Below are 111,178 nucleotides of genomic sequence, written 5' to 3' on the forward strand. Positions count from 1 at the left end.
ACCGGCGCGGTGCCAACGGATCACGGTATCCGGCTTCACAATCGTCAGCGCCTTGATGGCATTTGGTACCAATCGATACAGCCCAACAAAGATCAGGCGATCCACGGGACCGATGGCCGGTCTCTTCGGCCGGTGCCGTCGCTGGATGTTAAGTTGATGACGAAGAATCAGGACCTCAGCTTCCAGCGAGACCCGCGACCGGAACAATGAGACCAGCACCGACCAGACCATGCTGTAAGCTTCTCTCATAAGGCAGAAGCACTGCGTGATTCGGCCCCACGTACCAGCCGGATTAGGTTCCGACAGGCACAGGTACTGGCGCGCGGGTATCGGCAAATGGCTTTCCGCTAACAGTGGAAGGCACACCAAGCAGTCCGGAAAGCCTGGTTCGCCCCAAACAGTCAACCATTGGCGATCCGAACAGCCATGTCCGCGGCCATTGAACCGGATTTGCGGCTCGCGCTCGCCGAACCGCGCTTTCAGTGGTTACGATCCACGTAGTCCAGCACGCCGCTGCAGTTCTGAGCGTTACCTCAACGCGCGCTGAAGGTGAGGCCGGCGCGTTCCTTCAGGCGCTTGCGCAACGCCGGTCCCATCAGTGCGCCCGGGGTCCATATCCCGCCCTCGCCCTGCAGGTCGCGCACAAGGCAGAGAGCGCTCTCGGCGATCATCTTGCTGGTCGAGCCGTAGCCCGGATCGCGGTCGCCCGTGACTACCGCCTCGACCCGTCTGCCATCCGGCAACTCGCCAAGGAAGAGGATGTCGTAGAAGCCCTTCTCGCGCACTTCCCGAGTCGGGCCTGCGCCGGGTCTGAGACCGCCGGTCCCAAACATGGAAACCAGCGTGGCGAATGTCTCCGTCGTCACGCGAGCGACTTCCCCCAATCCCGGCGCGACCATCATCTCGTCGTAAACGAAGTCCGTGCCGTACGGATGACCCAACAGGAAATTCGTGCGGTGCACATTCTTGGTGTTGATGGGAGCCATTGGGAACGGCACAAGCCACGCGTTCATGCTCGGATCGTATCCGGGGATGAGGCCCGACGGCTGAGACGGCCCGGTGAATCCCGGCGTCAACGCGAAGGGATCGGTCAGCAGCCGGATCAGGGCTGGGTCGCGCGCGGCGCTGGCCAACGTCGCCTGAGCGCTCGCCGCCGTGCCGCCCGACATGCCGCCTTTCACCTTGCGCAGGCGGGCTTTGACTCGCCGCGCCGGGCGACCGAATTTCTCACGCGCCTTCTCCTGCAACGTGAGCACGCCGAGATCGAACGGGATGGAATCGAAGCCGCAGGAGAAGACGACGCGCGCGCCGGTCCGTTTCGCCTCTTCGTGATGGGCGTCAATCATGCGCCGCATCCAAGCAGGTTCACCGCACAGATCAACATAGGCCGTGCCCGTGGCCGCGCAGGCCGCCACTAGCTCGGGACCGTGGAGCTGATAAGGCCCGACCGCCGTGATGATCACGGCCGCCCGCTCGCACATCGAGCGCAGGCTGGCCGGCTCAGCGGCATCCGCCTTGACCAAAGGCAAATCGTCGGGTGCGCCGATGTCGGCCCGCACCTTCTGGAGCTTGTCGGTCGAGCGCCCCGCGATCGCCCAGGACGGAGCATCGTCGCCGCGATAGGACGTCGCCAGATATTCGGCGATGAGACGGCCGGTGTAACCCGTCGCGCCATAGACGATGAGGTCGAGGTCCCGCTTCACGACGTTGTTCCTCTCGAGACCCGGGAGCGATATCTTCAGATCAGTGCTCTGTACGCTTCGCGGCCACTGTCGCCAGGGGCCCACGCAACATTCGCTACCAGGCGGGCGCTATCCCTTACGCGGACCGGTCTTCCACCGGCGATCGCACCAGCTTACCTGGCGCACTCACACGCGGACGCTCGGCACCAGCAGCAAATGCCATTTGAGGGCCCAACGCTTCATTGAACTGTCCCATCGCGTTTGACGTAAGATACCACAGTTCCCGCCTTTGGGCGCGCAGCGTCCGGTTGGCGTCCGGTTGGCGTCCACTTTCGGACCCATGCGGGATCGGAGACTCTTGCAGTCGTCTGATACGCATCCGTCTCGCGAAGGCTCATTGTAAGCAGTGTCGTCTCGACGTATGTCTAGTTTCACCGCAAAAGCGGACACGCGCCGCTCTGTATCGGGGTGCGATGAGCGCGATTGTTACGCCTGGAATCGGGCCTTCTACGCCCGCAACGGCGAACTCATACACAATTGAAATTGCTTGTGATTTTTCCTGCCCCCAATGGTTCGACGGGCGTCGGCACCGACTTCGGCCTCACGCTGCCGCAGGGCATCTCAGCACGCCTCACGACAGCGTGCGCCTTGATAGCTATGAGATCGTAGTATTGTCGTCGGGAGCTGTCGAAGCTTTGAGACCGAGGATCTTGCGTAGGCGCCCGATCCGCGGTCAAGCCAATGGCGCTCTAAGAGATGCACTCCATACTCAAGCTGATGATCGCGACTGCGGTCTGACGGCGCGCAAATGGAGGACATTATGGCGTGGCGTGACGACAAGGCCCGGGCAACTCTGATCCGCGATGCAGCGGGTAACGTTCAGCCGGGCAAGAGCCCCCGGGCCTTTGCCGAGCCCTTGTTCGGTTACACCAATATCGAGGACCTCGCCAATTGCGATGCCGCTTCGCTTGCCCTCCTGGCGGAGCAAGCTTGGGAACACGTGCAGCGGCGCACGGCAGGCAGCGCCGAAATCCGCATCGTCAATCCGACGATGCCGGACGGGCGCGAGATTTCGGTGCTCGAAATCCTCAACGACAATATGCCCTTCCTGTTCGATTCCACCATGGCGGAGCTCGCCGAGCAGGGCATCGAAGTCAGCCTCGTCGCCCACCCGATCATCGCGGTGGAGCGCGATGACCAGGGCAAGCTGCTGCGCTTCTACGGCGAAGCACTGCCGGAGGGAGCAAAGGGCACGCGCGAAAGCCTGATTCATCTCCACATCGCCCGCCTGGACGCCGATGCCGACCGCCAGAAGCTGATCGACGGCCTCACCAGGACCTTGGACAACGTCCGCGCCTGCGTCGCCGACTGGCGCGCCATGCGCGACCGCGTCGAGGAAGCGATCAAGACTTTCTCTTCAAATCCGCCACCGCTGCCGATCGACGAGGTCGCCGAAGCCAACCAGTTCCTGCAGTGGCTCTGCGCGGACAATTTCACCTTCCTTGGCGTGCGCGAATATCGCTTCTCGCCCGACAGCGATGCGTCCGACGACATTACAACCGGCGAAGGCCTCGGCATCTTGCGCGACCCCGATGTGAAGGTCCTGCGCCGCGGCACCGAAATGGTGGTGATGACGTCGGAAATTCGCGAGTTCATGCGCGAGCCAACCTTGCTGATCGTCGTCAAGGCCAATGTCTCCAGCCGCGTCCATCGCCGCATCCGGATGGATTATGTCGGCATCAAGCTCTATACGCTCGACGGCCGGCTCGAGGGCGAATTGCGCGTTGTCGGCCTGTTCACCTCAGGCGCCTATACCCGCTCGGTACGACAGATTCCTTATGTCCGCCACAAGGTTTCGCGGGCGCTCCAGCGCGCCGGCTTCGACCCGAACGGCCATTCCGGCAAGGCGCTCATGCATATTCTCGAAGAATATCCGCGTGACGAACTGTTCCAGATCGACGTCGACACTCTCTACAATTTCGTCATCGAGATCCTGATCCTCTACGAGCGCCCCCGCGTCCGGGCGCTGGCGCGAGTGGACAAGTTCGATCGCTTCGTATCCATCCTCACCTTCATTCCACGCGAGAAATACGACACCGACGTCCGCACCCGTGTCGGTGCCTTCTTGTCGCAGGTCTACAAGGGGACCCTGGCCGCCTCCTACGTATCATTCCCTGAAGGGGCGCTTGCGCGGGTCCACTACATCGTCGGACGCTATGAAGGCAAAACTCCCGTGGTCGAGCGCGCCACGCTCGAAGCCGGGATCAGCGCCATTGCCGCGACCTGGGCCGACAAGCTGAAGGCCGCGCTCACTGCGTCAACCGATGGCATGCGGGCACGCATGCTCACCAACCGCTATGCCCAAGCGTTTAGCGGCGGCTATACCGAGGTTTTTACTGCGGAACAGGCGATCATCGATATCGACACCATCGAAAAGCTCACGCCGATCCGTCCGGTGACGATTTCGGTTCATCGCGACGATGGCGAGGACGATCCCAGGCGCTTCGGTCTAAAGGTGTTCTCGGACGCGGCACCGCTGTCGCTGTCCTATCGCGTGCCCGTGATCGAAAATCACGGCCTGCGCGTGGTCAACGAACGTACCTATCAGATCGTACCCCGCACCAGGCAGGTGCCGGTATGGCTGCACGACATGACGATCGAGACTAGCGACCGCGAGCCGATCGAGATCAACCCGGAGCTCAGCCAGCGCCTGGAAGCCTCGATCATGGCGGTGGTCGGCGATCGCGCCGAATCCGATGGATATAACGCGCTCATCCTGCGCACAGCCCTGGGCTGGCGGGAAGTCTCGACCATCCGGGCGCTGTCGCGCTACCTGCACCAGATCCGCGCTCCGTTCACCCAGGATTATATGTGGGAGACCTTGCGCAAGAACGCCACGATCACGGCCACCCTCCTCGCGCTGTTCCAGACTCGCCTCGATCCACGCCTCGCCTCCACGGAGCCCGAGCGCTCGGCACGCGAGACGGCCCTGCTTGCCGAGATCGAAGAGCAGCTCAAATCCGTCGCCTCGCTCGATGAAGACCGCATCCTGCGCCGCTTCACCAATCTGGTGCAGGCAACCATCCGCACCAATCTGTGGCAGGTTGGCGAGGATGGACATCCGCGTCCGGTGATCTCCTTCAAGTTCGACGCGCGCCGGATCGACGACCTGCCGGTTCCACGACCTCTCTACGAGATCTTCGTCTATTCACCTCTTGTCGAAGGAATTCACCTGCGCTTCGGCAAGGTTGCGCGCGGTGGCTTGCGCTGGTCCGACCGGCCGCAGGATTTCCGTACCGAGATCCTCGGCCTAGTGAAAGCGCAGCAGGTGAAGAACGCCGTGATCGTGCCGGTCGGCGCCAAGGGCGGCTTCGTGCCCAAGCGCCTGCCGGCGCCTTCCAACCGCGACGCGTGGCTCGCGGAAGGTACCGAAGCCTATCGCATCTTCGTTCGCTCGCTGCTCGAACTTACCGACAATCTCGACGGCGACATCGTCGTGCCGCCCGAATCCACCGTGCGCCATGACGTCGACGACCCCTACCTTGTCGTCGCCGCCGACAAGGGCACCGCCACCTTCTCCGACGTCGCCAATGCGATATCGGTCGAGAAGAACCATTGGCTGGGCGATGCCTTCGCCTCCGGCGGCAGTCAGGGCTATGACCACAAGAAGATGGGGATCACGGCGCGCGGCGCCTGGGAGGCGGTCAAACGCCACTTCCGCGAACTCGGCACAGACATCCAGACCATGCCGTTTACCGCGGTCGGCGTAGGCGACATGTCCGGCGACGTTTTCGGCAATGGCATGCTGCTCTCGCCGGCGACAAAGCTTGTGGCGGCTTTCGATCATCGCGACATCTTCATCGATCCCTCGCCTGATCCTTCGATCAGCTTCGCCGAGCGCAAGCGCCTGTTCGACCTGCCGCGATCGAGCTGGCAGGACTACGACAAGTCGCTGATCTCGCAGGGCGGCGGCGTGTTCTCGCGCCAGCTCAAGGCGATTCCGCTCGCTCCTGAAGTGCGCACCCTGCTCGATCTCGACAAGCCGCAAGCCACGCCTTTCGAGGTGATGACGGCGATCCTGAAGGCGCGCGGGGACCTCTTGTGGTTTGGCGGCATCGGCACCTATGTCCGCTCCTCCGGGGAAACCGAGGATCAGGTCGGCGACCGCGCCAACGATCCGATCCGCATCACGGGCGGCGACGTGCGCGCCCGGGTGATCGGCGAAGGTGCCAATCTCGGCGTCACCCAGCGCGGCCGCATTGAAGCGGCGCAGAAGGGCGTCAAGCTCAATAACGACGCCATCGACAATTCGGCCGGCGTGAACACGTCGGACGTCGAAGTCAATATCAAGATCGCGCTGGCGCGCCTCGAGCGCGAGGGACGCCTCAGCCCCGTCGACCGCAACAGCCTGCTAGCCGCGATGACCGACGAGGTCGGCGCGCTGGTGCTGCGCAACAACTATCTGCAGACGCTGGCGCTCTCGCTCGCTGAGCGCAAGGGCGTCGCCGAGACCGGCTTCCTCACCCGCCTGATGCAGTCGCTCGAGCAGCGCGGCTTACTTAGCCGCGCGGTGGAGTTCCTGCCCGACGACGCAGCGCTCACCGAGCGCACACGGCGTGGCCAGTTCCTGACGCGGCCCGAGCTTGCCGTGTTGCTCGCCTACGCCAAGCTGACCCTCTACGATGACCTGCTCGTCACCAACGTGCCCGATGACCCCTATCTTGCTCGCGAACTATCTCAGTATTTTCCGCGCGAGGTTCAGGACAAATTCCCGACAGCGGTCGAATTCCATCGACTGCGGCGGGAGATCATCGCGACCAGCCTCGCCAATGCGGTGATCAACCGCGGCGGCCCCGCCTGCGTCGTGCGCCTGATCGACGAGACGGACGCCGATATCCCGACCATCGTCATGGCCTACGTGGCGGTCGATGAATGCTACGGGCTGAAGTGGCTCAATGACGCGATCGATGCGCTCGATACCTTCATCGATGGGCAGGTGCAGCTGTCTCTCTACGCTTTTGTGCAAGACCTACTGCTCTCCCGCATGGTCTGGTACGTGCGCAATGTCGATTTCACGGACAGGCTGGAGGCCGTCGTCGCGCGCTTCGGCCCGGCTATTCGCCAGATCGTCGCCGGGCTCGACACCACCCTGCCGCCGGACTTGCAGGCCGCACGTGCCAAACGTCGGCAGGACCTGACCGATGCCGGTGTCCCGGCCGGCCTCGCCAGCGAGCTCGCCGATCTCGACGCCCTGGTCTCGGCACCCGACATCGTGACGGTTGCGGAGCGCACCACCCGCCCCATCGGCGACGCCGCCGCGACCTTCTTCGCCGCCGAGGCGAATTTTCGTCTCGACCGCATCATCGCCGCCGCGCGCGGCGTGCCGGCAAGCGATTATTTCGAACGCATGGCCATCGATCGCGCCGTGGAGCAGATCGCCGGCGCCGAAAGAAGACTGGCCGCGGATATGCTGGCAACCGGCCAGTCCGGCCAGCAGGCTGTCGAGACGTGGCTTGCGGCGCACCCCGAGGCGACGCGGATCCGCCGCTCGGTGGAGGAGATTGCTGCGGGCGGCCTGACGCTCGCGAAGCTGACGGTGGCCGCGAACTTGCTGGGGGACCTGGTCAAAGCCTGAGGGCGTGCGAGGTAGCGACATAGGACTCTGGCGTGCAATGTCAGGGCACGGTTGTTAGCCGGCGAATGGAGGGACCCGATGATCCACGCGACTTGCCATACCGCCGATAACGTCCGCTGTCTCGAGTTCGATGCCACACCGTGGTTCAGGGAGGCTGACGTTCCGAGTATCATCGATTTGGCCCATCGAGGCTGGGCCAGCACAACGATTGCGGACTCCCTCGAGCGCCGACGAGGATACGAAGGCCTGCATGAACTCGTTGAGTATGTGGCGAAGCGACTGCAACCCGACTCCCTCGAGGATCCAGCTTGGGAAGCCTTCGAGTGTATCGTCGACGGGCCGGACGCGGTGGCCTGGCTCGAGAGAAACCGGCCTGATGTTGCGGCAAGAATCCCGAGCCAGAGCCGGGATCAACCGTAAGCAATCCCGCTCTTGCAGCGGCACCGAAAAGGTTGTTGGGGACAGACCGCCGACGGAAACGTGTCGCGCCCAGACGGTGCGAGCAATCGGTCCTCGGCTGCCCCTTGGTGTCAGCAATTGTCGTCCGAAATCCAGGCGTTCGCAGTTTTGTATCGAATGGCCCAGGTTTGGCCCGGAACGATTCGAACGTCCGCCCTAGCGAGGTAGACAATGCGCGTTCGCGCTCGAACTTCGGCTTGACGGCGCTGCCGCCCCTCGCACGCAGTGGCGATCGAACGAAGTCTCCAATGAAAGTCTCCTGAAACGGGAATATTTCAGGTTATGGCCGGAGACTTTCCGCGAATTCTCGCCAAGGTTGTCGATTTTCGGAGCCCGGAGACCCCACCCAACATGCGAAATATCCCGTATTTTGCGGGCATTTCGCGCGCGGTGCGCATTCAATCTTAGGTCGAATGACTGCTTGGCTGACCTCGCAGGGATCGAACTCCCATATTCCCGATCGAAAAAATCTCTTTGAAAAATCGAGAGAATTTCGCCTTGTTTCTCGAAACTTGGGGTCGGAGACTTTGCACCTGCTCGCTGCCAGGCACTCCGGCGGCCATGAGCGGAGCTTGATCCGTGCGGTTCTAGGTGCAGAGAAGCTGGCGCGAACTTGTCACTTTCCCTTCCCTGTCTGTGTCTCGAGACGCCGGCTGTAGCGGGACATCGCAAAACAGAAGGCGAAATAGATAACGGCGACGAAGATGTAGACCTCGACGCTGAACTGTTGCCAGCCGGGATCGATGATCGCCGTCTTCGGCGTAGTCAGGAGGTCGAAGATACCGATGATCAGGACGAGGCTTGTGTCTTTGAAGAAGGCGATGAATGTGTTCACCAGCGGCGGGATCACGTGACGGATGGCCTGTGGCAGGATGATCAGCCGGTCGCGATTGCGGCGCGTCGGTTGCTGCGTCCATGGAGCTTACTTAAAGGCTGCTGTCCGGCAGGTCCAGCACGGTGCTCACTCGGCGATGGTTTTGCGCTCACAACCGGCCGCTCGCTTAATTCGCCACCGCGGCGTCTGCTCTGAGCCGTTGGTGATTACTGCGCTGGCGCAGCGATGGTCGGGACCGTTTTCTCATTCAGCCCGCCCAGGCAGTTGCCCAGCTGAAATCATAATGCATGCTCAATGCTTTCATCGCGACGACTACACCCAGAACGCAGATGATCTGCAATAGCGTCCTCGTCGAGAAAACCTTGTTGAACAGCGTCATATGATCTTCCGCTTTTGCTCAGTCATATTGTCAGCGAGCCGGGTGGCATCGGACCTAGCGTCGGTGACCTAGACGAATCCCAAGCTTGAGCGCTTTCTGCCGCAGCGAACCCTCACTACGTTTTGTAAGCTTCGCAATTTTAACGACGGGTGTTTTCGCCCTTGAGTGCGCACGCAACTCCTTCACATCGGCTTTGGTGTATTCGCGACGCACGACCGTCCTCTTTGCTTTTTTAGGCACTCAATATTCCTTGATTGTGAGGGCGCCTTACTACCACAGACAGCTTGAGCAGCAAGTCATCAGCTTTAGCCGCGATGGATAGCGATTCGGAATCCGTGTACACCGGAAAGCAACTGCATGGCAGTTCGGGTCTATCACGATCTGTAACGAGGAACTAACCCCAATTACATACCCCTTCCGAACTTAGGAAATCACTAGGCGCTTGCTTCTAAATGAGATTCTTCCTTCAAGTATGTTGATGCACAAGTATCCCACTCGATACCCCACTTGCACGTTTGATCACGGCTGCTGCTCCCGGAACCGAAATGATCAAGCATGATCTAACGCGCTTGCACAAATCGGAGCGGTTGAGCTCCACACGTGCGGCTGATGCGACCATCTCGGCATGGAGGGGTACGGCGCCTCATCAGGCGGAGGCATGACAATGCTGGCCGGTCCAGCCCATCCAGGGGAAGTTTGGACTTGGTCCGGCCAGCGAGATCTAACATCCACATCTCAACGACCGCTTCGCGCCAAATCCAGACCTTCCGCCATCGGCGCTTTTCGACCCTGAGCGGACATCCTTACGAGCGACGGTTGCAGCGAAGATGATCTAATTGCATCAACCTACAGTTGCCATTGTCAAACACGGCGCCATTCTCAATTTCTGGTTGTCACGGTCTTTGGGAGTGTTTCGCGATCCATCAACAAAACATGATCACTATGTCCGGCTTCGATCTTGATGGCCGAAAACTACCGTGTGGATCTTTCAGCAATCCGAAGTCGCCCCAAACTTTCCCTACTTTCAGTGGAGGCACCAGGAGCGCTGTGATTGAATAAGCCGTTTGACAGACTTGGATTTCGGCCTGCAGTTACAAGTTGAATGTCGAGAACCAGATTCACTGAAGCTGACGTCAAACGCGCCGTAAGAGGTGTTCTCGGCGGTGGAGGTAAAGTGGCGCGCGTGGAGGTTTGGCCTGATGGACGCATTTGTGTGTTGATAAAGGAAGAGACATCTATTCCAATCGATCCCGAGAATGACCCGGAGGTGTCGAGGAGACTGCTGTGACAGGGGTTGGACGATCCGCCTTGCCGCTTCCTCGCTATACCCTCCGCAAGCGTCTTAAAGACGGAAGCTTCGGCTACTTTTTCAACATACCGACGTGGGCACGCAAGAAGGGATGCTCGATCGCAAACGAAGCGCTTGGCGTGGACTACAAGCGCGCGATTACACGCGCTGAACAGATACTTCTTCCTTGTTTTGACAGTTGGCGCACCGGCGGGGAGGACGCAAATCCGGTCGGCATTGGAGTCGTGGTCGGTACATTGGACTGGATGTTTCACCTGTACCGTCAAACCTGGTCTCAGAAAACCGCCAAGCGGCTTCAGCCTTTAAGCCCGGGCCAGTGCCGCGTTCATGAGACGGGCATCAAGATGATTTGCGAATACATTCTGCAAGATGGCCGACGATTGGGGACGAGGCGCGTTTCAAGCATCGACACGGCGTTCGTCGATCAGCTCTTTGAAAAACTTCTCTTCAAAGAAGTGGACGGTAGGAAGGTCGAACGCCGCACCACCGTCAATCACGCGATGAAGACCGCGCGCGCCGCCTGGAACACGATTTCCCGAGCCCATCCGGGTTTGTTTCCGCCCCGCAATCCCTTCGAAAAAATGGGCCTGCAAGCGAGCTCGCGTGAAACACCACATGCGACATTTGTGGAGCTCATGGCGTTCCGCGCCAAAGCGATCGAGATGGGATATCCCTCGCTGGCTACTGGGGCCCTGATCGGCTGGGAATTACTTCAACGCGAAGCCCATATCTTCATTCGTTTCACGGCCGACCACTATCGACCTCCGGGCCGGCCAAACCACGTCTACGTCATCAACTACAAGACGAGTACCGGCTCGTGGGAGCCGCTATTCAATACGAAAGGCAAGGCACTCTATCCACTTCTGATGACCGAACTCGACGCGGTCAAAGAACGTCGTCCTACCGGCGGGCCGATGTTGCGGCGTGACGGTAGCCACCTACCGTGGTTCGGCAAAGGTGAGATGCTGACCCAGGTTCAGCGAATTACGAAGAAGATCATCCTCGCTGCAGGCTTGCGGCCTGCGCTGACCTTCACCTCATTCGGGCGTCACGGCGGCACTACGGAGGCGAGCGCATCCGGACTGACGGAAACGCAGCTGATGCAGAAAGGTCAGTGGTCGTCGACTGCGGCCATGGCGCACTATCTACATGACAACGATGAGGCCAAGCAGGACGCGCAAATGAAGCGTCTCAAGCGTCGCGCGCGGCAAGCCAAGCAAGCGAAAGAAAAGTGAACATTTGTCAGAATGAGAATAAGCGACTTGTCAGAATGAAAAGTTCTTGACGCGCTAAGTCATTGAAACCATTGGAGCGGGTGAAGGGAATCGAACCCTCGTATTCAGCTTGGAAGGCTGCTGCTCTACCATTGAGCTACACCCGCGTCGCGGGCGATCAAGTAACACGCCGGGCGCAGCGTCTCAACCGCTCTGCGACACTTGTTCCAGGCCGCCAGCGGTCCTTAACAGCGGCCGCGCGAGCCCCTATATTGCCGTTTCCATCAACAAAGAAAGGAGGTGATCCAGTGTCTTATCTCAAGCGCTGTCACCTCGCTGGGATCGCCCGCTAAGCACCGTTTTCGGCTTGGCATCGGGGCGCTCTCAGCCCTGGACCAGCGAGATTGAAGAGTTGGAGCGCGGCGGGAGCCTTCCCGCCGCGCTTTCCGTTTCAGCCCAGCATGGTCGAAATCGTTCGGCGTCGCGGCAGCCGGCTACCTTGCGCCGGCGGACAAAAACCGGGTTGTCGGATTTGGCCATGCTGCTACGTCCTTTGGGCTGGACGACGGCAACAGAGGAAGCGATGCTGTACGCCATACTGGCCTATCACGTGGAATCCGAAGTGATGTCGTGGACGAAGGAGGAGGATACGGCCTTGATGACCGACCTGCTCGAGGTCCACCACCGGCTGATCCGGGAGGGCAAATTGGGGCCGTCCGCCCGCCTCGACCTGACCGGCAAGGCGCGCACGCTGCGCGGTCCTGGTGGCAGCACCGTGATCGACGGCCCGTTTGCCGAGACCAAGGAGCAGCTGCTCGGCCTTTATGTCGCGGATTGCCCGGATGACGAGGCGGCGCTGGCCGTGGCGCGCCGGCTCAAGAGCGTCAACCCGAACGCGGTCTACGAGATTCGCCCGATCCGGCTCTACATTCCGGGCGCGGTGATTCCCGAGACCGAAGCCGAAGTCTGAACCACCACGCCCGAATTGCGCGCGAAGGGTGCGCCAGGTTCCGAAAATATCGGATTCTGGGTGGCAAAGCCTGCCGATCGGCCCATTCCGTTGGTTGACTTTGCCCCACCGCTTGCCGATAAACGCGCCCGGCCGCCGGCCGCCCGTATTCGGGCCGTGGTGGCCTTCCCATCTCGACGGCTGGGCCATCGCCGCTTGGCGAAGTGGATGCCGTTGAAACGGGGGAGTGTCCCGAGTGGCAAAGGGAGCTGACTGTAAATCAGCCGCCTCATGGCTTCGCAGGTTCGAGTCCTGCCTCCCCCACCAGCCTTCGCTCGCTGCGTGAGCTACGGTTCGGCAGGCCGACAGGGCGAAAAGGCTGTCGCGCCGAAGCCGGACGCGAAAACCGACGAAGGCTGCCATGAGCCGTGACAACCGAAAACCGTCGTACCAAAGGGCTGGCGGCAAGCCGTTCGGCGCCGGCCGCGGCAAACGGCCGTCCGCCCCCTGGCAGCGGCGCGAATCCGATCCCGATGGTCCGGCCGTTCTCTACGGCTGGCATACCGTCAGCATGGCGCTGGCGAATCCCGCGCGCCGCTTCCGCAAGCTGCTGCTCACCGAGAACGCCGCCCGGCGGCTTGCGGAGGAAAACATCGACACCCGTGTGACCCCCGAGATCGTGCGTCCCGGCGATATCGACCGGCTGCTGTCGCCCGATGCCGTGCATCAGGGGCTCTTGGCGGAAGCTGATCCCCTGCCCTCGCCCGATATCGAGAGCCTGCCGCTCGAGGGCATCGTGCTGGTGCTCGACCAGATCACCGACCCCCACAATGTCGGCGCGATCCTGCGCTCGGCCGCGGCCTTTGCGGTGAAGGCGATCGTGACCACCGCACGCCACAGCCCGGAGGCAACCGGCGTGCTGGCAAAGGCGGCTTCCGGCGCGCTCGAAATCGTGCCGCTGGTGACGGTGCAGAATCTGGCGCGCGCGCTGACGGCGCTCAACGAACGCGGCTTTTTGACCGTCGGCCTCGACAGCGAAGGCAGCGCGGATCTCGCCGCGGTCGAATTGCGCGCGCCGCTCGCGCTCGTGCTCGGCGCCGAGGGCAAGGGGCTGCGGCAGTTGACGCGCGAGACCTGCGGCGTGGTGGCGCGGCTCGACATGCCCGGCGCGATCAAGAGCCTCAACGTCTCGAATGCGGCTGTGCTTGCGCTCTATGTCGGCGCGAGCCGGCTCGGGCTGATGAGATAAACAAAACGCCCGCTCGTGATACGAGCGGGCGTTCGCAGATGTCCGCCGCGCGGGTGATCAGTAGTAGCGGCGCAGCACCGGATAGCCGCGGTGATAGCTGTGATAGCGCGGACCATAGCCGTAGCGGTGCCAGCCGTAACGGTAGCTGTGATAGGGACGACGCCAGGCGTGGTAGTGGCGGCGCCAGCGGTAGGGGTAGACCGCCGGAGCTGCGGCGCCGGCACCGTAGTAGTAGGGCCGCGCGTAGGCCACCGAGTTTTCCTGGTAGGTCGGGTACGGCGCGAACGCGCCCGGGCCGGAATAGGTCGGGCCCTGGTTGACGTAGTAATACTGCGTGGTCGGGTAATAGCCGGTAGCCCCGTAATACTGCGTCTCCGGGTTGGCGAGGTGCTCGAAGCCCCAGCCGCAGGGGCTGTAATAGGCCGTGGCGCAGGGCGCGCACGCGGCGTAGCCGCACGCCATCGCCGGCGCGGCTCCCGCGGTCATCACGGCGATGGCCGCGACCAATCCTGAAATCGTCTGACGCATTACTCTCTCCTGTAGGCCTGTTCTCGTTGGCGTTGGATTAGTTGTGAGGTCTTCCGGGGGCGCCGCGGAAACGCGGCGGCTGGTCGTAGAAATTCTGCGGCGCATAGATCACCGGTGGCGGATTGACGGGCACGCCGGTGTCCGGCGGCAGCGGCGCCGACTGCGCCGACCAGGATTGGTGAAAGCTCTCGGCCTGCGGCGGCAGCTTGCGGTTCGCCGGCGGCTCGATCTCGAGACGGCCGTAACCCGGAAGGCGTCCGGAACTCGGGAAATAGTGGCCGACATTCGGGATGTCGTCGACATAACGGCCGCCATAGATCGTGAGCGGCGGCGCATAGCTCTTGCCGAGACCGTAGGTGCCCTCGACCACGGCGTAGGAGACGTCGATACCATTAATGATGATCGGCACGCCGGGACGGCCGGGAATGACGATATCGAAGCCTTCGCTCGCGAAGGCCTGCGAAGCCATTCCGATCAGGATGAAAATTGCGGCGCGCAGCTTCATGAAACCAGTACCGATTGCTGGCCGCAAACCTATCGGAAGCGGCGACGGCAAGGGTTAAGGCGATGGGCCAAACTGCCGGTAAGCCTAATGCGTAAGGATCGGTCGCCGCTCAAATACCGGATATCGCGCTATCGGATTGTTAACGCCGCGGCCTTCGCCTGCCGCGTGCCTCAGGCCATCGTTGTTTCGACGATCGTCATGAGGCCGATCGCGATGGTGACGAGCCCGACTGCGCCCTGCAGCGTGCGGTTGGCGAAGGTCAGCCAGCGCGCCGACAGCGCGATCGGCACCGCGATTGCGCTGGACAGCACGCCCATCCCGATCATCGAGCCGACGCCGAACAGCGCGACATAGGACAGCCCGATCAGCGGGCTTTGGACCTGCGAGACCGCGAGCACCAGAAGCGCGGCCGAGCCCGCCATGCCATGCATCAGGCCGACCAGCAGCGTGCGCCAGCGGAAGCCATGGCCATGTTCGTGCAGCTCGCGCGCATGCGCCCCGCGCTGGCCGGCGTGGCTGTGGGCGTGGACATGCACGGTGCCGTCGGCGTGGCGGTGACTGTGAAAATGCACGCGGTCGCGCCACAGCCGCCACAGCACGTGCGCGCCAAGGCCGACCAGCATGACGCCGACCGCGGTCTCCAGCGGCCGCGACCAGGCTTCCGGGATCGCTTGTCCGAGCAGGATCGCCGCACCCGCAAAGGCGAACAGGGTGAGCGTGTGGCCGAGCCCCCAGGTCAGGCCGTGCTTGACGATGTCGGCCACGTCGGTGCGCCGCGCCGCGATGCTGGAGACCGCGGCGATATGATCGGCTTCCAGCGCGTGCTGCATGCCCAGCAGAAATCCCAATCCAAGAATGGCGAACATGCGGCCCCTGCTCCCGATCGGCGGAACTTCACACCGCCGATGGCCTTGCGCAAGTTCTTTGGAACTCACGGCCGTGTGACGGGAGCAGGCCGCAGCACGCGGAACGTTGCGTAAAGGCGGCGCTTAGCCCGGCACCGCCAACAACGGAGAGACCTATGACAAGAACAACACTGCTCGGCGCCGCCGTGATTCTCGCCTCGGCGTACGCTGCTCCTGCGCTTGCGCAGCAGGTGGTCACCAATCCCGGCTATTGCGCGCAGTTCTATCCGAACGCCAACTGCCAGAACCGCGGCCCCGGCAGCCCCTATACCGGCGACTATCAGCGGCAGGTCGCCTATCGCGACCACGCCCGGATTCGCGATCGCGATGACTGGAACAATGGCTGGCACGACAGCTGGAACGACAACCGGTATCGTTCGGGCTTCTGGCCGGGCGACGTCGCCGCTGGCGTTGTTGGCGGCGCGGTCGCGACCGCAGGCGCGGTTGCAACGGCACCGTTCCGCGCGGCAGATGCCTATGCCTGGGATCGCCGCAGCTATGGCGAGCGCAACGGCTTCGCCTGCACCCCCGGCACCTGGTTCCGTGGCGAGGATGGCCGCCGCCATCTCTGCCAGTAGGCGCGCTTCCACCTGAATGCGAAAGGCGGCCCCGTTCGGGCCGCCTTTTTCGATGACTTCGCCACACCTGCCGGGATGATGCCGGTCGAGATTTGAACCGACCAACGGTTCACAAACCGATGATTGGCCGGTTCGGCCCGGATCAATCTCTAAAATCTATTGAAACCATGAAAACATTCGGTTGGATTAATATATCGACCGCACCGATGTCGGAGTGAGGCAGAGGAGCCACTCCCATGACCATCACGACGGACGATTTGAGCACGCCGCGGGCTGTCGCGGTCGGCCCAACCAGGGCCACGCAGGCCCCGGGATTTTCTTCCCCAGCGCTTGCTGTTCTTCCGGGCCTTGCCGTTGCCACGGCGATCGCAGTCGGGGCCTACCTCGCCCGTCGCATTCCGGGCATGGCCACTTTCAGCCCGATGATCCTGGCCATCCTGATCGGAATGGCCTTTCATAACATCGTCGGCACCCCGTCCATCGCGCGTCCCGGGATCGCCTTCGGCATGAGGCGGCTGCTGCGGATCGCGATCGTGCTGCTCGGCTTTCAACTGACCGCGGCCCAGATCGCCGCCGTCGGCGGACGAGCGCTGCTCATTGTGGCCGCGACCCTTGTCGCCACCTTCGTATTCACCGTCTACGCAGGCCGCGCGCTCGGTGTCGACCGCAAGCTCACCGAACTGATCGCGGCGGGCACGTCGATCTGTGGCGCCTCCGCGATCGTTGCGACCAATACCGTGACGGATGGGTCGGACGAGGATGTCACCTACGCCATCGCCTGCGTCACCGTCTTCGGATCGATCGCGATGTTCGGCTATCCCGTCCTGCAGCACCTCCTGCATCTTGATCCGCGGGCCTACGGGCTGTGGAGCGGCGCCTCGATCCATGAGATCGCGCAGGTCGTCGCCGCAGCGTTCCAGAACGGCCAGCGCGCGGGCGAGCTCGGAACGATGACCAAGCTCGCGCGCGTCATGCTGCTCGCGCCAACGGTCCTCGCGCTGAGCATCAAGGCTCGCCTTTCGCCGGGAAGCACGCGGGTCAGGGCGGTGAGCCCGCCCGTCCCGTGGTTCGTGCTCGGCTTCATCGCCGTCGTGGCCGCCAACAGCGCCATCAGCATCCCGGCCGATGCGCGGGACGTGATCGCCACAGTCACGACGTTCCTGCTCTCCGTCGCCCTCGCGGCCATGGGACTGGAGACCGACATCGTGAAGCTCTACGCGAGGGGATTCCGCCCCGCTATACTGGGCGCGGCGGCCTTTCTGTTCATCGCGGCCTTCAGCCTGACGCTGATCAAACTCATGGGATGACCCGATCATGACGCTCGAGCAGCTCCGGATCTTCGTGGCGGTCGCCGAGAAGCAGCACGTCACCCAGGCCGCAAGGGAGCTGAACCTGACGCAATCGGCCTCGAGCGCAGCGATCGCCGCACTGGAGGAGCGCTACGGCGTCAAATTGTTCGACCGTGTCGGCCGCGGCATCATTCTCACCCATGGCGGCCGGCTGTTCCTGACCGAAGCCCGCGCGGTGCTGGCGCGTGCCCGCGGCGCGGAGCAGGTGCTGCGCGATCTCGCCGGGCTGAAGCTCGGCAGGCTGGTCGTCGCAGCCAGCCAGACCGTTGCCAACTACTGGCTGCCGCCGAGGCTGCAGGCGTTTCAGGCCGCCTATCCGGTCATCGACGTCAGCGTCAGGATAGCCAATACCGAGCGGGTCGCAGCCGACGTGCGTGAAAGCGTGGCCGACGTCGGCTTCATCGAGGGTGATATCGACGATGCCGCCCTCTCCGCCCGCCGCATCGACGGCGACGCTCTGGTGGTCGTGGTCGGGCAGCGGCACCCGTTCGCGAAGCAGCGAAAGCTTCCTGCCGACTGGCTGACGCAAACGCCCTGGATCCTCCGCGAGCCGGGCTCCGGAACACGCGCGATGTTCGAGCAGGCCTTGAAGAAGCGCGGGCTGCGCCTGTCGGACCTGAAAGTGCAGCTCGAGCTCGCCTCGAATGAAGCTATTCGAACCGCTGTCGAGGCGGGATCGTGTGCAACGGCGATTTCCGATCTCGTGGTCGAAAGGTCGGTCGCGGCGAAGACGCTGTTTCGTCTCGAAGGCGAGCTTGCCAAGCGATCCTTTTATGCCCTGCGCCACAAGGAGCGCCACGCCAGCAAGGCCGAAACCGCGCTGCTCGCCAGCATCGCCGCGCCGAAGTGAACGACAGCGTCACGCCGTTCCCGCCTTGATCCCTGCCTTGTTGAAGCGGTCGCTTGCGCCGAGCCTGGCCGGCCGTCCGCGTCGCGCCAAATCATAACCAAAATCGATCTGAATCAAAAAAGCAATCTGTTGGACGGATGTATGCCGCGACACCTAGGTTCAGCATGCATTCGAAAGGAATGCTTGGCAGGCCGGGCACGGCTCCCTGCCAAACCCGTCAAACAAGGAGAACTGTCATGATCATCAATCAATCACGCCGCACAATTCTCTTCTGCGCAGGCTTGCTTGTCGCCGCCGCCACGACGCTAAACGCGCCGGTTGCGCTGGCCGCGCACCCCCTGCAGGCGCCGATCGCCAGGGAACCCGTCCGGCAGACCGCGCACCTTCACCGGCTCCATAACCCGTCAGGGCCTCTTGTCCCCTCAGCGCAACGGCAGGATCATGCTGATGATCCATTCGCATCCCTGCTGCTTGAATGACGAATATGACCGACCTCGCCCCCACCCGATCGACAGGAGCGTCACCATGCGTCATCACCAAGGCCTTTCAAATTCATCAGCGCAGTTGACTGCCGCGACCTTCGTTCAGACACACGTCCTGTCTCGCCGCTCTGCGCTTCGGCAACTCGGCCTCGCAGGCCTGTCGCTGTTTTCGGCGCCGGCCTGGGCTGATGAGCTGATAAAATTGCCGCTTCCGAGCGGTCCCCGTGAACGGCCGATGACGCATGACTTCCCGCAGAAGGGCAGCATGATCCTGCAGCGAGCCCGGCCGCCCCTGCTCGAAACGCCCATGGAAGTGTTCGATCGCGGGGTGTTCACGCCGAACGACCAGTTCTACGTGCGCTGGCACTGGGCAGTGATCCCGGCCTCCGTCGATGTGAACACGTTCAAGCTCGCCGTGCGTGGCCACGTCAATCAGGCCCTGTCGCTTTCGCTCGACGACCTTCTCAAGATGCCTCGCGTGGAGCTTGCCGCCGTCAATCAATGTTCCGGCAATTCGCGCGGCTTCTTCGAGCCCCGCGTGCCGGGCGCACAATGGGCGCATGGCGCGATGGGCAATGCCAGATGGACCGGGGTCCGCCTGAAGGACGTGCTGGATCGCGCCGGCGTCAAGGCGGGCGCGGTTCAGGTTCGCTTCGACGGCCTGGACGAGCCGGTCGTCTCCGACGCGCCCGACTTCAAGAAATCGCTCGCCATCGACCACGCGCGCGACGGCGAAGTGATGATCGCCTTCGCCATGAACGGCGAGAAGCTGCCGCTGCTCAACGGCTTCCCGCTGCGGCTGATCGTGCCGGGCTGGTATTCGACCTATTGGGTCAAGATGCTGAGCGACATCGAGGTGCTCGACAAGCCGGACGACAACTATTGGATGGCGGTCGCCTATACGATACCGGACACGCCGCACGCCAATATCAGCCCGGGCCAGACCGGCGTGAAGATGGTCCCGATCAACCGGATGGTGCCGCGTTCCTTCTTCACCAATGTGGTCACGGGGGCCTCGTTCGCGGCGGGCACCGCCGCGCCCGTCCGCGGCATTGCCTTCGGCGGCGACACGGGCATCGCCAAGGTCGAGCTCTCCGCGGATGGCGGCAAAAGCTGGCAGCCGACGAAGTTGGCCGATGACTACGGCAAATACAGCTTCCGCCAGTGGGAAATGAATGTCCCCCTTGCCGGGAAGGGCAGCCACGCGTTGATGGTCCGCTGCACCAATCTCAACGGCGAGGTCCAGCCGGACGCGCCAAACTGGAATACCAGCGGTTTCATGCGCAACCTCGTCGAAACAGTCGAAATCAACGCGGTCTAGGAGCGTCCCATGCGCAACCAAATCATCGCGATCGGCTGCCTGACCGTTGGACTGTTCGCTGCCACGCCGGCGCAGGTCCAGCAATTGCCGGCGATCACATCCACGAGCGTGGACCTTCCGCCCGGCGACAGCCTGTTCCCCGGCGGGGCCAGCGCGGAAGCCATCAACAACAACTGCCTGGCCTGTCATTCGGACGACATGGTGCTCAACCAGCCGCCGCTGCCGAAGGCGACCTGGGAAGCCGAGGTGCACAAGATGATCACGGCCTACAAGGCGCCGGTCGACGAGGGCGATGTGGCGGCTATCGTCGACTATCTGGTCAAGACCAAGGGTGAGAACTAGCGGTCCGATTCTAACATTCGCATCCCGTCGTTCCACTGGCGGCATCGTGCGGACTTCTCGCCCGGCGAGGTCGCGGGCCGCCGATGCCCGTTGGCCAGAACCGCCGCAGCCCGCGCGCAACGGCTTCGCCCGCACTGTGCATCCGGTTCCACGGGGGCGGCCGCGGTCTTGCCAGCAGGCGCACTCCCCCTGAATGGGAAAAGGCGGCCTGTTCGGGCCACCTTTTCCGTGTCCACGCCCGCTCGGGCAGGTTCTGGCCCTTTGCCCGGGAGTCTGGTATTCGCTCGGCCAAGCGACCCGCGAAGGCCTGGCCACGCCTCGCAAGCTGCCGGTTTAGCTCAGTGGTAGAGCAGCGGTTTTGTAAACCGTTGGTCGGGAGTTCAAATCTCTCAACCGGCACCAGCGCGATCAATCTCGTGATTCGATTGGCAGCCCCGAATTCAATACCACTCCCCCCGCAACGGAAATCGGGTCGTCGCAATGCCGGCCGGACCGTCACCAGAGACAAGCTGACCGGGGTGCTGCATGGATGACAAGACGCATGGTGCCGAAACCGCCTGGCCGATCCTCAGCGGCAAGGACCCCGGGGCGGCCTCCGTGTTCCGGCCGGAAGGATTGTTGCGCGAAGCGCGCCGGCAAAGGCAGCTCCCGCTCGTCGCTGTCCCCGAAATCTGCGTACTCGATCCCGACGGCGACGTGGTGCGCCACCTCAAACGGACCGGCAGTGGTCGCCTCCATGAAGGATGGGCCTGCTATCACACCGAGCTTCTCGCCTTCGACCTCGCCGGCGTGGGTGAGGTCGGCATCGTCGGCTGCGCCGTCGGCGCGCCGTTCGCGGTGCTTGTGGCCGAGCAGCTTTTCGCGTCGGGCTGCCGGCTGCTCGTCAGCGTCACCTCCGCCGGCCAGATCACCCCGATCGGGCCCACGCCCTATTTCGTCCTGATCGACCGCGCGCTGCGCGATGAGGGAACAAGCTACCATTATCTTGCGCCGGCGACGTTCGCCGAGGCGCCAGATCGAGACCTGCTCGCGCGCGTGGAAGCCATCGTCCATGCGGAGCCGGGGGTCATGCTGCATCGCGGTGCAACCTGGACGACAGACGCGCCCTACCGCGAAACCGAGGCAGCGATTGCGCGCGCCCGGGATCTCGGCGCGCTCGCGGTCGAGATGGAAGCATCCGCCCTGTACGCGTTCAGCTTGAGCACGGGCCACGCCGTCGTCTGCTTTGCGCATGTCACGAACGCAATGGCGCAGACAGAGGGCGACTTTGAAAAAGGCGAAGCCGACGGGGCGAAGGCGACGCTTTCGGTCATCGCCGCCACGGCGCGCGCCTGGTCGGTCGCCCCGGCAGCCCGACCCGAACCGATCGGGCGGTGACCGGCCGGCGGGACCGCCTCCCCGCCTTGTTTGCCGATCACGACCGGAAAACCCCTCGCAGCCTATTTACATCTGCCGCCCGGTTGCGCTTACAATCGCACCGTCATCGGCAGGGGCAAATGATGATGGGGGCTTGGGTCCGGACGCTTGGCTGCGTCGCCGTTCTTATTTTTGGCCTGTTCAGCGGGCTGGTTCGGCCTGCGACCGCGCAGACCAACCAGCAATTGCAGGCCTGCAAGAGCGACACCGTCGACCCCGACGTCAAGATCCGCGGCTGCAGCGCCTTCATCGATAGCGGACGCGCGGTCGGCGGGCGGCCGCTGCCGCGAAAGGCGCTGTGGGCGGCCACCTCGCTGCGCGGCGTCGGCTACTTCAAGAAGAACGATCTCGACCACGCGCTCACCGACCTCAGCGCCGCGATCCGCATCGACCCGAGCCAGTCCGAAACCTACGGCTATCGCGGCCTCGTCTATGTGAACCTCAAGCAATACGAGCGCGCACGGGCCGATTTCAGCGAAGCGCTGCGGCTCAGTCCGAACTACGCCTTCGCGCGAAACTGGCTGCAATCGCTCGACCTCAGCAAGCAGATGGACACGCGCTGGGCGCGCTACCTGCAGGAAATACAGGACGAGCGCGATTACGCGAACTGGTCGGCGCCCCCGCTGGAGCTCTACCGAAATGCGAAATGATCGACGCAACGGCTCAGGCCATTTCGCGGCCGCCCGCCGCAGCCGCGGAGTGCTCCCATGGATCGTGCTGGCATGGCTCCTCGGCGGCGCGCTCGCAGCCTTCGCCCAGGACGCACCGCTGAAAGTGAGCGTCAACGGCAGGATCCTTCTCGTCAATGGCGAGGCGATCACGCCGCAGGATGCAACCGGCCCGATCGATACGCTGACCAGCCGCAAGGCGAGTCTGGCGGCGCACGTGCTCGACGAACAGATCCTGCATTCGGATTTCGCCGCAGGGCTGTTCAGCCCCGCGGTGCGGGCGGCCGTGCTGTCCGACCTCGCCTCGGGCAGGCTGGTCGAACCCTGGCAGCGCGCGCTCGGCATGGACGGCAATGCCACCGACGCCGCGCTCGCGAGCGCCACGGAAAATTTCAAGACCTGGGCGACGAAGCTCGCTGCCGAGCCCCGCGAAATGACGCTGGCGATCGCGCGGAAGGCCTATCTCGAGGGCATTCCGGCCTACCAGGAGAACGCCGCGATCTATCGCAGCGTGATGGTGAAGCACGAGCCGCTCAGCTTTGACAGCGCGCAGCGGTTTCTGCAGAACCAGATGGCGACGCGCCGCCTCGCCGTCGCCGTCGAGCTCGAAAAATATGTCAGCGCCAATACTGCGCCGGCCGCGGGCGCTGCCGATCCGGACGAGCTGCGCACGCTGCGCCAGCGGCTTCAGAGCGAGGTGCTGGACCGCGTCAGCGGCGCGGCGACGTCGGCCGCCGGGCTCGAGCGCAGCTACACAACGATGGCCAGGATCGCCGAAGGCCAGTCCGCGCCGCTGCGCAGCTATCTCGGCACCGTGAAGCCGGCGGAGATCCGCTTCACCTTCACCGGCGGCAAGGGTGGCGCGGCAGCGCCGGCGCCGAGCCCAAGCCCAAGCCCCGGCATGATCGTCACCCGGTTCGCCGGCCAGAATGCCGTCACCATCAGCGTGCCGGTGACGCCGCCCAAAAATCCACCGTTCAACATCACCGGCGGCATCCTGCCGCCCCCTGCGGGTTACACCGCCGGCTCTCCCGCCGGCGGGGGCAATCGGACAGCCGCGAGCCCCTCCGGTCCCGGCACCGGCGCGGGTGCCAATGCGGGCGGAAGCGCCGCCGCGGGCAATAACGGCAGCGCCGCAGGTGGCGCCACGAGCAGCGGCGGCACGAGCGGCGGCGATCAGGCAACGACCCCGGCTCCCGCCGACAGCCAGCTCGCCAATAATTCGGACCGGGGCTCAGCCGTCCCCGGCGACTTCGACAATCTGAGAACCTATTCGTCGAAGCCGTATCACAGCGCGGACGGCAAGGTCTTCAATCCGATGAACGGCATGTGGGAGAACCCGGCCGATCCCGCCGACTATCGCATTCCCACCGTCATCACCTGCTGCGACAGCACCGGTCTCGCCTTTCCCGATGATGCGCTGGAAGCCCAGCAAGACTACTGGTGGGGCGACGGCAGCGGCGTTGGCACCGATCCGAACTGCGGCAGGCTTTATTCGTGCGGGCCGGTGGTCGATCCGGGGCCGGTCACGACGAGCCCGCCGTCGGACCGCGACAACGAGATCCTGAAGGCGATCGCCTATCTCGATCAGTTTCCGCCGGACCAGAAGGGACCGGCGTTCGCCAATTTCCTGAACAGCCTCGATCCGCTGATTCGCAACCGGGCGATCGAGCTGCTCCGGCAATACAATACGGGCCATGCCGGCGCCGCGGCCGCGGCTCGTCCTCGCCTCACCGCCCAGGCGGTGCGCAACGCCCCCTCGACGTCCTATGCCTATTCCGGCCGAAGCGGCGGCAACAATTCGACCATCACGGGCGTCGGGAACAGTGGTGGCGGCGGGCTGCGTTCGAGCTACCAGCCGATCACGCAGAACGCGGCGCAGAGCATCGTCGGCCAATACAAGTCGATTCCCGGCGGCGTCACGCTCGAAGGTTCAAGCCCCGACCTCGGCTTTGTCAAAACCATCTCCTATTTGCCGAAGGCAAATGCCTTCCTGCTCAACAACGACATCGTCTATCTCAACCCGGTGTCGGCGGCGGATTTCGCCGAGATCCAGCGCGCGATCGCATCCGACGACAAGATGGGCGTTTCGCTGAGCTGGCAGGCGGCGATCGTCTACGGCAAGCTGGCGCCGCAGGGCGATGTCGCGGGAAATCTGGAGCTTGCCGACCGCTTTCTCGGCGACATAGCGTTCGGACAACAGCGAGTGACCAAAGGCTATGTCTTTGCGCCCGGCTACGAGCCCAAACCGGCGACGGTGGGCGGCAACATCGCGGTCTATTTCAACATCCACGACATCCGCTTCCGCGAAGCCGCCGACGGACACATCGCGCGCTCGGGCGTCAATGTCGACACGACGCTGGTGCCGCTGATCGCGGCGGCCGGCAGCGACGGCGGCCACCTTCCCGATCTCGACCGGGTCAAGAACGGCAACATCCCCCCGGAATACGTCGCCAACCTGCAGCACCTGCAAAACAACATCGACTACTACGGGCGCGAGCGGATCGTCCGCAAGGCGCTCGCCTATGGCGAAGCCGCCGCTTTCGCGCGGACGCTGAAGGCGAGCGGCGTGACATTCGATCTGGCCTCGCTCGGCGAGGGCGTCGCGGCCGAAAAGCGCAACGAAGGCGCGCCGGCCGCCTCCTCCGGCGGCGAAAGCTGCGCGCTCGCCGCCCTGCACTGGACCAGCACCGAATCGATCGGCACCCGCGAAGCCTATCGCGACCACCTCGCCCGCTTCCCGAACTGCGCCTTTGCGACCCTTGCGACCGCCCGGATCGCGTCAATTGACGCCAAGGCCGAGCCGGCGCCTGCGGTCATGCCGCACGCCAGGGAACCGGTTCACCGCGAGCCGCCCCCGAAGCGGGTCGTGGCGCGCCGCGCAACCCCGAGCGCGGCTCCGGCGGCGTCGAGCGGCACCCTCGATTGCAACGGGCCGATCGCGCTGGTCGGCTGCGTCAGCCACGCCCTCTCGAAACACTAGTGTCCCGGACCCGAAGTTCGCATCATTTTGCGGCGGGCTCTCTTGCGAACTTCCGGTCCGAAAGGACACTAGCAAACTCATGATTCTAGTGTGGTGGTTCGGAAGCGAAGGCGGAACCGCCGCGCCGCCCGCGGCGTTTCTCGTCCATGAGAATTCCGGACCAGTACCGCAACATCCTCCTGCTCGGAACGGTGACGTTCCTTGGCGCATTCCTTGCCGCCGGCGCCGCGTTCTGGGACGAGCCGGCGCGGACGGAGCCGAAGAAGGCCGCCCTCCATACCGGCCAGACGCCGGTCCGCATCGTCGGTCCACCTTTCGTGCCCAACACCAATCCGCGCGAGCGATAGCGCGGCGCGCGCCGCGCGACTGCTGGTGACGACGCTCGCCGGTGTCACCGTTTTGTCACCCTGAATCTCAATCCGACATCGAACGGTTATCCACAGGCAGGCCAGCTTGATTCCCTCAAGGCGCTTTGCTCGACTGTTTTTCTAGCGGCTGAGGTGGATCATGAACTGGGTCCGTGAGCGTGACGCGCTGATCGCGCAGACTCTGGCATTCGTGCAGGGCGTCGCCGGCAAGACTGACAATGCGGCGCGACCGCAGGATCGGCTTGCAGGCCGCGGTGAGAACGGCGGTGTGGCCGCGTTTGACGCGGTACGAAGCCCGCGCGAGGTCATCGAGCGAGCGCGGGACACCCCCGTCGCGCGGGCCGAGCCCCTCGACCGCCGGCATCCGATCGTGCTCAGCGAGGTGAAACGGGAGATCCAGAGCCGGATCGACGGCTTTCGCGCTCATCAGGAGCGGTTCAACCGCGAACGTGCGGAGTATTTCAGCGCGACGATCGCAAAACTTCGCGCCGCGATCGACGAGGTGCAACCGCCTCGGCCGTCCCGCCTGCGCGACAAATAGGCTGGCCCGCTGTTTGGACGTGATCCGGTTGCGCTCGCGCTCCGCATTTTGTCGCCAAGGGAGTACCGTTACCCGCCTCGCGCCGGCCAGCCCGGCCCTTCCAGGGGGCCGGATCAAGGGGTCAGAGCCAGGCCCACACCAGCATCACATTGGCTGCGCAAGCCCCGAGCAGCGCAATCGTCAGCGCCAGATGAACCCGCGTGCAGGAGGTATGCAGCATCGTTCCCATGGCCGGACCATCGGGCGATTCTAGGCGGGGAGTCCCGGGGATTCTTTTTTCCGCGATTCAGGACTTGTTAAGGACTCAAAGGCCGGTCAGGCCGGGCCGGCAGGCTTGCCATTTTCGTGATGGATCGCCGCCTCCGCGCCCGGAAACCGCAAGCACAATCCGGACGTTGACCGGCTTTCGGGAGCCGTCCATGCCTTACGCGCTGATTTGTGGCGACGCCCGGCTGAGCAAGGCCTATCCGACCGAAGCCGACGTCTGGAAACTCGCCCGGGAAAGCGGGCTAGTGGTCGACGCCGCCTCGGAGGAGGCGAAGCCGGCGCCACGGCCGGTGCTCGACAATGACTACGAGATAAGGCCCTGCCCGGCCGACCCGGACGAGGATCCGGCTCGGAACAAGGACGAGGCCGAGCGGCTGGCCAAGCGCGAGCTTCAGTTCATGCGGTGAAATGGCGCGGCATTCGCGGGCGCCGGGCGGCCGACCCTCACGGCGTCGCCGTCGCGCGCGAAGCCTGCTCGGCGGCGAGCGTGACGCAGACCTTCTTGCGGTGCAGGCCGCGGACCACGCCGGTGACCCTCAGCACCTTGCCGGCCGGGCACGCGGCATCGCGGACGAAGGCGACTTCGAAGGGAGCAAGGAAAAGCGGCTCGGATTTCAGCACGGTTTCGGCCGACGACGGCAGGGTGCCCGCCGCAACGACAAGAGCTGAAATCAAGATACGCATGTGCGTTACACCGCCCGCTTCCCGCATAATAGCGACGGAGCATGACAGGTTCCGTGCGGTCGTCGAAAAAAGTTCGGTCCTCAAGCAGGAAACAAAAAGGCCGGCGGGGACGCCGGCCTTTTCCGTTTCTGCGTGTGCTCGCGTTCGGCGTCAGTACTTGTTGGCGACCGGGCCACCCCAGCCGAAGCGATAGTTCACGCCGAGCTTGACGGTGTGGTCGTCGTCGCGGAAGCGCGTGCCGACAATCGGTGCCGGACCGCTGGTGAAGGCCGTCGAGCCGAAATTGTAATACTGGTACTCGGCCTTGGCCGACCAGTTCGGCGCGAACATGTATTCGAGGCCAGCACCGACGGTGTAGCCGTCGTGGTGATTGCCATTGGTGGTGAAGGCGACCGGCGCGCCGAGGGTGCTGACGCCGAAATTGTTGTTGTCGCGCCAGGCGTAGCCGCCCTTGGCATAGAGCAGTGCCGGACCCCAGGTATAGCCGAAGCGGCCAGTGACCGAGCCGATCTCGTTATTCCTGGTAGTGATGACGGTGCTCCCGGGGAACAGCACGCCGTTACCGTTATTGTTGCTGAGCCAGCTATACTGGGCCTCGGCGCCGACCACCCAGTTCGGGGCGAACTGATAGTCGAAGCCGCCCTGCACGCCGCCCATGAAGCGGGCATTGCTGCCGATCAGGCTGTTGTTGCCGGCGAACGCTCCGCCGACATGGCCGCCGATGTAGAATCCGGTCCAATTATAGATCACGGCAGGCGCAGTATAGGCCGGCGCCTTGGTATAGGTCCGCGCCGGCATGTCGGCGGCAACCGCCGGGGCCGCAAACGCGAACAGCGCGGCCGCGCCAAGCAAAAGCCTTTTCATGAGAAATTCCCCGTTACTGTCGGTGGCGACAACATTCAAACAACGTGGCCTCAGTTTGGTTGCTTCGCGGCAATGTCGGACCTGTGATTTCATGTCGCTGTGGCGCCGAAACAACACCGGCGTTTGTTCCATCGCGAGGCAGCTTAGGCGACGAAAATGCTGATTTTCCATTAGTTTCGGCCATCGACCGGCCGGTCTGGTTCAAGCCTCGCCAAAAAGTGATCGGCAGGGTTCGCGCGGACTTAATGCGACGCCTCAACGTTGCATCTTTTCCAGATCCGGAAACGGCGCGTAGGCCGCGCCCGCGCAGACGTCGGACGCGTTCTCCACCAGGCGGTCGAGCCTGCCGCTGACATACATCACTGCGCGTTCGCGCGCCTCGCGATAGTTGCCGTCGAGCTCGCGCGGCGTGAAGCGCAGGCAACTGACATAGCGCTGCCGTCCGCCTACCGTGCGCACCACCGGGTCGGCCATCTCGGCATTGCGCACGCCGACGGGATTGTTGAGGTAGGTGCGCATGAAGGCCAGGATCTCGACGCGATAATTCTCCGGATACCGTTCCTGCGCGCTCGAGTCGGCCACGAAGGAGGTCGGCCCGGGCCCGTCATTGCCGAGACAGCCTGTCAGGGCGAGCGGCAGCAGCACGATCGCGAGGCGCGTTGCCGATATGCCCAATTGCTGTCCGTTCCTCGTGAATCGTCGGTGCCGTTCCAGCGGTCCGATTTTACCCGGCGAGGCACTTTTGCGAATGCTGGAATCAAGGAACCACTAGCAAATTATTGATGCCAGTGAAGCTTGGGATTTGACGTTTCCATTCACGAAAAGATGCCGGCCCGCGGTCGCTGGGGACGCAACGACGCGGGCCGGCCATTATCCGCTGATGCGGCGGGGCAATGTGGAACGAACCACACCGGCGGATGGAGTTACGATCTCAGCCGCGACGGGTCTTGGCTTCGCTGTGCTTGAAGCCGACCTTCGCGTGCGTCTTGATCATGCCCATTTTCTTGTGGTGGTGATGCCGGGCATGATGACGGCCCATCTTGGCGTTGGCATTGAGGACGTTCTGCTTGGCCGGCGCGACCTTGGTCGCCTCGGGCTTCGCCGCGATCGTCTTGGCCGGCTGGCTCTGGGTGGTGGCCGGGGTCTGCGCAGCCTTTTCGGGGCCGGCGGCGAGCGCCGGCGCGGCAATCACGGAAACGGCAAGCAGGGCTGCTGAAATGCTCTTGAGCATGGTTGTCTCCTCTTGGGGATCGGGAGGTGACCGGCCGGATGGTCGGGCTTTCCGATCATTGCAACACGACCCTAAGGGGAGCGCACTGAACCCACCCTGAAGCACGAAGACGGGCTCCGTTCATCTGCATGACATGTTTGTCATGTTCACCGATGCCGCATCTGGAGCCCTTGTGAACGGCGCCCGAACCAGCGCCGGGAATGTTTAAGCGGCTGAGGTGTTCAATTCCGCGGAGCTGGGTGTAGCGCCGGGTTTCCGAAAACTGTGGGAGAACTGCATGAACAAGGTTGCGATACGGCTCTTGACGCTGGCGATGTTCGCCTTTGCGGTGGCGGCGGCGCCGCTCCTTTCCACCGCCTATGCCGCGGGAGGCGACAATCCCTCGCCGCCCGCGTCCGGTTCCAGCAAGGACAAGAAGAAGGACAAGAGCTCGGCGATCGACAACCCGAAATTCCTCGCCGGCTATCACACGGCCTACGCCACGATCTATGACCGCCACGATTATGCCGCCGCAATCGATCAGCTCAAGGCGCTCGGCCAGGACGACCGCGCCGATGTCGCCAACCTGATCGGCTATTCCTACCGCAAGCTCGGCGACTACAAGCTGTCGCAGGTCTGGTATGAGCGCGCGCTCACGGCCGACCCGAACCACGTCCGCACCTGGCAGTATTACGGCCTCTGGCAGCTCGAACAGGGCAACCGCGATCAGGCGGCGTATCACCTGAACAAGATCGCCCAGCTCGCCGGCACCAGCAGCGAGGAATATCGCTCGCTCGCTGCCGCCATGGAAAAGCCGCCGGGCACTGGTCTCGTCTACTAGTGGTCCAATTCTAATATTCGCATTCCGTCAGGACAGGCACTTTTGCGAATGTTAGAATAAGGACCGCCAGCAAATATTGTTTTCTAGTGGAGCTTTGGGTTTGACGTTCGCATCACGATGCTCGGTTAGTAGCGAACGTCAAATCCGCTCCACTCATACCCAAACCAACGGTCGACAGGAGGAATGGATGAGCAAATCTGTGATCAGGTTCGCAACGCTTGCGGCGTTCTCGCTCGCATTCGCGTCAGCGCCCGTGATCTCGACGGTCTACGCCAACCCTGACGAGAATGCGCCGGCCCCCTCCTCCTCGACCAAGACCAAGGGCAAGAAGAAGAGCGAAGCGGCGCCATCAAGCGAGTATGCGGCATTCGCTGCCGGCTATCGCGCCGCTTACACGACGATCTACGACCGCCACGACTATGCGAACGCGATCGACCAGCTCAAGGCGCTGGGCCACGACGACACCGCGGCGGTCGCCAATCTGATCGGCTATTCCTACCGCAAGCTCGGCGACTACAAGCTATCGCAGGTCTGGTACGAGCGCGCGCTGAAGTCCGATCCGAACCACGTCAAGACCTGGCAGTACTACGGGCTGTGGCAGGTCGAACAGGGCAACCGCGATCAGGCGCAGTATCACCTGAACAAGATCGCGCAGCTCGCAGGCAAGGACAGCGAGGAATACCGTTCGCTCGCCGCGGCGCTCGAGCAGCCGCCGGGCACCGGCCTCGTCTACTGAACGCCCTGACCTGACCGAACAAGACGGCGCGAGCCTTGCCGCTCGCGCCGTCTTTTTGCTTACGGCTTCATCATGGCCTCGGCCTCGGCGCGGAGGGCCTGACGCGAGGTATCGTTCGAATAGAACATGTGGCCGCCGGGATAGACCGCGAAGCGCACCCGGTCGGGCGACGCGAAGGCAGGCAACTGGTCGAGCGCGATGCGCGTGCCGAAATAGGGCGTGGCGAGATCGAACAGGCCATGCGCGACCAGCAGTTTCAGCTTCGGGTCGAGCGCGAGGATCTGCCTGAGCTCGGCGATCGACTGCGGCGGGTTGATGCCGCGCCCGAAATCCCAGCTCCGCTCGACCGAGCCGTTGAGAAGTTCGTAGGAGCCGTCCGGCCGCCAGTTGAGCTTGCGCCTGGTGAGATCGACGGCGGCGCTCGAAAGCGACGCCATAAGTCCCTCGCCGGAGGGATCGCTGAAATGGAACGCGCTCGAATCCGGATAGGGGTCGAAGCCGCGCACCGAGGCGTCGTACCGTCCGGTCACCTTGCCGTTGCGCCGGTCGAATTCGCGACGGAATTCACCGACGTCGAAGCGTCCGGCGAGCCGCCGGCTCACCGCCTGATCGATGCCGGTCAGCGCCGCCACGCGGTCGGCGAGCCGGTTAGTGGCTTCGGCATCCTGCTCGCCGCGGACGAGATCGGCCAGGAACTCGCCGCGCGCGTAGGTCTCGACCTCGGCGAGATCGGCACGGGTCACGGGCCCCTTGGCGGCGCGCGCCACCGCTGCATAGCTCGGCAGGCTCGCGACGTACTGCAGAAGGCTGGAGCCGGTGAACTCGCGAAAATCGAGCAACGGCGAGATCAGGATCAGTCCGTTGACGCCGACGCCCTGCCGCGTCTGCAAATTGTTCACGACCTTGGGGCCGCGAATGCCGCCATAGCTTTCGCCGGCAACATATTTCGGCGAGGCCAGCCGGTCGTTCTTCTCCAGCCAGCGGCGGATCACCAGCGCGATCGAGGCCACGTCGCCCTCGACCGAGAAGAACCGCTTGCGCGCCTCCTCGCCGCTGGCGACGAAGCGGCTGTAGCCGGTGCCGACCGGATCGATGAAGACAAGGTCGGTGAAATCGAGCCAGGTCTCGTTGTTGGCCTCAAGCTTCGGCGCACTCGATGGCGTCACGCTGGCCGCATCGAGCGGCAGCCGCCACGGCCCGCTATTGCCGAGTTGCAGGTAGGCGGACGCCGCGCCAGGGCCGCCGTTGAACAGGAACGTCACCGGACGCGCGGCGCGGTCGACACCGTCGAGCTGGTAGGCGGTGTAGGCAATGTCGGCCTGCGGCTCGCCCTTGTCGTCGAACAGGCGGATGGAGCCCGCGGTCGCGCTGAAGGTGAGCGTGCGTCCGGGCAGATCGAGCGTCTGGCCGGTGGTGGAATCCGGTGGCAGCCGATGCTGCTCGGCGGCGCCCTGCGAGCCCGGCGTATTGGCCGCGGCGCGGCCACTGCCTGGTCCGGCCTTCTGACCCGCAGGAGTGGTGGCGGCTTCCGCAGGCGGCTGCGAGGCCTCCTGGGCCGAGGCGGCCGCGAGCGACAGCACGAGAAGTGCGGCCGCACCGTGCAGCGCGCGCCGCGACGGCAAGGCAAGGGGCATTTTCGTCTCCTTACGGCTGAGGTCGGCTGGATCATGCCCGCGGTACTTATATCAGGCATGACAAGGCGATAGCCGCGGCTTCTAGCCCGCAATTGCGGCGGATTGGGGCAGCGCGGGCGGCCCGGTTAGTGCCGCCCGTTTGCGTTTGACTTCAAGAATCGGATCGGCGTCCGTCTCGACAAGCAGGATGCGGCCGTATAGACGACCACGGCGCCGGACACCGGCGCGCAAGGGACCATCAGATGACCGCGAGCCAGCGATATGACCGGATCGCCTTCGTCGCCAGCGCCGGCACCGAGGCGCAGGCGGCGCTCGCCCAGCTTGTGGCGCTTTACGGCAACCACGACCCCGACGATGCCGACGTCGTGGTCGCGCTCGGCGGCGACGGGTTGATGCTGCAGACGCTGCACCGGCACATGCGCACGGGAAAGCCGATCTACGGCATGCATCGCGGCACCGTCGGCTTCCTGATGAACGAGTACTCGACACACGACCTGCGCGCGCGCCTTTCCGCGGCGCGCGAATCCGTGATCCATCCGCTCCTGATGCGCGCCACCGACGTTCATGGCGGCATCCATATCCACCACGCCATCAACGAGGTCGCGCTGTTCCGCCAGACCTACCAGGCGGCGCGGCTGCGCATCCTGATCGACGAGCACGAACGCATGCCGGAGCTGATCGCTGACGGCATTCTGGTAGCGACGCCGGCCGGCTCGACCGCCTACAATCTTTCGGTGCAGGGGCCGATCCTGCCGATCAACGCGGCGCTGCTCGCGCTTACCCCTATCAGCGCGTTCCGCCCGCGGCGCTGGCGCGGCGCCCTGCTCCCCAACACCGCCTATGTGACCATCGAAGTGCTGGAAGGCGAGAAGCGCCCGGTTGCGGCGGTCGCCGACCACGACGAGGTGCGCGACGTACGCCGGGTCGAGGTGCTCTCCGACAAGACGATCGCGATGCGGATGCTGTTCGACCCCGGCCACAGCCTGGAAGAACGCATCCTGCGCGAGCAATTCGGCTACTGATCCGCGCGCTCGACTGGCTCCGCCGCAACGCTTCGTTAACCGGCGCCGCGATATGGTTAACAGGGGTATACCGCCGGCCAGGCATGCCCCTGGGGCCTGCCATGTTCCGCATCGATTTCAACAAGCTGCGTTTCCTCGTCTGCGACGACAATCCGCACATGCGCCGCATCCTGCGGACGCTTCTGCATTCGTTCGGCGCGCGCGAGGTCTATGAAGCCGAGGACGGCGCCACCGCGCTCGAAATGTACAGCCATTACGTGCCCGATATCGTCATCACCGACTGGTCGATGCCGATCTTCGATGGCCTCGAGCTGACGCAGATGATCCGCCAGCCGGAATCCAAGGCCAACCCCTACGCGCCGATCATCATGCTGACCGGCCACTCCGAAAAGCGCCGCGTCACCGTGGCGCGCGACGCCGGCGTCACCGAATTCCTCGCCAAGCCGATCTCGGCCAAGGGACTCTACCAGCGCATCCTCAACGTGGTCGCCAACCCGCGTCCCTTCATCAAGACCAAAATCTATTTCGGGCCCGATCGCCGACGCAACACCAACACCGCCTATATCGGGCCGGAGCGCCGCGGCACCGGCGAAGCGGAGGTCCTCCAGCAGCCTTCGCTGCTCGACAAGGCCCGGTCCTCCGCCTGAGGTGATGACACGAATGCCCAAGGACAAGCAGCCCGCGATCGAGGTCAAGACCTACCCGACCCACCACGTGATCACGCAGCCCAACCCGCTGCGCAGCGTGCTGCGCCGCGTGCCCGAGACCGATCTCGACGATCCGGTCGGACGTGCCGAAAAGGCGCTTGCCGGACTGTCGGGCGAATTCGGCAACTGGATGGCGGCCGAGGCCGACCGCCTGTCGGCGGCGCATGCCGCGATCCTCAAGGGCGGCTTCACCAATGCGGCCTGCGAAGAGCTGTTTCGTGCCGCGCACGACATCAAGGGGGATGCGGCGACCTTCGGCTATCCGTCCGCGGCCGGCGTTGCCGAAAGCCTCTGCCGGGTGATCGAGCACGCCCCCGATCTCGATGCCGTGCCGACCGAGCTGATCGCGCATCACGTCAATGCCATCCTGGCGATCGTGCATGGCAACACGCGGCTCGACAGCGTGCGCACCGCCACGGCCCTGAACCGCCGGCTGCGCACCGTCGCCGACGAATATCTCAAGCAGGTCAACCGCGACCGGCCCGAGCACCTCGAGGCGATCCTGGCGCCGAGCATCGTGCCGGGGGAGTGATCCCCAGGTTCGATCGTGACCTTCGTCGTGCCCGGCCCTTGAGCCGGGCATCGACGTCTCTGCGGCCATAAAATGCGGAAGACGTGGATGGCCAGGCATAGCCGTCCGGAGGACGGCGTCGCTTCCGCTCGCCTATCGTCCGGAGGACGGCGTCGCTTCCGCTCGCCTATGCCCGGCCATGATGGAAAGTCACGCCGCGATCAGGTCGTGATGGGCGGGCGCAACCGCGTGCTCGGCGGCGAGCTCCTCGCAGAACTGCCGCGCCTCCTCGCGCGCCGATTCCGTCGCAAAGCGCCGCAGCAGGATGAGAAGCGGCTCGGCCGCGTCACGGTCGCTCTCGCAATGGGTCAGCACGCGCTCGACCATGCGGCGGCGCAGCCGCGCGGCTCCCTCCGGCGTGTCGACGAAGCCGCTTTCATGACAGGCTTCGAGCGCGACGCGGAATGCCACATAGGTCGATGCCGGGAAGCCTGCGCGCTTCAAGAGGGCCTGCAGGCCCGCAGCGCCGCGGTCTTGCACCAGAGCCGAGACGCGCGCCTGCGGCAGACCGGACAGTTCGGAAAGCGCCGCGTCGAACAGTTCGAGATTTCCCGACAACAGCGCGCGCAGGATCAGACCCGCGGTGAGCTGGCCGGCGGCGCGCAGGTGCCGCACCAGGCCGCGCGTGTCATCGCCACACGAACGCGCCGCGATATGGATGGTGGAGCGATCGCGCGCTTCGCTCGCGATCCGCCCTGCCCGGTCGGCACTCAGCCAGTTTTTCGCCACCACGAATTGCGCCAGCGTCTCGGACAGCTTGGTGACCAGCGCGGCGCGGGTCGCAGCCGGCAAATCCTCCAGCGCCAGCATCGATTCCCTGATCGCGGCGAGATGGCCGTGCCGCTCGACGATGCGGTCCCAGGAAAACGGCGCCAGCTCTGCGTAAGGATTTTCGATCAGTTCGAGCGCGGCCTCCGCGGAACCGACTTCGGCGATCGCCGCGCAGACCGAAGGCGGCAGCTTGATACGGCGCGCGATCGCGCATTGCACCTCGCTCGAGCCGGTCGCGACGATGTCGACGAGGTCGGCGTCGATCAAGAGCGTCGAATGTTCGAGCACGCACAGCGCGACCGAGGGCTGGTCGAGTGCCAGCGCCTGCACGATCGCTGCCGGTGCCTCGCTGCTGCGCGCGAATACCTGCGCCATCGCCTGGCGCACCAGCGGCGACGGATCGTCGAGCTGCATCAACAGCGCGCCTTCAGCCGCCGCGCGGTCCTCCTCGGAAAGATCCGAGATCAGCCAGGCCCGCGCCAGCGATCGGGTGGCTTCCGCCCGTTCGCCGGCGGCCGCGGTCCTTACCCAACTGATGAACTGCCGAACGATCATGAATCCTGCCGGCTTACGCAAAACCTTGAAAACGAGATCCAAACAACCACTGCAATACAAAATAAACCACGACGCTTAACAAAGCGTTCACCATAACCGGCTGGTTTCATTGACGTTTCATTAACGAAGGCCGGCCGTCCAGGAAGCTTCGGCCGGCCTGCATGCGCAAGCCGGCCGATCGGTGCCTTCAAAGATTGCCCCGGTCGCGACGGCGCCTGAACTCAGGCGCGCTTGCGCGAGCGTCGCGCCGACTTGGCGGCCTTGTGCGCGACAGGCTTTTTCACCGCGGACCGCTTCCGGCGTACGCCACCATGCGGCGTCGCCGCGTGTTTGACCGGCTTCGCACCATGTTTCGCCGAAGCCGGCGCATGCTGCGGCACGCGCGGCTTCGTCGCGGCGGTTGCCGCGCTGGCGGTTGCGGCCGCCGCGCGATGCGCGCCCATCCAGAACTGCAGCTCGGCGAGCTCGTCGCCGCCGAGATAGCCGGTCTGCCACTGGTCGTCGTCGACAAGGCCGTGCCAGACCTTCGGATCCTGCCGGTGCGCCTCGACATAGGCGTTCCAGCGATAGGTCTGGTAGATCGCGATGATGTTGGCGGCATAGGCCGCAGCAAGCGGCGCGTTGCCCTCGATGATCATCAGGTTGTCGTCGTTCTTGCTGGAAGCCTTGAAGCCGAGATTGTGCGAGCCGGTCATCACGACCGGCTTGTCGCCGAACGGATCGAGCACCACCACCTTGCTGTGGATGTGAACGCCCGAACCGAGAACTTCCGTCGCCCAGTCGTGGAAGACGTCCTTGATGTTCTTCGGCACCATCGATTCATAGCCCAGCCGCTGCGGCGGCTCCTTGCCGCCGTTGAACAGCGTCACCGGTGTCTTGGCTTCCGGGTCGAGCGCGGCCTCCGCCGCCGACGGTCCAGCTCCCGCCTGCTCCGTGGTGAGGTTCTTGATCTCCTGGTTCACCACGCCGTGGATATAGAGGCTGCCATCGTAATTGGCGCTATCCTGGTGGTGACGGAACAGGATGCTCTGCAGCAGCGTCCATTTGCCGACCGGCTGGTCTTCCTGGACAAAGCCGCCCGGGTTGAAGAACAGGAAGAGGATGCCCTGCTTGGCGGCGTTGATCAGCTTGCGCGCATATTCGAGGTCCGGCCCGCCATTGGTCGGCGCGAACCATTGGGTGATGGCGCCACCGTCGACGTTCATGGTCCTCGCGGTCGAATTCGTCTTCGCGAGCGCCGGCGGATAGCCGTTGCCGGCCTGCGCCAAGAGCTTCCATTCGGCGAGAAAATCCGCCGCGACCGCCGCGTCCTTGACGATGATCGCATTGTTGGCCTGCGTGCACAGGCCGGTGACGGTCCAGTTGGTGCTGCCGGACAGCACGCTGTTCGGGTTGCCCGCGGAATCGCAGGCGACCACGAACTTGTTGTGCGCGAAATGGTTGCCCGTGACGATGCGGTTCTTCAGGTCGACGACGCCCTTCAGTTGCGCGCGCACCGCCTTGTTCTCGTCATTGGTCGGTGGCTTGAAGGCGCCGTTGGCGAGGATCAGATGGCACTTCTTGCCGAGCGCCTTCAGCCCCGCGATCAGCTCGGGATCGTTGAGCTCGTAGAGCGCGGCGTAGATCTCGCCATTGCCCTGCTTGACGTCGGCCAGGAGCTGCAACAGCCGCTCCCGCAACAGCCCGCTCAGTTCGTTGCGCAAGGGATTGTTCGGCGTCTTGATGATCCCCTGGATATCGGGATGCGGACCAAGTTGCGCGAGCGCTCGCGAAACCCACTGCGCCGAGATGATGCCCTTGTTGAAATAGGCGCTGATGTTCGGGCTCGCCTGGCTCGAAATCGTCAGCGGCGCGGTCAGCGGACTCGCGGCCGTCGTGGCGAGCTGCAAATGGTTGCGGTCACCGACGACGGGAATGACCGAATACTGCACCACGTCGCCCGGCTTGACGTAGTAGTCCCACCACATGAAGCGCTGCAACGGATGTTTCCAGGGCGCTGTGGGATCGAGCTGGTCGTCATCGGAGAAGCCGGCAAAGCCGTGCAGATAGGTCTCGGCGCCGCCCTTGAGCTGGCGGATGGTGAAGCCCCGGCAATTTGCGATGGGCTTGGCATCGGAGGTCAGCCACACCACGACGGTGTGATCGCCGTTGTCATAAACTTTCACATCGATGGACATAGGTCACCTCTCGGCCATGAGCCCAGCCACCCGGCGGCCAACCTATGCCTCTACCTCCAAGCGTACAAGTGAACTAGAACACTTTTGGTTGTCATAAAAATGTTGCGGGAATCGGCGCGTGAGGTCGGATGTGACGGAGCGCGATGCTGCTAGTGGAGCGGATTTGACGTTCGCTACCCGTCTGCCACGATGGGATGCGAATGTTGGAATCGGACCACTAGCTCGAGAAGCTGCCGCTGCGGTCGCTGAAGAGATCGAGCGGCTGCGCCGCGCCACCATTCGGCGTGGTGCCCGGGACCGAGGTCAGCGACGAGGAATTGCCCCACAGCGCCTGCACGGTGGATGACACAGGCTGGGCGTTGGCGTCGGCCTGGAACAGCGAACGGAACATCGGCGGGCGCGGCGGCGCGCCGGCATCGCTGGCCGACGCCAGCGTGACCGCCGCATTGGCGCGCGTGTCCGGAAACGTCTGCAGATAGGCCGCGTTGTCGATGACGGGCACGGCGGAGCCCGCGCTCGCGACCGCGCCTATGGAGGGCGCGTCACCATAGATCGCCATTGCCGAGCGCGTGGCCGGCGAACCTGCCGCAGCCGCATAGCGCTGGGTCAGCACCGAATAGACCTCGTAGACATTGCGCGCGCGCCCGTCGCGTTCGAAGAAGATCGAGCGGTTGGACGCGGCCGCATTGGGAAACAGCCGCGCCGCGGAGGCCTGCGGGTTGTCCTCGGCATTGGCGATCAGCTTGGCCGCGCCGCCGACGCCCATGAAATGGGCCATGTAGAGCTCGCTGTCGGTCGGGCGGCGGCCGAGCATCCCCGTCAGCTTGAAACTGTTGGACTGCGTCAGCACCGCCGCCATGGCGGAGGCAGCCTGCGGGTCGTCGCGCAGCTTCATGATCGACTGCCGCTTGGCGGGATCGCTGACCGAATAGGTGCCGGAGGGGGACTTGGTGATGGCGTCGGCGTGGGCGCCAAAGCCGAGCTGGGCGCCCGCCTCCTTCACCGTGCCGAGCCAGGTCTGCTCGATGAACTGGAACAGCCCGTGCGCCGAAGAGGTTGAGGCGCCCGCGGCCGGGTTGAAGTCGGACTCCATCTTCGCGGTGGTCAGCAGATATTCGAAGCTCGCGCCGGTCGCGCTCGCCGCCTGCTTGATGGCGCCGGCCACCCGCGGCGCGCGGGAGGGATCGACACCCGCCGAGGCGTTTGATGGATCGACCGCCATGCTTGCCCTGTTGCCTTGCGAAATGAACGCGCGGCTTCCTCGTCGCCGATCAATCGGCTGAAACGCCGTTCACACTGCGGCAATCATGGTTAATGCGAGGTTAAAACGGGCCTCGCGGCAGCCAGCATCCGGATCCAGCGCTTCAATCGATCAATGAAAGCTTCGCCTCGCCCGCACCGGTTTCGACCTTGCGGTAGAAGCAGGAGCGGCGGCCGGTATGGCAGGCGGGTCCCTGCTGCTCGACCCGGATCCAGACCGCGTCCTGGTCGCAATCGATCCGCATCTCGACGACCCGCTGGGTATGACCCGACGTCTCACCTTTCCGCCACAACGCCTTGCGGGAGCGGCTGAAATACCAGGCATCGCCGGTCTCTACCGTGCGCCGCAGCGCCTCCGCATTCATATGCGCGACCATCAGGACGTCGCCGCTTTTGGCGTCGGTGGCGACGCAGGTGACAAGGCCGGACGCGTCGAATTTAGGCTGCAGTGCCAGCCCCTCCTCGCGATCTTGGTCGGTTGTAGACACGGGAACCCTCGCAAATCTTTCGCGAGGTTACCGGTTCGGTCCTCGCACCAAGGACAGGAAGCGCGCCTGCTCGGCAGGATTGTCGCGAAACATGCCAGTGAAGCGGCTAGTGAAGGTCGTCGCGCCATGCTTGGCGACGCCGCGCACCGACATGCAGGTATGCTCCGCCTCGATCAGGACCGCAACGCCGCGCGGCTTCAGGATTTCATCGATCGCGGCAGCGATCTGGGCGGTGAGGTGCTCCTGGGTCTGCAGGCGGCGGGCGAAGATGTCGGTCAGCCGCGCCAGCTTTGACAGGCCCACCACCCGCTCCACCGGCGTATAGGCGATATGCGCCTTGCCGTAGAACGGCATCATGTGGTGCTCGCACTGCGAGGTGAACTCGATGTCGCGGACGAGGACGAAATCGTCATAGCCGGCGGTCTCGCCAAACGTGCGGTCGAGCACCTCGGCGGGGCACTGGTGGTAGCCCTGATAAAGCTCATCGAAGGCTTCGACGACCCGGCGCGGGGTGTCGAGCAGACCCTCGCGGTCGGCGTTCTCGCCGATATAGCCAAGCAGCGTCTTGACTGCGGCTTCCGCTTCGGCGCGCGAGGGGCGCGGCTGATCGGCGCGCACGAGGGCGGCCATGAACTCCGAAGGGTCGAGTTCGGCGGGGCGGGTTTCGGCAGGCTTGCCGGGGCGAAGTGGCTTGATAGTGGCGCCGTCCATGTCTTCTCCGTTCGACCGGTCGCGACGCGACCGGAGTGTCACCGGGCAGACGGGGCGGTTCTGCCGCCGGGCGCCTGAGTCCCCAAAGTCTTGCTGCAATCCTAGCATCCGGCGCGGTCGGTTGGCCCTGCAATTCGGTCAACCGAGGCCCGCCAGCCGGGCTGTATTTCCAGCAGTTGCATCCATATATAAGACCCTGAAACCGGCCCGCCAAGGGCGTGTTCCGCCCGGAACGGCGGGGAGTTCGCACATGCTGAACGACATCTACAACAAGCGCATCATCGAACTCGCCGGCAACATTCCGCGCCTTGGCCGCCTTCCCGATCCCGATGCCAGCGCCACCGCCCATTCCAAACTGTGCGGTTCTACCGTCAAGGTCGACCTCAAGATGGACGGCCCCCTCGTCACCGACTTTGGCCATGAGGTGAAGGCCTGCGCGCTCGGACAGGCCTCCTCCTCGATCATGGCGCGCCATGTCGTGGGCTCGACCGCCACTGAACTGCGCGAGCTGCGCGAAGCCGTCCGCCGGATGCTGAAGGAAAACGGCGCCCCCCCGCAAGGCAAATGGGCCGATATCGGCCTGCTCGAGCCGGTGCGCGACTTCAAGGCCCGCCACGCATCCACCATGCTGACATTCGATGCGGTGGTCGATGCGATCGGCCAGATCGAGGCCAAGGCGAAACAGCCGGCCGACGCAGGCTGAATTCGTCGTCCTGAGACTAATTCGCTATTGCGACGGCGTGGCGGCGCGGCCGCCGGTCGGAACCACCGCTTCCGCGGTCCTGGTCGACTTCGCCACTTGCGTGGGGGCCTCGCTGGCCTTGGCGTCAACGCGATCCTGCGCCTTCGGCGCCAGCTCGGCCATCGGCACGGCCGTGATACCCGTGTGCGGCAGCACGTCGGCGACCAGCTCGGTCGTCGCCAGGTTGGTGCGCTGCAATTCCGCGCGCGACAATTCGTGGAGGTCTTCCCATGGCGGCACGCTGAGCGCGAGCGACAGCAATTCGCCTGCCCCGCCCATGTCGAACGTGTATCTGGCGAGCCGGCCGATATCGCGCTCCACGATCATCAAATCCTGCGCCGTGTAGCTCGCGGCCTTGGGATCGTCGGCACGGTCGCCCATCCAGATCTGGTGCACCCGGACATGAGCGGCTTCCGGCACATAGCGCGCCTTGCCCGACAGCAGCAGGAACACGCACATCGACTCGCAATAGGCTTCCGGCATCACGCTGGTGCGTTCGCCCGGCGCGCCACGCTGCACGCTGATGCCGACCGTGGTCAGCATGCCAAGGTTGCGGAAATGGCGGCCGAGTATGATGGAGTCGTTGACCGATCCGCCGCTGGAATCGAGCACCACGGTCGCGCCGTTAAGCTCGCGCCCGCGGGCAAAATCCTCGAAATCCTTCGGGCTGTCCGCCGTCACGACGCCGACCGCGCTGACCCAGCCGCGGCAATCGGGCTGGCAGGCCACCCAGGAAAACTTCATCGGCAGCTTGCGCTCTTCAAGCGCTGCGCCGGCGTGCGCCGAATTGCCCAGCGTCGTGACCGCGCCAGGCAATGCGATACAAAGGGCGGCGGCGCCAAGCAGCACCCATCCGCGGAGATCAGGCGACTTCAAGCGTATCAAGCCAGTTCCTTCCCCCAAGGCCCCCTTCACGGCGGCGACGGTGATGGAATTTGCCCCATGCCAACGCCACATGATTCTGTCATGGCGGCGTTATGAAGAGGGTAGTCATGCGGCGCGCGATCGTCCATAGAACCTTTGCTGCACCGCCGATCAAATCATGCATTTTCTTCAGACTGTGGCGCAATTAGCGGCGCCCTGTGAGTTCCTTGCACTGGAACCCCGCAGAACCACGGCTAAGATCGCGGCTCATTGCTCATGAAGCATTCATTTGTTCACCTGCGCTGCGCCGACTGTGCGAACTCGCTGGCGCGAGTTCCGCGCAATGCGGGCCGTGTGCTGATCTGGATCTATCGCCATACGCTGTCGCCGCTGGTCGGCTACAACTGCCGCCATCTGCCGACATGCTCGGTGTATGGCGACGAGGCGATCGAGCGCTTCGGCTTGTGGGCCGGCGGCTGGATGACACTGGCGCGGCTGTTGCGCTGCCATCCGTTCGGCACCTCAGGGATCGACAATGTGCCGCGCGAACTCTCGCCTCGCGCGCGCTGGTACCTGCCCTGGCGCTACGGCCGCTGGCGCGGCGTCAATCCGGGCTAGGGCACCCCGCTGGGTCCGTCGGGGTCGCCGCATGGCTCCAAGGCCCCTGACGCATTGCATGGAACCGCAAGCCGCGTCCTCGCGTTGATTTGATGCTTCCCGTTGGGAGGAAACAACAATGCGCTGGAAAATCAGCCGCCATGGTCACGATCCCAGGCAGGTGGATCTGTTGGCCGTCCTCGCCCTCCTCGTCCTGATCGCGGTCGCCTACGACTATTTCACCCGCGATCCGCAGCCGCGCAGCTCGACGTCCTTCGTGGTGCCGAGCCAGCATGTGCGCTGGTGAAGACCGGCGGGCCCTTTCGCCTGTCCGCGGCCCGGCCAAACCGCCTGATCACTGCATCAGATGCCTGGCGAGCGCGTGGAACGCCGGCAGCGTGGTCGGATCGTTGTTGCCGTTGGCCGCCAGCGGATGCGAGGCGAAGCGCGCGATCACCATCTCGGCCTTGGGATCGATATAGATCGACTGGCCGTGAATGCCGCGCGCCATGAACGCGCCGTGCTCGTTGTTGGAGACCCACCACATGTCGCGGTAGCTCCAGCCGGGAAGCGTCGCATAGCCGGCCTTCTCGAAATCGGATGTCTTGCCGCCCTTGCGGATGTCGTCGACGACAGCCTTCGGCACGATCTGCTGGCCGTTGTAGTTTCCGCCAAGCCGCATCATTTCGCCGAACCGCGCCATGTCGCGCACCGTGAGATTGAGCCCGCCGCCGGCGAACTCCGTCCCCTCGCTGTCGATCAGCATGTAGGCATCCTGCTCCATACCGAGCTTCTGCCAGATGCGTTCCGACAACAGATCGCCGACCGGCTGCCCGGACGCGCGCCGGACCAGCCAGCCCAGCACGTCGCTGTTCACGGTCTTGTAGGCGAAGGCCTGTCCATGCTCGCCTTCCTTCTTCAGCGTCTTGAGGAAGCCGTAGAAGCTGGTCGGGCCCGCATAGCCCGGCGGCCGCGGCAGCACGCCGCCCGCTCGCACATGATCCCAGATCTCCGCCTTGGGATCGGCGTAGTTCTCTGAATATTTCACGCCGATGGTCATATCCATGACCTGGCGCACGGTGGCATCGCCGTAGGCGGTGTCCTTCAGCTCCGGAATGTAGGTCGAGACGAGCGCCTTGTCGTCGAGCTTGCCTTCCGCGACCAGCATCGCACCGAGCGTGCCGAAAAACGACTTCGTGACCGACATCGCGATGTGCGTGGCATGCGGGTTCATCACGCCGAAATAGCGCTCGTAGACGATGCTGCCCTTGTGCAGGACGACGATCGCATCGGTGTAGTTGGCCTGAAGCGAGTCCGCCCAGGTCATGGTCGTGGTGCGGCCGAGCGGCTGGAAGGTGACGGCGTCGATATCCTCGCGCTCGGCGCGCGGAAGCGGCGCTGCGCCGCCCTCGCCGCGCCAGATGTTGCTCGACGGCATGAAGCGGCGGAAATTCGCAAACGACCAGCGCGTCTGCGGAAAGCGATGCATCGTGGCGTCGGAGAACAGGATCAGCTTGTCGGGCGGCGGTGGCGCACCGACCATCCAGCCCATCTTCACGGGATCGGAATCGGCGGCGCTGAGCGGCGGCTGGCCCTGCGCCAGCGTGGTTTCCGCGCCAAGCCCCATCGTCGCAGCCAGCATGGCAGCTCCTGCCATTGTTGAGCGGGTGGTCATGCGATCGCCTCCTCCCGGATTTGTTGTCTTCGTCCGCGGTAGCGCCGCCGTGCGATATATGTCAAATTCATAATATGATTTAAGTGATGAGCATATTTCATCATGCCCACGATCCGGCAGATCCAGATGGTCCGCACGCTCGCCGAGCATCGCCACTTCACGCGAGCGGCGAACGCGCTCGGCGTCACCCAGTCGGCGCTGACGAAAAGCCTGCAGGCGCTGGAGGACGAGCTCGGGGTGCGCCTGTTCGACCGTGGCACCGGCGAGCCGGAGCCGACCCTGTTCGGCGGGATCGTGCTCGACCATGGCCGGACGCTGCTGCGTGACATGTCGGAGCTGGTCCGGGAGATCGACCTTGCGAAGGGGCTGGAGACCGGAGGCATCACGGTGAGCGCCAGCGTGTTTCCCTCGGAGCTATGGGCGCCGCAGGCGCTCGGGCGCCTTGCGGAAGCTCACCCCAGGCTCAATTGCGTGCTGCGCGCCGGCGACGCCAGGCAGGCCGTGGACGATGTCAGCGAAGGTGTCTCCGACGTCGCGATCGCCGACGCGGCGGAAGCCGAAGGACGCGACAATCTTGACAGCGAGATCCTGGCGACGACGCGCCTTGCCATGTTCTGCAGGCCGGAGCACCCGCTCGCGCGGCGCCGGGTCGTCCGGCCGAACGACCTTCTCGAATATCCGTTCGCCGGACCGCCGCTGCCTCGCGCGCTGGTTGGTCGCGACCTGCTGAAGCTGGTCAGGACCGCGTTCAGCGTCGCGCCCGGCGGGCAGCTGGTGCCCCGCCTTTCGGTCGGGAGCTTCTCGGCCATGGCGCGAATGGTCCTGCACAGCAATGCGCTGGGCTGGGCCCCGGAGGTTCTGCTGGCCGACGACTTCAGGCACGGCGTGTTCAGGCAGCTCAAGACCGACGCGCCGGCCATCGGCGCGACCTTCGCGCTGTTTACCCGACGCAACCGGACGCCGTCGCCGGCCACGATCGAATTCGTCCAGCTGGTGAAGGCGATGCTGCCGTCGGGCGCGCGGCAATAGCGCGATCTGCTAGCGGAACCAGAGGAAGCCGCGCGGCCAGAGCTGCTGCCCGATCGGCGCGGGCGGCCGCGGCTTCCTGGGACGCGCGGGGCTCGGCGGCGCCGGCTCGGTCGAGGCGGTGGCATCGGCAACCGGCTCGTCGGCCGCGGTCCGCACCGAGAGCAGCAGGTTCGACTCGTTGGTGCGCCAGCGATAGCCGATGCCGAAATCTATCGGCTCGGCGCGGCGGAACAGCTCGGCATAGGATTGCTGGAACTTGCCTGGAAACTTCTCGATCGGACCCGCATAGCGGCCGAACGGGAAGAAGCGCCAGCTCTTCGGATTGTAATAGGCGAGCGGAATGCCGGAATCGTCCTGGATGATGGTTGCGCTGTTGGCGAGCAGGAAGTTGCGCACCGTGGAAAAATTGCCCGAATGCATCAGATAGGAGGCGCTCTTGATCAGGCTGTTGCCGGGCGCAAGCGTCGCGCAGAACTTCAGGAAGCCCGACGCCCTCACCCCGGCATTGGAAAGATCGGTCGAGAAATAATACAGCGTCCGCTCCACGCGATCGTCGCCGCTGAAGATGATGCGGATGCCCCGCGCGGGATTCCTCCCCGCATTCTCGCTGCCGACATGGACGATGCCGCTCGCATCCAGCGCGACCGGGGTGACTTCCTTGATGGTCTTGCCCGATCGCGCCAGGAACACGTAGAGGATCGGCAGCGTGCCGCTGATCTGGTCGGCATGCAGGTCGACCTTCATCTGCTTGGTGATGAAGAAGCTGAAGCTCAGGATCGAGCCGAGCGACCGCTCGACATTGTAGAGCGCGGCATTGACCGCGGAGTGCGGCAGCCTCGACAGATCGGGCACGAAGCCCGGCGGCTCGAGCGCGCTCAGCACGTAGGTCGTCGCCTTGCCGTAGAAGGCATCGGCGTAGAGGAAATCGGGGCCAGAGAACATGTAGAACATGGTCGGCTTGGGTGCCGCGAGGTTGGCGTCGGCCCAGGTGCGGATCTTCGACACCTGCCGCTGCTCGAGCTGGCTGAACGCGTTGTCGAAGAATCTGGCGTGGCGCTGCCAGGCCGGGTCGCCGGTCAAGGCGGCAAGCGGCGAGTCCTGCGCGGGGCTCATGCCGGCGAGGAAGCGCGCGGTGTCATTGGCGGTGACATCGGCCGCGCGCGCCGGCAACGCCAGCGCAACGAGGGTTGCCGCAACAGCCACGAGCTTGGAAAGGATACGCATGTCTATTCCCGGCCCGGTGATGCGGGGGCGGCCCGCTTGCGGAAAACGGCGTAGATCAAAAGACCCGAGGTCATGATCAACGCGCCAAACAACGATTGCAACGGCCGTTCCGTCAAGAGGTAGTACATCATGAATGCGGTCACGGTGAGGAAGATCAGCGGCGTGACCGGATAACCCCAGGCGCGGTAGGGCCGCGGCAGGTCGGGCCGCATGATCCGCAGCTTGATGACGCCAGCCACGGTGAAGAAGGAGCAGAACAGCAGCGAGAACTGGATGAAATCCAGCACCGCCTCGAAGCTGCGGGTGAACAGGAGCAGGCTGGCGACCGCAAGCTGGAACAGGATCGCGTAGGCCGGCGCGCCGTTGGCCGAGCGGCGCGCGAACAGCTTCAGCGCCGGAATGTCCTCGCCCATCGTCATCGTCACGCGCGGGCCGATCCACATCATGGCGCTGATCGAGGAGATCAGGCCGATGCAGATCATCCCCGCGACGATCCGGCCGCCGACCTCGCCGAAGATATAACGCCCGGAGATGCTGGCGACATCGAGCTTCCCGGCGAGTTCCGCCATCGGTGCGGTGTGCAGGAACACGGCATTCAGCGCGACATAGATCACGAGCACGATCAGCGTGCCCGCGAGCAGCGCCCGCGGCAGGTCCTGCTGCGGCGTCTTCATCTCGCCGATGATGTAGGTCGCCGCGTTCCAGCCCGAGAACGAATACATCACGAAGACGAGGCCGATCGCGAAGGGAGCGCTGACGACGTGGCCGAAATCCGCCGCGACGGGCGCAAAAGACACCGGCTGCGGCGTGCCGATGACGAAGCCTGCGACCAGGAACGCTGCGATCAGCGCCACCTTCAGGATGGTCGCGAACAGCTGGAAGGTGCCGGAATGCCTGACGCCGCCAAGCTGCACCAGCGACATCAGCAGGACCACGCCGACCGCGAGCGCCATGGGCGAGGCCGACGGCGCGACCGACTTGCCGTATTCGCCCAAGGCCATCGCCGCGAGCGCCACCGGAGCGGCAAAGCCGACGGTCGCCGACACCCAGCCGGCGAGGAAGCCGAAGGCCGGATGATAGGCGCGGCTGAGAAAATTGTATTCACCGCTGGAGCGCGGAAACATCGCGCCGAGCTCGCTGTAGGAAAACACCCCGCACAGCGCGACCAGGCCGCCGACCATCCACAGCAGCAGGATGGAAAAGCCGGACGGAATGTCCTTCACCTGGAAGCCGAGGCTGGTGAAGACCCCCACCCCCACCATGTCGGCCACCACGATCGCGGTCGCGACGACAAGGGAAACCCTGGCCGCCCTTCCAGGAAGCTGGCCCGGCCACACCCCGCTTTCCGCCTCTGATGTCGCCATGCCGGGTCCGTTCCCCCAAACGCGATGGTGCAGGCGGAAAAAGCCGACTTCAAGGAGCGTTAGTGGCGGTCGAACTGCCATCGCGAATAAGGTATTTTTATACCTCGATTGCCGGCAATATTGCGGCCGGACTGCTACGGCATTGCGAAATCGCTTCGCCGGTCCCACAATCGCGACACGATTGAATGTTCTGCTAAAGCCTTCCGGATGTGGGGAGTTTTTCCGGAAGCTTAACGTCACCTACACACCCGCGCGCCAGACTGACGCGTTGCCGGTGGAATTGGGGGGTGGATGGTCGGAGCGGATCCGAAATCCCGAATGCATGGGCGCGTGGGCCCGGCGCAATCGCCGGCCGCAATGATGCGCGCCTTGCGCTGGCGGAATTTCGCGATCGCCTGCATCGGCCTGCCGCTCACCCTGACGCTCGCGCAATGCGGCCGCGCACCGGCACCGTCAGCGCTCGCCGCCAATGCGCAGGTGACGAGCGGCGACAGCTTCGAGGACCGCTTCCCGGCGCCGCAATTCCGTGACCGCTTCCCGTCGTCAGGCGAAAGCCTCGCGCAGCGCCAGCTCGCAGACTTCGCGCCCAAGCGCACCGCAGCCAGCGAGCCCGCGCCCTACCGCGTGGCCTCGCTCGGGCCGCAGATTCCCTATCAGCGCCCGACGGCGAAGGAAGACCTGACCACGCTGGTCAGCATGAAGACCTCCGCCTTCCCCTATTTCGGCAACAACCCCGCCTCCGACTCGCCGTTCCTCAACATCTCCAAGGGCGACCGCCGCGGCCATCGCAGCTATAGCGGCCGCGTCTACTGGCAGGACGAGACCTATAACGACAGCCGCGTGCTGCTGCATGTGCCCGAGCATTTCGACGTGCGGCGGCCCGGCGTAATCGTGGTGTTCTTCCACGGCAACGGCGCGACGCTGGAGCGCGACGTGCGCGACCGGCAACTGGTGCCGCAGCAGATCTCGGAATCCGGCGTCAACGCGGTGCTGCTCGCGCCGCAACTGGCGGTGGATGCCGCCGACTCCAGCGCCGGCAAGTTCTGGCAACCCGGCGGCTTCAAGCGCTTCATGGATGAATCGGCGAGCCACCTCGCCCGCCTCTATGGCGATCCAAACTCCGCCAAGGCGTTCGCCAACATGCCGATCATCATCGTCGGCTACAGCGGCGGCTTCCTGCCGACGGCCTGGAGCCTGGACGTCGGCGGCATCCCGGACCGGGTGCGCGGCGTGTTCCTGCTCGATGCCGTCTATGGCGAGCTCGACAAGTTCGCCTCATGGATGGAGCATCACCGCAACGGCTTCTTCGTTGCCTCCTACACCCACTACACCGCGCGGCGGACCCGCGAGCTGATGGGCATGCTGCGCGAGAAGGGCGTCGGCGTCTCTGAGGACATGGGTGCGCCGTTGAAGCCCGGCGGCGCCGTGTTCGTCGAGACCGGCGAAGGCATCACCCATCGCGACTACGTCACGCAGGCCTGGACGCGCAACCCGGTCAAGGAAGTGCTGGTGAAGATGGCGGCGACACCGGCGATGCGGATCGCCGCCAGTGGGCCCTCAGCCAACCGATAGCGGATCAGCTCGCCGCGCCCAGAGCGTTTTCGAGCGACGGCCTGCCCCGGACTTGATCCGGGGCGACGACCGGTTCGCGTGAAGAAAACGCGTCAAAACAAGAATCGAGAGCATCGGTTCTGAATCCATCAGAGCCCATGCTCTAGCGGCCAGCGCATCAGCTCTTCGGCAGCTTCGGCATGCTCTCGACAAAGCCGTTGAAGCAGCTCAGCCGCTCGTCTTCTTCCTTGGTGAAGCGGCAATCCATCACACCCTTGGCGGCAGGCGCCTTTGGATTGGGCTTCGGCGGCACGACCGCATCGTAGCAGTTCAGCCGCTCCTTGGTCTGGTCGTCGATGTCGAGGCAGGCCTGCAGCCGGACCGCGACCGACTGGCCCTTGCCCGGCTTCTCCGGCGCGCCGCGCGACTTGACCTGCACCAGCGGCTTGCCCCCGACGGTCGGTGGCGGCTTGTCCTGCGCGAAGGCAGTCGCCGCATAGAGAACCGTCAGGAACGCCAGCACTATTCTCATGGCCCGTCACCCTCGTTGTCGTCGGTGGGGCGGCCGCGCCCGGGATCAAGGTCGGACCGGCTCGCCTTTCGATGCGGCCTTTTATCCCCGACCCGCTTGCCTTGCCAAGCGCCTGTAGGCCGGAAAAAGCCGGACCCCACCGGCCTATGCCGCGGCGGCCCCGGCCCGCCTTGGCCGGGTCAGGACCACGACCAGGAGCGCCAGCGCCATCAGGGTCATCCCGACGAAGCCGACGCTGTGGAACAGGTCGCGCGCGTAAAGCAGACCGCCGATCGCCGAGCCGGTGGCCTGGCCGACATAGAGCACCGAGGTGTTGAGCGCGACGGACGCCGGTGCGAGGGGCGGCGCGGCGGTGACGAGCCGGACCTGCTGCATCGAATTCGCCGACGCAAAGCCCAGGCCCCAGATCGCGACCGAGCCCGCCATCAGCGGATAGACGCCGGCACTCAGGGCCCAGCCGGAGACGCCGGCGAGCAGCAGCGCGGTGAAAAGCACCGACGTGCGCCAGGCGCCCCAGCTGTCGACGATGCGCGTTGCGATCATGATGCCGACAAAGCCGAAGACGCCATAGAGCGCGAACACGAGGCCGATGGCATCGGACCCGGCGCCGGTGAGCTTTGTCAGCAGCGGCCCCATGAAGGTGAACACCACGAACTGCCCGCTCATCTGCAGCGTCGTGATCGCGAGCAGCACCACGATCAGGCGGTTGCGGCCGAGATCGACCCAGGTCTTCAGATCGACCGGCGCGCCCTTCAGGCCGCGCGGCAGCCGCCACAGCAAGAGCGCGCAGGCGATCAGGCCGGCCGTGCCGACCTCGCCATAGACCACCCGCCAGCCATGGCGGCTGGCGATGATGGTGATCAGCGGCAGGCCGACGGCGGCCGCGAGCGACCAGCCGAGGAAGATATAGGCGATGGCGCTGCCGCGCCTTTCGACGGGCACGATCAGCGCGCCGGTGCCCGCCGCCTGCGGCGTATAGAGCGCGCCGACGAACAGCATCACCATGCGGATGATCAGCAGGCTCGTGTAGTCGGGCGCGAAGGCGGAGGCGACGTTGGCGAAGGCAAGCACGCCGAGCGTCGCCGCGAGCAGCGTGCGCCGCTCGATCCGGCTGGTGAGCCAGGCCGTCAGCGGCGAGCCGATGCAGAGCATGATCGCGCCGAAGGTGATCAAGAGCCCGGCGGTGCGGACGCTGACGGAGAGGCCTTCCGACAATTCATGCAGCATGCCGGCCGGCGCCAGTACCGAGCAGCCGGTGACGATATTGCCGAGCATGAGGGAGGTGGGAGCGAAACGGCGAGTCACTTTCCGACCATAGCAGATCTTTCCATGCATTTGCATGAAACCTTCTCATGCGTGGCATGACAAGAGCGCGACGGTGTTTCGAAACGCTCGCGCGTCGCTTCACCTGATAATCGGTGAGGCCAACGCGGTCACGGCGCGGGCGCAGCGCTCACGCTCGGGAGCGGCCCCATCGGACGGGGGCTGGTCGTCGCGACCGGACACGACGCCAAAAGCTGCGTCCATGCCGGTTCCAGCCCGGTGGTGTCGATGTCGAATGTTGCAAGGCCTGCCTTGCCGTCCGATGTCGACATGCTCTCGCCGACCTGCAGATGCGGCATCGCCGATACCGCCTTGACGGCGGCAGACGCGAGCGTGTCGCTCCAGACCTCGTATTTGCCGACCCGCGCCGGATATCTGCCGAACGCCACAAACCTGTCGGCGCCCGCCATCATCACCACCGTGCTCTTGCCGGCGGCTCCCTCGTCGAACTCCCGCACGAACATCAGTCGCGCGCGATCCTTGTTCTCGCAGAACAGGCGCCACTCCAACATCCGGAACGAAGCGCCATTGTCGCGTCGCTCCAGCGCAGTCTTGTGGATGTAGGGCCGAGCCGCCTTCTCCAGCGTCCACATCGTCTCAGGCAATGGCCGCGTGTCGATTCCGAAACGATAGAGTTCCGGCCGCGTCAGCAGGTGCATGGTTTCGAATTTGACCGTCCTGATCAGATCGTTGAGCTCGCGGTTGATCCCCATTGCGGCAAGGAAGGCGGCGCGCTCGCGATCGGCGGTCAACATCTGGCGCTGCCTGTAGTCAGCAAGCGCCTGCGCAGGCGGATGGCCGCGGACGACGAACACCAGCCTGGAGTTATGCACCCCCATCGCCGCATCGGGCGCCACCTCACGGGTCGCCGCGCCAAGGAACAGATAGCCGCAGGCCGAATTGCACATCGCGCCGCGCGTGGAGAGTTCGGCCTCAAGCTCGCCGCCCGCGTTCTTGATCTTCAGGCACGCCGCATCGACCTGCGTGCCGGCGGCGCATGCGGTCGCAATCGTTCGGCCAACCCGGGCGATCGCCTTGCGGCTGCGCAGCAACCGCCCGATGACGTAGGACTGCTCCACGTTTCCGCCGGGTGAGTGAAAGTAGATCGGGCGCTGCGTGTCCTTGACGCCGGCCAGAAAGCGGCGGATGCGCGCAGCCGCGTCACGATCCACCTCGCCCTCCACGGCGATCCAGCGATCACAGTTGACGCCACAGGCGTTGGCCGCCCCCTTGGCGAGGTAGATCGTGAACTTCGGGGCAAATCCGGCTTTCTCGGCCGTCGTCTCTTCCGCGCGCGATGCGCCGGGGATCGACAGCGAGGCCACCAGAAGCAGAAGACGGACAAACATGAGGCCGACGGAACCACGCGACGCGGAAGGAAAATGGCCTCGTGAGGTTAGACGACGAACGGCATGGTCGCAACGTCCGGTAGCGCATCGACGCCGGCGAAAACCCGCAGGCGCCGCGGTCTGGCCGGACCGCTCGCCGCAGCAAGGCTGACAGGCCGATTTTCTTGCTGTTGCCCGATTGCATCGCCCGAATCGCCTGCTATATCGCTGTTTCCCGCTTACCTGCGCTCGTTCGCAGGAGTGAGCCTTGAGGAGAAGCCATGTCCGACGATCACAAGTCCGAATCCGGATTCCAGTACAGCCTCAGCAATCTGAAGCCCGCAACCCCGCCGCTGAAAGTCACCCTCACCTTCCCCGACGGCGCCAGCCGCGAATTCCCGAAAAGCACCACCGGCCTCGAGATCGCCAAGGGCATCTCGCCCTCGCTTGCCAAGCGCACCGTCGCCATGGCGCTCGACGGCGATCTTGCCGACCTCAACGATCCGATCGAGCAGGACGCCAAAATCGAGCTAATCTCGCGCGATGACCCGCGCGCGCTGGAGCTGATCCGGCATGACGCCGCCCATGTGCTGGCGGAGGCCGTGCAGTCGCTGTGGCCGGGCACCCAGGTCACGATCGGCCCCGTGATCGAGAACGGCTTCTATTACGACTTCTTCCGCAACGAGCCGTTCACCCCGGAAGACTTCGCCGCGATCGAGAAGAAGATGCGCGAGATCATCGCGCGCGACAAACCTTTCACCAAGGAGGTCTGGGATCGCGAGAAGACCAAGCAGGTGTTCCGCGACAAGGGCGAGGCCTTCAAGGTCGAGCTGGTCGACGCCATTCCCGGCAGCGAGCCGATCAAGATCTACTTCCAGGGCGACTGGTTCGATCTCTGCCGCGGCCCGCACATGACCTCGACCGGCAAGATCGGAAACGCCTTCAGGCTGATGAAGGTCGCTGGCGCCTACTGGCGTGGCGATTCCAACAACCCGATGCTGACCCGCATCTACGGCACGGCGTTCGCAAAGCAGGAAGAGCTCGACGCGTATCTGAGGCAGATCGAGGAAGCCGAGAAGCGCGACCACCGCAAGCTTGGCCGCGAGCTCGACCTGTTCCACTTCCAGGAGGAAGGCCCGGGCGTGGTGTTCTGGCACCCCAAGGGCTGGACCATCTTCCAGGAGGTCATCGCCTATATGCGGCGGCGCCTTGCCGGCGAGTACAACGAGGTCAACGCGCCGCAGATCCTCGACAAGGTGTTGTGGGAGACCTCGGGCCACTGGGACTGGTATCGCGAGAACATGTTCGCGGCACAGTCGGCCGGCGACGAAGCCGAGGACAAGCGCTGGTTTGCGCTCAAGCCGATGAACTGCCCGGGCCATGTGCAGATCTTCAAGCACGGCCTGAAGAGCTACCGCGACCTGCCCTTGAGGCTTGCCGAGTTCGGCGTCGTGCACCGCTACGAGCCTTCCGGCGCCATGCACGGCTTGATGCGGGTGCGCGGCTTCACCCAGGACGACGCGCACATCTTCTGCACCGAGGAGCAGCTCGCCGACGAGTGCCTGAAGATCAACGACCTGATCCTGTCCGTGTACAAGGATTTCGGTTTTGAGGGCGATCTCACGGTCAAGCTTTCGACCCGTCCCGACAAGCGCGTCGGTACCGACGCGATGTGGGATCATGCCGAGCGCGTAATGGCGACCGTCTTGCATGAGATCCAGGCGCAGAACAACAACATCAAGACGCAGATCAACCCCGGCGAAGGCGCCTTCTACGGGCCGAAGTTCGAATATGTGCTGCGCGACGCCATCGGCCGCGACTGGCAGTGCGGCACCACGCAGGTCGATTTCAACCTGCCGGAACGCTTCGGCGCGTTCTACATCGACCATGACGGCGCCAAGAAGCCGCCAGTCATGGTGCATCGCGCGATCTGCGGCTCGATGGAGCGCTTCATCGGAATCCTGATCGAGCACTTCGCCGGCAATTTCCCGCTGTGGCTGGCACCGACGCAGGTCGTGGTCACCACCATCACCTCGGAAGCCGACGAATACGCCAAGCAGGTTCTGGCCGAGGTGCGGCGCGCCGGCCTGCGGGCGGAGATCGACCTGCGCAACGAGAAGATCAACTACAAGGTCCGCGAGCATTCGCTGGCGAAGATCCCGGCATTGCTCGTGGTCGGCAAGAAGGAAGCGGAAAGCCATTCGGTCTCGGTCCGCCGGCTCGGCAGCGAGGGCCAGAAGGTGATGCCGACGACCGAGGCGATCGCGGCCCTCGTCGAGGAGGCGACGCCGCCGGATATCGCGCGGGCGAAGCAGGCGACCGGATCGGCTTCATAATCGATCTAAAGTCGCTTTCGCTTCGCGCTCCTCCTTCCTATCTGGTTGGCAGATCAAACGACGAGAAAGAACCGACGTGCCCGACGCCCTTGAACTGTTGAAGACCCGCCGCTCGGCCAAGCCGCGCGAGATGACCGGCCCCGGTCCGTCGGCGGCCGAGCTCGAGACCATCCTCACCATCGGCGCGCGCGTGCCCGATCACGGCAAGCTCGCGCCCTGGCGCTTCATCATCTTCGAGGGCGAGGCGCGCGAGCGCGCCGGCGACGTCATCGCTGCCGTGTTCGCCCGCAAGAATCCGCAGGCGACCGCAGCCGAGATCGAGGTCGAGAAGAAGCGGCTTACCGACGCGCCGCTGGTGATCGGCGTGGTGAGCTCCACCAGGCCGCATCCCAAGGTGCCGCCGTGGGAGCAGGAATTGTCGGCCGGCGCGAGCGCGATGAACATCGTCACGGCTGCCACCGCGCTCGGCTACGGAGCCTGCTGGCTGACCGGCTGGTTCGCCTTCGACCGCGACGTGCTCGAAGGCCTTGGGCTCAAGGGCGACGAGAAGCTCGCCGGCTTCATTCACATCGGCAAGACCACGAAGCCGAACGAGGACCGCCCGCGGCCGAACCTGTCGGATATCGTCACGCGGTTCTAGCTCACGCCGCCTTCGAGGCACGGTGGCCGAAGCGGGCCAATAGCTCCGCGATCTCCTGCGCCGGCCGCGCCGCGCTGAACAGGAAGCCCTGCACCTCGTTGCAGCCTTCGGCGCGTAGCCAGTCGAACTGATCGATCGTCTCCACCCCTTCCGCTGTGGTGGTGATGTTGAGGCTGCGGCCAAGCCCGGAGATCGCCCGCACGATCGCCACGCAATCCGGCCGCTGCGAAAGATCCTTCACGAAGGAGCGGTCGATCTTGATCTTGTCGAACGGGAAGCTGCGGATATAGCTCAGGCTGGAATAGCCGGTGCCGAAATCATCCATCGAAATCCGCACGCCGAGCTCGCGGAGCTGATGCAGGATCGCGAGGTTGGCCTCGCTGTCGGCGAGGAAGATCGACTCGGTGATTTCAAGCTCGAGCCGCTTCGGCGACAGCCCGGACTGCGCCAGCGCCGAGATCACCACCTGCACCAGGTTGCGGCCGCGGAACTGCACCGGCGACAGGTTGACCGCGACCTTGACGTCGTCGGGCCATTTCACCGCCTCGTTGCAGGCTTCCCGCAGCACCCATTCGCCGAGCGGGGCGATCAGCCCGATGTCCTCGGCGACCGGGATGAACTCGGCGGGCGAGATCATGCCCTTGTCCGGATGCCGCCAGCGCAACAGCGACTCGAAGCCCGAGATGCGGTCGGCGGAGATATCGACCAGCGGCTGGTAATGCAGCTCGAACTCGCCATTGGCGAGCGCGCGGCGCAGGTCGAGTTCCATGTCGCGGCGCCGCTGCGCCTGGAGGTCCATCTCCTTCTCGAAGAAGTGGTGTATGCCGCCGCCCTCTTCCTTGGCGCGGTACAGCGCCATGTCGGCGTTGCGCATCAGTTCCTCGCCGCTCGCGCCGTCGCCGGGCGACAGCGCGACCCCGATCGAGGCGCCGATCACCACTTCCATGCCGTCGATGTCGTAGGGCGCGCTCAACAGCTTGATCAGCCGCACCGCACCGGCGCTCGCCTCGTTGGGCGAGGCGCCCGCGGCGATGATGACCGCGAACTCGTCGCCGCCGAGCCGCGCGGCAAGGTTGCTGCCGCGGATCTCGCCGCGCAGCCGCTCGGCCACCAGTTTCAGGAGACGGTCGCCTATCGGGTGGCCGAAGGAATCATTGACGTTCTTGAACAGGTCGAGGTCGATGCAGAGCACGGCGACGCGTCCGGCCTTCGGGTCCGCCAGCGCCTCGCGCAGCCGTTCCTGGAAAAATTCGCGGTTCGGCAGATTGGTCAGGCCGTCGTGATGCGCCATGTAGGCGATGCGCGCCTCGGCGCGGCGCCGCTCGGTGATGTCGGCGACCGCGACCAAATAGCCGTCGCGGCCCTCGAAGCCGACGCGCCGTCCGAAGGTCAGGACCTCGATCTCGCTGCCATCGGCCTTCAGGTGCCGCCAGGTGCGGCTGGAATGGTAGGCCTCGCCGATCTCCTTGAGCGCGCGGCTGTGCGAGGCCCATTCGTCCTGCGGCCAGATCTCGCGCAGCTTCATCGACAGGAATTGCGCGCGGCTGTAGCCATAGTGCTGGACGGCGGCGTCGTTGACGCCGAGGAAGCCGGTGGTTTCGGTGTCGAACACCCACATCGGCATCGGGTTGTTGTCGAACAGCAGGCGGAACGATTCCTCGCGCCGCTTGATCGGCGTGACGTCGGACACCGTCAGCGACAGGAGATTGCCGCCCTCGCTCAGGCGACGCCACAGTAGTTCGCTCGACGGGCGCCTGAGCAGCCGCGCCGCGCCCTGGTTGAGATGCACGATCTGGAAATCGGCAATGCTTCCTTCAGCGCTGCGGATCGCCGCGAGAGACAGCACGCCGTCCTCGGTGGTCGAGAAGATCGCATCGAGCAAATTGTACTGGCCGGCGCGCTCGTTGACATAGGTGCCGATCAGCGTGCCGCCCCAGCGCGACCAGGTCGGCAGCGCCAGCACGTCATAGGTGCGCACCATGCCGTCGCGCACGCAGTGGGCGGCGGCGAGGTAGGGACGGCCGTTGGCGAGCGCGTTGCCCGCCGCTTCGCCGAGCGCGGTCGCGCAGTCCGGCGGCAAGGCGCACAACGGCACGTCCCAGCGCTCGTCATCGAGCCATTTCTGGACATAGCGGCCGGTGCGCGTCACCTCGAAGCCGGCGTCGGCGTTCTTGAGCAACAGGATGTGGTCGGCGAGCTTGCCGAGGCTGCCCAGCATCACGTCCTCGTAGCGCGGAAGCGTCTCGCCGGGCTTGAGCGCCGCCTGCCATTTCCGGCGCAGCACTGGCACGTCTTCGAACATTTCGGTGTTGAGCTTTCCCGGCGATTTGCTGCTGGCAGCAACCATGACGTCCCCACGCGAGCTTTCTGCCCCTCACGCGGCATCCAATGCGCCGCCGCTTAATGCGATGTAAAAAAAGCAAGCTTCGCCCGGCCCATGGCCGATTATGACAGTTTTAAGTCACGCGATGGTTAGTGGCCGTTAGAGACTATGACAGCCGGCGCGCGGCGCGCGAGAGCCCTCAGCGCGCGATCACCTCGACTTCGCCGTCGACGCCGTTGACGACGTTGAACGGCCGCTCGAACACCTTGCCTTCGTTCTTGGCGATGGCGCGATATTCGCCTTCCGACAGCACGACCTTCGGGAAGGCGCCGATCGATTCCTTGATCACGTCGCCGCCGGGCGTGATCACCGACCAGGCGGTGTTGGCGAGCGCCTCGCCGCCCCGATCGCTGACCAGCTTCAGCGTGATGACAGCGGCGCGATGGGTGATGGTGACGTCGGTCAGCTTGCTCGCCTGCACGCGGATGTCGGAACGCACCACGGAATTGGCGTCGCCGTAATTGGAGATGATGTAATAGGTGCCTTCCGGCAGCAACACGACGTCGCCGGCGGCGACGTTCGGTACCAGCGAGGCGCGCTCGGCGGTCTCGAACTGGCTGCCCTTGTAGATCGCGAACGAAATCTGGTTCTGCGGAATCTTGCTGGTGCCGACGCGGCCCTCGATGCGCAGGCCTCCCGCCGGCAGGATGAAGGACTCGCGGTCGGTCTCGGCCTTCAGGCTCACCGCGCGCACGGTGCTGACGAGGCCAAGCGCGACATGGACCACGTAGTTGCCGGGCGGCAGCACGACATTGGGATTGGCGCTGCGGTCCTCGCGGATCAGCTTGAACGTGCCGTTGTCGTCGGGACGGTCGGGGAAGATGCGCCACACCAGCCCGGCATTGATCGCCGGCAGGTCCTTGCCGTAGCGCGCCGACAGCGACAGCACCGCCTGTCCGGGTGCCGCACCCGGCGGCGTCGTCGGCTGCGGCGGCACGCTCACCATCGCCGGCGCCGCTGGTGACGGCAGCGGCGACTGGGTCAGCGGCGGCGGCAGGTTGGACGCGGGTCCCGTGGGCGGAGCGAGATTGAGCGCTGGCCCCGACGGCGGATCGGGCACGGCGGCCGGAGGTATCGGCGGCGGGCGGTCGCTGAACAGCTGCGCCTGCGCCGCGCTGACGGGAGCAAGGAGCAGCACGGAAGCCAGCGCAAGCCATGGCGCGCCTGCGCGGCGGAATCGGTTGATGCCGTCACCCCCTGATCTCATCGTCATGCTTTTCACCGAAAACGCGGCAAATTCAAGCCTCAGCGGCCCGGTGAACACCGGGTTTTGGAACTGGGGTCATGCCGTGGAGGTCGGCGATGGCCCCGCCGCGGTCACAATGCACGCCTACCCACGCCTCTCCAAGCCCGGCCAAAATGGCATAAACCATGCCTGTTGGACGCGGTGGCGCAGCGCGGCCTCCGCGCATAATCTGAGGCTTGCGGGAATGCGCCTAAGCCGTTGGCGCGGAGGATTTTCTCGCTTCTGGGAAGATCCAGAAATTTCGGTGAGATTACGATGCTCGACAATTTGATCGGACGAAGCCAGAACGGACGCGGCGGCGACAAGGTCGGCCTCGGCAGCATTCGCCGGCCGGTGATCGGGCTTGCGCTCGGCGGCGGCGCGGCGCGCGGCTTCGCCCATATCGGGATCGTCCGCACGCTGGTCGCCCACGGCATCATGCCGAATGTCGTGGTCGGCACCTCGATCGGCGCGGTGGTGGGCGGCGCCTATGCGACCGGCCATCTCGACCGGCTGGAGAGCTGGGCGCGCGGCCTGCAGCCGCGCAATGTGCTGGGCTATCTCGACATCCGCCTCAACGGCTCCGGGCTGATCGGCGGCACCAAGCTCGCCGCCGAACTGGAGTCGGCGATGGGCGACAGCCTGATCGAGGATCTGCCGGTGAAATTCGCCACGGTTGCGACCGAAGTGCGCACCGGCCACGAGATCTGGCTGACCCACGGCCGCATCGTCGATGCGATGCGCGCTTCCTACGCGCTGCCCGGCATCTTCTCGCCGGTCATGGTCGGCGACCGCTGGCTGGTCGACGGCGCGCTGGTCAATCCGGTGCCGGTGTCGGCGGCGCGCGCCATGGGCGCCGAGATCGTGATCGCAGCCAACGTCTCGAGCGATGTGTTTGCCCACTCCACCACGATCTATTCGTACGGGGCGACCGGCGACGCCGCGGTCGCAGCCGCCTCCGAGGTGATGGACCCCTCCCCGCCCAAGCGCGGGCTCGGCCGGTTCTTCTCCGCCGAACGCACGGTGAAGCGCGAGTTCTTCGGCGGTGGCGGACGGCCCGGCATCTCCACCGTCATGGTCGACGCCTTCAACATTATGCAGGACCGCATCACCCGCGCGCGGCTCGCCGGTGATCCGCCGGACTATCTGATCTCGCCGCGCGTCGGCGAGATCGGCTGGTTCGACTTCCACCGCGCCGACGAAGTGATCGCGCATGGCGCGCGCGCCGCCGAGCGCGCTATGGAATCGATCCAGGAGGCCATCGGCATCCTGGCGCCGCCGGCCGATGGCGCCGACAAGGTGAAGAAGGACGAGGTCAGGCGGTCTTGATATATTCGCGCAGCGCTTCCTGCTCGCGCTCATATTCCTGGACGCGGTGCTTGACGATATCGCCGATCGAGATCAGCCCGACCACCCGTCCGTCCTCCACCACCGGCAGATGACGGAACTTGCCGAGCGTCATCATTTCCATGATGCCCGCGACGGTATCCTTTTCCCGGCAACTCACGACCTTGCGCGTCATCACCGCGCTGACGGGCTCTTCGAGCACGCCGGCACCGCGTTCGCTCAGGACGCGCACGATGTCGCGCTCGGAGAGGATGCCGTCGATCCGGCCCTCCTTCATCACCACCACGGCGCCGATCCTCTTCTCGCCGAGAATCTTGATGGCCGCGGCGAGCTTATCGTCCGGCCCGACATTCAGAACCTGATGACCCTTGGAATCAAGAATTGCACGCACCGTCATTGTCGCCTCCCTGAATCCGTTCGCGCGCCCACCCGAGCAGGCTCGACCCGATCGTTGCCGGGTCAGCATCAACAGTTTCGCGCCGGTTTCGTTTCAGGCGCCGCTGGCGGGCGCAGCTTTATTCGGCTGGTCAGCCAGCCTGTCTCTTGCATCGTGCTGAGTTCGATGATGGATGAAATCGGGCGGCGCCGCAAGCGCCTGCATCACACCTGATCTGGTGTGCCAGGCGGCGGCGCTTCGACTGCGTCGGCCGGCGCGCGCGGCACCGGATCGAACAACGAGAACAGCAGCAGGCCGGCGAAGAAGCCGCCGATATGCGCCTGCCAGGCGACGCTCGCGCCGTCCATCCCGAGTTCGAGCGACCAGACGCCGAACACGATGTTGACGCCGAACCAGATCGCGAGAAAGGACAGCACGCGGCGGTTGCGCAGCGCCTGCGACAGCGACAGCGCCGGCACCCTGGCCGCCGTGTCGGCATCGCCCCGGCCGAAGGACAGGAAGCTGCCCTGCACGAACGCGAAACGCATGGCGGCCGCCATCGTGCCCGAGACCGAGGCCGAGGCCCCGATCATCGGCGCCACCGCATGCTCGTGGGTGATGAGATGGGCCAGCGCGCCCGCCGCAGCCGTCACCGCCATGAAGACGAAGAACCTGACGGCGCCGAAACGGCGCGCCAGCGCGCTGCCGAACGGCAACAGCCACAGCACGTTGAACACGATGTGGGTGAGATTGGCGTGCAGCAGCGAATAGGTGACGAAGGTCCAGGCCTTGGCACCCGCGCCGCCGGGAAAGGTGTAATCGAGCAGCGTCGGATCATAGCGCTTCGGGATGAAGCCGAAGACGTCGATGGTCCAGTTCTCCCATTCCGGGGACAGCAGCACCCGCAGGTGGATCAGCGCGATCAGGACCACATAGGCCGTCAGCGCCGGCGGCAGCGTCAGGATCGGCTCGCGCACGCGCTCGGCGGGAACTTCTGATCCGGGCGGCGGTGATTCGGGAGCGTATTCCATGAGCGGCGGCTTGAGCGGGCGATAAGCCCTGATAGGCGGCTTTGCCTCGCCTGTGCAAGTGCACAATGGGACAATCTCCCGTGTCCTGCACGCTTTGCGTGTTCCGGACGCGGTGCGGCAAGCTTCCCGGTCCCGGATGCGCTGCGGCACGAGACGCCAAAAACAAAAAGGGAGGGCTCTGAGAAAGCCCTCCCTTGCTCGTTCGGCGTTTCGCGCGAGGTGCAACCCCACCCCTCCCCGCGCGAACGCCGATCTCCGTTTGACCGCCGTGTACCACCTCGCCGGCGTGTTCACCGTGCGAGGAATTCGGTGAGCCGACCCTAGCAGGGTCGCATGGCGCGCCAAGCCCATAGTTAACTTAACCTTAACGACGCAAAGACGTGGCCAGCGCGCGCCGAAAGCCGCTTCGGCATGGACGCTGCACAGCCCCTCCTGCACAACAGGAAAGGGAAACGGGCATGCGCAAAAGCGGGACACAACTGTCTCAACCGGGCATGCGGGGCGTGGGTTCTGGCCGATGAAACATCCGTCCAACCAGGAGTTCTTCGGCTATTGGGACCGCAAGCGCGGCACCGCGCGCGCCCCCGACCGCGCCGATATCGAGCCAGCCGCGCTGCGCGAGCTGCTCGGCGACATCTTCGTGCTGGCCTACGACACGCAGGCCGGTTTTCCATTCCGCGTTGCCGGCACGCGGGTTTCCGCCCTGCTCGGCCGCGACCTGAAGAATGAAGGCTTTGCCGGGCTTTTCGCCGGGGAAAGCTGCCGCGACGTCGAGGACCTCGTCGGCGGCGTGGTCGAGGACGTGCTGCCGGCAGTCGCCGGCGTCACTGCCCTCACTGCGGACGGCTCACCGGCGCATCTCGAGCTGCTGCTGCTGCCGTTTGTCGCCCGCGCCCATTCGCCGGTGAGCCTGACCGGACTGCTCGCGCCGTTCGACAGCGCGCCGGCACCGATCCGCGATCTCACGCTGACCTCCTGGCGCTATCTGCATCCGCCGGAGACCTTCGTGCCCCGCGTGATCCGCAAGCTCGCGATCGCCCGCGGCTTCATGGTCTATGAGGGGTTGCGCTAGTGTGGCGGTTCAGAAGTCCGCATCATTATTGCCGCGCGTTCGTCATGCGGACTTCCGAACCAAAGCCACACTAGGTCAATAAGTTGCTAGTGTCCTTCGATTACGAAGTTCGCAAATGAGGGGCCCGCAGAATGATGCGAACTTCGGAATCGGGACACTAGCGGCTCGACAGCCGCGTCGCGCATCCCCCGACCCTTCACCGCAGCGTTTTGGGATCACCCGGCATAGCGTCCAACCAGTTCGGGCGTGCGAATAAGGCCGAGCTGAAGCATCGCGCTCAACGCGTCTTCCTGTCCCAGCTCCTCGGCGATGCATCCGCGCTCCAGGCGAAGCACCGTTGTGCCGGCGAACTTCATCTTGCGGCCGGAGGCTGCCGGGATCGAGCCCATGCGGAAATCGCTGAAGGCCGGGCCGGTGTGAGTGCCGCCGCCCTCCCATCGCCCCACGACGTAGTCGCCCTCCGCGATGAGATCGCCGACACCCCGGAAATCAAGATCGGGAAAGGCGTCGCGGAATTCGACCATGAATTCCGTGACCGCGGCGCGCCCTCTCTTCGGCTCATGCATCGGATAGTGCAGCACGATGTCAGGTGCGGCGAGTTCATTTACAATCTGCGGATTCCACGGGTTTCCCCAGAACTCCTTGAACCATCGCGCTACGATATTCTTGTTGTCCTGTGACATCAGTCATCTCCATTCGCTCGTTGCCGCTTCAGCAAAGGCAGCGGCTTCGATGCGAGGAGTAGATCGCGAGCGCCCACGCCAACCACCCGCTTTCCGATCTGGTCATTCGGCAATCGGGTGGCTTGTCGGCTGCAAGCTCCTCACGTGCCGCCAGCAAGACGGCATGATGCAGGCTGGCCCGGACCTCGCTTCGGAGACGCAAGCCGCTGACGCGCGCGCGACACGCTGCTATGATCGCGACAAAGGATCATAGCCAGGGAGGCCCAGATGGATGCCGCGACGCCGCAAGGCCAGCAAACGGCCGAGACGCATTCCCACGTCGTTCGTCCCGCCGAGATGGAGTGGCAGAAGACGCGCTTTCCCGGCTGCGAGGCGAAAACACTATTGTTCGACCGTAAGAGCGGGCTGATGACGGCCCTGATGCGCTTTGCGCCCGGCGCCGTGCTGCCCGACCATGAGCACGTTCATATCGAGCAGACCTATGTGCTCGAAGGCTCCCTCGTCGACAAGGAAGGCCCCGCCAAGGGCATCGCCTGCAAGGCCGGCGAGTTCATCTGGCGCGAGGCGAAGAGCCGCCACGTCGCCTGGTGCCCCGAAGGCGGGCTGATGCTCGCGATCTTCCAGGTGCCCAACAAGTTCTTCGAGGCCGACGGCCGCGTCGTCGACGCCGCGGGCGAGGACTGGGACGCATCCTGGGGCCACACCGGCAAGGGCTGAGCCGCTTCTATTCCACCAGCTCCGGCCACGGCACGATGGTCGACTTCACCGTCTTCATCGCCATGGCGTCGGCTACGGCCTGCGCGATCCCCTCTTCCGAGAATGGATAGATCGTCTGCATGTCGAGCCACGGATATTTGTCGCGCGTGCGGTAGAGCATGTCGACGCCGAGCGGCAGGTCGTTGCCGGTAAAGCCCCAGGAGCCGAGCACGTTGAGGTCCTTGGTGCAGATGCGGTGCCAGGAGGTATCGATCGAGCCGGCATCGGTGAACTGGCCCATCTCGACATAGGTGCCGCCGTCGCGCAGCATCTCGATGCCCTCAGGCCCTGCGCTCGGATGGCCCGAGCAATCCATCACAAGATCGGCGCCAAAGCCGCCGACGATGTCGCGCACCCGCGCAATGCGCTGCTGCGGCGTCCTGAGCTCGTCGATATCAACCGTCGCCGCCGCGCCGAATTTCCGCGCGAGCTCCAGCCGCGGCTGTTGCGGCGCGCCGACGCAGATCACCCGGGACGCCCCCATCTCCTGCGCGGCGGCAACCGCAAGGATGCCGATCGGGCCGGAGCCCTGGATCACCACGGTATCGCCCCAGGTGAAGCCGCCGGCCCGCGTCGCGCGGTTGAAGGCGCGGATGCAGGAGGTCAAGGGCTCGGACAGCGCGCCCAGTCGAAGCCGCATGTCGTCGGGCAGCTTGTAGATCTTGGTGCCCGGCAGCATCTCGAGATCGACATAGACGTATTCGGCCCAGCCGCCCCACAGATGCGGCGCCTTGTCGAAGCCGAGATAGCGGCCGTAATAGACCGGCGTCAGGCACTTGTTCGCGGTCTGCGGATAGTGGATGCAGTAGTAGCAGCGTCCGCAGGGCATCAAGGGCGGGATCATCACCTTCGAGCCCACGCCAAGCGGCTTGCTCATGAAGTCCTCGGTGAATTCGGCTCCGCATTCGACGATGACGCCGCCGAGCTCGTGGCCGAGCGTGAACGGCCACGGCAGCGGCTTCGGCCAATGACCCTTGAGGATATGCAGGTCGGTGCCGCAGACGCCGCAGGCGCCGATCTTGATCAGCGCCGCCTTCTTCCCGACTTTCGGCCACGGCACGCTGCGGATGACAGGCTCGGCGCCGGGCCCGGCGTGGGTGCATACCCTGATCTGGTCCATGAGCTTCCCCGTCTCTTGTCGTGGTGTTGTCGTTGCTCGCTGCTATCGCCCGGTCAGCGGCTGCAGCGCTTCGCCGCCGGGACCGAACGCCAAAACCTTGTCGGCGATCACGAACGACATCAGGTCATGGCCGACGACGAGCGGCCCCTGATAGGTGGTCCGCGTGCGCGCAACCAGCCTGTCCTCGGGCACGTCCTGCGTCGGCGGCAGGCTTGCAAACACGATGTGCGAATAGACCGCGAGCTTCGGCTTCGCCTCGGCGAAGATCCGCCCTGCATCCTCGGGCGCGGTGTGATGGTTCTCGATGGCGCGATAGGCCGGATAGGTCTTGACGAGCTCGGGGTCGATCACCGCGACCTCGTGGATCAGGAGATCGGCGCCCTCGGCCGCCTTCTCGACCCGCGCATCCGGCTTGGTGTCGCCCGACAGCACGACCTTCTTGCCGTCGAACTCGACGACGTAGCCCAGCGCCGGCTTGATCTTCTCGCCATGATTGACCTCGATCGCGGTCACCTTCACGCCGTTCCTCTCGTAGACGAGACCGGGCTCGATATCATGGGCGTCGAAGGCGACGCCTTCGGGCGGATAATCCTCGTCGTCGATACGGATGCGGATGTCTTCCGAGAAGGCCTTCGTGAGGTTCTCCGTCATCGCGACCGTGCCCTTCGGCCCATAGATCACCATCGGCGATTTGCGCGATCCATAGGGCGTGCCGAGCCAGCCGGTCAGCCACATGTCGGGCAGCCCGACGACATGATCGGAGTGCAGATGGGTGAGGAAATGCGCCGTGATCGTGCCGAGCGGGATCTTCTTCTGGAACAGGCGGATGGTCGCGCCGCGGCCGAGGTCGAAGACCAGTCGTTCCGATCCGGCCTCGACCAGTGTGGCAGCGCTGAAGCTCGAAAGCCGCGGCGTCGGCGTGCCCGTGCCGAGCAGCGTCACCCGCATCTCGGCAGCGCGCCCCTGCGTCGCGCAGGCCAGCGCGGCGAGGAGCGCGAGCCCAAACCGCATCGAATGTCTTCCCACCCTCTTGTCCCGTCGTTCTTGATCCGTCACACGCGGCGGCGAAGCCCGAAGCCTAGGTGAAGCCGGCAGCGATGCCAATTGCCGCAGCGCGGTTGACATTCAAACGGCGGCCAGCTCAGGCTGCGCGCCCGCAAGCGATACGAGGGGGATGAGGCGTTGCACAACCGCTGGGGCGTTCTGACAATCCTGTTCATCGTCCGCCTCACCATGGCCTTCCAGTTCCAGAGCGTCGCTGCGGTCGCGCCGCTCCTCGGCCACGATTTCGGCGTCGGGCTTGCCGATATCGGCGTGCTGATCGGCCTCTATTTCATGCCGGGGGTGGTGCTGTCGCTGCCCGGCGGCGCCATCGGCCAGCGACTGGGCGACAGGCACACAACGCTCGGCGCACTCGCCCTGATGCTGATCGGCAGCCTGATGATGGCGCTGACCGCGTCCTGGAGCTGGCAGGTCGCAGGGCGGTTGACCGCAGGCGCCGGCGGCGTCCTGCTCAACGTGCAGCTCACCAAGATGATCACCGACTGGTTCGCGGGCCATGAGATCGCGACAGCGATGGCGGTCTTCGTCAACTCCTGGCCGGCCGGCGTTGCGCTGTCGCTGTTGACGCTGCCCTGGATCGGCACCGCCTATGGCGTGAACGCGGTCTATCTCGTGGTCGCCGCGCTGCTCGCGCTCGGCCTTGCACTCGCGGCGACCTATCGCCCGCCGGCGGCGCATGCGGCCGTGGCCGCGGCGAGCGGCCAGCTCGACCTCCAGGCGATGGCCGCCGTCACCGTCGCCGGCCTGATGTGGGGCCTGTTGAATGTCGGCTTCGCCACGATCTTCAGCTTCGGGCCCACCATGCTGGTCGAGCGCGGCTGGTCGATCGCGTCAGCGGGATCGACCATCAGCCTCGTGCTGTGGCTGGTCGTGCTCAGTGTGCCGCTCGGAGGGTTCGTCGCCGACCGCCTGAAGCGCCCGCAGGCGGTCCTAGTCGGGGGCTCGCTCTTGTTCGCCGTCCTGATGCTCGTGTTCGCCCATACCGGCGCAGTGCTGCCATCGGTGATCGCGCTTGGGCTGATCAGCGGCCAGCCGGCGGGGCCGATGATGAGCCTGCCGGCGCGCGTGCTGCAGCCCGCGACGCGAGCGGTCGGCATGGGGCTGTTCTACACGCTCTATTATGCGGCGATGATGCTCGGGCCCGTGATCGGCGGCGCCTATGGCAGCACCACCGCCGCCTTCGATTTCGGCGCGATCGCGCTCGCGCTCTGCCCGCTGCTGCTCGTGCTGTTCAACGCCATCGCGCGACGCCGCGTCGCTTAAGCGCACGTTAGCTTTCCCATGGCGCCGATAACCACCCGTTAACCCTGCCAGCCGTAGGGTTTCGCGAAGGCGAAAAGCCTGTCCTCAGGTGGCACGATGGCGTTGGCGCAAAAGAAAACCTTACCGGCCGCCGAAGAGCGGCGACGCTTCCAGCGCGTCAAGGTGCATCTGCTCGGCCGCTACATGCTGCCGGACCGCCGCGAATTCCCCTGCCAAATCATCAATATGTCGCCCGGCGGGCTGGCCCTGCTGGCGCCCGGCATCGGCAATGTCGGCGACCGCGTCATCGCCTATCTCGACCATATCGGCCGCGTCGAGGGCAGAATCACCCGCATCATCGACAACGGCTTTGCCATGACGGTCGGCGCCACCGCGCGCAAGCGCGACAAGCTCGCCGCCCAGCTGACCTGGCTTGCCAACCGCGATATCCTCAACCTGCCGGAAGACCGCCGCCACGACCGCATCATCCCACGCAACCCGATCGCCGTGCTCACCCTCGAGGACGGCAGCAAGATGACCTGCCGGATCATCGACCTCTCGCTGTCGGGGGCGGCGATCGCCGCGGAAAACCGGCCGCCGCTGAAGTCCCAGGTGCTGCTCGGCAGGGTCGCCGCGCGCGTGGTGCGAAACCTCGAAGAGGGCTTCGCGATCGAGTTCATGCACGAGCAGCACGCCGAAACTCTCGAAGAGAGCGTTACCGCCCGGTAAAGCGCCGGCCGCCCTTCCTTCCCCGATTTGCCCCGACAAGGCGGTATCCGGATCACCGGATGCCGCCTTTGCCGTATCTGGCGGCGCGCCGGCGGCGGTTAACGCCGGCCGCTTTGGCGGCCGCAAGCGCCCTATTGGCGGGCGTTTTCGCCTTAATGCATAAAATTTGAATCAATTGCAGTTGTTTCGAATTTTAGTCGAATTTAGCGCAAGTATAAATCAAATAAGCCGCCGTTTTTACTTGCATTTGCTTCAATTCGACTTGGCGCACTTAGCAGCGGCGCAAAAGCTTTGTGCGAAACGTGGTCCCAACAAGAAAAACGGGGGGCCACGATGCTCAAGCTCAGGGGACAGGGAAAGGGGTTGGCGGTTGCCGCCTTCCTGATGGGGATGACTGCGTCGGCGCATGCCGGCGACGAGCGGGTGCTTTATGCGAGCCTCGGCGACGCCACGCGAGCGCCGATCGGCTGGGTTGAATTCTGCGCCGAAAACGCGAGCGAATGCCGCGGAGGAGCGACGCAGCCACGGGACATCGTTCTGACGCAGGCCGCCTGGCGCGACCTCGTCAAGGTCAATCGCTGGGTCAACGAGACCATCAAGCCGATGACCGACATGGAGCATTGGGGCGTGATCGAGAAGTGGTCGCTCCCGACCGACGGCTACGGCGACTGCGAGGATTATGTGCTCTTGAAGCGCAAGATGCTGATCGACGCCGGCTGGCCGCGCGAAGCACTGCTGATCACGGTGGTGCGCGACAAGAAGGGCGAAGGTCACGCGGTGCTGACGGTGAAGACCGACAAGGGCGAGTTCATCCTCGACAACCAGAACGAGGCCGTCGTCGCCTGGACCGAGACCGGATACCGCTTCGTCAAGCGCCAGTCGCAGAGCGATCCGAACGTCTGGGTCTCGCTCGGCGACACCAAGCCGGCGGTCGCGACCGCCAGCGCCCACGACCGCTGAACACGAACGAGGAATTCACAGGTTACGCGACCCGGTCACATCCCCACCCCTCCCCGTCCCAGACCGGTTCGCGCGCGGCCAGGCTTCCCCCAAAGCCTGGCCGCAACTTTTTTGGCGGCCAGCAAATCATTTTGCAGCGCGATAAATCGTTTTTGTGTTCACTCCGGAACAGATCGCCCTATGACTGCATATTAGAAATCGAAGTGCTGAACCCTGCGGAATAGGACCCGTAAGCACGAGAGAATGTGTCATGGAGCGTCATCGTTTTAGACAAACCCAATCCCTTGAAAAACGACTTGCCGAAGAAGCGAAGCGCCTGCGAGCCGAAGCCAAATTGCTTCCACCCGGCGCGGAGCGGGACGAAATGATCCGAAAAGCCCGGCAGGCCGAAATAGCCGCTCATATGAACGAGTGGCTTACATCGCCGGGACTTCGCCCACCGGAATAGAAGCAAGGCTCTGCCTCAGTTGGCGGCCTTCCCTGCCCACACGGTATCGCTGCGGCATTGCTCATCGCCATGGCGATGATCGCGAGACGAAGCTTTGACTTTGCAAGCGCTGCAAATCCGCAGCGGGAGACCGTGGGCCGGCCGCTCGAGCTCGCGGGGGCCAACGCTCTGGTTCCTCATTCCTTGCACGTAAAAGCCTCTTTTTGGTCAGAATCGTTGCGAAAGCTCGGTTCGGCGCGAGCGTTGTCGCGCCGAACATGTTCGCGTTCAGGGTGCCCGGCGTGTTGCGGACGGGCGCGTCGCCGACAGGCGATTCCCCGCGTTTTGCAGATTTCACATTGGTTTCGGGTTTTGCATGGTCATCACTTCCATCCCGTCCCCTGACGGGGCACGCGCAAGCCGCACCGGCATCGGTGCCCAGCCGATCGCGCTCGCCGCCGTCACCCTTGGCATCGTCCTGCTCGGCATCGCCTCCATCACGACCTGGCGGGCCTATACCGGCACCTCGCCCGAAGCCGAGCGGCAGGCAGCCACGCGCCTCCTGCAGGCACGCGCCGCCCAGGCTTCCGAACAGCTCGTCGAGAAAACCAAGGGACTGGAAGCGACCCAGCAGGAATCGATCGATCAGTTGCAGATGCTTCAGGATCAGTTGCAGTCGGTCAAACGCCTGATCGCCGCGCAGCAGGCGGACTCGCGACGGCTCTCCGAGCAGATGTCGGGACTGACCGAAGCGATCGAGGGCTTGCGGCAGTCTTTCGCCAGCGTGCGGGCCAGTGAGCCGGATCCGGCGCCCTCGGCACGCAATGGTCGCTTCCGCGGCCATGCGGCACGGTCCAGGCGGGCGCGGTCCCGCGGCTAAGGTGCCTCCCAGTGGAGTGGATTTGACATTCGCTCCCCATCCTGACCGCGAGCCGGCAAAGCGAATGTCAAACTAGCGCCCCTTGGCGACTGCCGAATAATTTCTTGTTTGAATGTGAACCGGCTCACACTTGACCGGAAGAAACCGGGGCACATTGGACCGCACCGGAAGGCGCGAGCCGATTTTAATTTCCGGGGCTGGCAAGGTCGTTGGCGGTATATTGCGTCAACGGCCTTGTTTCTTTTTCAGCCCTGTTTGCTTCGGGTCTCGTGTTTTCCGAGACCGCCGGCCGCGATTCCGTCAACCGCAGACCTGCACCGGGCGCACCCGCCAGCCATAGCTCGTCCGCACGCGCTGCCGCACCACATAGCAGCCGCCGCCATCGGCATAGTAGCTGTCGTCATAGGCATAGTCGGGATAGTCGTAATACGGGTAGTAGTCGCCATAGAAGCCGCCGTCGCCGATGAAGAAGAACCGCCGGTGATGGCGGAAGCGGCCGTCAAAGCGGTGGTCAAAGCGACCGGCGAAATGCCGGCCCGCAACAAAGCCGGCACCGCCAGCGATTGCCGCCGTGCGCAATCCCGGCCGGAACGCGCCGGTATTCATCCCGCCCGTGTGCCACGCGCCCATGCTGGCCATGCCAGGCCGGGAGCCTCCGGCCATGGCCGGATGGAATCCACCGCCGCCGAACCCGCCGCCACGGAGACCGCCACCACCAAATCCGCCACCGCCAAAGCCGTGGCCACCGCCGAAGCCACCGCCGAAGCCGTGGCCACCGCCACCACCGCCGCCATGGCCACCACCACCACCGCCGCCATGACCACCGCCGCCGCCGCCACCACCGCCGCGCGCCGCGGCGACATCAGGTGCCAACATTGAAAGGGCTGCAGTCGCCGCCAAGGCGATCATCATCTTGCGCAACATGTCTCGCACTCCTCATCCCAATTCCGAACAGGTTCGGAATGACCGCACTGAGCCAGGGCCATCAAAAGCTAGGACAGGATTCCGGCATGTGCACGAATTGTCGCGCTCACTTCTGCGCGACCCTGCGGCATTCAGCAGCCGCGGCAGATGCTCTTCACCTTCCTGTCGATCGTCTTGTCTTCTTCCTCGATCGCAGCATCACCGTTTTTCTGCGGCCCGGTCACGTCCGTGCCGGGTGCCGCTCGGCCCGCCGACCCCGTGGTGACGCCGGGCTGGGCGTTGACCGCAGAGCCTGAGGATTGTGCGGTGCCCGCGCTGTTGGTGCCGGGCGCTGGCGGCGAATTATTCAGTTTGGCGGCATTGCCGGCGCCGCTCGGATCATTCGCCGAATTGTTGAGGCCGCCGGCATTGGCCGGGCCCGAGGGCACGCCGCTGACACCCGAGGTGCCGGCGACGGCCGAGCCGGCATTGGGTGAACCGACCGCGCTGCCGGTTCCTCCGGTCGGGCCGCTCGCGGCGACGCCCGCACCGCCGCTCTGGCCGGACGCGGCGAGGGGAATAGCCGACAGCGCTAGCGCCAACGTCGCCGCCATCACAGCGCATCTGAACATGGCAATCTCCTTTGCCACTCAACGGCTGCGCCGCGAGCCCGTTCCACCGGCAATGCGATGGGGGCCATGCCGGACGCAGGTTGCAGCATTTGGATCAATCAGCCGCTATTGTTCCCATCGCTTCACCAGGCTGGGAAAACCGCGCCATGCGCAAACTGATCGCATTCGACGACGACACTTTCGACAAGCTCAAGCAACTCGCGCGCGACAGGATGGCGACGTTTCAGGAACTGGCCGACGAAGCCTTCGCCGATCTGCTGAAGAAGCACGGGATCCCGATCGACCTGCGCGATGCGCTGCGCAAGAGCGCGGCGCGCGCCAAGGAGCCGGCGCGGCCGGCCAAGGCGCGCAAATCGCGCGCCCGCTAGGCGAGCCTCAGCCGATCTTCTTCAGGCCCTTTTTGTAGCGCGGGCCGTTCAACTGGTAGTAGCCCGCAGCGCTCCCCATCCGCTCCACCTGCGCCGGATCGAGCGTGCGGATGACACGGGCCGGCGCGCCGATGATCAGGGCGTATTCCGGGAATTCCTTGCCCTCGGTGATGACGGAGCCCGCGCCCACGATGCTGCCGCGGCGGATGCGCGCGCCGTTCATCACGATCGAGCCCATCCCGATCAGCGCGCCCTCCTCCAGCGTGCAGCCGTGCAGGATGACGTTGTGGCCGATGGTGCAGTTCGTTCCGATCGTCAGGGGGAAGCCGATGTCGGTGTGGCAGGTCGCATTGTCCTGCACGTTGGCGCCCTCGCCGACCTCGATCCATTCATTGTCGCCACGCAGCACCGCGCCGAACCAGACGCTGGCCGCTTGCTTCAGGCGCACCTTGCCGATGACGGTCGCGCTGTCGGCGATGAAATAGTTGCCGTCGGCAGGAAGGTCGGGCGCCTGCCCATCAAGTTCGTAGATCGCCATGTCGGTGTCCTGAATTCGAAGCTCTCAGGGCCACCTTATAGCGGTTTCGAGCGACGTGGATACCGGTTCGCGTCAAGAAATCGCGTCATGCGAGAAGCCGGAGCATCGGTTCTGATTCAACCGCAAGGCTCAAGCGAACTTCGAATTCCAAAGCGCATAACTCTCGACGCGCGGCGCTTCATGCGACGCGGCGGGACTAGCCCGACAACAGCCCGGCGGCGCGCAGCGTCATCAGGAAGAAGGTGCCGGACATCAGGCTCCAGAAGCCGGCGATCACGGTCGCCATCATCACGAACTCGAAGCGACGGCGCTCGATGCGCGCGCCACGCAGCGTGTTGCGCATGATGATGAAGGGCGCGGCAAAAACCAGAAACGGCACCGCGGCGAAGGCTCCCGGCGCAACGCCCTGCTGCAGCAATCCGAAACCTGCCGGACGGTGCGAGACCACCTGGTAGCCATTGGTCAAGGCGCCCGCGAGGGAAAATCCGATGCACAGGCTGAACAGGGAATTGAAGACTTCCGGCGTCATCCGAGGTTCCGTTCTGCTTACGGGGACACCTCTGCTTCGCAAAATCGGCGGCCCGCCGCCACATCATCCTTAAAGAAAGGTTAATGCCGCGCGCGCCGGCACGCGGCGTTCCATGCCGACGGTGCAGGGCTTTTTCGCCAAACGCCTCCCGGAACGAAGCGGCCGCATGGCATAGTCGCAGCTGATTCGAGCCCTCGCCTCCCCAATCACTGGACCGCCCCCCTACCGCCCCTTGGACCGCCTTCGTGACGGTGTTTTCGCTTCCCAGATCCGGCGCCCGCTTGTGGCACAAGAACAGCCACGCCATCCCGATCGCCGCCGCGGCCGTGATCGCGGCGCTCGCGCTCGCGCTCGTCACCTATCTGCTGTGGCCGACCTGGAGCACGGAAAGCGCCGGCGATCCGGGCCGGCTGCCGGTGAGCGTCGGAGGCACGCTCTTCAACGTGCCGCCAGGCGCGATCCGCATGAGGGTGCAGCGGCATTCGGGGCCGCAGGAGCGCATCGATCTTTCCTTCGTCTACCCGTCGCTGGAGCCGCCCGAAGCGCCGAAGCACGTTACCGCCGAGACGGTGGAAGAAGGGCTGCCGCCGATCGACCGCCTGTTCCTGTCGATCGCGGCCCATCACGATTCACTCGCCCCCGACATGCGCGTGCGCACGATCTATCCGCGCTATCTCGAGCAGAGTGCGGCGAGCGTCGATGACCGGCTCTCGATGCGCGCCTTTCGCGACAACTCGCCTTACGCCAGCGAAGACCTGCTCACGGCAAGCAGCCCGCCGCTCAGCGCGCGCTGCACGCGCGATGCGGCGACCCCCGGCATGTGCCTGAGCGAGCGCCGCATCGACGGCGCCGATCTCACCTTCCGCTTTCCACGAAGCTGGCTTGCGCAGTGGCGCGACGTCGCCGTCGCGATGGACCGCCTGGCCCTGCAACTGCACGGATCGAAATAGACGCGGGCCACACCGGTCGCGGGCGATTACGCCTGAGCGTGCGCTAGCCCTGCTCGACCAGATCGTCCTCGAGGATCGCCATCTGGAACTGGAACGAGCGATCGTCATCCTCGTCATCGACGAACAGCACGCCGATGAATTCCTCGCCGATGTAGACCTCGGCCGAGTCTTCCTTCTTCGGACGCGGCACCACGCGGATCTTGGGATTGCCAAATACCCGCTTGAGATAGGCGTCGAGTTTTCTGACTTCCTGAACGTCCACGGCAGGCTCCAATCGGCTCGAAGAATTTCGGTGGGGTTTTAGGACGAGACGACGCCGACCGCCAGCGCAAATACGCGCGGCCGGCATGTGCCAGTGGTCCAATTCCAACATTCGCTCTCCACATAGGGAGGCACGTCTGCCAATGCCAGAACTAAAGGACCACTAGCAAGCTATTGATGCCAGTGGAGCTTTGGATTTGACGTCGCATAAGGGAATCGCGGCAAAACGGGCAGCGAACGTCAAATCCGCTCCACTCGTGATCACAGTCCGATCGCGTTGATCATCTGGTCCATGGTGCGCGAGGGCTCGGCGCAGCCGGCCTCGCCGATGATCTTGGCCGGCACGCCCGCGACCGTGACATTATGCGGCACCGACTTCACCACCACCGAGCCCGCGGCGATGCGGGCGCAATAGCCGACCTCGATGTTGCCGAGGATCTTGGCGCCCGCGCCGATCATCACGCCGTGGCGGATCTTCGGATGACGGTCCTCGTTCTCCTTGCCGGTGCCGCCGAGCGTGACGCCGTGCAGGATCGAGACGTCGTCGTCGATGACGGCGGTCTCGCCGCAGACAAAGCCGGTCGCATGGTCGAGGAAGATGCCGCGGCCGATTCTGGCGGCCGGATTGATGTCGGTCTGGAACACTGCCGACGAGCGGCTCTGCAGGTAATAGGCGAAATCCTTGCGGCCCTTCTTGTAGAGCCAGTGCGCGAGCCGATGGGTCTGCAGCGCATGAAAGCCCTTGAAATAGAGCAAGGGGTCGATAAAGCGCGAGGTCGCGGGATCGCGGTCGTAGACCGCGACGAGATCGGCGCGGAAGGCGTTGCCGATATCGGGATCGTCGCGCAGCGCCTCGTCATAGGTCTGGCGGATCAGATCGCCCGAGATCGCGGAATGATCGAGGCGGTCGGCCAGGCGATGCACGATGGATTGCTCGAGCCGTTCGTGATGCAGCACGGTCGAGAAGATGAAGGTGGCAAGCTCCGGCTCGCGGTGGACGATGTCCTCCGCCTCGTTGCGCACGCGATCCCAAATCGGATCGAGCGCCGCCAGCTTGCCCTGCAAATGGGTCTGATGCATCGCCATGGTCGCTCTCGCAAAATTGGCTGTCCAGATGAACTCTGTCGGTCACCTTATACCATGGCGCCCCGACAGTGTCGCAACACCCATCCCGCAAAGGTGAACGGCACCCCGCGCCGGGAGGCGCCAGGTGCACGGAAATCGGCCCGCTTGGCATGCGCGCCGAAACCGTCCTTTCCGGGACGTCGGTTGAACGTGGTCAGCGGTTGCCGGAAAATCAAGCCGGGCAAGCCCGACTATTGGCCGATTTCGACCCAGCCGCGATTGTGGCCATGGTGCCGAAAAAGGAGAAAACGGCATCACCACGCAAGTCCTGAGCGGCAGCGGCATCGAAGGCCGCTCGGTGCGCATCGCCGCGCTCGTCCTCCCCTTCATCCTGATCGCGCCTGCCCTGTGGAACGGCTACCCGCTGCTCCAGTGGGATACCGGCGGCTACCTGGCACGCTGGTACGAGGGCTATCTCGTGCCGAGCCGCTCGACGGTGTTCGGCCTCTACCTCCATTACGGCGAGCATTCGAGCTTCTGGATCAACCTGGCGTTCCAGGCGCTGGCGACGCTGTCGATCCTGCAACTGACGCTGCGCGCGCTCGGCATGCCCCAATTGTTTCGGCTGGTGGCGATCGGCCTGCTGCTCTCGCTCACCACCGCGCTGCCATGGCTCGCCAGCCTGCTGCTGACCGACATCTTCTCAGGCCTGTCGGTGCTCGCGCTGTTTCTGCTCGTGCTGCATGGCCGGCAGCTCTCGACGCCCGAGAAGATCCTTCTCTTTGCCTTCACCGCCTTTGCCGCGGCCACCCACAGCGCCACGCTCGGCGTGCTGTTCGGGCTGTGCGCGATCGCCTGGATGGCGCGCCCCTTGCTGCGGCCGCGGATCGCGCTCTCCGGCCTCGTGCAGGGCAGCCTGACGATCGTGGCAGCCGCTGCCATGCTGCTGGCCGCGAATTTCGCGCTGTCCGGGCAATTGGCCTGGACGCCGGGGGGCACCGGCGTCGCCTTCGGCCGCATGCTGCAGGATGGCATCGTCGCGCGCTACCTGCGCGATCATTGCGGCACGATTCCACTCAAGCTCTGCCCCTATCGCGACCAGCTTCCACCCTCCGCCGACGACTTCCTCTGGGGCAACAGCATGTTCAACACGCTCGGCCGCTTCCAGGGTCTCAACGACGAGATGGGCTTCATCGTCACCCATTCGCTCGCCGACTATCCGCTCTGGCAGGCGCAAGCCGCGCTCTCCGCCACCGCGCAGCAACTGGTGCATGTCGCGACCGGCGAAGGCACCAACGGCTGGATCCCGCATACCTATGGGATCATCGAGCGCTACATCCCCTCGGAGCTCGCGCCGATGCGCGCGGCGCGCCAGCAGCATTGGGACATCGATTTCGGCGCGATCAACCGCGTCCACGTGCCGGTGGCCCTCACCTCGATGCTGCTCGTCGTTGCGATGCTCGGCCGCGCCTTGTTGCGGCGGCGGCTGGACCCTCTCACCTTGCTGGCTGCGACCGTGGCGTTCGCCCTCCTCGGCAATGCCTTGATCTGCGGCGTGATCTCGGGGCCGCACGACCGCTATGGCGCGCGCCTGGTGTGGCTTGCGACCTTCACGGTGCTGATCGCGCTGGCGCGGTACCTTGGCGAGGAGGCCGCGGAAGAGGATTTTTCACGCCACCCGGCGTGACAGGAAGTCGAGCACGCCGGTCTTGTAGACCTTGTCGCCGACCGCGCGCATGTGGTCGCGGTTGGGAATGTCGAGCACCTCGGCGCCGGGGATGATTTTTCCGAGCGCCGGCGCCGAGCCCGCGATCTCGTCCTTGGTGCCGACCGCGATCAACACCGGCACGGCGATCCGAGCTGCCTCCTCGCGGCTCATCAATCCGCGCGAGCCGCGCAGACAGGCGGCGAGCGCGCGCCGGTCGGAACGGGTCTGGTCGGCAAAGGCGCGGAACGTCCGGCCGACGGGATCGGTCACGTCGTCGAGCGACGGGGCCTCCAGCGCCTCGGCGACGTTCTCGCCGGGGCCGCCGCCCTCGATCAGGCCGATGCCGATGCCGCCGAGGATCGCTTTGCGCAGCCGCTGCGGCTCATGCAGGCCGAGCCAGGCCGCGATCCGCCCGCCCAGCGAATAGCCCATGATATCGGCGCGCGCGATGCCGAGGTGATCCATCAGTGCGGTGACGTCGCCTGCCATGACGGGAATCGAATATTGCGCGGGATCGGTCAGCTTGGCGGAATCGCCGTGGCCGCGATTGTCGAGCGCGACGACGCGCCGGCCATTGTTCTTCAGCTCCGAGACCCAGCCGGGGTAGACCCAGTTGACGTTCTTGGTCGAGGCAAAGCCGTGCACCAGCACGATCGGCTCGCCCTCGCCTTCGTCGAGATAGGCGATCTCGACAGCGCCGTTGTTGAAGCTCGGCATCGGCCTTCCGTTGCTTGAGGGGGATTCTTGGAACGCGAATTTAGCCGGAGGCGGCGGCCGCCGCCACCGCCTGCGAGGCAAGGCGCGCCTGCACGCGCTGCCGCTTCGCCTTGCGACGGTCGAGCCACGCCTGCGTCAGCCGCTCGGTCGTCGCCTTGATCGAGGACAAGAGGCCGAACAGCGCCATCAGCGCGCTGAACAGCCACAGCGCGAGGTTGAAGGCGCCGCTTGCGAGCAACAGCGCGCCGCGGCCGAGGATCTTCAGGATCGCGCGGGTCTGCCCGCCCTTGGATTCGGCGAGCCGGGCCGCGCGCGCGACATCCTTCGGGCCTTCGGCGAGTTTGAGCGTGTCGAGCGCCCCGCGCGTGCCCGCCTTCTCGCCGACGCGCCCGACATCCTTGGCGAGCCGCACCAGCCCGCCGGCCTTCTCAGCGCGGAAGGCCGCGGCGATGGCGCCGACGCTTTCGGTCGGCCGCAGCACCGAGGCGGAGCCGACCGCCTGCTGGAGCGCCGGCGCATCGACGGCCTGGCGCGCCGACCGGCCGGCCCATTCCGCGAGCCCCTCACCGATGCGGCCGACCTTGCGCGCATCCTTGACCAGCGAAAGTCCCGCGCGCAGCGGCGCCGCGCCGCCGACCGAGACATAGGTCGCCGCCGTTACCGCGAGGCCCGCGGCGGCAAGGCCGAGCACCAGGCGGTCGGTGTCCTCGCCCGTCGCCAGATGCTTGCCTTCACGGACCACGTCGCGGATGTCGCCGAACACGAAGAGATCGCCCGCGACCGTGCCCGAGAGGCTCGCAACATCGTCGGCGGTGCCGGTGACGAGCCCCTCGGCAAAACGCTTCGCGAAATGCGGCGTCGAATTTTCCTCCGCGACCGCCGCGTCGACGCGGCCGGACAGACCGTCGGAAACGGCGATGTGCTTCTCCCGCGCCAGCGCGAGGAAGCTGTTCGCCAGATCGGCATCGCCGGCGGCAAGCGCGGCTTCGATGTTCTGCGCAACCAGCGCCTCGCCGTCGCGCAAGGCCGCATCGAGCCTGAGGTCTGCGAGCGCGGCGGGCTCGTCCTGCGCGCCGAGGATGGCGGCGGATTCGCGCGCCTGCGGCCACAGCCCGATGAAGACGGCGGCGCAGGCCACCGCAAGCGACGCCGTCAAGCCTGTTCGCCACCTCTTCATCGAATAAGACCTAAATCTTTCACTTGCTTGATAAGAGATTTTCGCCGCGCTGTCGCGTCGCATTCGCCGGACACGAAAAAACGGCGCGACGCCCCGTCGCAGTCGATGCCCGGTCCGGCCGCGCCCAGATGCAGCGTTGGGCCGATTTTCCCTTGTTCTTCCATGCACGGGAAAACCGCCGTGATCGCAAATGTGACGCGACAGGACATAGTGTGCCGATTTTCTGACACAACGGACCCGACGAAAGAAGGGCTTCTCCAGGGCGACAAGATTGTGTCGAATTTGCATGCAGATATAAGCGTGGGGCGGTTGCGAATCCGGGATTCGCTTCTACTGGCAATCGGTTCCACCCGCCGGTATGGTGCGCGGCATTTCACGGTTGCCGCGAGTCTGATCGCGTCCGCCGCCCGTGCCATTAAGGTGATACCGATGTCCGACAATGTCGTCCCGCACTTCCACAACGATGCCGGTGTTCCCGTCATCGAAATCGGCTCGCAAGAGTTCATGTGCGTGGGCGCCAACCCGCCTTTTGACCATCCGCATGTCTTTCTCGATCTCGGCAATGACAGCGAGATCATCTGCCCCTACTGCTCGACGCTGTATCGCTTTGCCCCCGACCTCAGTGCCGGCGAGGCGCGGCCGCCGGAGTGCGTCCTCAGGGACAAGGTCGCCTGACGCTTTTGAGCCGATTCCGATTGTGGATCGCCGTGAATGGCCGCGCGCACCATCTTCATCGCCGGCGCCGGAATCGGCGGGCTGACCGCCGCGCTGGCGCTCGCTGCGAAAGGTTTTCGCGTCGTCGTCCTGGAAAAGGCCGAGCGGCTTGAGGAAGCCGGCGCCGGGATACAGCTCTCGCCCAATGCCAGCCGCATCCTGATCGATCTCGGCATCAAGGACCGCCTCGGCTCGCGTGCGGTGGCGCCCGACGCGATCAGCATCATGAGCGCGCGCGCCGGCGGCGAGATCGCGCGGCTGCCGCTCGGCGAGGCCGCCGCGCGCGAGGCCGGTGCGCCCTACTGGGTGGTGCACCGCGCCGACCTGCAGGCCGCGCTCGCCGCCGCCGTGAACGACCATCCCGACATCGACCTCCGGCTCGGCTGTCAGTTCGAGGATGCCGCCGCCCACGCCAGGGGGCTCACGGTGGTCCAGCGCAGCGGGTCCGCGCGGCATCAGGAGCTTGCACTGGCGCTGATCGGCGCCGACGGCATCTGGTCCAGCGTGCGCCATCATCTCTTTCCCGGCGTGCAGCCGAAATTTTCCGGGCTGATTGCCTGGCGCGGCACGATCGAAGCGACGCAATTGCCGCGCGAATATACCTCGGCCCGGGTGCAGCTCTGGATGGGACCGGGCGCGCATCTCGTCGCCTATCCGATTGCGGGCGGCCGCCAGATCAACATCGTTGCGGTGCTGCCCGGCACCTGGAACAGGCCGGGCTGGAGCGCGCCGGGCGACCCGCTCGAGGTCAAGGCCGCCTTCGTGCCGGCACGCTGGCCGGGGCCGGCGCGGATGATGGTCGGCGCCGTCGACGTCTGGCGCAAATGGGCGCTGTTCACGGTCGACGATTGCACGCAGTGGAGCAACGGGGCGATGGCGCTGCTGGGCGACGCGGCGCATGCGATGCTGCCATTTGCCGCGCAGGGCGCCGGCATGGCGATCGAGGATGCGGCGGTGCTCGCCCAATGCATCGCCGGGCATCGCGGCGAAACCACGGCCCAGATGACGGCGGCGCTCAAGCAATATGGAAAGCTGCGCCGCCCGCGAGTGGCGCGGGTGCAGCGCGCCGCGCGAACGCAGGGCCGGATCTATCATCTGACGGGGGCGGCGGCGCTCGCACGCGATCTCGCGATCAAGGCGATGGGGCCGCAGCGCGCGCTGGCGCGGCAGAACTGGATCTATCACTGGCGCGGGTGAGGCCGGCGCGCCGAGGGGGGCTAATACACCGCCCGGCCCGCACGCGAGGGCGGCGCAGGCTTTGCTCCGGCTTCCGCCTTGTCCGGCGGCGTCTCGCGGCAGTGGCTGCGGCGCCAGGCCTCGTCGGCGTTCCGGCTCTGCCCGCGCACCGCGATATAGTCGTTGCGATAGGCCATCTCCGACACCAGCGAGCCGGCCACCCCGGTCTCGGCCTTGGCCATCAGCCCTTGCAGCTCGGCGGAGCGGTTGCTCAGCGCCTTGCGCTCGGTCTCGAGCTGCTTGCAGTCGTAGGTGTCGTATTTGGCGGGATCGGCAAAGGCCGCGGTCATGTTGTCGCTCATCTGGGCGCAGGCCGACAGCAGCAGCCCAAGCGAAAGCAATGCCAGCGGCGCGGCCGCGCGCGGGGACAAACGATGGTTTGGGCGACGAATCATGCGCGCTTTCAGGTAAACTCACAGTGTTGAGATTGCCTAAAGCAGGGTTGGATGTCCGCAATGAGGCTTTATGTCGGCCAGCGCGGGCGGCCAGCGGGTAACAGGATGCTCATTCCACTTCACTGGAAAACGCGCTAAGTACCTGACCTTACGACTAAAGTTGGCGCGGGCAACGCCGACCAGACCCGACGGGTATGACAGAACCAGCGTGCACGACAGGCCTCTCCACTGAATCAGCGTCTGATGGCATCGCCGGCCGGCTACATGAGAGCGGCACAGACGCCAGGTTCGAAGCCTGAGAAGAAGCCTGAGAAGACGTCTCGCGGGTGACAGGATGCAGCTGCAATCCGTGGCTATGGCTTGCCAGCTTCTGAACCCATGCCGTAGCGGGTGAAGTCGTCGCCGATGTCGGCCGCGATCGTCTTTGCCGCCGAGATGTCGGTAGCGCCGCCAGCCCTGTCGCCCTGCTTGAGCTTGGCAAGCCCCCGCCCATAGAGCGCGTTCGCGAGCTTCGGGTCGGCCCCCAAAGCAGAATTATAGTCGTCGATAGCCGCGCCAAGTTGGCCCATCTTCAGGTAGATCAGGCCGCGTGAATCATACGTCGCCGCGTTGCTCGATCCCGATTGGAGCGCCTTGTTGCAGTCCTCCAATGCCGCCTGCAACGCACCGAGGATGGCTCGGACCCAACAACGTCCGCTCCACACGCCCACCAGGTTGGGCTCGAGACGAATTGCCGCGTCATAGTCCTGCGCCGCGCGATCGTATTCTTTCTTCTTCAAGTGCGCTGCGGCACGGTTGGCGAAGGCTTGGCCATAGTTGGGATTGAGCTTGATTGCCTCATCGAACGCCGCGATGGCGAGATCGTATTCGCCTCTCCTCAAGTAAGCCGCACCACGGTTGTTGAGGGGCTTGGTGTAAGTTGGATCGAGCTTGATCGCTCGATCAAAATCCTGGATCGCGCGGTCATAATCCGCCTTCGCGATATAGGCGTTGCCACGATTGTTATACGCGATAGCCAAGGCGGTCGCCGTGCCGCGAGCCTCGTCGATGAGCGCCGTACAACCACCAATTCGCGCTTCGAGCGCCGTGCGATCGAAGCTGTTGCACAACTCGACATTCCTGAAATAGTTGTCTTTCAGCTTCGGGCTCTGCGCCATCGCTGGTGCAGCGAGCAACAGCAAGATGAGGATGGGCGCCACGCCGTCGACGGAGGCCACCCTTGCACGAATTTCCATATCAGGCTTCCCGGTTGTGGGAATGCGCGATCGCTGCCCTGTGAAGTAGCCCCGCATGATCTGATAGCTGGCGAGAACTGGTGTACTCAAGAGATGAGCCTAGCAGCCCCGACAGATCCTTGGACTGAACCTTTGATCGGTTTCATTTCCCCCTTGCTGCACCGCGGGTGGCCGGGGCTTTTTCACCAGTTTGCTCTTGCCCTCTTCAATGAGCGTAGCAAATTTGACCGACCCGTCCTCCGATATCTCGATGCGTGGCGTGGTACCTCGAACGCCCATCGTTGCGACGGGAGTGTCGATCTTCATGGCGCCGGTCTTCGCTATGTTGCCGGCAACGAAAGTGAACGTTCCCTTGGCCAGACTGAACAAGGTCGAATTCGACTTCCCGTTTGGGTCGTACACGAACTCGGTCAAGGCCATGTGGGCGTTGCTCGACAGACTGAACGAGGTGCCATCAGTGAAGTTGATCCCGACCCGGCCATCGCCCCCGGTCTCGACCACGTCGCCCAAATAGACGAGATCGCCAACCTTGGTCTGACCGGCTTGACCGGAGACATTCGCCTGAACGACCACCGCGCTCGCATGTTCAATTGTGACCGAACCGGTGGCGGTCACAACCTTCCCAATGGGCTTTGATGAAGAATCCTGAACGGCCGGTCTGGCGGGCTCGCTTTGCGCCTGCGCTGGACGAGGCAAAAGGCCGCCGAACGCCAAAACGAAAACCGTCACCAATACGCTAATAAAATTCGTGCACATGATCTCCCCTCTCTGAGAAGATCTTCGTTCGTGTGACAGCCCGTGGTCATTGAACCGTCGGGCCAAGGTCGCATACCTGCAATGCCAAACTGATCGATACCGACCAGTTCATCCGAACTGATCTTGGACTGTAATCCCAGCGGCTGGCCGCTGCCAACAAAACGTGGACATTCCGGCCACAAATAATAGTATCATTTTAATGGGAGGGGGGCCGCGTCTCGCGCGGTCCGGAACGACAGCAATGCTGTCATGTCTGGGTCGCGCTTAACGCGTCTCATTGCTGAATTGGTTTGATTGGATCCGCACATTTTCGGCGGGCAAGCCTAGGGCTGCAAGCGCCAAGATTTTTTTGATTCCGTGGCGAGGGCGGGCCAGAGCAAAAACACTGCGGCACCACGCTGGACCTGAGCTTACTCAGCAGGCGAGGTCTAGGCCTATGTTAGTTGCGTCCGGCGTCGAGTTTAGCGGCGAGCGAGAGTTCGCGGGCGAGTTTCCTCCCGTGATTGGCACGATACAGATGGTGGCCGGTGGCGTCACCATCGAGCGCGCGAGCTGCATTGCTGTTCAAATCGCGGTTGGCGATCCTGTTTGTCAGGATGACGTCATCGAGACCGCAGCCGATGGGCGGATCGGCATTCGCTTTATTGACGGCACCGTCTTCAACCTGTCCGGCGACGCTCGCGTGGTGCTAGGCGAATTCATCTGCGAGTCCGATGGCACCTCACGTTCCGCCTCGCTCACGGTAACCAGAGGCACCTTCGCCTTCGTTGCCGGCCAGCTGGCGAAGAGCGGCGCCTTGAGCGTCGATACGCCTTTCGGAAGCATTCGCAGCCGGACCCTTGCCGGCGGTTTCGGCATGTTGTCGCTCGCAGCCCTCACCTTCGCAATGATGAAGGAAGTCCAGGCCGCGGACCCGAACGTCACATTGCTGGACGACGACAACATCACATACAAGCACTTCGACCACGGCGTATTCGAGCTCGTAACCAAGGAGCCGATCCCGCGACACATCATTGTTGAGGACCCCGGAGAGACAATCGTCCTGAACAGGATAGGCTCCTCGGTCAGCGTGAACCAGGTCGCGAATTCTGCTGCTCGAATGGACGAGTTGCAGGTGGCCCAACAGGACGCGCTCGCCAATTTTGCCAAAGGGTTCGGGCACACCGGGTCCAGCGCCTATCCCTTCCTCAGTCCGGAGGAGCTGCCGCAGCCGATCAATTTTATTCAGCCTGACGAGCCCGCGGCGCAAGAGGCGCTGCCCGTGATATTGCCGGCGACCTTCACAGTTCCTGATAGCTTGATCGTTCGTGTGCCGCCTCCGCCACCCCCGCCGCCGCCGACGCTGGAAATCACCGGCATAGCCGGACAAATCGGCGTCACCACAAACAACATCATCAATGCCAGCCAGGCGAATGCCGGGGTTCAGATCACGGGCACAACCTCGGGTGTGGAGAACGGGCGGATCGTTGCGATCACTATCACCGATAGTTCCAACCATGTCGTTTACAGCAATACGGCCACGGTCACCAACAACACCTGGTTGATCCAGGTCAGCCCGGCGGATGCCAAGGCGCTGGGCGACGGCATCTACACCGTGATTGCGGACGTGTCGAATGCGGCCGGCAGTTCGGCGGAGGCCTCGCACGAGATCAGGGTGGACGAGACTCCGCCGACGATCGCAATCGACGGTATTGGCCATAACAACGTCGTCAACACCAACGTGGCGAGCGCCGGGTTCGCCATCACCGGCACTGTGCTCGACGCAGAGAACGGCCAGCCGGTCACGGTCAAGATCGTCGACAGCTCCGGCCATGTCGTCGACACATTCGCCACCACGCTGGCGAATAACGCCTGGTCAGTAAACATCACTTCGACCGATGCCAAATTGCTGCATGACGGCAGCTACACGGTGACGGCGGACGTTTCGGATACGGCCGGCAATCCGGCGCCAGAGGCAACGCAAGCGATCACGGTCGACGAGACACCACCGACGGTGACCTGGCTGCCGCAGGCCGAGAGTGGCGTCGAGGGCACCACGATCGCACTGGGCAGGATCACGGCAACCCCGAACAGCCTGCCGGGCCACAGCGACAACGTGCAGTCGCTTGTGGTGAGCGGCATCCCGGTTGGAGCAGTGCTCACCGACTGCGCAAATAGCTTCCTGGCGACGAGCGGCAACACCTCGATCGATGTGAAGAGCTGGAATCTCTCGAACCTGAAAATCATTCCGCCGAACGACACCAATTTTATCCTGACCGTCACGGCGACTGACCAGGATGCCAATACGGCGAGTGCCAGCGAACTGGTGACGGTCACCCCGCTGCCGCCCGACGTCGACCCTGTCGCCGCGCACGGCAATGAGGACACGGCGATTGCGCTGAATCTTGGCGTGACGGCCAGGAGTCTGTCTGGCGCCAACGGCGACACGTCCCCGAACAGCCTCGATACGCTTGTCGTGAGCGACATCCCGCTGGGCGCTACGCTGAGCGACGGCACTGGCTTGCCCAGTCACAGCTTTACGGCGACCGCAGACAACAGCTCGCATGACGTGGCCAGCTGGAATCTGTCGAGCCTGAAGATCACGCCCCCGGCGGAGTTCGAAGGATGCTTCACGCTGACCATTGCCGCGACCGAGCGCGATTCGGAAGGCAATATCAGCGCCACGGCGACGGCAACCGAGGTCGTGACGGTCGCCCCGGTTGCCGAGCCGCCGACGGCAAAGGCGCCGGCGACGCTGACGCTCAACGAGAACGCCACCGGCGTGGCGGTCGCCGGGGTGAGCGTTGGGCCGCCGGCGGAGGACAGCGACGACACGGTGCGTGCGACATTGACGGTATCGCATGGGACGCTGCATGTCGGCAGCCTGGACGGGGTGACGGTGACCGGCGACGACTGCGCGACGCTGTCGCTGTCGGGAAGCGCGGCGGCCGTGAACACGCTGCTGGCGGGGCTGAACTATAGGCCGATCACGGGATACGAAGGCTCGGACACGCTGCACCTGTCGGTGACGTCGAGCGACGGCTCCAATACCTACCCGATGGCGGCCACCGCCTCAACCGCGATTGCGGTGAACCCGGTCGCCGAGCCGCCGACGGCAAGTGCGCCGGAGGCGCTGACGCTCAACGAGGACGCTACTGGCGTCGCGGTTGCCGGGGTGAAAGTTGGGCCGCCGGCGGAGGACAATGACGACACGGTGAGTGCGACGCTGACGGTATCGCATGGGACGCTGCATGTCGGCAGCCCGGGCGGGGTGATGATGAGCGGCGACGACAGTGCAACATTGACGCTGTCCGGAAGCGCGGCGGCCGTGAACACGCTGCTGGCGGGGCTGACCTATGCGCCGACCAACGAGTACGAAGGCTCCGACACGCTGCATCTGTCGGTGACGTCGAGCGACGGCTCCAACACCTACCCGACGGCGGCAACCGCCTCGACCGCGATCACGGTGAGGCCGGTTGCCGACCCGCCGACTGCAAGCGCGCCTGCGAGGCTGACGCTCAGCGAGGATGCCATTGGCGTGGCGGTTGCCGGGGTGAGCGTTGGGCCGCTTGCGGAGGACAATGACGACACGGTGAGTGCGACGCTGACGGTATCGCATGGGACGCTGCATGTCGGCAGCCTGGGCGGGGTCACGGTGAGCGGCGACGACTGTGCGACCCTGACGCTGTCGGGAAGCGCGGCGGCCGTGAACACGCTGCTGGCGGGGCTGACCTACACGCCGAACGACGAGTACGATGGCTCCGACGCGCTGCATCTGTCGGTGACGTCGCGCGACGGCGCCAACACCTATCCGACACAGGCGACGGCGGCGACGGCAATAACAGTCATCGAGAATTCGGAGTCCTTGATAGTAGGCGGACCAGGGCCAACGCTCGACTGGAACAACCCGGCCAACTGGAGCCGCGGGTTCATTCCCACCCTGGGCACCGACGTAACCATCAACGCGCCTTCCAACTACACGGTCGTCATCACGGGAACACCGGACGCCCAGGCGGCCTCGCTCACGATACCGCATGGCGCGGCATCAACGGACATCAAGGTCAGCGGAACCCTGCAGCTCGACGGCGACATCAATATAAGCGACTCGGGGAAACTCGAGAATGACGGGACATTGGAGGAAGCAGCCAACGCCACTTTCACCGGCCCTATCACCAACAACGGCACGATCATCGTCGATCCGAATGTTGGCCTCGACGTAACAGGCACCATTACCGGAAGCGGAAAGTTCTGGATCAACAGCGGGGCCACGCTCGAGTTTGCCCTTGGCAGCAAGGTTGCTCCGGGCACGACCGACAGCCAGACCATCTACTTCGAGCAGGGCGCGGGCAAGCTGGTCATCGATGACTGGGGAAAATTCGCAGGCGTCATCACCGGCACCGACATCGGCACGCACCTCACGTTAACCGATTTGATCGACCTCACGCAGCTTCCCTACGTGGGTGGAAGCATGTCCGTCTCGGTCGCGTACAACTCGGGCACCAACATCAGCACGATGACCTTCAGTGATGGCATCAGTGCAAATAACGTGACACTGCATTTGTCCGGGAACTACACCGGCGCCTCCTGGACCTTCACCAGCATCGACGGAGGCGCCGGCACCGAGATCCGCGACCCCCCGGCGGATTCCGGCATCATGACCAGCTCGATGGTCGAGACTGGCGGTGCGACGCCCGGCACGCCGATCGCAACCGGCACGCCCACCGATAACGAGGTCGACATCAGGCCCAACACCATCACGACGGCGAGGCCGCCGACCAACAGCGCTAGCGGCACCGGCACTTTCACGATGACGGCGGCCGGTGTGTGGACCTACACGCTCGACAGCAGCGCCAGCGTCGTAAACGCGTTCAATACCGACAACACACTGACCGGCATCTTCTCGGTGACCGCCATTGGCGGCACCACACAGGCGGTAACGGCAGATTCCAACGCGGCCCAATTCAAGACCATTACGGATTTTGTCTCGGGATCTGAAAAGATCGATTTGACGGCGTTGGGCGCGCTTGACTCTGCTGTCCTGGCGTTGACCCCTACAGGCGCGTCTGTGCCGGCGCATACCATCGCCTGGCGCGCTGACAGCGGTGCGAACGAAACGATTGTATATGTCAATCCGACGGACCAAGCCCTGAGCATTGGCAGTTCCGGCCTCCTGGAAATCCATGTACAGGGGATTACGACCCTTCACGCGTCGGATTTCGTCCTCGCGCCGGCGATGGAGACCACCGTCGTTGCAGCCGGCGACCCGTTAGATCCGGCCATAACGACGCACAACGATGCGACTGTCGTCGCAACGACCACCACCGACGTTTCGTCCGACACGACCGTCAGCAAAGCGCTCCTCGCCGACTGGAACGGGACGGCGCAAACAACCAACATCAGCGACAGTTTCGACGCCACTCGGGACCACATTCACTCAATCGACCATGTGAAGTTGGCCAGCCTCGACCAAGGCGTGACGCCCGCGAAAGACAGCGCTGACGGTGCGGTGACAACGCTGCCAGCCGGACCATCAATCGAACTGCCGCACGTTACCGTGACGGCGCCGATGCAGACCGGTTCCATACTCGATCAGAAACCGGTTCTCGACAGTACCGCTGCGACGACGGTCAACCACGGAGCTGAGACAAATAGTCCAACACCGGCCGCCGGCGGCGCGATCGTACCGTCCAACAGCGATGAGAAGGTCAATTCTGGAAAGAACTCCGTCGACAACGACGATGATGGAGGAGTGCCCCCGAAAGACGCCGGTTCGGTAGAGGCCGACCATCATGCCCATACAAACGATATCGGTTCAGAGATCGTATTCAACCAGGCACACCTGCAGGCACACCTGAATGCGTCGGAGCGTGGCGACGACAATCGTTGGATCACGAGCGAGGCGAGCGAACACGACGCCTCGCCGAAGCATGACGCCGGCGTGCATGGCATCGAGCCGTCCTCGACAGCGCATGAGGTGTTTGAGGGGACTGCGGGCGGGCATGGAGACTCGTTCCATTTCAAGGACGAGATTCTGGGTCTTAAAGGTTCAGGCGTCATTGACGTTGCGGAGCCCGACCCAATCCCGGCGTCCGTCAGTCACCATGAAGACGCCGGCGAAGCTCACGGATCGCCGGTGACTTCGGAAGAAGGCGGGAACGCCGGTACGCCCGGGGACTCATTCCACTTCAAGGACAAGATCCCCGGCTCCAAAGGTTCAGCCGTCATCGATCTCACGGAGCTCGATCACGTCCCAGCGTCGATCGACCATCCCGAACGCGCTGCTGGCGCTCACGGATCGCCGGCGCTTGCAGAGGGAGCGCACGCAACGGAGCTTCCGCTGCCGGAGCAGCACCCGGATGACCCCTTCCACGTGGTTGCGAACCATGCGGGGGTCACCCATGTGCACCACGATCTGGTGCTCTGAAGCGGCCTTGCCCTGGCGCCCTGCCCTTCAATTTGCAGCGGGAGCCGGACAACCGGGTCGACTTCAACGCGCAGCGCCGCACGCCAAAGCCAAGCGCATCGTTCTATCGAGAGACGATCGCGCGAAACGCCGTAGCTTGATCCGGAATTCGTCAATCCTTGCGCAGCCCCCTCCCCATCGCCTCGTAGATTATCGTTTTCAGGTTCAGTTGGATCCGGCCACCCTGTGTGGGCGACATCACCATGAAGATTCCAAACATGTCGTCCACGGGGTCGACGAAATAGAAACTGCCGCCGGCGCCGTCCCAACGGTATTCACCGAGTGGCCAGTTCGTATTCGGAGGTGGCGAGGTGCGCACGGCGAAGCCAAGACCGAAGCCGCTGGTGGGGTTCGGAAAATAGAAGGGATCATGAATGATCCCGGTCTCCGGCCCAATCTGGTCCGACGTCATCAGCGCGACCGTCTCACGCTTGAGGTATCGCTTGCCGTCCAGTTCACCTCCATTCAGCAGCATTTGCAGGAAGCGGGCGTAGTCCCCTATCGTCGAGACAAGGCCCGCTCCACCGGACTCCCAGCGCCGCGGTATCACAGGATCGAGGATTCCGGCGACTCGAGAGCGATCGACAGGAAATCCCCTGGCGATCAGCGGCCACTTCGCTTTATCCGCGACATAATACGCAGTGTCGGACATGCCGAGCGGATCGAACAATCTCTGCTTTTCAAATTGATACAGCGTCTGCCCGGAGACCACTTCGATGACACGGCCAAGCACGTCGGTCGAATGGCCGTAATTCCAGCGCGTTGCGGGCTGATCGGCAAGTGGCAGCACTGCGATCCGGTCGGCAAAGTCGGCGTTATTGAATTCCCCTGCGTACAATAGAGGATTCGCATAGAGCTTCTGCACTTGGGTCTCCCCGAAGAAGCCGTAGGTGATACCCGAGGTGTGCCGCAATAGATCCCTGATCGTAATCGGGCGTTTCAACGGCTCGAGCTTGAGCGGATACTTTCCCGCTTCATCGGAAATATCGACGCCGACCTTGGCGTTCGCAAAGGAATGAATGTAGTTCGACACGGAATCGTCGAGAGCCAACTTGCCTTCGTCGACCAGCATCATTGCCGCAACCGACGTGACGGCCTTCGACATCGAATAGATCTGGAAAATCGTGTCCGGCGTCATCGGCAGCCCTGTGTCGGGGTCCCGCACGCCGAAGCATTCGAAATCAACTGGCTTGCCGTGTTGTTGGATCAGCAGGATGCCCCCGGGAATCTTGCCGGTCGTGATCTCATAGCGAATGGCGTCGCCAAGCCGCTTCGGGGCCGCGGGTGAAAGACTTCCTATAGCCGGCGTTCGGGATTCGGCGCGCAGCTCAAACGCCCAGCCGACGACCAGGGAAATCGCGAACACTGCTGCGGCAAGCCAGCGCAGTGCGGTGCTTTCAGTTTGCCATCGCTTCATAGACGAGCAGCTCGAGGGTCCGCTGGATGCTCTGGCGTTCAGGAGGCCTCTGCTCCAGCAGCACGAAGAACGTCTCCTGCTTGCGGTCGATTACCATATAGCAGCCCCTGGCGCCGTCCCATTTAAGCTCGCCCAGCGATCCCGGCGGTGGCGGCTTGGCGTTGCCGGGATCGGTGCGCACGGCAAGCCCGAGCCCGATGCCAAAGCCGTCCCCGGGGAAATAGAGAAAATCACGCTCAACGCCGGAGCCCTTGCACGCGAGCGGAAGAAAAAACAGCGTCAGCTCCAACGATAGGGACAGAAATCGACCCGCGCGAGAACGGGAACGGAACATGATTTGGAAAACCCGGCGGGGATTTTGGAAAACCTTTGCCGCAAAAATCGAAAAAGATTAGGAATATCAAAGCGCGGACGTGGCGGAACTGGTAGACGCAAGGGACTTAAAATCCCTCGATGGCAACGTCGTGTGGGTTCGAGTCCCACCGCCCGCACCAGCATAAATTTTCAAACAATATCATATACTTCGCTTGGTATTGTCAGGTTGTTTTGTAGCATGAAAGTGGACACGATTTTGTAGCATCTGAAACATCTGTCGCACGACTAATATTGTAGTTGTAACAATGACTTATGTATAAAAACAGTTGCAGCAGTCTTTTTTCTGATTCATACTGGTTGGCGTGAACGATCTCTTCGCGCCTTCGCGCGCTGAAGACTCTTCTCAAGCAACAGCGGGGAACCACCAACAACGCGGCTGCAATCCGGCAGCCACGGCAGCCCCCTTTTGTTTGATGGCACAGTTCAGTTCGAAGTTCAGACAGCTACTCGGTATCGAAAAGAAGGCCAGCCTCGCCGCGCCCGACGCATTCCTGCTCGACCTGTTCGGCGCAACGGGCACCAACGCCGGAATTCAGGTATCGCCGCGCACGGCCATGCGCTGCGCGCCCGTCCATTGCGCTGTCCGCACGATCGCTGAAGCCATCGGCCAGCTTCCAGTTGCCGTCTACAAGCGCGGAACCAACGGCGAGAAAGAGCCCGCGCCTGATCACCCTGTTCAGCGCCTGCTACAGGACGCGGCGAATAGCTTCACCCCAGCCGGTCAATTCCGCGAAGACGTCACACAAGACGCTGCGCTGTATCCGTATGGCGGCTTCGCCCATATCGGGCGCGCCTCCGACGGCCGCGTCGTGGAGCTTGTGCGGATCGACCCGGAACAATCGAGCATCATCATCGACTACGTGAACCTTGAGCCGATTTACGCTTATCGGCAGGTAAGCAACGGCACCGGCAACGTCACGACGCAACGGGTCGATGCCGAAAACATCCTCCATATCCCCTCCCCGTCATTGCAACGGCTAGGAATGGTCAACGAGGCGCGCGAAGCCATCGCGCTCGCCGTCGTCCTTGAGCAACATGCGGCGCGCCTGTTCGGCAATTCCGCGCGGCCTAGCGGCGTCCTCAGCTTGAAGCGTAACGGCACCAACGCCACTACGCTGGACAACATCAAGGCCATCTGGAACGCCGCGCACGGAAGCGGCAAGAGCGGCGGCACGGCGATCCTGCCCGACGATGTTAGTTGGCAGCAAGTCGTTCTCAATTCAGTCGATGCACAGTTCCACGAAATGCGCCGCTTCGCGATTGCGGAGATCGCGCGTTTCTGGCGCGTGCCGCTCCACATGATGAGCGAGCTTGAGCGCGCGACCTTCAAGAATGCCGAGCAACTTGGCTCCGAATTCTTGACCTACACTTTGCTGCCGTGGATTCGGCGCTGGGAAGGCGAACTGAATTTGAAGCTCTTCACCGAGGAAGAGCGTGGCACCTACTCCGTCGAATTCGACACCGACGCCATCATTCGCGCCGACATGCTCGCACGCATCGAGTCACTTTCGGTCGCTGTTAGCTCGCGCATCCTCAATCCAAATGAGGCGCGCCGGATGGGCTTTGGCCTCCCCGGCTACAAGGGCGGCGAGGAATACGTCAACCCGAACACGACCAGCCCGCACGCTCAACCGCGTCTTATTGGAGGTGTCAACCCATGATGCGGACAGTTCACTTACATGGCGCGCTGGGCGAACAGTTTGGCGACAAGCACCGCTTCGACATCATGACCGCAGCGGAAGCACTGCGCGCAATGAACTGCGCGTTCCCCGGAAAATTCGTCAAAGCGCTCGAAGGCAACGCCTATCGCCTGGTGCGCGGCGATCCCGACACCGGCATGGACCTCGATCTTGAGCTTATCAATCAGTTCAAGCTTGGCTCTGAGCCTGATCTTCACCTGATCCCGATCGCACATGGCTCGATGAATGGCCGAACTGCCAAGGGCACGACCAAGGTTGTGCTTGGCGGCGCGCTGATCGGTAGCGCGATCTTCCTCTCTGGCGGCACGCTGGCCGCGCCGCTCTCCATTGCCGGCATGAGCATTCCCGGACTGACCTATGGGACCGTTGCCGCCGTTGGTCTTGGTCTGGCGCTCTCCGGCGTATCGACCTTGCTGACGAAACCGCAAGAACAAGCAGCCTCAAACAACACCAGTGTTGCGGGCGCTCCGAACGTTCAAACCGGCCAGCAGGGCAGCGCCATTCCGTTGGTCTATGGCGAGGTGTTAGCACCAGGTATTCCAGTCTCGCTCTCGTCAGACACCGAAGACATCAGCGTCTATGCCAACTCGGCTGGATCAATCGAAGCTGCCTTTGGTCGCGACCCATCCTATTGGAGCGGGTCATGAAGCCGTTCTCCGCATTCTTTGGAGATGCCGAATATCAATTCATGCTCACCTTCGCTCTCGCGGGCGAACTTGAACAAAAGTGCGGCGCGGGCATCGGCACGATTTGCGCCCGCGTGTTCGCCAAGCACTTCGCTCAATCCGACATCACCGAAACCATTCGCTTGGCGCTGATCGGCGGCGGCATGGCACCCAAGCGAGCGGCCGAACTGGTCGCGCTCTACGCGACCGATCGCCCCCTTTCTGAAAGCTATCCCCTCGTCGCGAAGATTCTCGAACGGCGTTGGTTCGGCAACCCACATGAGACGACCAATGGACAAGCTTGAGATCAAGGCAACGCTCGGTGTCACCGATGCGGGCGAAATCATCGGCACAGCATGGCCGTTCGGCTCGCCCGATAGCGTCGGCGACATCATCGTCAAAGGTGCGTTCGGATCGATCGCGCCGGATATGCCGATGCTGTTCAAGCATAGCCCATCCGACCTGATCGGTACTTGGACCGAGATCGCAGAAACGCCCGATGGCCTTGTCGTCAAAGGCAAGATGCACATGGAGCAGCCCCGCGCGCGATCCGTGCTTTCCATGATCAAGAGCGGCCTCGTTGATGGCCTATCGATCGGCTTCAAGACGCTCGCCGCAACCCGGCAGGGTCGCAACCGCGTGATCACTGCGGTTGATCTCAAAGAAACAAGCATCGTTCCCAATCCAGCCCATCCCAAGGCGCGCATCATCAGCGCCAAGGCGAATGATTCCGCTCTCGCCGTCGCGGAACTCATCAATCGTTTCGCGGCGGCTCTCACCTAACCCAGAGGTAATGACTACCACCATGACGAAGCACTTCCCGGAAATCGAATTCAAGTCGGCGGATGACGACACCGATCCGACCGCACTTGTCACCAAGGCGTTGGACGATCTCAAAGCGAAGATCGACACCAAGTCCGCCGATGACGCCAAGCTGAAAACCCGGATGGATCAGCTTGAGGCCAAGATGAACCGCGCCGGTCACAGCGCGACCGCCAACGACCAGACAGAGCTTGAGCGCAAGTCGTTCGATGCGTTCTTGCGTGGCGGACCGGACAAGTTGAGCGATCTTGAGCAGAAGTCGCTGGCTGTGACCGGCAACACCGCCCTGACGCCCCCGGAGTTCGGTAAGGAAGTCTTGAAGCTTTTGCGCCTCTTCTCGCCGATCCGCCAGTATGCGCGAGTCGTCACCATCGGCGCGGCCAATGTTCAGTATCCGCGCCGCACGGGTAGCACCGCTGCCGTGTGGGTCAACGATACCGACGATCGGACCGAGAGCGAACCGTCCTATCAGGGCGTCAGCATCACGCCCTATGAGTTGGCGACCTACACCGACGTTTCCAACCAGCTTCTCGAAGATAACTTCTACAACCTTGAGGGCGAACTGGCCTCTGATCTGGGCGAGAGCTTTGGCATTGCTGAAGGCACCGGCTTCGTGAAGGGCACCGGCAGCAACCAGCCGAAAGGCCTGATGAGCGCCACCGGCATCGCCCAGATGATTACCGGCGCGGCCAGCGGCTTCCCGACGACCAACCCGGCCGACGTGCTCATTGCCATGTTCCACAAGCTCCCGGCCGTTCACGCCCAAAACGGCGTGTGGGTAATGAACCGAAACACGTTGGGCGCAATCCGCCAGTTCAAGGACGGCATGGGCCGCTATCTGGTGCTTGATGCCCTTGCCGAAGGCGCACCGGTCACGTTGCTCGGTCGCCCGATCGTTGAGGCCGTCGATATGGACGATATCGGAGCGGGCAACTTCCCGATCCTGTTCGGAGACTTGCAGGGATACCGCATCGTCGATCGCGTCAACTTCATGCTTCTGCGTGACCCGTATTCGATCGCAACCAAGGGCCAGACCCGCTTCCACGCCCGCAAGCGCGTCGGCGGCGACGTCACCCATCCCGATCGGTTCGTCAAGCTCAAGGTCTCGGCGACCTAAGAAGACCAACCAATGCAGCTCGCAGCGGAACGATTTTATCTCAAGCTAGGTAGCGAGGTTTTCACCTTGCGGCCGACGCTGCGGGCTGCCTTCTTTCTCAACCAGAAATACGACGGCTTCCATAACCTTTCGCGTTACATCGCCGAGGGTAGCCTTACGACAGCATCCGACCTGATCACCGAGACTGTCACCGAAAAGGCAGCTTGGGCTTCCTATGCTCTGACGGATAATTCAATCGTGCTGGACCTTATGGCGGCGCGCGATCAGCTTCTCGAATTCGTTCTGATCTTGATGGGCGCCAAGCAGCCTGATCATGCGCCGGCTGACGCCAAGCCGATCACTTTCGAGGAATACCATACCAAGCTCTACCAGATCGCCACGGGCTGGCTTGGTTGGACCCCAGTCGTCGCGTGGGATGCGACACCGGCAGAGATCATCAACGCCCATCAAGGCCGCCTTGAAATGCTCAAGGCGATCTTCGGCGGCAGACGTGATGACACCGAAACAATCGACGTGAAAGACGCGGACGCCCGCGCTGAACTGAATGCGCTCGGCGACCTGAGCGTCACCACAATGAGTGGGGTGCGCTGATGCCACTCAAAGCAGCCCGCGTATGTGGATGCGGCAGAGTCGTTCCTTCGAACGTCATTTGTCTTTGCCAACGTCGTCGTAAGGCAGAGAACGACAAGCGTAGACCTTCGGCTCACCAACGCGGCTACGATTCGAAGTGGAAACGTGAGAGCAAGGCGTTCCTGGCCCTGCCTCAGAACCGGTTCTGTGCTTGTGGGTGCGGTCGCATCGCTGACGTGGTCGACCACAAGGTTCCCCATCGCGGCGATATGAAGCTCTTTTGGGACCGTTCCAACTGGCAACCGCTGGCTAGTTCGCCCTGCCATTCGTCCCGCAAGCAATCACTGGAACGCCAGCGCCATGGCTAAACCAGAACAAGCCCTTTGGCGCGCCGTGATCGACCAAGCCATTACCGATGCTTCCGGTAAGATGAAGTGCAAGGAATTTGATCGCGCTCAAGCTCTTGATTGGCTGCTCAAGCCCAATCGCAACTTCAATGAAGTATGCGCTCTCGCCGATCTTGAGCCTGACCATGTTCGTGCCGCAGCGCGCAAAGCGATTGAGAAATACCGCTCAAAATCGCCACGCAAGCACAGCGGAGCGAAGCTCTACGAGTTCAACGGTCGCACGCTCAACATCCAAGGATGGGTGAATGAGATCGGCTGTAGCTACTCATCTCTTTATGCCCGCCTTGTGATCCTAGGCTGGACGATAGAAGCCGCTGTTACGACGCCCTTCATGGTCAAGCGTCGATCGACCAAGGCAACAGCACCCCCGGGGGTGGGTAGCGAGCCTTCAAAAAGCGGCGGCGACCGGTCCATCCCCTCCGCACAAGATAGCGCCTAATTGGAGTTTTTCTGATGATCACCCTCGATCAAGCCAAGGCCCATTTGAACGTCACCACGACGTTTGATGACGACCTGATCACCGACAAACTCGCCGCTGCGAAGGGCTGGGTTACTGACTACACGGGCGCATCGGTCGATTTGGACACCACTCCGGCCCCTGTTCGGGAAGCCGTGCTGCAATTGACGGCCCAGCTTTACGACAATCGGGAGATCACTGCGTCCGGCATCACGGCGCAGTCCCTGCCGTTCGGTTTCCTCGATTTGCTCGTCAATTACCGCGCTTACAGCTTCTAAATGCCCGCTTTTGAGCCCTCATACGACCTGCAAAAGGCGATCCGTTCGCGCCTATTGGCGAGCGAGGAGCTAACCGCATTGGTCCCGCCGGATAACATTCTAGACACCAATGGTCGGCCCGAGCGCATGCCTGCGGTCATCTTTGGCGAGGGACAGACGGTCTACCGGCGCTTTGACTCGACGACGCACGCAACCTTGCACGTCTGGTTTCAGGAACCGGGGCTTACCCAAGCCAAAGCGGCCGTTAGCGCCATCGTTCAAGCCCTGCGAGTAGACGCCCAGATCAGCGGCGCGCTGATCCTCGATAACTTCGTCTGCCACGATCTCATGGTCACTCAGACCCGGTTTGTGCGCGACCCGCACGGCTCTTTCTCGCACGGCATCGTGACCGTCGCCGGCATCATGAAGGCGAAGTGATGCGCGCTGGCGATCTTGACCGACTGATCGGAATTCAAAGCCGCTCCACCGGCCTTGATCTCTATGGCGCGCCGATCGACGTGTGGACCACGGTCGCCACCATGCGCGCCAAATTGATCCAGATCGCGACCGATGACCGCGAGGACCAGCGCGGCCACACGACCGACAAGACGATGACTTTCCGAACGCGCTGGCTTGACGGCGTGACGCTGGAAAATCGCCTCGTCTATGAGGGGCAGAACTACACGATTAGGAATATCAAAGAGCTTGGTCGCCGCATCGGCCTCGACCTCACATGCGAGCGCGTTGGGCCATGAGCGCGCACATTTACCCGACATCAGCCGAAACTGCTGACTTGATCTCTCAGATTGGTCAATTGAATTTCACGTCGCTGAATCTCGGAAGCGAGATCGCTGATGATACGACGGGTCTCTTCGAGAGCCACACGAACTTCGTCGCTCAAATCTTGGAAGCTCAGCTTTCCTTCCTTCTCTCGAGCCTCAACGTTTTCCGCGAGGGTTCGTATTCGCCATGTTTGCTTGAGGATACGGCGGCCAAAGTCTCCGGGCGCAGTAGAGGCCGATTCGCTGACATAAACGTGCGCTCGCTGATGAAGCTGCCGAAGCCGTTCAGCGAACATGTAGTTCGCGTAATCGGCGTCCGACGGATTGGGAAAATGGGCGGTAAGCGCGTTGAGATACTCGTTGGCGTCTTTCAATATCCTGAGTTCGTCTGCCGCTGCATTAAGGCGCTCCTCCGCCCTCAACTTCTCTGTCGCTCGCAGTTGCTGGTTCGTGCTGCGGATTTGATCCTGCGCTCCGGTGTAGGCCAACCATGCTGCAAGTATAGCGCCAGCAAACCCAATCAACCCTCCCGCCAAGTTTTCGTGCGCGGCCATGACGCATCCAATCGATTTTGGGAGTTGTGCGCTTCGAACCGTTTGGAAGCACCGATCACCGCTGATGTTTCGCGCGTATGTGTGGGCAAATGCGAGAACCCCTGCAACTACGAGCAACAGCGAGGCTGCGACGACGAAAAACATAAGCCATCGGGGAATCTTCATCGCACCAATTTGCCGAGCACCTCTTCGTTTGTCGAGAGGGTTGCGGCATGAAGGGCCGAAAACCTGAGCTTGCCGCCGATCCGGACGCGCTCGGCGCTGCCCAGCGCCCGCCCGCGTGGTTGTCCAAGCACGCCAAAGCCGAATGGCGGCGCGTCATGCCGGAGCTTGCCAAGCGCCGCATCCTCACCGCTGCCGATCTCGGCAGCCTTGAGAGCTATTGCATCGCGATCGGCCGCGTCCGCGAACTGGAAAGCCTCTTGCGTGCTGGCATCGATTCCAAGCTCTTCCGCATGCAGGATAAGGCCATGGTGACGGCGCGCCAGCTTGCGGCCGAACTTGGCTTGACGCCCGTGTCACGGTCGCGGCCCGCCGTACGCGATAATGATGCCCACGAAGGCGACGATGACAATCCGCTCGCCGTCTAAAGACACCTTCCCCCATTGGATTTACGACAACTCGCCGATCCCCGATCCCATGGAATACGGCGAGCGCGCGGTTTCATGGTTGCGGCGCTTGAGGCACCCAAAATCGAGGCTTCCGGATAAGGCGTTCCAGTTGGACGAATGGCAGGAACGCATCGTCCGCCGTATCTATGGTCCGCGCGACGAGTGCGGCAATCGCATTGTCTCGACAGTCGTCATTCTGGTCCCTCGCGGCAACCGGAAAACCTCGCTGTCGGCCGCGCTAGCATTACTTCACACCTTCGGCCCCGAGCACATTCCCGGTGGCGAAGTGATCTTCGCCGCTTCTGATCGAAAACAGGCAGGCATCGCCTTCAAGGAGGCCATCGGCATTGTGAAGGCCCACAAGAAGAAGCTTCTTCCCTACGCCAAAATCTATGACGCCTTCAACAGTGCAAAGAAGATCAGCTATCCGAGAGAAGGCGTCGAGCTTGAAGTGATCTCATCCGACGCGCCTTCGCAGGAAGGCCGCACCCCTGCATTCGTTCTAGCCGATGAAATCCACGTCTGGCGCGGCGATTTGCTCTGGAAGGTTCTAACGAACGGCCTCGACAAAACCGACAACACTTTGCTCATTGTCGCAACCACAGCAGGCAGGGGCCAGGAAAACATTGCCCATGACGTTGTCGACCGCGCACGCAAGATCGCGTGCGGAGAAATTGACGACCCGTCTTTGCTGCCTGTTCTGTTCGAAGCCGATCCCGATTGCGACTACACCGACGAAGACCTTTGGAGGCGCGTCAATCCGGGCAGCGCGCACGGTTATCCCTCAATCGATGGCTTCCGTCGTCACGTCGCCCGGGCCAAAAACAGCCCGACCGAGCGAGCCAGCTTGCTTCAATACAAGCTGAACGTTTGGCTTGATCATTCCACGTCGCCATTCGTCGACATGGCGACATATGATCTCGGCGCTGATCCGATCGACTATGAGGCATTCAACAGCGCGCCGTGCTGGATCGGCGTCGATATGTCGAAGACGACCGACCTATCGGCCGTCGTGGCGTGCTTTCGCAACGACGACATCTATACCGTCCTGCCGCATTTCTTTTGCCCCGAGGAAGACATTCTCAGGCGCGGCGACGTTGACGGCGTGAACTATGCGTCCTGGGCCAAGCAAGGCTTCCTAACCGCAACGCCCGGCAACGTGATCGATAACTCTGCGGTCGAGAACTACATTCGCGGCCTTTGCGAACGCTTCAACGTGCGCGAGATCGGCTTTGACAACACCTACGCTCAAGCCGTCACGGCGCCGCTTATGAACGACGGCTACCGCGTCGTCACGATCCGGCAAGGCTGGGTAACACAATCTCCCGCGCTCAACGTCCTAGAGGCCGCGATCATCGCCGGGAAATTCCGGCATGGCGGGAATCCCGTGCTTCGCTGGAACTTCTCCAACGTCGCCATCCATAAGGACAGCAACGACAACCGCGTCATGCACAAGAGCAAATCGACCGACCGCATAGATGGCGCATCGGCGACGTGGATGGCTGTCTCGCGCGCCGCTGCTAGCGAAGGCCCTTCCGTGTTCGACGATCCCAACCTCGATCCGGAGTATTTCGTTCTTGCCTGACGATCTTGACGCATACCTAGATGCCCTCCCGGACAAGCTGCGCGAGCAACTTTCCGAAGTGATCCGCGAGCAAGCGGAACGGCTTTCGGCTGCACAGAAAGCAGCACTTCAATCGCTGGAGCAGACCGACGAAACTGGCGACCTTGAAGCCTCGTGCACCGTCGTTCCCGGCGCAAACGATCTTGAATTCATCGTGCAGGCGGGCGGACCGCTCACGACAACGGAAGTCCGCGAAGGCAGCGGCAAGCCTTATGACTACGCGCTCGCGTTCGAATTCGGCACGTCGCACCAACCCGCGCGGCCCTTTTTCTATTCGACCTACAACGCCATGCGCGATGACATGCAGGAAGCGATCACCGAAGCTGTAAATGAGGTTCTAAATGACTGACGACCAATGCGCCCGCGAGATCACTTGGGCAGGCGGCACCCATACGTTCACTCTCAATCATCCATGGGTGCGGAATGTGCTGTCATTCCGTGGCATCCCCGGCCCGGGCGGCAATTCACCAGCGGCGTGCTTGGCGCAGTTTGAGGCTGGCAACTACTCTCCCGACGATGTTGAGCGTGTCATTGAACTTGGCCTGATCGGCGGTGGCACGCCGGAGCGCGAAGTTGAAGCGTTGCTGGATACGCATGTCCGCAACAAGCCGCTTGGGCCAAACATCCTAATCGCGCATCAGGTGCTAGCGGCGCTATTCGTCGGAACACCTGAACCGACGGAGGCAAGCTGACATGGCTGCCCTCAATATCCCGGTCAGGGTCGACCTAGAGCAGTTGAAACAAGGCCTCAAGGACACGACCTCCCTGACTCAAACGGCTACGCGGCAGATCGCAAAGCAATTCCTAGACATAAACAAGGAACTCGCGAAAGACGCTCTGTTTGGAAGCATGGCGCGCGGCGCTCTTACTCTCGCCAGCAATGTCGCCATCGCGGTTGGCTCAATCAAGCTGATCTCGGCGGCGATCTCCGGCGCGCGTGAGCAGATGGCACAAATGGTCGCCATAGCGGACAAGGCGCAAAATCTCGGTGTGTCGCCCGCCTTCCTGCAAGCCTTCACCGCCGAGGCGAAGAAATTGAAGGTTGAAGCCAGCGAACTCGAATCGGCGCTTGAGCATGCGTTTCAGGCGACCAAGGAAGTCTCGCCGATCGACATCAACGAATGGGAGACGGGCAAAGAGAAGATCACGGACGTAGAGAAGGCCTTGCGCGTCTATAACGAGACGCTTGCCAAGGCCGCCGGCCAACGCCTTGAGGGCTTGGTGTTGTTCCGGGTCGCCAAGACACAGGAAGAAAAGATTCAGGCCGTCCTAAAGGCCATGATCCAGCTTCAAAGCATCGGCCAGCAAGCCGCTTCGTTCGATCTCGGCGAACGGATGTTCGGATCGCAGATAGTTGACCGCATGCGGCAGGGCAGAACATCGGCCGAAAGCATGCTGGAGACGATCAAAAGCGCCAGCGCTAATGCTGACGGCATCTTTTCCGACGTGCTGGTGAACCGCGCGAAGGAATTGGACGAGCAATTGAAGCTCGCCCATCAGCGCCTTTCGACCGCGCTCAAGCCCTCATGGGATGACCTCGCGTCGGTCCTTCTGACCATCAAGGGCTATTGGGCTGATACGGTAGACCTGATCGCCAAAGCCGTGGAATGGTCCAACAAGATCAAAATTCCCGGATTCACCAGTTCAACCGATCTAGAGGCGAAGCGCGACGCGCTCGCGACGGTCAACAACAAGCTCAACGGCGGCTGGGGCATGTATGGCATGTTTGCCTCGCGTGAGACCCTAGAAGGGCAGCGCGATCGCCTCCAATCGGAAATTGCCGCGCTGGCACAGGGCGAGCAGTATGGCCCAGCCGCCCCCGGTCAATCGCGCGGGACCGGTCCGGCACCGACCAAGAAGCCAACCGGAACGGAAACGGACCGGCTGGAAACGTCCGCCGACACCATCGCCAAGCGCGCTGCGGCCTTGCAGGCTGAAGCCGCTGCCATTGACGAAGGAACGGCCGCGCGCGAGCGCAGCAAGATTGTCGCCCAGCTTGAGACTGTCGCCAAGCAGGCCAATGCTGCGGCTGGCAAGGGCGAGAACGTCGTCACGGAAGATCAGCGTAAACGTATCGACGAAGTTGCGGACGCCTACTCCAAGGCCGCCGAGTCTATCCAAAAGGCCCGCATCGCGTCGGACATCAAATTCGGGCAGAAGACGGCCCTGCTAGATCCTGCCGACGTGGCGATCGCCCAGCAATTGCGCGAGATCTATCCCAACGTCGCGGACGCGCTCAATTCGGTCGAGGCGCAAGCCATCCGGACCAACGACGCCATGCGGAGTATTTCAAGCACCGCCTCCAGCACGCTGACAAGCGGGCTTGCCAACATTCTCGACGGCACGAGATCGGTATCGCAGGGCTTTGCCGATATGTCGCGGGCGATCGTGCGCGCCCTCGAAGAGGCCATGATCAAGATGCTGATCGTGCAACCCCTGATGCGTTCGTTGGGTGGCGCTCTGGGATTCAGTGATGGCGGGATCGTTGGGAGCGGCAGCGCCCCGTCTACGGTCATGGTGGGCAATTACGCCATGCCGAAATTCGCAACCGGCGGCGTGGTCAGCGGACCGGGCGGCCCCCGCGATGACCGTATCCCCGCCCTGCTCTCTGACGGCGAATACGTGGTCAATGCGGGCGCCACGGCCAAGCACCGCGCCTTGCTTGAGGCGATCAACCGAGGCGTTCCCCGGTTCGCGGATGGCGGCTCTGTCGGGGACGGCACCTTATCGGCACCGCTCTTTGCGGGCCAGCAAACGACCATCGCCCCAACTTTCCACGTCAACGTCCAGGGATCGCCCGGGATGACGAAGCAGGATCATCAGCGCATGGGGGAAACGATCGCAAAGACGGCCAACGCCCAGATACAGAGCATGATTGCTGCCGAAATCCGCATGCAGACACGTCCCGGCGGTATCCTGAAACGCTAAAGCGAAAGACTCGCCCTGCCCGCTATATTGAAGGTCTCAGACCAAAAATAAACCGCCCCCACGGCGATCAAACAATGGGGGCGGCTTGAAGGAGTATCCGAACTTGCCGTTACGAAAGCCCGAACACCAACAATATAGCACGAATCCGGAATCCGACGAAGATCGGCACGAAGATTTTTCGGATGACGATCTCACGGTGGACGATCTCGACGGCGGCACCGACGACGCGGGTGTCATTGAGGCCCTAACCGCGCCCGACGAAGATGAGGCGGCGGTCCAATCCAGTGATCAGGAGCCTGTCTATCTCGGGCGCTCGTATGTCAGTCGCGGCGGCAACGACAACGGCATTGATGAAATGCTGGCCCAGCTCGACGGTGGAGAGGGGTCGAAATTTGTTTCGGAGGCCGACGAAAAACCGTCGAAAAATGTTTCAGCTCCTGCGTCGAAAACTGTTTCAGAGCCCGGAGGGCGGCCGTCGAAAATTGTTTCAGAGAACAAGCGTCGATCGCTCGCAAATGATAAGAAAACGGTCGCAAAAATGCGGAGTTTTTGTCTTAGCGACGTATCGGCTGCCCCTACATCTTCAGTTAGCTATCCAGCTTCTTCATCTCTTCCTTCCACCACCACCGCACCTAAACCAGCAAACGACAACAACCGCATACCAGTCTGGTCTCTCACCGGAGAGCTTGTTACGGCGGTTTGCGCTTGTGCGGCCCTACAGATCGACGACAACCCGGCTATTGCGTTCACTTTCAATCTGACGCCGGACGCGATCGAGAGAGCCAAGCGCGATCCTGACGGCTTCCTAGACCCGCTAAAGCGTTCTTTTGATCAGAGCCTTAAAAGGGCTGGCGTCGTCCTTCCCTATTTCTTCGCTGTTGATATTGATGAAGACGAGCGCCCGCATCTGCACGGGGCCTTCCGCTATCCGGCCCGGGAGGTATCCATCACCATGGTCCGCCGTATCAGAGAGATCATGAAGGATAGTTGGGGCGCATGGACCGGTCCGGGGAAGCACAAGCAACTTCTGTTCAAAACGCTCTATAGCGACGATTGGGCCACATACTGCCTCAAGAACGGTAAGGCAGTTCAGAAGATCATCGGCCCTCGAACTTTCACCATTACGCACGCGCTCGGAAGAGAAGCGAAGTGGTTCTACAATGAATTTCGGCGAATCCTGAAGGGGACAGATTAAGATGACTTGCACGCAACAGCAGTTGGACGCGGCTCGCGCTCAGGGCATTGCCGAAGCTCTCGGCGAAGTCGAGAAGGAGCTACGACGAGCCAGCAGGGAGGTTGAGCTTGCGCGCAAGCCAAAGAGCACCTTCGCTTCCAGCAATCGCGATCGAGCCATCTTGCGCCTCAACGTCCTTAAGAAAGTCGCGGGGTGCCTGCGGGCGCTATAAGTCAATGTTGACTTACAATCCCCAGTAGAAACAGATACTTGACGCGACTTCCCGAATATGAATCTCTATAGCCCTCTGCATCACCAATTGGGGCTGACCATGCAACGACCTGATCACTTTATCCCGGATGACCAACTTACCCGGGCCGCGAACGCCATTGCCAACCTAGAGCCGTGCCCGTTCAAAGGGCGGCTTACTGCCGATCAGGTGATCCGGGCGCTGGGCGAATTCGGCGACATCTGGCCCGCCTCGATCGAGAAGCTGATTGAGCGCGGCTGATGCGCCAGTTAGTCTGGTTGTTGGGCACGGCCCTCTTATCGGGCTGCGTTGCCAGCGTAGGCAAGTATGAGCCGCCGGTAGTCGATATGACTGGCGTTGATCAGAAGCGCTACGCCCAAGACCTCAACGAATGCACCTTGAAGAAGGAGCAAGCTTCATTCGTTGGCTCTGCTCAAATGATCTCCAATTGCATCGAGGAGCACGGTTATCGTGTCATTGAGAAGCGGGGCTAGTGGTGAGCCAAACACTTAAAGACCTATTGGCCCTCGCAGGCGGCACAGCCGCAGTTTTGGCTGCAGTCGCCGGCTTCGCCTACTGGCTCTTCAAACAGTTCAGCGAGAAGTGGCTGACGGCCAAATTCAATGAGCGACTGGAAGACTACAAGCACCAGCAACAGAAGGAACTGGAAGAGCTACGATTCAAGATAAACTCTCTCATGGACCGCACCACGAAGCTCTACCAGCGAGAATTCGACGCGCTTCCGGAAGCGTGGGGCAAGCTGGTTATGGCACATGGGACTGTGCAGGCCGTAGCGGCAGGCCTGCAACAATATCCCGATCTTGATCGCATGACGTCTGACCACCTCGACGAGTTTTTGGGCAAGAGCCCGCTCGACAATTGGCAGAAAGAAAAGATCAAGCGCGAAGGCAAAAAGACGGACGAATATATCAGCGCGATTAACCATCACCGGGCTTGGGAGGCGCGCAACGTCTACCGCGACTTCTACGTCTACTTCCGAAAGAATGGCGTCTTCATCAGAGAAGAGTTGAAAGCGAAGTTCGACGCGCTCTCTGATTTGATACACAGCACGCTCGTTGAGCACGAGGTAGGATTGCAGCACAAAGACTTTAGAAAGTGGGAGACAAGAGAGAAGTTCGTGACGGAAAGCACCGCGCTGCTAAAGGCGCTTGAGCAAGAAGTTCAAACGAGGCTATGGGACTCGCAGAGTCTTTCTTAGCGTCCCTGCCCAAGGCGAGAATCATCAATTTCAACAAATGGGTCTGTTGCGAAGCAATCGAACGGGCTGAACGGGGGGATCATGGAATATCGGCGAGAGAACCGTGTAGTGCTGAGCACGGAGCGTGAGCATAAAAGTCTCTATTCTTGGTCAATTAAGGAATTTGACAGGAATGGGAAACAAATCGGCTCCGATCAAATTCCGTGGGAGTGGAGCTTAAGATTTGAAGTGATCGAGTTGACTCCCAATTGCACACTTAAGTTCAACAACGAGCAGGAGGATCAACAAGCGGAAACCAGCAAGGCCGAAATCTCGGAATATCTCTATGGAAAGCTGCGTTCGTCGGAAAGGAGGAGAGAGGCAGGCAGCTATTCAATGTTCGGAACGAAGCGCACCATCAGTGAATTCGATCTATTTATTTACAAGGCAATGCAAGGTGAAGATCGGTGTCGCCTGTGGGGGAGTATTGGCTACACGGCAGAATGGGATTTCGAGGACGTAGCGCAACAGGATAGCGTCCAAATATACATCTACTTGTCGGCTGAAAGATATGAGCGCCTTCTGAAGTTCGTCACATTTCCGCGGCCGACGGGAGCAGAAGTTCGCTTGAAGGGAGTTTCGGGTTTCTATTCGGCGTGGTCACCGTCGATAAGAACTGACAGCATTAGGATTTTGGCGAACGTGAAAGATCAAGGATTGGAAAACCCCGAGGGGCTGTCCTTTGATCCGCCCGTTTTGGGCCATGTGGAAGAGTTCGAACTTAGTATCAAGCAGCAATATCCTCTTATTCTCAAAGAACGCTAGCTTTATAGGCTTGGAAAGCCGTCAAACCTCAGCTTCTCAATCGCTTCCTTCATCGCCTCAACTGGCTGTCCGTGTTCGTATCCCGCGCCAGCCGTTTGATCAGAGTGCCCGGCAAGCTGGTCGCGCATGTCCTTCGGAACGCCCGCCATCTTCAAGCCCGACTTGAACGTGTGTCGGAACGAGTGCCACGCCTTGCGGTCGTCAACGATGCCGACCTTCTTCAGATAGGTGACATTGAAGCGGCGCGGCAGGTAGCGCGGGAAATAGTGATCCAGCGTCGCCGTGTCTTTCGGAGCCTTCGCCTTCGCCTCCATTCCCTGCCGATACCAAACCGGGAATAGATACGTTTCGTGGCGCTTCCTCAGAGCGGCAACGTATTTCTCAAAGCCCAGCGCGAGTAGGGTGCTGTGCACCGGCACCAGACGCTGCGATCCGATGTTTTTGGTTTCTTCCTCGATCGCGATCACCAGAACGCCACGCTCGGTGCGGATGCTGTTGAGCTTAACCTGGGCCAACTCCGAGGCGCGCATCCCGCCGAACAGCGAGATCACCATCGCCCATTCGCGCTCGCCCCACTTGCCCTTTGGCGCAAAGTGTTCGCCGAACAACCGCGTGAGATCGTCTGGCACGAAGTTCACGCGGGGCGGCTTCGAATCTTTGACGGCATCGACTTTGATCCCGGCCGACGGATTGTCCGGGATGATATCTCCGCGCACGGCCCAATTCAGGAACGCATGCAGCCGGGCGAGATACTTGTCGTTGACGGTGCGCGCGTCCAAGAGCGGATACGGCTTCGCCCTCGCCTTGTTCGCCTTCACCGCCTCCGGCAGGGTCAAGCCGGGAAAGCGCTTGCTGTAGCTCGCCGGGGCATCTGCCAACATGCGCTTGAAGGCGTGGACGTGCTGGCGCGTCAGCCTGTAGATCGGCAGCGGCTCGCCGATCGTTTCCTCAAGCATGCGGATCGTGACGCGGTTGTCGTGCTTGGTCCGGTTGCTGGTCGCCTTCTCCGTCGCGAATTGCTCCACTAGCTCGCTCAGCGTCCGCTCACTGTCCGGCCCAAGAATTCGGAGGGTTAGCGGATCGGCGGGCGAAGCCGCCTTCTCTACCAGCAAGGGGTGTTCCGGTTTGGCAGAGAAGTCGCCCGCGTCGTGCGCCTGCTTTAGCCGCATTGCTTCTAGATGGACGGCCGCGAGCGCTCGCGCCAATTCCCGCCACTGAGGCGTGCCGAAAACAACATCGGTGTTTCCCTGCTCGCGATACCAGTCGATCGACCAGCCTATGAGCGCGTCGGCTTCCTCGTCCGAAATTAGGCCACTGATCAGCTCGCGGAGCTTGTTCGCGTAAAAGGGCCGCACCTCTTCGTTCTGGAAGCGAATAGTTTCGGCGAACCGCGAGAGATCAGCCCGCCGCTCGGCGTCGTGCTTGGCAAGCTGGGCTTCGAAATGCGCCCTCGCGAGGTTGCCAAGGCTCAGGATGCGCCCTTTTCTCGGCGGAGGCGCCGAAGGCCTCTGCTCAGCGTCTAGCTGACCACGCGCCTCGCTAAGCCGTTCCTGCATGCGGGCGACAGCAGCGGGAAGGTTCCGCTTCGCAAGGGTCAGATCGGGGCCAAGCGGCTCGGTCAATTCCCGCTTGCCGATGATTGGGCGCAACGCTTCCGGGACCGCGACCCGCGCCCAATAGCGACCTTTCCGAGGGAGCAAGTTTCTGATTTTGGCGAGCGCGTTCGAAGCCATGGTGGAGGGCAGTTTCCGAGAGTTTCTGGAAACCATTTTGTAGCATGGCTCTGGACACTATGCTGCTAGAATCACTTATGTTTTTGTGATTTCAAAAGAAAGTTTTGTAGCAGGTTGCAGTCCCACCGCCCGCACCAAAAGCTTGGTCGTGACGGGGTTCCGCGTGGCGCAGCCCTGCCAATTCGTCAGGGCGAAGCGTGTCCGGCGAAGCTTGAGTGGTCGGCGAAAGCGAAGACGGATTGTAGCCGGCGCCGGAGCCCGAAGGCGACTATTGCCGGCGTTCTCCAATCGGAACCCCGCGCCTCGAAAACCGTTGTCTTGCCATCACAGGGAGCATGACATGAAGGAAGAGCGTCGCGAAGGGCGCGACAAGGAGGCGCGGGACGAAGGCAGCGCTGCGGAAGACCGGGCGCCGCGTCCGAACAGCCCGCTCGAACAAGACGGGCCGGAACTGCTGCGCGACAGCCATTGCTGAGCGCATCGCGTCCCCAAGCAAAACAGCCCGCCGTTTCCGGCGGGCTGTTTTTTTGATCGGCACGCGCT

Annotated in this window: 110 protein-coding genes, 4 tRNA genes and 2 pseudogenes (1 of these 116 only partly in view); 68 read left to right on the top strand and 48 right to left on the bottom strand. The window is 63.5% G+C overall.

Annotated elements, in window-relative coordinates:
• Positions 1–210: the 3' portion of a hypothetical protein gene (locus tag QOU61_RS24480; protein ID WP_289653765.1), read on the top strand. The gene continues 183 nt to the left of window position 1, outside the view; the window shows 210 of its 393 coding nt (coding positions 184–393); its start codon lies off the left edge, out of view; it ends in the stop codon at positions 208–210.
• 323 nt (positions 211–533) lie between these two features.
• On the opposite strand, the gene QOU61_RS24485 is transcribed toward QOU61_RS24480, so the two are convergent.
• Positions 534–1,703, bottom strand: a complete 1,170-nt coding sequence (locus QOU61_RS24485; protein ID WP_289653766.1) for a saccharopine dehydrogenase family protein — start codon at positions 1,701–1,703, stop codon at positions 534–536.
• A gap of 787 nt (positions 1,704–2,490) precedes the next feature.
• Here QOU61_RS24485 and QOU61_RS24490 point away from each other — a divergent pair.
• Positions 2,491–7,317: an NAD-glutamate dehydrogenase gene (locus tag QOU61_RS24490; RefSeq protein WP_289653767.1), complete on the top strand. Its 4,827-nt coding sequence runs from the start codon at positions 2,491–2,493 to the stop codon at positions 7,315–7,317.
• 1,075 nt (positions 7,318–8,392) lie between these two features.
• Here QOU61_RS24490 and QOU61_RS24495 read toward each other — a convergent pair.
• Both QOU61_RS24495 and QOU61_RS24500 read right to left on the bottom strand, forming a co-directional pair.
• Positions 8,393–8,665, bottom strand: a pseudogene (locus QOU61_RS24495) (ABC transporter permease subunit); the annotation flags it as partial.
• 193 nt (positions 8,666–8,858) lie between these two features.
• A complete protein-coding gene (locus QOU61_RS24500; protein WP_289653768.1) occupies positions 8,859–8,990 on the bottom strand; it encodes a hypothetical protein in 132 nt (43 codons plus the stop codon).
• A 1,284-nt stretch (positions 8,991–10,274) separates the two neighbouring features.
• On the opposite strand from QOU61_RS24500, the gene QOU61_RS24505 reads away from it, so the two are divergent.
• The gene (locus QOU61_RS24505; RefSeq protein ID WP_289653769.1) at positions 10,275–11,534 is read left to right on the top strand and encodes a site-specific integrase; all 1,260 of its coding nucleotides are present in this window, start codon (positions 10,275–10,277) and stop codon (positions 11,532–11,534) included.
• A 72-nt stretch (positions 11,535–11,606) separates the two neighbouring features.
• On the opposite strand, the gene QOU61_RS24510 is transcribed toward QOU61_RS24505, so the two are convergent.
• A tRNA-Gly gene (locus QOU61_RS24510) sits at positions 11,607–11,680 on the bottom strand.
• Between the two features lie 416 nt (positions 11,681–12,096).
• Between QOU61_RS24510 and QOU61_RS24515 the strand changes: the two genes are divergently transcribed.
• The 3 genes from QOU61_RS24515 (at position 12,097) to rlmB (ending at position 13,711) form a co-directional block, all read left to right on the top strand.
• On the top strand, positions 12,097–12,483 hold the full coding sequence (locus QOU61_RS24515) for a YciI family protein (RefSeq protein ID WP_289661725.1): 387 nt from the start codon (positions 12,097–12,099) through the stop codon (positions 12,481–12,483).
• 220 nt (positions 12,484–12,703) lie between these two features.
• A tRNA-Tyr gene (locus tag QOU61_RS24520) sits at positions 12,704–12,789 on the top strand.
• 94 nt (positions 12,790–12,883) lie between these two features.
• Positions 12,884–13,711: a 23S rRNA (guanosine(2251)-2'-O)-methyltransferase RlmB gene (rlmB, locus tag QOU61_RS24525; protein ID WP_289653770.1), complete on the top strand. Its 828-nt coding sequence runs from the start codon at positions 12,884–12,886 to the stop codon at positions 13,709–13,711.
• Positions 13,712–13,768: 57 nt separating this feature from the next.
• On the opposite strand, the gene QOU61_RS24530 is transcribed toward rlmB, so the two are convergent.
• From QOU61_RS24530 to QOU61_RS24540, 3 genes are all read right to left on the bottom strand, one after another.
• Positions 13,769–14,239 (bottom strand): hypothetical protein, encoded by a 471-nt coding sequence (locus QOU61_RS24530; RefSeq protein ID WP_289653771.1) that lies wholly within the window; start codon positions 14,237–14,239, stop codon positions 13,769–13,771.
• Positions 14,240–14,276: 37 nt separating this feature from the next.
• A complete protein-coding gene (locus tag QOU61_RS24535; RefSeq protein ID WP_289653772.1) occupies positions 14,277–14,744 on the bottom strand; it encodes a hypothetical protein in 468 nt (155 codons plus the stop codon).
• 170 nt (positions 14,745–14,914) lie between these two features.
• On the bottom strand, positions 14,915–15,610 hold the full coding sequence (locus tag QOU61_RS24540; protein WP_289653773.1) for a HoxN/HupN/NixA family nickel/cobalt transporter: 696 nt from the start codon (positions 15,608–15,610) through the stop codon (positions 14,915–14,917).
• Between the two features lie 155 nt (positions 15,611–15,765).
• On the opposite strand from QOU61_RS24540, the gene QOU61_RS24545 reads away from it, so the two are divergent.
• The 13 genes from QOU61_RS24545 to QOU61_RS24605 all read left to right on the top strand — a co-directional run bounded on the left by QOU61_RS24545 (position 15,766) and on the right by QOU61_RS24605 (position 27,221).
• Entirely contained in the window at positions 15,766–16,227 is a 462-nt protein-coding gene (locus QOU61_RS24545; protein WP_289653774.1) for a hypothetical protein, read from the top strand.
• 236 nt (positions 16,228–16,463) lie between these two features.
• On the top strand, positions 16,464–17,534 hold the full coding sequence (locus tag QOU61_RS24550) for a YeiH family protein (RefSeq protein WP_289653775.1): 1,071 nt from the start codon (positions 16,464–16,466) through the stop codon (positions 17,532–17,534).
• A 7-nt stretch (positions 17,535–17,541) separates the two neighbouring features.
• Entirely contained in the window at positions 17,542–18,426 is an 885-nt protein-coding gene (locus QOU61_RS24555) for a LysR family transcriptional regulator (protein WP_289653776.1), read from the top strand.
• 236 nt (positions 18,427–18,662) lie between these two features.
• Positions 18,663–18,905, top strand: coding sequence for a hypothetical protein (locus QOU61_RS24560; protein ID WP_289653777.1), 243 nt, complete (start codon positions 18,663–18,665; stop codon positions 18,903–18,905).
• A gap of 238 nt (positions 18,906–19,143) precedes the next feature.
• Positions 19,144–20,229, top strand: a complete 1,086-nt coding sequence (locus QOU61_RS24565; protein WP_289653778.1) for a molybdopterin-dependent oxidoreductase — start codon at positions 19,144–19,146, stop codon at positions 20,227–20,229.
• 9 nt (positions 20,230–20,238) lie between these two features.
• The gene (locus QOU61_RS24570) at positions 20,239–20,571 is read left to right on the top strand and encodes a c-type cytochrome (protein ID WP_289653779.1); all 333 of its coding nucleotides are present in this window, start codon (positions 20,239–20,241) and stop codon (positions 20,569–20,571) included.
• 327 nt (positions 20,572–20,898) lie between these two features.
• Positions 20,899–20,973, top strand: a tRNA-Thr gene (locus QOU61_RS24575).
• Between the two features lie 123 nt (positions 20,974–21,096).
• On the top strand, positions 21,097–21,948 hold the full coding sequence (locus QOU61_RS24580) for a nucleoside phosphorylase (RefSeq protein ID WP_289653780.1): 852 nt from the start codon (positions 21,097–21,099) through the stop codon (positions 21,946–21,948).
• Positions 21,949–22,067: 119 nt separating this feature from the next.
• Entirely contained in the window at positions 22,068–22,637 is a 570-nt protein-coding gene (locus tag QOU61_RS24585; RefSeq protein WP_289653781.1) for a tetratricopeptide repeat protein, read from the top strand.
• Between the two features lie 64 nt (positions 22,638–22,701).
• The gene (locus tag QOU61_RS24590; RefSeq protein WP_289653782.1) at positions 22,702–25,638 is read left to right on the top strand and encodes a hypothetical protein; all 2,937 of its coding nucleotides are present in this window, start codon (positions 22,702–22,704) and stop codon (positions 25,636–25,638) included.
• Positions 25,639–25,784: 146 nt separating this feature from the next.
• The gene (locus QOU61_RS24595) at positions 25,785–25,985 is read left to right on the top strand and encodes a hypothetical protein (protein WP_289653783.1); all 201 of its coding nucleotides are present in this window, start codon (positions 25,785–25,787) and stop codon (positions 25,983–25,985) included.
• 160 nt (positions 25,986–26,145) lie between these two features.
• The gene (locus QOU61_RS24600; RefSeq protein ID WP_289653784.1) at positions 26,146–26,547 is read left to right on the top strand and encodes a hypothetical protein; all 402 of its coding nucleotides are present in this window, start codon (positions 26,146–26,148) and stop codon (positions 26,545–26,547) included.
• Positions 26,548–26,966: 419 nt separating this feature from the next.
• Positions 26,967–27,221: a hypothetical protein gene (locus QOU61_RS24605; protein WP_289653785.1), complete on the top strand. Its 255-nt coding sequence runs from the start codon at positions 26,967–26,969 to the stop codon at positions 27,219–27,221.
• Positions 27,222–27,258: 37 nt separating this feature from the next.
• Here the strand turns inward: QOU61_RS24605 and QOU61_RS24610 are convergent, their stop codons facing one another.
• The 4 genes from QOU61_RS24610 to QOU61_RS24625 all read right to left on the bottom strand — a co-directional run bounded on the left by QOU61_RS24610 (position 27,259) and on the right by QOU61_RS24625 (position 29,593).
• Entirely contained in the window at positions 27,259–27,498 is a 240-nt protein-coding gene (locus QOU61_RS24610; RefSeq protein WP_289653786.1) for a hypothetical protein, read from the bottom strand.
• A gap of 150 nt (positions 27,499–27,648) precedes the next feature.
• On the bottom strand, positions 27,649–28,362 hold the full coding sequence (locus QOU61_RS24615; RefSeq protein WP_289653787.1) for an outer membrane protein: 714 nt from the start codon (positions 28,360–28,362) through the stop codon (positions 27,649–27,651).
• 255 nt (positions 28,363–28,617) lie between these two features.
• A complete protein-coding gene (locus QOU61_RS24620; RefSeq protein WP_289653788.1) occupies positions 28,618–29,037 on the bottom strand; it encodes a hypothetical protein in 420 nt (139 codons plus the stop codon).
• A 256-nt stretch (positions 29,038–29,293) separates the two neighbouring features.
• On the bottom strand, positions 29,294–29,593 hold the full coding sequence (locus QOU61_RS24625) for a His-rich protein BRANT (RefSeq protein WP_289653789.1): 300 nt from the start codon (positions 29,591–29,593) through the stop codon (positions 29,294–29,296).
• Between the two features lie 277 nt (positions 29,594–29,870).
• Here QOU61_RS24625 and QOU61_RS24630 point away from each other — a divergent pair, with 277 nt between their 5' ends.
• Together QOU61_RS24630 and QOU61_RS24635 are read left to right on the top strand one after the other, a co-directional pair.
• A complete protein-coding gene (locus QOU61_RS24630; protein ID WP_289653790.1) occupies positions 29,871–30,413 on the top strand; it encodes a tetratricopeptide repeat protein in 543 nt (180 codons plus the stop codon).
• 187 nt (positions 30,414–30,600) lie between these two features.
• Positions 30,601–31,149, top strand: a complete 549-nt coding sequence (locus QOU61_RS24635) for a tetratricopeptide repeat protein (RefSeq protein ID WP_289653791.1) — start codon at positions 30,601–30,603, stop codon at positions 31,147–31,149.
• A 59-nt stretch (positions 31,150–31,208) separates the two neighbouring features.
• Here QOU61_RS24635 and QOU61_RS24640 read toward each other — a convergent pair whose 3' ends face one another.
• On the bottom strand, positions 31,209–32,783 hold the full coding sequence (locus tag QOU61_RS24640; RefSeq protein ID WP_289653792.1) for a S10 family peptidase: 1,575 nt from the start codon (positions 32,781–32,783) through the stop codon (positions 31,209–31,211).
• Positions 32,784–33,025: 242 nt separating this feature from the next.
• Between QOU61_RS24640 and QOU61_RS24645 the strand changes: the two genes are divergently transcribed.
• From QOU61_RS24645 to QOU61_RS24655, 3 genes are all read left to right on the top strand, one after another.
• Positions 33,026–33,805, top strand: coding sequence for an NAD kinase (locus QOU61_RS24645; protein ID WP_289653793.1), 780 nt, complete (start codon positions 33,026–33,028; stop codon positions 33,803–33,805).
• Between the two features lie 101 nt (positions 33,806–33,906).
• A complete protein-coding gene (locus QOU61_RS24650; protein ID WP_289653794.1) occupies positions 33,907–34,452 on the top strand; it encodes a response regulator in 546 nt (181 codons plus the stop codon).
• 13 nt (positions 34,453–34,465) lie between these two features.
• The gene (locus QOU61_RS24655; RefSeq protein ID WP_289653795.1) at positions 34,466–35,044 is read left to right on the top strand and encodes an Hpt domain-containing protein; all 579 of its coding nucleotides are present in this window, start codon (positions 34,466–34,468) and stop codon (positions 35,042–35,044) included.
• Positions 35,045–35,233: 189 nt separating this feature from the next.
• On the opposite strand, the gene QOU61_RS24660 is transcribed toward QOU61_RS24655, so the two are convergent.
• From QOU61_RS24660 to folE, 5 genes are all read right to left on the bottom strand, one after another.
• The gene (locus QOU61_RS24660) at positions 35,234–36,409 is read right to left on the bottom strand and encodes a DUF2336 domain-containing protein (RefSeq protein ID WP_289653796.1); all 1,176 of its coding nucleotides are present in this window, start codon (positions 36,407–36,409) and stop codon (positions 35,234–35,236) included.
• Positions 36,410–36,630: 221 nt separating this feature from the next.
• The gene (locus QOU61_RS24665; protein WP_289653797.1) at positions 36,631–38,586 is read right to left on the bottom strand and encodes a phospholipase D-like domain-containing protein; all 1,956 of its coding nucleotides are present in this window, start codon (positions 38,584–38,586) and stop codon (positions 36,631–36,633) included.
• Positions 38,587–38,803: 217 nt separating this feature from the next.
• A complete protein-coding gene (locus QOU61_RS24670) occupies positions 38,804–39,808 on the bottom strand; it encodes a transglycosylase SLT domain-containing protein (protein ID WP_289653798.1) in 1,005 nt (334 codons plus the stop codon).
• Positions 39,809–39,950: 142 nt separating this feature from the next.
• Positions 39,951–40,334, bottom strand: a complete 384-nt coding sequence (hisI, locus tag QOU61_RS24675; RefSeq protein ID WP_289653799.1) for a phosphoribosyl-AMP cyclohydrolase — start codon at positions 40,332–40,334, stop codon at positions 39,951–39,953.
• 27 nt (positions 40,335–40,361) lie between these two features.
• Positions 40,362–41,045 (bottom strand): GTP cyclohydrolase I FolE, encoded by a 684-nt coding sequence (gene folE / locus QOU61_RS24680; RefSeq protein ID WP_289653800.1) that lies wholly within the window; start codon positions 41,043–41,045, stop codon positions 40,362–40,364.
• Positions 41,046–41,295: 250 nt separating this feature from the next.
• Between folE and QOU61_RS24685 the strand changes: the two genes are divergently transcribed.
• On the top strand, positions 41,296–41,748 hold the full coding sequence (locus QOU61_RS24685; protein ID WP_289653801.1) for an iron-sulfur cluster assembly scaffold protein: 453 nt from the start codon (positions 41,296–41,298) through the stop codon (positions 41,746–41,748).
• A gap of 24 nt (positions 41,749–41,772) precedes the next feature.
• Here the strand turns inward: QOU61_RS24685 and QOU61_RS24690 are convergent, their stop codons facing one another.
• Complete coding sequence (locus QOU61_RS24690) at positions 41,773–42,669, bottom strand: COG3904 family protein (protein ID WP_502876976.1); 897 nt, start codon at positions 42,667–42,669, stop codon at positions 41,773–41,775.
• A 258-nt stretch (positions 42,670–42,927) separates the two neighbouring features.
• Between QOU61_RS24690 and yidD the strand changes: the two genes are divergently transcribed.
• On the top strand, positions 42,928–43,269 hold the full coding sequence (gene yidD / locus QOU61_RS24695) for a membrane protein insertion efficiency factor YidD (protein WP_289653803.1): 342 nt from the start codon (positions 42,928–42,930) through the stop codon (positions 43,267–43,269).
• A gap of 118 nt (positions 43,270–43,387) precedes the next feature.
• Complete coding sequence (locus QOU61_RS24700; RefSeq protein ID WP_289653804.1) at positions 43,388–43,555, top strand: hypothetical protein; 168 nt, start codon at positions 43,388–43,390, stop codon at positions 43,553–43,555.
• Positions 43,556–43,603: 48 nt separating this feature from the next.
• On the opposite strand, the gene QOU61_RS24705 is transcribed toward QOU61_RS24700, so the two are convergent.
• Complete coding sequence (locus tag QOU61_RS24705) at positions 43,604–44,923, bottom strand: serine hydrolase (protein WP_289653805.1); 1,320 nt, start codon at positions 44,921–44,923, stop codon at positions 43,604–43,606.
• 102 nt (positions 44,924–45,025) lie between these two features.
• On the opposite strand from QOU61_RS24705, the gene QOU61_RS24710 reads away from it, so the two are divergent.
• Positions 45,026–45,952, top strand: a complete 927-nt coding sequence (locus QOU61_RS24710) for a LysR family transcriptional regulator (protein ID WP_289653806.1) — start codon at positions 45,026–45,028, stop codon at positions 45,950–45,952.
• Between the two features lie 9 nt (positions 45,953–45,961).
• Here QOU61_RS24710 and QOU61_RS24715 read toward each other — a convergent pair whose 3' ends face one another.
• Both QOU61_RS24715 and QOU61_RS24720 read right to left on the bottom strand, forming a co-directional pair.
• Positions 45,962–47,176, bottom strand: coding sequence for a hypothetical protein (locus QOU61_RS24715; protein WP_289653807.1), 1,215 nt, complete (start codon positions 47,174–47,176; stop codon positions 45,962–45,964).
• A 2-nt stretch (positions 47,177–47,178) separates the two neighbouring features.
• Positions 47,179–48,540, bottom strand: coding sequence for an APC family permease (locus QOU61_RS24720; protein WP_289653808.1), 1,362 nt, complete (start codon positions 48,538–48,540; stop codon positions 47,179–47,181).
• A 291-nt stretch (positions 48,541–48,831) separates the two neighbouring features.
• Here QOU61_RS24720 and QOU61_RS24725 point away from each other — a divergent pair, with 291 nt between their 5' ends.
• A complete protein-coding gene (locus QOU61_RS24725; RefSeq protein ID WP_502876818.1) occupies positions 48,832–50,112 on the top strand; it encodes an alpha/beta hydrolase in 1,281 nt (426 codons plus the stop codon).
• Between the two features lie 157 nt (positions 50,113–50,269).
• Here QOU61_RS24725 and QOU61_RS24730 read toward each other — a convergent pair whose 3' ends face one another.
• The 3 genes from QOU61_RS24730 to QOU61_RS24740 all read right to left on the bottom strand — a co-directional run bounded on the left by QOU61_RS24730 (position 50,270) and on the right by QOU61_RS24740 (position 53,295).
• Positions 50,270–50,623, bottom strand: a complete 354-nt coding sequence (locus QOU61_RS24730; protein WP_289653809.1) for a hypothetical protein — start codon at positions 50,621–50,623, stop codon at positions 50,270–50,272.
• Between the two features lie 144 nt (positions 50,624–50,767).
• Complete coding sequence (locus QOU61_RS24735) at positions 50,768–51,958, bottom strand: MFS transporter (protein WP_289661729.1); 1,191 nt, start codon at positions 51,956–51,958, stop codon at positions 50,768–50,770.
• 98 nt (positions 51,959–52,056) lie between these two features.
• Positions 52,057–53,295: a COG3904 family protein gene (locus QOU61_RS24740; protein ID WP_289653810.1), complete on the bottom strand. Its 1,239-nt coding sequence runs from the start codon at positions 53,293–53,295 to the stop codon at positions 52,057–52,059.
• 260 nt (positions 53,296–53,555) lie between these two features.
• On the opposite strand from QOU61_RS24740, the gene thrS reads away from it, so the two are divergent.
• Together thrS and QOU61_RS24750 are read left to right on the top strand one after the other, a co-directional pair.
• Positions 53,556–55,610 (top strand): threonine--tRNA ligase, encoded by a 2,055-nt coding sequence (gene thrS / locus QOU61_RS24745; protein ID WP_289653811.1) that lies wholly within the window; start codon positions 53,556–53,558, stop codon positions 55,608–55,610.
• Positions 55,611–55,686: 76 nt separating this feature from the next.
• Positions 55,687–56,250 (top strand): nitroreductase family protein, encoded by a 564-nt coding sequence (locus QOU61_RS24750; RefSeq protein ID WP_289653812.1) that lies wholly within the window; start codon positions 55,687–55,689, stop codon positions 56,248–56,250.
• 1 nt (position 56,251) lies between these two features.
• Here the strand turns inward: QOU61_RS24750 and QOU61_RS24755 are convergent, their stop codons facing one another.
• Entirely contained in the window at positions 56,252–58,597 is a 2,346-nt protein-coding gene (locus QOU61_RS24755) for a putative bifunctional diguanylate cyclase/phosphodiesterase (RefSeq protein WP_289653813.1), read from the bottom strand.
• A 175-nt stretch (positions 58,598–58,772) separates the two neighbouring features.
• Entirely contained in the window at positions 58,773–59,840 is a 1,068-nt protein-coding gene (locus tag QOU61_RS24760) for an RgsD C-terminal domain-containing protein (protein WP_289661731.1), read from the bottom strand.
• A 294-nt stretch (positions 59,841–60,134) separates the two neighbouring features.
• Between QOU61_RS24760 and QOU61_RS24765 the strand changes: the two genes are divergently transcribed.
• Positions 60,135–61,187 (top strand): patatin-like phospholipase family protein, encoded by a 1,053-nt coding sequence (locus QOU61_RS24765; protein ID WP_289653814.1) that lies wholly within the window; start codon positions 60,135–60,137, stop codon positions 61,185–61,187.
• Here the strand turns inward: QOU61_RS24765 and QOU61_RS24770 are convergent.
• Both QOU61_RS24770 and QOU61_RS24775 read right to left on the bottom strand, forming a co-directional pair.
• Complete coding sequence (locus tag QOU61_RS24770; protein ID WP_289653815.1) at positions 61,174–61,602, bottom strand: CBS domain-containing protein; 429 nt, start codon at positions 61,600–61,602, stop codon at positions 61,174–61,176. The genes QOU61_RS24765 and QOU61_RS24770 overlap by 14 nt on opposite strands.
• Positions 61,603–61,805: 203 nt before the next feature.
• Entirely contained in the window at positions 61,806–62,612 is an 807-nt protein-coding gene (locus QOU61_RS24775; protein ID WP_289653816.1) for a rhomboid family intramembrane serine protease, read from the bottom strand.
• Between the two features lie 517 nt (positions 62,613–63,129).
• Here QOU61_RS24775 and QOU61_RS24780 point away from each other — a divergent pair.
• A complete protein-coding gene (locus tag QOU61_RS24780; protein WP_289653817.1) occupies positions 63,130–63,684 on the top strand; it encodes a PAS domain-containing protein in 555 nt (184 codons plus the stop codon).
• A 215-nt stretch (positions 63,685–63,899) separates the two neighbouring features.
• On the opposite strand, the gene QOU61_RS24785 is transcribed toward QOU61_RS24780, so the two are convergent.
• A complete protein-coding gene (locus tag QOU61_RS24785) occupies positions 63,900–64,367 on the bottom strand; it encodes an ester cyclase (protein WP_289653818.1) in 468 nt (155 codons plus the stop codon).
• A 267-nt stretch (positions 64,368–64,634) separates the two neighbouring features.
• Here QOU61_RS24785 and QOU61_RS24790 point away from each other — a divergent pair, with 267 nt between their 5' ends.
• Positions 64,635–65,084, top strand: coding sequence for a cupin domain-containing protein (locus tag QOU61_RS24790; protein WP_289653819.1), 450 nt, complete (start codon positions 64,635–64,637; stop codon positions 65,082–65,084).
• A gap of 7 nt (positions 65,085–65,091) precedes the next feature.
• Here the strand turns inward: QOU61_RS24790 and QOU61_RS24795 are convergent, their stop codons facing one another.
• Positions 65,092–66,243, bottom strand: coding sequence for a zinc-binding dehydrogenase (locus tag QOU61_RS24795; RefSeq protein WP_289653820.1), 1,152 nt, complete (start codon positions 66,241–66,243; stop codon positions 65,092–65,094).
• 42 nt (positions 66,244–66,285) lie between these two features.
• Positions 66,286–67,254 carry an MBL fold metallo-hydrolase gene (locus QOU61_RS24800; protein WP_289653821.1) on the bottom strand — a complete coding sequence of 323 codons (969 nt, stop codon included), beginning with the start codon at positions 67,252–67,254 and terminating at the stop codon, positions 66,286–66,288.
• A gap of 171 nt (positions 67,255–67,425) precedes the next feature.
• Between QOU61_RS24800 and QOU61_RS24805 the strand changes: the two genes are divergently transcribed.
• The 3 genes from QOU61_RS24805 (at position 67,426) to QOU61_RS24815 (ending at position 70,236) form a co-directional block, all read left to right on the top strand.
• Positions 67,426–68,568, top strand: a complete 1,143-nt coding sequence (locus QOU61_RS24805) for an MFS transporter (protein ID WP_289653822.1) — start codon at positions 67,426–67,428, stop codon at positions 68,566–68,568.
• A gap of 96 nt (positions 68,569–68,664) precedes the next feature.
• Positions 68,665–69,276, top strand: a complete 612-nt coding sequence (locus tag QOU61_RS24810; RefSeq protein WP_289653823.1) for a PilZ domain-containing protein — start codon at positions 68,665–68,667, stop codon at positions 69,274–69,276.
• Positions 69,277–69,609: 333 nt separating this feature from the next.
• A complete protein-coding gene (locus QOU61_RS24815; RefSeq protein ID WP_289653824.1) occupies positions 69,610–70,236 on the top strand; it encodes a transglutaminase-like cysteine peptidase in 627 nt (208 codons plus the stop codon).
• A 178-nt stretch (positions 70,237–70,414) separates the two neighbouring features.
• On the opposite strand, the gene QOU61_RS37245 is transcribed toward QOU61_RS24815, so the two are convergent.
• Positions 70,415–70,639 (bottom strand): hypothetical protein, encoded by a 225-nt coding sequence (locus QOU61_RS37245; protein WP_354142466.1) that lies wholly within the window; start codon positions 70,637–70,639, stop codon positions 70,415–70,417.
• Between the two features lie 400 nt (positions 70,640–71,039).
• On the opposite strand from QOU61_RS37245, the gene QOU61_RS24825 reads away from it, so the two are divergent.
• Positions 71,040–71,543 carry a hypothetical protein gene (locus QOU61_RS24825; protein ID WP_289653826.1) on the top strand — a complete coding sequence of 168 codons (504 nt, stop codon included), beginning with the start codon at positions 71,040–71,042 and terminating at the stop codon, positions 71,541–71,543.
• A gap of 300 nt (positions 71,544–71,843) precedes the next feature.
• On the opposite strand, the gene QOU61_RS37250 is transcribed toward QOU61_RS24825, so the two are convergent.
• On the bottom strand, positions 71,844–72,182 hold the full coding sequence (locus QOU61_RS37250; RefSeq protein ID WP_354142467.1) for a hypothetical protein: 339 nt from the start codon (positions 72,180–72,182) through the stop codon (positions 71,844–71,846).
• A 30-nt stretch (positions 72,183–72,212) separates the two neighbouring features.
• Between QOU61_RS37250 and QOU61_RS37255 the strand changes: the two genes are divergently transcribed.
• Complete coding sequence (locus QOU61_RS37255; RefSeq protein WP_354142468.1) at positions 72,213–72,422, top strand: hypothetical protein; 210 nt, start codon at positions 72,213–72,215, stop codon at positions 72,420–72,422.
• A gap of 176 nt (positions 72,423–72,598) precedes the next feature.
• On the opposite strand, the gene QOU61_RS24835 is transcribed toward QOU61_RS37255, so the two are convergent.
• Positions 72,599–73,078 (bottom strand): TrbL/VirB6 family protein, encoded by a 480-nt coding sequence (locus QOU61_RS24835; RefSeq protein WP_289653828.1) that lies wholly within the window; start codon positions 73,076–73,078, stop codon positions 72,599–72,601.
• A gap of 146 nt (positions 73,079–73,224) precedes the next feature.
• On the opposite strand from QOU61_RS24835, the gene QOU61_RS24840 reads away from it, so the two are divergent.
• Positions 73,225–73,446 carry a hypothetical protein gene (locus QOU61_RS24840; protein ID WP_289653829.1) on the top strand — a complete coding sequence of 74 codons (222 nt, stop codon included), beginning with the start codon at positions 73,225–73,227 and terminating at the stop codon, positions 73,444–73,446.
• A gap of 7 nt (positions 73,447–73,453) precedes the next feature.
• Here QOU61_RS24840 and QOU61_RS24845 read toward each other — a convergent pair whose 3' ends face one another.
• A complete protein-coding gene (locus QOU61_RS24845) occupies positions 73,454–73,984 on the bottom strand; it encodes a gamma carbonic anhydrase family protein (RefSeq protein ID WP_289653830.1) in 531 nt (176 codons plus the stop codon).
• A gap of 196 nt (positions 73,985–74,180) precedes the next feature.
• On the bottom strand, positions 74,181–74,513 hold the full coding sequence (locus tag QOU61_RS24850) for a DUF6949 family protein (RefSeq protein WP_289653831.1): 333 nt from the start codon (positions 74,511–74,513) through the stop codon (positions 74,181–74,183).
• Between the two features lie 245 nt (positions 74,514–74,758).
• Between QOU61_RS24850 and QOU61_RS24855 the strand changes: the two genes are divergently transcribed.
• Entirely contained in the window at positions 74,759–75,463 is a 705-nt protein-coding gene (locus QOU61_RS24855) for a hypothetical protein (RefSeq protein ID WP_502876819.1), read from the top strand.
• A gap of 43 nt (positions 75,464–75,506) precedes the next feature.
• On the opposite strand, the gene QOU61_RS24860 is transcribed toward QOU61_RS24855, so the two are convergent.
• The gene (locus QOU61_RS24860; protein WP_289653832.1) at positions 75,507–75,725 is read right to left on the bottom strand and encodes a DUF3126 family protein; all 219 of its coding nucleotides are present in this window, start codon (positions 75,723–75,725) and stop codon (positions 75,507–75,509) included.
• A gap of 260 nt (positions 75,726–75,985) precedes the next feature.
• Positions 75,986–76,810 (bottom strand): serine O-acetyltransferase, encoded by an 825-nt coding sequence (gene cysE / locus QOU61_RS24865; protein ID WP_289653833.1) that lies wholly within the window; start codon positions 76,808–76,810, stop codon positions 75,986–75,988.
• Positions 76,811–76,959: 149 nt separating this feature from the next.
• Here cysE and QOU61_RS24870 point away from each other — a divergent pair, with 149 nt between their 5' ends.
• Positions 76,960–77,121, top strand: a complete 162-nt coding sequence (locus QOU61_RS24870) for a hypothetical protein (protein ID WP_289653834.1) — start codon at positions 76,960–76,962, stop codon at positions 77,119–77,121.
• Positions 77,122–77,147: 26 nt separating this feature from the next.
• Positions 77,148–78,476, top strand: a complete 1,329-nt coding sequence (locus QOU61_RS24875; protein ID WP_289653835.1) for a hypothetical protein — start codon at positions 77,148–77,150, stop codon at positions 78,474–78,476.
• On the opposite strand, the gene QOU61_RS24880 is transcribed toward QOU61_RS24875, so the two are convergent.
• The 3 genes from QOU61_RS24880 to QOU61_RS24890 are packed head-to-tail and all read right to left on the bottom strand — an operon-like array spanning position 78,459 to position 80,555.
• Positions 78,459–79,214, bottom strand: a complete 756-nt coding sequence (locus tag QOU61_RS24880) for an alpha/beta fold hydrolase (protein WP_289653836.1) — start codon at positions 79,212–79,214, stop codon at positions 78,459–78,461. The two genes, QOU61_RS24875 and QOU61_RS24880, sit on opposite strands and share 18 nt — an antisense overlap.
• A gap of 40 nt (positions 79,215–79,254) precedes the next feature.
• Entirely contained in the window at positions 79,255–80,391 is a 1,137-nt protein-coding gene (locus tag QOU61_RS24885) for a hypothetical protein (RefSeq protein WP_289653837.1), read from the bottom strand.
• A complete protein-coding gene (locus QOU61_RS24890) occupies positions 80,388–80,555 on the bottom strand; it encodes a hypothetical protein (RefSeq protein WP_289653838.1) in 168 nt (55 codons plus the stop codon). The genes QOU61_RS24885 and QOU61_RS24890 overlap by 4 nt, the downstream gene beginning before the upstream one ends.
• A gap of 265 nt (positions 80,556–80,820) precedes the next feature.
• Between QOU61_RS24890 and QOU61_RS24895 the strand changes: the two genes are divergently transcribed.
• Both QOU61_RS24895 and QOU61_RS24900 read left to right on the top strand, forming a co-directional pair.
• Positions 80,821–81,066: a zinc-finger domain-containing protein gene (locus tag QOU61_RS24895; protein ID WP_289661737.1), complete on the top strand. Its 246-nt coding sequence runs from the start codon at positions 80,821–80,823 to the stop codon at positions 81,064–81,066.
• Positions 81,067–81,102: 36 nt separating this feature from the next.
• A complete protein-coding gene (locus QOU61_RS24900) occupies positions 81,103–82,302 on the top strand; it encodes an FAD-dependent monooxygenase (protein ID WP_289653839.1) in 1,200 nt (399 codons plus the stop codon).
• Positions 82,303–82,322: 20 nt separating this feature from the next.
• Here the strand turns inward: QOU61_RS24900 and QOU61_RS24905 are convergent, their stop codons facing one another.
• The 3 genes from QOU61_RS24905 to QOU61_RS24915 form a co-directional block, all read right to left on the bottom strand.
• Positions 82,323–82,736: a twin-arginine translocation pathway signal gene (locus tag QOU61_RS24905; protein WP_289653840.1), complete on the bottom strand. Its 414-nt coding sequence runs from the start codon at positions 82,734–82,736 to the stop codon at positions 82,323–82,325.
• 353 nt (positions 82,737–83,089) lie between these two features.
• The gene (locus QOU61_RS24910; RefSeq protein ID WP_289653841.1) at positions 83,090–83,971 is read right to left on the bottom strand and encodes a tetratricopeptide repeat protein; all 882 of its coding nucleotides are present in this window, start codon (positions 83,969–83,971) and stop codon (positions 83,090–83,092) included.
• Between the two features lie 99 nt (positions 83,972–84,070).
• Complete coding sequence (locus QOU61_RS24915; RefSeq protein WP_289653842.1) at positions 84,071–84,727, bottom strand: FecR family protein; 657 nt, start codon at positions 84,725–84,727, stop codon at positions 84,071–84,073.
• 436 nt (positions 84,728–85,163) lie between these two features.
• On the opposite strand from QOU61_RS24915, the gene QOU61_RS24920 reads away from it, so the two are divergent.
• On the top strand, positions 85,164–91,130 hold the full coding sequence (locus tag QOU61_RS24920; protein WP_289653843.1) for a DUF8693 domain-containing protein: 5,967 nt from the start codon (positions 85,164–85,166) through the stop codon (positions 91,128–91,130).
• 151 nt (positions 91,131–91,281) lie between these two features.
• Here the strand turns inward: QOU61_RS24920 and QOU61_RS24925 are convergent, their stop codons facing one another.
• Both QOU61_RS24925 and QOU61_RS24930 read right to left on the bottom strand, forming a co-directional pair.
• On the bottom strand, positions 91,282–92,586 hold the full coding sequence (locus QOU61_RS24925) for a serine hydrolase domain-containing protein (protein WP_289653844.1): 1,305 nt from the start codon (positions 92,584–92,586) through the stop codon (positions 91,282–91,284).
• Positions 92,567–92,833: pseudogene (locus QOU61_RS24930) on the bottom strand (serine hydrolase); the annotation flags it as partial. The gene QOU61_RS24925 and the pseudogene QOU61_RS24930, both read right to left, overlap by 20 nt.
• A gap of 160 nt (positions 92,834–92,993) precedes the next feature.
• On the opposite strand from QOU61_RS24930, the gene QOU61_RS24935 reads away from it, so the two are divergent.
• The 11 genes from QOU61_RS24935 to QOU61_RS24990 all read left to right on the top strand — a co-directional run bounded on the left by QOU61_RS24935 (position 92,994) and on the right by QOU61_RS24990 (position 99,711).
• Positions 92,994–93,080, top strand: a tRNA-Leu gene (locus QOU61_RS24935).
• 183 nt (positions 93,081–93,263) lie between these two features.
• Positions 93,264–94,622: a phage portal protein gene (locus QOU61_RS24940; RefSeq protein ID WP_289653846.1), complete on the top strand. Its 1,359-nt coding sequence runs from the start codon at positions 93,264–93,266 to the stop codon at positions 94,620–94,622.
• Positions 94,619–95,308, top strand: coding sequence for a tail assembly protein (locus QOU61_RS24945; protein WP_289653847.1), 690 nt, complete (start codon positions 94,619–94,621; stop codon positions 95,306–95,308). Before QOU61_RS24940 ends, QOU61_RS24945 begins: the two co-directional genes overlap by 4 nt.
• A complete protein-coding gene (locus tag QOU61_RS24950) occupies positions 95,305–95,631 on the top strand; it encodes a gene transfer agent family protein (protein ID WP_289653848.1) in 327 nt (108 codons plus the stop codon). Before QOU61_RS24945 ends, QOU61_RS24950 begins: the two co-directional genes overlap by 4 nt.
• Positions 95,618–96,109 (top strand): HK97 family phage prohead protease, encoded by a 492-nt coding sequence (locus QOU61_RS24955; protein WP_289653849.1) that lies wholly within the window; start codon positions 95,618–95,620, stop codon positions 96,107–96,109. The genes QOU61_RS24950 and QOU61_RS24955 overlap by 14 nt, the downstream gene beginning before the upstream one ends.
• A gap of 22 nt (positions 96,110–96,131) precedes the next feature.
• Positions 96,132–97,265, top strand: a complete 1,134-nt coding sequence (locus QOU61_RS24960) for a phage major capsid protein (protein WP_289653850.1) — start codon at positions 96,132–96,134, stop codon at positions 97,263–97,265.
• A 12-nt stretch (positions 97,266–97,277) separates the two neighbouring features.
• Entirely contained in the window at positions 97,278–97,856 is a 579-nt protein-coding gene (locus QOU61_RS24965; RefSeq protein WP_289653851.1) for a hypothetical protein, read from the top strand.
• Between the two features lie 339 nt (positions 97,857–98,195).
• Positions 98,196–98,681, top strand: coding sequence for a hypothetical protein (locus QOU61_RS24975; protein ID WP_289653853.1), 486 nt, complete (start codon positions 98,196–98,198; stop codon positions 98,679–98,681).
• A gap of 14 nt (positions 98,682–98,695) precedes the next feature.
• Positions 98,696–98,977 carry a head-tail connector protein gene (locus QOU61_RS24980; protein WP_289653854.1) on the top strand — a complete coding sequence of 94 codons (282 nt, stop codon included), beginning with the start codon at positions 98,696–98,698 and terminating at the stop codon, positions 98,975–98,977.
• Positions 98,978–99,394: a DUF3168 domain-containing protein gene (locus tag QOU61_RS24985; protein ID WP_289653855.1), complete on the top strand. Its 417-nt coding sequence runs from the start codon at positions 98,978–98,980 to the stop codon at positions 99,392–99,394.
• Positions 99,394–99,711, top strand: a complete 318-nt coding sequence (locus tag QOU61_RS24990) for a phage head closure protein (RefSeq protein WP_289653856.1) — start codon at positions 99,394–99,396, stop codon at positions 99,709–99,711. Before QOU61_RS24985 ends, QOU61_RS24990 begins: the two co-directional genes overlap by 1 nt.
• A gap of 20 nt (positions 99,712–99,731) precedes the next feature.
• Here the strand turns inward: QOU61_RS24990 and QOU61_RS24995 are convergent, their stop codons facing one another.
• A complete protein-coding gene (locus tag QOU61_RS24995) occupies positions 99,732–100,292 on the bottom strand; it encodes a hypothetical protein (protein ID WP_289653857.1) in 561 nt (186 codons plus the stop codon).
• 320 nt (positions 100,293–100,612) lie between these two features.
• Here QOU61_RS24995 and QOU61_RS25000 point away from each other — a divergent pair, with 320 nt between their 5' ends.
• From QOU61_RS25000 to QOU61_RS25045, 10 genes are all read left to right on the top strand, one after another.
• On the top strand, positions 100,613–100,882 hold the full coding sequence (locus QOU61_RS25000; protein ID WP_289653858.1) for a P27 family phage terminase small subunit: 270 nt from the start codon (positions 100,613–100,615) through the stop codon (positions 100,880–100,882).
• Positions 100,860–102,488 carry a terminase large subunit gene (locus tag QOU61_RS25005; RefSeq protein ID WP_289653859.1) on the top strand — a complete coding sequence of 543 codons (1,629 nt, stop codon included), beginning with the start codon at positions 100,860–100,862 and terminating at the stop codon, positions 102,486–102,488. The genes QOU61_RS25000 and QOU61_RS25005 overlap by 23 nt, the downstream gene beginning before the upstream one ends.
• The gene (locus QOU61_RS25010) at positions 102,481–102,876 is read left to right on the top strand and encodes an HK97-gp10 family putative phage morphogenesis protein (RefSeq protein WP_289653860.1); all 396 of its coding nucleotides are present in this window, start codon (positions 102,481–102,483) and stop codon (positions 102,874–102,876) included. The genes QOU61_RS25005 and QOU61_RS25010 overlap by 8 nt, the downstream gene beginning before the upstream one ends.
• Positions 102,869–103,219: a gene transfer agent family protein gene (locus QOU61_RS25015; protein ID WP_289653861.1), complete on the top strand. Its 351-nt coding sequence runs from the start codon at positions 102,869–102,871 to the stop codon at positions 103,217–103,219. The genes QOU61_RS25010 and QOU61_RS25015 overlap by 8 nt, the downstream gene beginning before the upstream one ends.
• A 1-nt stretch (position 103,220) precedes the next feature.
• Positions 103,221–105,455: a hypothetical protein gene (locus QOU61_RS25020; RefSeq protein WP_289653862.1), complete on the top strand. Its 2,235-nt coding sequence runs from the start codon at positions 103,221–103,223 to the stop codon at positions 105,453–105,455.
• 85 nt (positions 105,456–105,540) lie between these two features.
• Complete coding sequence (locus QOU61_RS25025; RefSeq protein WP_289653863.1) at positions 105,541–106,650, top strand: hypothetical protein; 1,110 nt, start codon at positions 105,541–105,543, stop codon at positions 106,648–106,650.
• Positions 106,651–106,960: 310 nt separating this feature from the next.
• Entirely contained in the window at positions 106,961–107,140 is a 180-nt protein-coding gene (locus QOU61_RS25030) for a hypothetical protein (protein WP_289653864.1), read from the top strand.
• Complete coding sequence (locus QOU61_RS25035; protein WP_289653865.1) at positions 107,140–107,373, top strand: hypothetical protein; 234 nt, start codon at positions 107,140–107,142, stop codon at positions 107,371–107,373. The genes QOU61_RS25030 and QOU61_RS25035 overlap by 1 nt, the downstream gene beginning before the upstream one ends.
• A 2-nt stretch (positions 107,374–107,375) precedes the next feature.
• On the top strand, positions 107,376–108,098 hold the full coding sequence (locus QOU61_RS25040) for a hypothetical protein (RefSeq protein WP_289653866.1): 723 nt from the start codon (positions 107,376–107,378) through the stop codon (positions 108,096–108,098).
• A gap of 81 nt (positions 108,099–108,179) precedes the next feature.
• On the top strand, positions 108,180–108,902 hold the full coding sequence (locus QOU61_RS25045) for a hypothetical protein (RefSeq protein WP_289653867.1): 723 nt from the start codon (positions 108,180–108,182) through the stop codon (positions 108,900–108,902).
• Positions 108,903–108,904: 2 nt separating this feature from the next.
• Here QOU61_RS25045 and QOU61_RS25050 read toward each other — a convergent pair whose 3' ends face one another.
• Positions 108,905–110,635 (bottom strand): tyrosine-type recombinase/integrase, encoded by a 1,731-nt coding sequence (locus tag QOU61_RS25050; RefSeq protein ID WP_289653868.1) that lies wholly within the window; start codon positions 110,633–110,635, stop codon positions 108,905–108,907.
• A 340-nt stretch (positions 110,636–110,975) separates the two neighbouring features.
• Here QOU61_RS25050 and QOU61_RS25055 point away from each other — a divergent pair, with 340 nt between their 5' ends.
• Complete coding sequence (locus QOU61_RS25055) at positions 110,976–111,110, top strand: hypothetical protein (protein WP_289653869.1); 135 nt, start codon at positions 110,976–110,978, stop codon at positions 111,108–111,110.
• The last annotated feature ends 68 nt before the right edge of the window (positions 111,111–111,178 follow it).

This window comes from Bradyrhizobium sp. NP1 (genome assembly GCF_030378205.1).
Classification (GTDB): Bacteria; Pseudomonadota; Alphaproteobacteria; order Rhizobiales; family Xanthobacteraceae; genus Bradyrhizobium.

What these genes read in the sequence shown, in the direction of transcription:
- QOU61_RS24785 (WP_289653818.1), bottom strand. Translation starts at nt 64,367, where the DNA reads ATGTCACAGGACAACAAGAATATCGTAGCGCGATGGTTCAAGGAGTTC.
- QOU61_RS24685 (WP_289653801.1), top strand. Translation starts at nt 41,296, where the DNA reads ATGCTGAACGACATCTACAACAAGCGCATCATCGAACTCGCCGGCAAC.
- QOU61_RS24595 (WP_289653783.1), top strand. Translation starts at nt 25,785, where the DNA reads ATGAGAATTCCGGACCAGTACCGCAACATCCTCCTGCTCGGAACGGTG.
- QOU61_RS24765 (WP_289653814.1), top strand. Translation starts at nt 60,135, where the DNA reads ATGCTCGACAATTTGATCGGACGAAGCCAGAACGGACGCGGCGGCGAC.
- QOU61_RS24795 (WP_289653820.1), bottom strand. Translation starts at nt 66,243, where the DNA reads ATGGACCAGATCAGGGTATGCACCCACGCCGGGCCCGGCGCCGAGCCT.
- QOU61_RS25055 (WP_289653869.1), top strand. Translation starts at nt 110,976, where the DNA reads ATGAAGGAAGAGCGTCGCGAAGGGCGCGACAAGGAGGCGCGGGACGAA.
- QOU61_RS24825 (WP_289653826.1), top strand. Translation starts at nt 71,040, where the DNA reads ATGGTCATCACTTCCATCCCGTCCCCTGACGGGGCACGCGCAAGCCGC.
- QOU61_RS24880 (WP_289653836.1), bottom strand. Translation starts at nt 79,214, where the DNA reads ATGCCGAGCTTCAACAACGGCGCTGTCGAGATCGCCTATCTCGACGAA.
- cysE (WP_289653833.1), bottom strand. Translation starts at nt 76,810, where the DNA reads ATGGCGATGCATCAGACCCATTTGCAGGGCAAGCTGGCGGCGCTCGAT.
- QOU61_RS24630 (WP_289653790.1), top strand. Translation starts at nt 29,871, where the DNA reads ATGAACAAGGTTGCGATACGGCTCTTGACGCTGGCGATGTTCGCCTTT.
- QOU61_RS24735 (WP_289661729.1), bottom strand. Translation starts at nt 51,958, where the DNA reads ATGCATGGAAAGATCTGCTATGGTCGGAAAGTGACTCGCCGTTTCGCT.
- QOU61_RS24900 (WP_289653839.1), top strand. Translation starts at nt 81,103, where the DNA reads ATGGCCGCGCGCACCATCTTCATCGCCGGCGCCGGAATCGGCGGGCTG.
- QOU61_RS24885 (WP_289653837.1), bottom strand. Translation starts at nt 80,391, where the DNA reads ATGAAGAGGTGGCGAACAGGCTTGACGGCGTCGCTTGCGGTGGCCTGC.
- QOU61_RS24545 (WP_289653774.1), top strand. Translation starts at nt 15,766, where the DNA reads ATGACAAGAACAACACTGCTCGGCGCCGCCGTGATTCTCGCCTCGGCG.
- rlmB (WP_289653770.1), top strand. Translation starts at nt 12,884, where the DNA reads ATGAGCCGTGACAACCGAAAACCGTCGTACCAAAGGGCTGGCGGCAAG.
- QOU61_RS24730 (WP_289653809.1), bottom strand. Translation starts at nt 50,623, where the DNA reads ATGAGAATAGTGCTGGCGTTCCTGACGGTTCTCTATGCGGCGACTGCC.
- QOU61_RS24650 (WP_289653794.1), top strand. Translation starts at nt 33,907, where the DNA reads ATGTTCCGCATCGATTTCAACAAGCTGCGTTTCCTCGTCTGCGACGAC.
- QOU61_RS24725 (WP_502876818.1), top strand. Translation starts at nt 48,832, where the DNA reads ATGGTCGGAGCGGATCCGAAATCCCGAATGCATGGGCGCGTGGGCCCG.
- QOU61_RS24965 (WP_289653851.1), top strand. Translation starts at nt 97,278, where the DNA reads ATGCAGCTCGCAGCGGAACGATTTTATCTCAAGCTAGGTAGCGAGGTT.
- QOU61_RS24600 (WP_289653784.1), top strand. Translation starts at nt 26,146, where the DNA reads ATGAACTGGGTCCGTGAGCGTGACGCGCTGATCGCGCAGACTCTGGCA.
- QOU61_RS24660 (WP_289653796.1), bottom strand. Translation starts at nt 36,409, where the DNA reads ATGATCGTTCGGCAGTTCATCAGTTGGGTAAGGACCGCGGCCGCCGGC.
- QOU61_RS24780 (WP_289653817.1), top strand. Translation starts at nt 63,130, where the DNA reads ATGAAACATCCGTCCAACCAGGAGTTCTTCGGCTATTGGGACCGCAAG.
- QOU61_RS24640 (WP_289653792.1), bottom strand. Translation starts at nt 32,783, where the DNA reads ATGCCCCTTGCCTTGCCGTCGCGGCGCGCGCTGCACGGTGCGGCCGCA.
- QOU61_RS24560 (WP_289653777.1), top strand. Translation starts at nt 18,663, where the DNA reads ATGATCATCAATCAATCACGCCGCACAATTCTCTTCTGCGCAGGCTTG.
- QOU61_RS24500 (WP_289653768.1), bottom strand. Translation starts at nt 8,990, where the DNA reads ATGACGCTGTTCAACAAGGTTTTCTCGACGAGGACGCTATTGCAGATC.
- QOU61_RS25005 (WP_289653859.1), top strand. Translation starts at nt 100,860, where the DNA reads ATGACAATCCGCTCGCCGTCTAAAGACACCTTCCCCCATTGGATTTAC.
- QOU61_RS24540 (WP_289653773.1), bottom strand. Translation starts at nt 15,610, where the DNA reads ATGTTCGCCATTCTTGGATTGGGATTTCTGCTGGGCATGCAGCACGCG.
- QOU61_RS37245 (WP_354142466.1), bottom strand. Translation starts at nt 70,639, where the DNA reads ATGAGCGGCTATTTCGGCCTGCCGGGCTTTTCGGATCATTTCGTCCCG.
- QOU61_RS24550 (WP_289653775.1), top strand. Translation starts at nt 16,464, where the DNA reads ATGACCATCACGACGGACGATTTGAGCACGCCGCGGGCTGTCGCGGTC.
- QOU61_RS37255 (WP_354142468.1), top strand. Translation starts at nt 72,213, where the DNA reads ATGGAATCCACCGCCGCCGAACCCGCCGCCACGGAGACCGCCACCACC.
- QOU61_RS24740 (WP_289653810.1), bottom strand. Translation starts at nt 53,295, where the DNA reads ATGTTTGTCCGTCTTCTGCTTCTGGTGGCCTCGCTGTCGATCCCCGGC.
- QOU61_RS24635 (WP_289653791.1), top strand. Translation starts at nt 30,601, where the DNA reads ATGAGCAAATCTGTGATCAGGTTCGCAACGCTTGCGGCGTTCTCGCTC.
- QOU61_RS24960 (WP_289653850.1), top strand. Translation starts at nt 96,132, where the DNA reads ATGACGAAGCACTTCCCGGAAATCGAATTCAAGTCGGCGGATGACGAC.
- QOU61_RS25000 (WP_289653858.1), top strand. Translation starts at nt 100,613, where the DNA reads ATGCCGGAGCTTGCCAAGCGCCGCATCCTCACCGCTGCCGATCTCGGC.
- QOU61_RS24975 (WP_289653853.1), top strand. Translation starts at nt 98,196, where the DNA reads ATGGCTAAACCAGAACAAGCCCTTTGGCGCGCCGTGATCGACCAAGCC.
- QOU61_RS24890 (WP_289653838.1), bottom strand. Translation starts at nt 80,555, where the DNA reads ATGGAAGAACAAGGGAAAATCGGCCCAACGCTGCATCTGGGCGCGGCC.
- QOU61_RS25020 (WP_289653862.1), top strand. Translation starts at nt 103,221, where the DNA reads ATGGCTGCCCTCAATATCCCGGTCAGGGTCGACCTAGAGCAGTTGAAA.
- QOU61_RS24915 (WP_289653842.1), bottom strand. Translation starts at nt 84,727, where the DNA reads ATGTGCACGAATTTTATTAGCGTATTGGTGACGGTTTTCGTTTTGGCG.
- QOU61_RS24950 (WP_289653848.1), top strand. Translation starts at nt 95,305, where the DNA reads ATGAAGCCGTTCTCCGCATTCTTTGGAGATGCCGAATATCAATTCATG.
- QOU61_RS24905 (WP_289653840.1), bottom strand. Translation starts at nt 82,736, where the DNA reads ATGATTCGTCGCCCAAACCATCGTTTGTCCCCGCGCGCGGCCGCGCCG.
- thrS (WP_289653811.1), top strand. Translation starts at nt 53,556, where the DNA reads ATGTCCGACGATCACAAGTCCGAATCCGGATTCCAGTACAGCCTCAGC.
- QOU61_RS24530 (WP_289653771.1), bottom strand. Translation starts at nt 14,239, where the DNA reads ATGCGTCAGACGATTTCAGGATTGGTCGCGGCCATCGCCGTGATGACC.
- QOU61_RS24770 (WP_289653815.1), bottom strand. Translation starts at nt 61,602, where the DNA reads ATGACGGTGCGTGCAATTCTTGATTCCAAGGGTCATCAGGTTCTGAAT.
- QOU61_RS24580 (WP_289653780.1), top strand. Translation starts at nt 21,097, where the DNA reads ATGGATGACAAGACGCATGGTGCCGAAACCGCCTGGCCGATCCTCAGC.
- QOU61_RS24815 (WP_289653824.1), top strand. Translation starts at nt 69,610, where the DNA reads ATGCTCAAGCTCAGGGGACAGGGAAAGGGGTTGGCGGTTGCCGCCTTC.
- QOU61_RS24990 (WP_289653856.1), top strand. Translation starts at nt 99,394, where the DNA reads ATGCGCGCTGGCGATCTTGACCGACTGATCGGAATTCAAAGCCGCTCC.
- QOU61_RS25045 (WP_289653867.1), top strand. Translation starts at nt 108,180, where the DNA reads ATGGAATATCGGCGAGAGAACCGTGTAGTGCTGAGCACGGAGCGTGAG.
- QOU61_RS24760 (WP_289661731.1), bottom strand. Translation starts at nt 59,840, where the DNA reads ATGAGATCAGGGGGTGACGGCATCAACCGATTCCGCCGCGCAGGCGCG.
- QOU61_RS25015 (WP_289653861.1), top strand. Translation starts at nt 102,869, where the DNA reads ATGACTGACGACCAATGCGCCCGCGAGATCACTTGGGCAGGCGGCACC.
- QOU61_RS24535 (WP_289653772.1), bottom strand. Translation starts at nt 14,744, where the DNA reads ATGAAGCTGCGCGCCGCAATTTTCATCCTGATCGGAATGGCTTCGCAG.
- QOU61_RS24955 (WP_289653849.1), top strand. Translation starts at nt 95,618, where the DNA reads ATGGACAAGCTTGAGATCAAGGCAACGCTCGGTGTCACCGATGCGGGC.
- QOU61_RS24835 (WP_289653828.1), bottom strand. Translation starts at nt 73,078, where the DNA reads ATGTTCAGATGCGCTGTGATGGCGGCGACGTTGGCGCTAGCGCTGTCG.
- QOU61_RS24850 (WP_289653831.1), bottom strand. Translation starts at nt 74,513, where the DNA reads ATGACGCCGGAAGTCTTCAATTCCCTGTTCAGCCTGTGCATCGGATTT.
- QOU61_RS25030 (WP_289653864.1), top strand. Translation starts at nt 106,961, where the DNA reads ATGCAACGACCTGATCACTTTATCCCGGATGACCAACTTACCCGGGCC.
- QOU61_RS24700 (WP_289653804.1), top strand. Translation starts at nt 43,388, where the DNA reads ATGCGCTGGAAAATCAGCCGCCATGGTCACGATCCCAGGCAGGTGGAT.
- QOU61_RS24515 (WP_289661725.1), top strand. Translation starts at nt 12,097, where the DNA reads ATGCTGTACGCCATACTGGCCTATCACGTGGAATCCGAAGTGATGTCG.
- QOU61_RS24490 (WP_289653767.1), top strand. Translation starts at nt 2,491, where the DNA reads ATGGAGGACATTATGGCGTGGCGTGACGACAAGGCCCGGGCAACTCTG.
- QOU61_RS24705 (WP_289653805.1), bottom strand. Translation starts at nt 44,923, where the DNA reads ATGACCACCCGCTCAACAATGGCAGGAGCTGCCATGCTGGCTGCGACG.
- QOU61_RS24800 (WP_289653821.1), bottom strand. Translation starts at nt 67,254, where the DNA reads ATGCGGTTTGGGCTCGCGCTCCTCGCCGCGCTGGCCTGCGCGACGCAG.
- QOU61_RS24625 (WP_289653789.1), bottom strand. Translation starts at nt 29,593, where the DNA reads ATGCTCAAGAGCATTTCAGCAGCCCTGCTTGCCGTTTCCGTGATTGCC.
- QOU61_RS24775 (WP_289653816.1), bottom strand. Translation starts at nt 62,612, where the DNA reads ATGGAATACGCTCCCGAATCACCGCCGCCCGGATCAGAAGTTCCCGCC.
- QOU61_RS24925 (WP_289653844.1), bottom strand. Translation starts at nt 92,586, where the DNA reads ATGAAGCGATGGCAAACTGAAAGCACCGCACTGCGCTGGCTTGCCGCA.
- QOU61_RS24920 (WP_289653843.1), top strand. Translation starts at nt 85,164, where the DNA reads ATGTTAGTTGCGTCCGGCGTCGAGTTTAGCGGCGAGCGAGAGTTCGCG.
- QOU61_RS24870 (WP_289653834.1), top strand. Translation starts at nt 76,960, where the DNA reads ATGCGCGCCGAAACCGTCCTTTCCGGGACGTCGGTTGAACGTGGTCAG.
- QOU61_RS24895 (WP_289661737.1), top strand. Translation starts at nt 80,821, where the DNA reads ATGTCCGACAATGTCGTCCCGCACTTCCACAACGATGCCGGTGTTCCC.
- QOU61_RS24565 (WP_289653778.1), top strand. Translation starts at nt 19,144, where the DNA reads ATGACGCATGACTTCCCGCAGAAGGGCAGCATGATCCTGCAGCGAGCC.
- QOU61_RS24655 (WP_289653795.1), top strand. Translation starts at nt 34,466, where the DNA reads ATGCCCAAGGACAAGCAGCCCGCGATCGAGGTCAAGACCTACCCGACC.
- QOU61_RS24670 (WP_289653798.1), bottom strand. Translation starts at nt 39,808, where the DNA reads ATGGCGGTCGATCCATCAAACGCCTCGGCGGGTGTCGATCCCTCCCGC.
- QOU61_RS25050 (WP_289653868.1), bottom strand. Translation starts at nt 110,635, where the DNA reads ATGGCTTCGAACGCGCTCGCCAAAATCAGAAACTTGCTCCCTCGGAAA.
- QOU61_RS24570 (WP_289653779.1), top strand. Translation starts at nt 20,239, where the DNA reads ATGCGCAACCAAATCATCGCGATCGGCTGCCTGACCGTTGGACTGTTC.
- QOU61_RS24610 (WP_289653786.1), bottom strand. Translation starts at nt 27,498, where the DNA reads ATGCGTATCTTGATTTCAGCTCTTGTCGTTGCGGCGGGCACCCTGCCG.
- QOU61_RS24605 (WP_289653785.1), top strand. Translation starts at nt 26,967, where the DNA reads ATGCCTTACGCGCTGATTTGTGGCGACGCCCGGCTGAGCAAGGCCTAT.
- QOU61_RS24755 (WP_289653813.1), bottom strand. Translation starts at nt 58,597, where the DNA reads ATGGTTGCTGCCAGCAGCAAATCGCCGGGAAAGCTCAACACCGAAATG.
- QOU61_RS24665 (WP_289653797.1), bottom strand. Translation starts at nt 38,586, where the DNA reads ATGTCCATCGATGTGAAAGTTTATGACAACGGCGATCACACCGTCGTG.
- yidD (WP_289653803.1), top strand. Translation starts at nt 42,928, where the DNA reads ATGAAGCATTCATTTGTTCACCTGCGCTGCGCCGACTGTGCGAACTCG.
- QOU61_RS24645 (WP_289653793.1), top strand. Translation starts at nt 33,026, where the DNA reads ATGACCGCGAGCCAGCGATATGACCGGATCGCCTTCGTCGCCAGCGCC.
- QOU61_RS24910 (WP_289653841.1), bottom strand. Translation starts at nt 83,971, where the DNA reads ATGGAAATTCGTGCAAGGGTGGCCTCCGTCGACGGCGTGGCGCCCATC.
- QOU61_RS24555 (WP_289653776.1), top strand. Translation starts at nt 17,542, where the DNA reads ATGACGCTCGAGCAGCTCCGGATCTTCGTGGCGGTCGCCGAGAAGCAG.
- QOU61_RS24945 (WP_289653847.1), top strand. Translation starts at nt 94,619, where the DNA reads ATGATGCGGACAGTTCACTTACATGGCGCGCTGGGCGAACAGTTTGGC.
- folE (WP_289653800.1), bottom strand. Translation starts at nt 41,045, where the DNA reads ATGGACGGCGCCACTATCAAGCCACTTCGCCCCGGCAAGCCTGCCGAA.
- QOU61_RS24810 (WP_289653823.1), top strand. Translation starts at nt 68,665, where the DNA reads ATGGCGTTGGCGCAAAAGAAAACCTTACCGGCCGCCGAAGAGCGGCGA.
- QOU61_RS24790 (WP_289653819.1), top strand. Translation starts at nt 64,635, where the DNA reads ATGGATGCCGCGACGCCGCAAGGCCAGCAAACGGCCGAGACGCATTCC.
- QOU61_RS24840 (WP_289653829.1), top strand. Translation starts at nt 73,225, where the DNA reads ATGCGCAAACTGATCGCATTCGACGACGACACTTTCGACAAGCTCAAG.
- QOU61_RS24995 (WP_289653857.1), bottom strand. Translation starts at nt 100,292, where the DNA reads ATGGCCGCGCACGAAAACTTGGCGGGAGGGTTGATTGGGTTTGCTGGC.
- QOU61_RS24615 (WP_289653787.1), bottom strand. Translation starts at nt 28,362, where the DNA reads ATGAAAAGGCTTTTGCTTGGCGCGGCCGCGCTGTTCGCGTTTGCGGCC.
- QOU61_RS24845 (WP_289653830.1), bottom strand. Translation starts at nt 73,984, where the DNA reads ATGGCGATCTACGAACTTGATGGGCAGGCGCCCGACCTTCCTGCCGAC.
- QOU61_RS24715 (WP_289653807.1), bottom strand. Translation starts at nt 47,176, where the DNA reads ATGCGTATCCTTTCCAAGCTCGTGGCTGTTGCGGCAACCCTCGTTGCG.
- QOU61_RS24710 (WP_289653806.1), top strand. Translation starts at nt 45,026, where the DNA reads ATGCCCACGATCCGGCAGATCCAGATGGTCCGCACGCTCGCCGAGCAT.
- QOU61_RS25035 (WP_289653865.1), top strand. Translation starts at nt 107,140, where the DNA reads ATGCGCCAGTTAGTCTGGTTGTTGGGCACGGCCCTCTTATCGGGCTGC.
- QOU61_RS37250 (WP_354142467.1), bottom strand. Translation starts at nt 72,182, where the DNA reads ATGGCCAGCATGGGCGCGTGGCACACGGGCGGGATGAATACCGGCGCG.
- QOU61_RS24985 (WP_289653855.1), top strand. Translation starts at nt 98,978, where the DNA reads ATGCCCGCTTTTGAGCCCTCATACGACCTGCAAAAGGCGATCCGTTCG.
- QOU61_RS24980 (WP_289653854.1), top strand. Translation starts at nt 98,696, where the DNA reads ATGATCACCCTCGATCAAGCCAAGGCCCATTTGAACGTCACCACGACG.
- QOU61_RS24585 (WP_289653781.1), top strand. Translation starts at nt 22,068, where the DNA reads ATGATGATGGGGGCTTGGGTCCGGACGCTTGGCTGCGTCGCCGTTCTT.
- QOU61_RS24720 (WP_289653808.1), bottom strand. Translation starts at nt 48,540, where the DNA reads ATGGCGACATCAGAGGCGGAAAGCGGGGTGTGGCCGGGCCAGCTTCCT.